The organism is Roseateles sp. P5_D6, assembly GCF_054049415.1.
Window position 1 is genome coordinate 217,114 of record NZ_JBFUMK010000006.1, and the last position, 113,397, is coordinate 330,510.

Consider the following 113,397-nt stretch of genomic DNA (forward strand, 5'->3'; position numbering starts at 1 on the left):
CGGGCCTTGGCAGCGTCGAGGATGTCGAAGAATTGCGGGTGCAGCGTCGGCTCGCCACCCGAGATCTGCACGACGTCGGCCTCGCCCTCGCTGGCCACGACGGCGTCCAGCATCGCGATGACTTCCTCCATCGTGCGGTGGCTGAGCCGCTCGGGGCCTGAGCCCGCATAGCAGGTCGGGCAGCGCAGGTTGCAGTGGTCGCTGATCTCGATGAGGGACAGGCAGCTGTGCTGCATGTGGTCGGGGCACAGGCCGCAGTCATAGGGGCAGCCGTACTTCATCGGCGTCGCGAATCTCTGCGGCATCTCCGGTGGCTTGACGAACACCTCGCGGCACTGCCGGTAGTAGGCCGCGTCGTCGCTGACCAGCACGCGCTCGGTGCCGTGCGCGGGGCACCACTTGTCCATGTAGACGTGATCGTCCTTGATGACGATCTTGGCTTCGACAGGGCGCAGGCAGGTCGTGCAGACGGACTGCGTCGTGTCGTAGAACAGGTAGGGACGGACTTTGCGGGTCATGGCGTGGCGAGCAAGGGCGGCCGGCGCCAGGCGCGCAGCACGATGGGGGTGTAGACGGCGAGCGCGATGAGGCAGGTCCATTGGATGCCGGACAGGCCGAGCGGATAAGGGACCGGCACGGGCTTGAGGAATTCGACTGCGAAGCGCCACAGCAGGTAGGCGCTCAGGAAGAGCTTGAAGGCCAGGCCGGGTGTGGTGAAGCGCGCGCGGCTCAGCGTGATGCCGAGGACCAGCACGACGGCGATCTCGTAGAGCTGGGTGGGTTGGCGCGGTATGCCGTCGCCGAAGTCCAAGCCCCAGGGCAGGGCCGCCGGCAGCCCGTAGGTGTCGTCATGCAGGCCGGCGAGGAAGCAGCCGATGCGACCAATGGCGAGGCCGACGGCGATGGGCAGCACCATGGCGTCGCCGGTGCTGCGGGTTTGGCCGGTCAGCTTCTTAGCGAGCTCGACGCCGATGAGCCCGCCTAGCAGGCCGCCGACGATGCTTTGGCCAGGCAGCATGAGTTGGCCGCCCTGCCAGAGAGCTGCTGCCACATCGGGCCGCTCGATGAGGAAGACGAGTTTGTTGCCCAGGGCTGCGCCGATCAGCAGGCCGACGAGGACACCGAAATTCCCAGGCGCCAATGCGCCGCCGCGGTCCCGACGTTTCAGCGTCCCGCGCCACATTGCCGCGCCAAGGGCCATGCCGGCATAGGCGAAGGCGCTGTGCACCCAGGCGGCGGTGGTGGCGTCGGCGATCAATCTCTGCTGCTGAACATCCGGGCCAGCTTGCGCCCGCACAGCCAGGCCAGGCCACCGCCGATCAGCAGGCTGGGCACGGAGATGACCAGCATGGCGGTGGAGTAGTTCTCCGGGCCTTTCGAGAACAGATCGGGCAAAGCGCCCACGGTGAACACGCCGCCGCACAGGCCGGCGAGGCCGAAGCCCAGCGTCGCGACGACCAGGATGCAGACGAGGACGAAGCGGCCGAAGGAGGTCTGGGCGTCGCTCATGATGCAGCTCCTGCGAGCAAGGTCTGCACCCGCGTGCGCAGGCCATCAGGCGACACGGTGGCCATCGGCATCGGCCGGTCCACTGTCAGGCTGACCGGGCTCCACACCCCGCGCCGCATCGGCTTGACCATCGCCTTGCCGCCCTCGACGCGCGAGAAATAGCTGCCCCACAGATTGCCCAGCGCCATCGGGATGACGGGCACTTCGGGCATGCCTTCGATGAGCTTCATGACGCCGCCCTTGAAGGGCTGCAGCTCGCCGTCGCGCGTGATGCCGCCTTCGGGGAAGATGCAGACCATCTCGCCGTCGGCCAGCACGGCCCGGGCGGCGGCGAAGGCGGCTTCATAGGTGGCCGGGTCGGTCTTCTGCGGCGCGATCGGAATGGCCTTGGCGAGCTTGAACATCCAGCCGAGCACGGGGATGCGGAAGATCTGCGCGTCCATCAGGAAGCGGATGGGGCGCGGGCTGGCAGCCATCAGCAGCACGGCGTCGACGAAGCTGACGTGGTTGCACACCAGCACGGCCGGGCCGGTGGTGGGAATGCGCTCGTCGTTGACGACGCGAAAGCGATAGACGATGCGCGTCAGCACGAAGGCGGCGAAGCGCAGCAGGTACTCCGGCACGATGAGGAAGATGTAGAACGCGACGACCGCGTTGGCGATGCCGACGGCCAGGAAGATCTGCGGGATGGTCAGCCCCGCGCCCAGCATGGCGCCGGCGATGACGGAGCTGGCGATCATGAAGACCGCGTTCAGGATGTTGTTGGCCGCAATGATGCGGGCGCGGTGGCTGGGCTGGGCGCGCAGCTGGATCAGCGCATACATGGGCACGCTGTACAGGCCGGCGAACAGGGCCAGCAGCGTCAGGTCGGCCAGCACGCGCCAGTGCGCGGTCACGGCCAGGAAGGCGCTGACGCTGTAGGGCTCCGCCGCCGGCAGGCCCGAGGCGGCGAAATAGAGGTCGATGGCGAACACGCTCATGCCGATGGCGCCCAGTGGTACGAGGCCGATCTCGACATGGCGCTTGGACAGCATCTCGCACATCAGCGAGCCGATGCCGATGCCGATGGAGAACACCGCCAGCAGCAGCGAGGCGACCTGCGGGCTGCCGTGCAGCACCTCCTTGGCGAAGGCCGGAAAGTTGCTCAGGAACACGGCGCCGAAGAACCACATCCACGAGATGCCGAGCAGCGAGCGGAACACCGCCAGGCCTTCATGCGCGAGCTTGAGGTTGCGCCAGGTCTCGGTGAAGGGGTTCCAGTTGATGACCAGATTAGGGTCGGTCGACGGGCTGGTGGGAATGGCTTGCGCCGTCACGCGGCCGGCAACGGCCAGCGCCAGGCATGCCCAGGCGACGTGCTGCGGGCCGACGATCGGCGTGTCGACCAGGATGCCGCCGAGCAGCTGACCCAGCAGGATGGCGACGAAGGTGCCCATCTCCACCATGCCATTGCCGCCGGTCAGCTCGCGCTCGTTGAGCTGCTGCGGCATGTAGGCGTACTTGACCGGGCCGAACAGCGTCGAGTGCAGGCCCATCAGGAAGACGCAGCCCAGCAGCGCCGGCACATTGGCGGCGTAGAAGCCCCAGGCCGCGATCACCATGATGGCGATCTCCAGGCTCTTGACGAGCTGCATCAGCCTGGCCTTGTCGTGCTTGTCGGCCAGCTGGCCGCTGGTGGCCGAGAACAGCACGTAGGGCAGGATGAACAGCGCCCCGATGACCAGGCCGGCCATCTTGGACGGCAGCCAGTCCAGCTGCAGCTGGTAGGTGATCATCAGCGTGAACGCGAACTTGAAGACGTTGTCGTTCGCGGCGCCGAGGAACTGCGTCCAGAAGAAGGGCGCGAAGCGGCGCTGGCCCAGCAGCGCAAATTGATTCGGATGCGAATGAGGATCAGACATGCGTTGTTCCGGAGAGGGGGATGGGCCGAGTCATGGTGCACCACCCAGTGACTGCCGTGGATCCGGCTTTGCCGGTCCACTGGCGGTGCCCCCTTGAGGGGGCCGGCGAAGCCGGTAGGGGGTGGGCTATTCCGTCATTGCTGGACGAGTTGGGGTGATTGGGACAGGCCGGCGCGCTGCATCCACGTGAACATCGAATCCACGGTGACGGTGTCGATATGGCTGCTGAAACGACGCGCGCTCGGATGATCGTCGAAAGCGATGTTGGCCTGGGTCATGCGGCCGCCCAGGCGGGTCAGCGTGGACAGGTGCAGGTCGGTAGGCTGGTAGCCCTGGGCCTTCAGCCAGGCCTGGGCGTCGCGTCGATTGGAGATGCCGGAGCCGGCGCTGCCTGCCAGGGTCTCCAGCACCCACTGGTTGCTCTGCTGGTAGGTGGTGCCGAAGGCATAGGCCACCATGCTGTAGCGGCGCTCGTTGAAACGTGCCACACGGCTGTTGTCCGTCAGCACGGGCAGCAGGGCCTGCTGCAGCTCGGGCTTGAGCACGGCAAAGGCGGCCTGGTAGCGGTGCGGGTTGTCGAGGAAGAACTCACCGAGGCCCTGGCGATACAGCGCCGCATGGTCGGTGCCGCAATTGTTGAGCTTGTGCATGACGCGCCAGACGGCCGGCTGCTGCGTCGTGTCCTTGTACACAAAGCCCAGGTGGGACCATTGCAGGCCGTATTTGGAGAGGTCCTGCCCCGCGCGAGCCAGGACGACGACCTGGGCGCCGCTGGCATCGAGCTGGCGGGCCGTGGCCTGGGCGAGGTTGAGCCCCTGCTCGATCTGGCGCGCCGTTGGCTGCTTCTCCTCGCAAGGCCGGCCGGCGTGGGCGGCGGTTGCGACAGCCAGTGCGCCGGCCAGGGCGAGGGCCTGCCTCAACGGCTCACCTGCTCGTTGTAGAGCAGGGCCTTGCCGATCTCATTGGGGATGAAGGCGATGACCTCGCCGGCGGCGGACAGAAGGGTGCCCGCGCCGATGACGGAGACGACGACGGCCGCACCGGTGGACACGACGACGCCCTCGGCCAGCTTGCCGGCGGCCTTGATGCTGATGCGGGCGCCGTCGGAGGCGCGCTCCAGGACCCAGACCGTCGCGCTGCCGACGACCTCGACGGACACCACCACCAACGTCACGCCGGCCGACAGGATGCCGGCGGGGATGGCGCTGAGTGCGACGCCGCCGGCGCTGACCGCGCCGACCGACAGCACGACGGGCGCCAGGGACAGCACCGCGCTGGCCTCGGACGGGCTGTTGTGGGCCTGGGCGGGCAGGGCCAGGGCGAGTGACAGGCTGGAGAGGGCGAGCAGGCGCTTCATCAAAGGCTCCTTGGGTTATTGGGCTGCGGCGTCAGCCTGCGCAGCCGCTTCACGGCGGCCCTGCATGCGGGCTTCGAGCATGTCGGCATCGTGGGCGTCGCGCAGCATCTTGGCGAGCGTGAAGACGTTGGAGATCAGGTAGAGCCAGCAGACGCCGAGATAGGCCTTCCAGACGGGCTGGATCTCCATGCGCCACAGGCCCCAGCCGGTGAGACCCATGGCGAGCGCGAAGCCGCACCAGACAACGAGGCGCCACATGGGCGTGTCGACCTGGCGGTCCTGGTTGTCGCGGATGAACTTGGCCAGCGCAAAGGCGGTGGAAAGGCAGAACACATAGCCCATGACCATGAAGGCGCGGTCCAGATCCTGCCCCGGCAGCCAGGCCAGCCCCGAGCCGCACAGCATGACGCTGAGACCGAAGGAGACCCAGACCTGGAGGCGCCAGGCGTTGGTGTCGCGGCGGATGAAAGGGGTTTGAGCCATGCGGGTGTCTTCTTGTGAACGAATGTTGCGATGGCCGCGATCTTGCGTGAAGCCGGGGTGGCTGGCCTCGGGAATAGTTCCAAGGCGCGTGGCAAGCGCCGCAAAGTAGCGCTTCATGACACTGCCCGGCGGTCGGGGGGACCCGTGTCGCGCAGGCGCCGAGCCGCCGGTGTCGTCATGCGCTACCGTCTCGCCTCATGTCGAGCACGCAATCGCTGGTGGCCCTCATCAAGGCCGAGCTGAAGACGCAGGGCCTGAGCTATGCGGAGCTGGCCTTGGCCCTGGATCTGTCGGAGTCCAGCGTGAAGCGCATGCTGGCACCCGGTGGCGAGATGCCGTTGTCGCGCGTGGACGAGATCTGCCGCGTGCTGAAGCTGGAGTTCGCCGAGCTGGCCGCGCGCCTGGGGCAACAGGCGCCGGCTTTGCGCGAGCTGACACTGGAGCAGGAGGGTGCCGTCGTGGCCTCGCCCGTGCTGCTGCTTGTTGCCATCTGCTGCCTGAGCCACTGGGCCATCGAGGACGTGCTGTCGCGCTATCGCATTGCCGAATCCGACGCCGTTGCGGCCCTGACCCAGCTCGACCGTCTCGGCGTCATCGAACTGCGCCCGCACAACCGCTACAAGCTCAAGGTGGCCAAGACGCTGCGCTGGCGGCCGCAGGGGCCGGTCATGCAGTTCTTCCGCGAGCGGGTGATGGCCGATTTCTTCGCCGGCGGCTTCGACGGCGAGGGCGAGCTGCTGACGCTGGTGCACGGCGAGTTCGGCGCCGGCCATGCGCGCGAGCTGGCCGAACGGCTGCAGCGCACGGCCGATGACTTCGCCCGACAGCATCTGCTGGACCAGAAGCTGCCGTCCTCTGAGAAGCGGCCCTACAGCGTGGTCATTGGCCTGAGGTCATGGATCTTCGAGGCGTTCCGCGACTTGGAGCGGCCGGGCCTGGGCCAGCGCCGCGCCGGTCGTGCTGGATAGGCAAACGACCGAATCAGGCTCCCGGATAAGGCTCGGCGAGGCCGGCCTTGCGCGCGGCCTGGCCTGTTTTGGCTAGGGTTTCCGCCGCATGTTCGCAAGCATTGACCCCCGGCGGTGCGTCCATCGGCAATGGCCTCCGCAAGTTTGACGAGTTCAACAGACGCTCCGAACCGTACAACGTCGTCAGGGCAAGGACGGTCTGCGCCCACCTTTGCGGGAGAAGCTCATGACAGGCATTGACCAATGGCAAGGCGCCCAGACTCCGTCGGACGCCACACGACGACCGGCGCAATCGCACAGGCCCGCAGGCCCCGGCGGCAGACCTGCGTCGCGCGGGTGGTACCTGGCGATCGGGCTCAATGCCGTCGATCCGGCGCAGTACGGTGGCTGGGCCGGCCCGCTGATTGCCTGCGAGGCTGATGCACGGGACATGGCGGCCATCGCGACCGGCGTCGGCTGCACGGGCACCTTGCTGCTGACGCAGGAGGCGACGTCTGCGCGTGTACTCGCGGAACTTGCGGACGCGGCGCAGCAATTGCGCCCGGGCGACCTGTTCATTCTGAGCTACTCGGGCCACGGCGGGCAGCTCGGGGACGCGAACGACGAGGAGGCCGATGCCCTGGATGAAACATGGTGCCTCTTTGATCGCATGCTGATCGATGACGAGCTGTATGCGATGTGGGCCCGCTTCGCGCCTGGCGTGCGCATCGTGGTGCTGTCCGACAGCTGCCATAGCGGCACGGTCGCGAGGATGGCGCGCTATGAATTCGTCGCGCAGGCAGTGGGCATGATGGCGGTGACGAATCCTCGCCAGGCCGGGCTGAGCCCGCCTGCTGGTGCAATCAAGGCGATCCCGTTCGAAAGGGCATGGCCTGTCTACCAGGAGCGAAAAAACTTCTATGACTCGCTGCAGTATCTCTGCGGCCCCGCTGACAAGGCCAACATCGGCGCCAGCGTGATTCTGATCTCGGGCTGCCAGGACAACCAGTTGTCAATGGACGGCATGGACAACGGCCTGTTCACCGGCACGCTCAAGCGCGTTTGGGCAGATGGCCAGTACGGGCGGGACTACGAGTCTTTCTGCAGGGACATCATCAGGCTCATGCCGCCCAGCCAGACGCCTAACTACTACGTGGTCGGTGCGGCCAACGCAGGCTTCGAAGCGCAACGCCCCTTCAGCGTCTGACGCACGGCTCTGCTGCATTTACCGTGCGGCGACTCTGGAGCGTTTGATGGGGCTCAAGCCTCACCAGAACTCCCAACGCCCGGTCCAAATGACCCAGAGGCCCAGCAGCCCATTCGTCACCGCGTGCGCGATGACGGCGCTCCACAGCTTGCCGTTCCTGCGGTAGAGCAAGGCGTAGGCGAGGCCCGCGACGACGGCGGCCAGCCACAGCGTGTGGGCCAGCGTGAAGACGAAGGTGGACAGCACGACGGCACGCGCACCGACTGTCTGCGGGTTGACCCGCTCGAAGCCAGGATGCTGCACCCAGCGCATCAGGAAGCTGCGCCAGAACAGCTCCTCCATGACGGGCACAACCAGGGCTGCGCCGGCCAGGCGCAGCACGATCAGTGGCCAGATCAGCTGGCCGTTGGCATCCAGCGGCACAAAGCTGGCCGTGGCTGAGCCGAGCTGCATCCACGGCGCATCCAGCTGCACCCAAATGGCGAAGACGGCGATGCCGACAACCACGGCCCAGCCGGTCTCGCGCGCGTCGGGCAGGTTTTGCCGCACCAGCTCGCCATAGCCGCGCCAGTACCAGGCCAGCAGGCCGCCGACGATGAGTGTCTGGGCGCCATAGATCCAACGTCCATCCAGGCCGATTTCGGCGGGCAGGTAGCCACGCAGCGCCAGCAGCGCCATGAAGACGAAGAAGGGAATGCAACGGGCGAGGGCGGCGGGGCTGAGCGTGGGCGTGTCGGCAGGCATGTCGGCCATCAGCTTAGCCCGAGGCCGTGACGACTCAGGGCGCTGGGCCCCCCCAAGCCTCAGGGGTGGGCACCGGAACTAGGGGCTCAGAAGGCCATCCTTGAAGGCGACGAAGACACCATTGGTCCAGCCGAAGCCGTCCTGGGTCTCGTACTCGCCGCCGCCGCCGGGCTTGTCCTGGGCGACGTCGTATTTCTCCAGTAGCCGGCCGGTGGCGAGGTAGACGCGGTGCACGCTGGCGCACCAGCGCTCGGCGATGTCGCGGGCCAACGCCGCATGGCCGTAGCGCAGCAGGCCCTGGGCTGCCATCCATTGCAGCGGCGCCCAGCCGTTGGGGGCATCCCACTGCTGGCCGGTCGTGAGGGCCGTCGTCAGCAGGCCATTGGCGCCGAGCAGGTGGCGCTGCACCTGGGCGGCCATCGCGTCGGCCTGCGGCTGGGTGGCCATGCCGAGGTACAGGGGCACGAGGGCGGCGGCCGTCAGCGGGCGCGGGTCGGTGGCCTGCCGCCAGTTCAGGTCGGCATAGTGACCCGTTGGGCCAGCATCGGCGCGCCAGAAGCGCGTCTGCAGCAGCTGGCGGCGGGCGGCCATGCGGGCCTCGAAGGCCTGGGCCGTGGCGGTGTCGCCGCTGCGCGCAGCACCCAGGGCGATCGCGCTCTCCAGGCCGGCCAGCAGCGCGTTCAGATCGACGGGTGCCAGCGCTGTCGTCTCGATCGTCGCAATGTCGGCGGGATCGGCGCACCAGCGGCCGGAGAAGTCCCAGCCGCTCTCGGCGCCGGCGCGCAGGTCGCGCCAGACGTCTGTCGGCGTGCGGCCGGTCGCGGCCTCGGCCGTCAGCACGTCCTCGCGCCAGCTCTCCTCGCGCGGCGTGCAGCGGTCGTCCCAATAGCGGTTGAGCAGGGCGCCGTCGGCGGTGCGGGCTACGCGGCGATGGGCCTGGCCGGGTGCCACCGTGGCCTCGCCGGCCATCCAGAAGCCGTGTTCTGTTTTCAACGCGTCCAGATGGGCCGCGAAGCCGGCGGCCGGGTCGTCGGCGTGCAGCAGCTCGACCATCCTGAAGAAGAACGGTGGCTGCGAGCGGCTCAGCATGTAGCTGCGGCTGCTATTGGGAATGAAGCCGTAGGTTGCTATCAGGTGGGCGAAGTTGGCCAGCATGGCCTCGGCCAGGTCGCGCCGGCCGTCGGCCACCAGGCCCAGCATCGTGAAGTAGCTGTCCCAGTAATAGAGCTCGCGAAAGCGCCCGCCTGGCACGACATAGGGCTTGGGCAGCGCGAGCAGGCTTTCGCCGTCTTCGGCCTGGCGGTGCTCGCGCACCAGCAGCGGCCACAGCGCGCGGATGTGTTCGCGCACACCCAGGCGCGGGCCAACGGCGGTGTCATGGCCGGGCAGCACGAAATGGCCGTGGACGAAGTCGGTGAGCGAGAAGCCCGGCAGGCGACGTTCGACCTCGAAGCGCGCACGGATCATGGCAGGCGCGGTCTTGGGCCGGGCGTCGACAAAGCTCTTGCCGTCGCCGAAGACGCGCGTCATCTGCACGGCGACGAAGAGCTCGCCGTAGAGCTCGTGCGGGGTGGCTGCGCTGCTGTGCGCGGCGGCGTGAACGGGCGCGGCGGCCAAGAGGTCGCCGGGGCGCTGGGAGCGGAAAGTCATGACGATGCGAGATGCCGGCGCAGCCGGGCGAGCGAGATGGCCAGGGCCGTGACGGGCACGAGCAGCAGACCGAAGGCGGTGGTGCCGTCGAAGGCGACGAAGAGGCGGCCGGTGACGAAGCTGCCCAGCGTGCCGCCCAAGGCCGAGAAGACGACGATGAGGCCGGTCATGGCCGCATGCTGGCGCTGCGGCAGAGCGCTCAGCATGGCCGAGTTGATGGCGGGGTAGATGGGTGCCAGCAGCAGGCCGGTCAGCGGCAGCAGATAGGCCGCGGGCGGGGCGTTCAGCCAGCCAGCGTCGGCGCCCAGCGGTGCGACGTTCAGGGACAGCGGCAGCGTGATGAGGATCAGCGCTGCGATGCCGACCAGGCAGGCGATGACGACGGCAAACCAGCCCAGCCGCCCGATGACGGCTGCGCTGGTCAGGCGGCCCAGCGCCGTCGTCGCCGGCATGATGACCGCGAGGCCCACGCTCATCGCCGTGGGCAGGTGCAGCACCTCGTTGTTGAAGCTGGGCAGCCAGGTCGAGATGCCCTGCTCGATCAGCACATAGAGAAAGGCTGACAGCAGGAACACGACGACGAGGGCCATCTTCAGCAGCGGCGCCATCGCCAGCAGGTCTTCGCGCACGCTGGTGTTCGGGGACTGGATCGGACCTTCGTCGAGCGGACTGGTGAGCAGCAGCACGAAGGCACCGGCAGCCAACGCGGCCAGCAGCGGATAGACCTGCAGCCAACCTCGCCCCTCGGCATGCGCGGCCTGGCTGAACAGCAGATAGCCGCCCAGCACGCCGACCATGAACAGGCCTTCGAGCAGGTTGGTGAAGCGCGCATGGCCGGCGCGGTCTTGCGTGACCAGGCCGATCATGGAATAGGCCGAGACCTTGACCAGCGCGAACCCTGCGCCGAGCGTGCAGAACAGCAGCTTGATGGCCCAGAAGGCCGACAGCACCGGCATGGCCAGGCAGGCCGCGCCGACGGCCGCGAGGGCTAGCAGCATGGCGCGCTTCAGGCCCAGGCGCGGCAGCAGCGAGGCGACCAGGAAGGACGTCAGCGCGATGGGCAGATCCTTCCACGCGTCCAGCAGCGCGGCCTCGGCGCGGGGCACGCCGAGGGTCTGCACGACCAGCAGGTTGACCGCACCGACGCTGTTCAGCAGGGCGCCGAACAGCATGTAGGTCAGGATGATGGCGAGCCGAATGCGCAGGCCGCCGCTCGACAGGGGCACCGCCGGGAGAGTCGTGGGTTGTGTCATGTCGAGGGCTGCTTTGAGTTCAGGCGTCGCCATCTTGGCGCGTCGTCAGAACTGGAAGCCGACGCTCAGCTCGTAGGCCCGGCCGAACAGCGGYCGCGCCAGGAACACACCGTCCTGGCCCGCGCCCTGGCCCGGCACGCGGAAGTTGCCTTCCGTCAGGCCGACCTTGTTGGTCAGGTTGGTGCCGGTCAGGCGCACCTCCAGGCCGTTGTCCATCGAGAACACGGCGCCCGCGTCGATGGTCCGGTAGGCCGGCAGCTTGAGCGTGTTGGTCTGGTCCGCAAAGCGCTCGCCGACGTGGCTGAAGGTGGCAAACGTGCGCAGCTGGCCGAAGCCGGTCTGCGTCTGCCAGCTCGGCGTGAGGCGAGCCTGGAACTTGGGCGCGCGCTCCACGCGGTTGCCGGTGAACTGCTGGAAGTCCTTGTACTTGGCGTCCTGGAAGTTGCCGGTCGCGGCGATCTCGAAACCATAGCCAGGCCGCAGGGCCAGCTCGAACTCGACACCCGTGGCCTTGCTGTTGGGGCGCAGCACGACGTTGCCGGCGTTGGTGAACTGCTGGGTCTGCGAGTTGGTCAGCTTGTTGGCGTAGGCGGTCAGGAAGGCGCTGTAGAGCTTGGTGGCGGTCTTCAGGCCGATCTCGTACTGGGTGATGTCCTCGACCGAATCCTTGGTCTCGTTGGCGCCGCGGCCGCGCAGCACGTCGAAGTCGGGCAGGCGGTGGCCCTTGTTGACGCGCACGAAGGCGCTGAACTCGCGGCTGAAGGCGTAGTTGGCACCGCCGGTGAACGACGAACGGCTGAGCTTGCTGTCGATCAGCGTGTTCGTGCCGTTGAAGTACGAGAGGTTGTTGTTGTAGATCGTCGTCGGGTCGGCATCGAGGTCGCCGCTGCTGACGTTGGCGATCGTGCCGGTGATGCGCTGGGTCTCGCGGCGGGCGCCGAGGTCGATGCGCAGTTCCTTGCTCAGCTGCCACTCGTCGGCGACGAAGAAGGCGTGGGTGTTGCCGCTGTAGTTCGCGTCGAGGTTGAAGGAGAACGGCGGCGTGACATAGCCATTGCGCGAGGCCTTGACGCCGTTGTCCAGGGCCACGTCGATGAGGCGGGCGTGCGACTGCACCGTCATCAGCTGGGCTTGGCCCAGCGTCCACACGTCGTGAGAGCTGTAGCCGGCCAGATACAGGCCGACGGTCAGGTTGTTGCCCGGCGCGATCTCGCGCGACAGGCGGGTCTCGTTGCTGGTCGAGCGCAGCGCCTTGTCGACGGCCCACATGCCGTTGACGATGACGGGCGTGCTGCCGGCGACCGTGCCGCCGCCGTTGGTGAAGGTGGCGGTGCCGGTCGTCGCCGCGCGGCCGGCCGCAGCAACGACGGCTGCATCGCCATTGGCTGCGGTGACCTGGGACGTGATGTAGCTCGACAGCGTCTGCGGATTCGCGCCGGAGAACAACGCATAGGTCGGCGTGTCGCCGGTGGTGTGGCTGAGCTTGTTGGTCAGCGTCCAGTCGCCCAGCTTGGTGTCGAGGTTGGCACCATAGGTCTGCACGTCGGCGCCGCGGCCGTCGGCCAGGTCCTTGGTGACGGTGCTGCGCTGGATCTCGGGCTTGCCGTTGGGCAGGGTGCGGCCCGTCGCGCGGCCGGTTTCCAGCACGATGTTGCGCAGCTCGTTGCCGTAGAAGTAGTCCTTCAGCGCATCGAAACCGGGGTAGCTGGACGCGCTCTTGCCGTCGGTGCTGCCGACGACCGGAATGGCCGTGAAGAAGGCATTGCGGTCACGCAGCGCGCGGGCATAGAGCTGCAGGCTGCCGCCTTCGAGCTTGCGGCTCAGCACGACGCTGGCCTGTCCGCCTTCGTCGGCCGGGAACTGGGTGTCGCGCACCCCCTGGCTCTGGCGCCAGAAGCCGCCGACCATGACATTCCATTGGTCGCTCAGCTTGCCGGCATAGACGCCGTCGACGCGCTTCAAGCTGCCGGTGCCGGTCGTCACGCGCAGGCTGGCCTCGGGGTTGCGGCCGTCCTTCTGGATGAAGTTGACCGTCACGCCGGGCTGGCCGCTGCCGAAGATGGGGCTGGGGCCGCCGCGCAGCACTTCCATGCGGTCGATGGTGTCGTCCAGGCGGAACAGCTGCGAGTGCTCGAAGAAGCTCAGCGTGGGCAGGTGGTAGAGCGGCGCGCCGTTGAGCTGGAAGGTCGAGTAGGGGCCGTCGCCGGGTGTCGGGAAGCCGCGCACGCGGATGTTGGCGCCGGCCTGGCCGCCCGAGGTTTCGACGAAGACGCCTGGCACGGTCTTCAGGATGTCGGCCGTGCTGGTGGGCGCGGCCTGCTTGATCTGCTCTTCGGTGGCGGTCGTGATCGAGAAGCCGGCTTCGAGCTTGCGCACGCCCTCGCGGCGCGCCGTGCCGGTGACGACGACGGCGTCGAGTTCCTTCAATTCGGGGGGCTGTGCGGCAGGTTTTTCCGCAGGCTTGGCGGCGTCTTGCGCGAACGCGGCGCCACACAGGGCGGCGGCGGCCAGCGCGATCAGCTGGGGACGAAAGGCGGTGCGAACGAGGCGGACGCCGGCGCGCGGCGCGGCATGGGGGCTCAGCATGGGTGGTCTCCGATGGTTGTTGTTGTGGAATCGCTGAACAAGTCCCTCGCGTGCGGCGCATCCCTGCTTTGGGCGGTCTGCGGCGTTGCAAATGCTCGCCATAGCCAAGCTATGACTGCGCTTTGCGCCTTGCAGCCCATCCCAAACCAGGGCGCGCCGCATCGCGGTGACTTATTCAGCGATTCCGATCCCGAAAGCCAGCGCGGCCGTCGCCACTTTCGATGGACCGGACTTTGATGGCAAATGTTATCGATGTCATTTGGGTTTTTACCAATGTGGCTGATCGTTGACATCGATGACATGGATTTCGGTTCTAGGGAGTTGAACGTTTTCGGCGCGGCGGCTTGCCCGAAGGGGGCAAACCCCGACAATCCGCGCCCATGAGCACCCAAGACCTCACCGACGCCGAGTTCGCCGAACTCGACGAACTCCTCGCCGCCACGCCCGAGCCGCTGCAGCCGCTGGACGCCTCCATGCTCGATGGCTATCTGTGTGGCGTCATCGTGCAGCCCCGCCTCATCGAGGCCGACGAGTGGCTGCCCAATATCTTTGACTACGACGGCGGCCTGCTGCCCGAGACGGTGGATGCCGGCTGGCTGGACAAGCTGACCCAGCTCGTCGAGCGTCGCCATGCCGCCCTGAACCGCGGCCTGGCTGAAGATGGCTGGTTCGATCCCGTCATCCTGGAGGTCGATGAGGAACAGGAACCCGACCCGCTGCCGGAAGACGCCAGCGAGGAAGAGCGCTCCGCCCGCGCCAGCTACGACGCCCTCGGCCCTTTGTCGCGCGCGCTGATGCCCTGGGTCGCCGGCTTCCAGCATGCGGCGCTGTGCTTCCCCGAGTTGGCCGACATGCCCGACGACGCGGTGTCCGCCGCGCTCGCGCGTCTGTACCGCCATCTGCCGGCCGAGACGGCCGAGGAGAAGGAGGTCGTCGCAACACTCAACCGCGAGCATCCGCTGAAGGATCTGGACGATGCGATCGAGGAACTGGTTGTCACGGTGGCCGACCTCGCCGACCTGACCGAGGCCGAACGCTACCGTGTCGACACCATCAAGCGCGACACGCCCAAGGTTGGCAGAAACGATCCTTGCCCTTGCGGTTCCGGTAGGAAATACAAGGTCTGTCATGGCAGCAACTGATGCCTTTGCGGGACAGACCGCAGGCGCTTGCGCCAAGCTCTGTCCTCAACTGACTTGAAACTGCAGCTCCTCTCGGACCTCCACCTCGAAACGGAGTCCTACCAGCCCATCCCCGCGCCGGGCGCTGAACTGCTGATCCTCGCCGGCGACATCGACACAACCTGGCGCAGCTTCGAGCTGTTCCGCGGCTGGCCGGTGCCGGTGCTGTTCGTGCCCGGCAACCACGAGTACGACCGCCGTGACGTGGACGAGGCGCGTGAGGCCCTGCGCGCTCACGTCAAGGCCGTCGGCCTGCAGATGCTGGACGACGAATCCATCGTCTTGACCGACGCCCAGGGCCGGCGCGTGCGCTTTATTGGCTGCACGCGCTGGTGCGACTTCGACGCCTTCGGCCCTGGCGGCCGTGATCGTGCGATGCGCGCCGGTGGCTACTTCCAGAACGTCATGCAGGCCACGCGCCATGGCGAGGTCTTCGGCGTCGAGGCGGTGCGCGAACTGGCGCTGGAGAGTCGCGCCTGGCTGGCCGGCGAACTCGCGCGCACGGGTGACTGGGACGCCACGGTGGCCATCACCCACTTCGCACCCAGCCTGAAGAGCGCCGACCCGCGCTATGGCCGCCAGCCCGGCACGGCCAGCTTCTGCAACAACGATGAGGAGTTGCTGCCTGGCGCGCAGCTCTGGGTGCATGGTCACCTTCACTGCCGCCACGATTACCGCATCGGCGACACGCGCGTCGTCAGCAACGCCCGCGGCCACATGAAGCGCGGCGAGGCCGATGGCTTCGATGGCCAGCGCGTGTTCGAGGTCTTCGCGGCCTGAGACTTGCGCCGTGGCGGCCCGATCAGGCCGCGTGCTTCACCGGCTTGATGCGCAGAGCCCAGACGACGCCGGCGATCAGCAAGGCCACGCCGGCCAGGGTCGCTGGCGGCGGCATGCGCTGCTTCCACGCAAACGCGTAGGCCAGCGCGGCCAAGGTCTCGAAGACGATGAGCTGGCCCGACAGCGAGGTCGGCAGCCGCTGGCTGGCCTCGTTCCAGCACAGCGTGCCCAACCAGGATGAGCACAGGCCGATGGCCGCCATCAGACCCACGTACGCGAGCGGCCTGTCGCCGAGCGGAAAAGCGTAGTCCGCGGGAATCAGCTTGCCCGGCGCCATCAGGTACGCGAGCGCCAGCAGCAGCAGGCCCACCAGCGCCATCGGCAAGGTGACGAGGCCTTGCGCCGTCGCCCAAGCCCTGGGGCTGCGATCACTGTGCGCGCGCAGCCAGTCGGCATTGCGGATCGGATACCAGGTCCAGCAGGCCACCGCGGCGATGGCCAGCAGCGCGCCCTCGGCATAGCGGCGCGGGTCGCCGGCCTCGGCTTGCAGCACCGCCAGCTCGTCGCGATTGACGCAGGCCAGGCCCGCGGCGATCAGCAGCAGCGACGGCGCCAGCTTCGCCCACGGCAGATGGCCGTCACGCACACGGTTGCGATGGTTGGCGCAGATGGCGATGACGACCGGCAGCGTGCCGATGATCATGGTTGGCAGCGGCGCGCCGGCGCGCTGGATGGCGGCCGACAGGCAGAGGTAGTACAGGAAGTTGCCGATCAGGCTGAGCTTGGCCGCCTCCCACCAGTCACCCGGCCGCAACTCGCGCAGCGCGCGCCGGTCCAGGGCCAGGGCCAGCGGCACGGCGATCAGGCCGAAGGCCAGGTAACGGCCCACCGTCAGCAAGGCGGGCGCATAGCCCGGCAACATCACGGGCGCGACGAACACCAGCCCCCACATCAGCCCGGCAGCGAGGGCGAACAACAGACCAAACAGCATGGCCGGCATCATCACCCATGCCTTCGTCACACCGGGGCGCTAGGCTCTTTCCCCCATGCGCCCCGCCTTCGTCCTCAGCCTCGCCCTGGTCGCCTGCACGGCCCAGGCCGGTCGGCCGCTGCAGGCCGAAGACGCCGCCGTCATGGACCCGCAGGCCTGCGAGATCGAAGGTGCCCATGGTGACTGGCGTTTGGGCGAAGACGGCCAGCGCCAGACCAGCCTGCAGCTCGGCTGCGGCATCGGCTGGGGTACCGAGGTCGCGCTCAACATCATCCGGCCGCGCGAGCTGGCGCTGAACGGCAAGACCCTGCTCGCCAGCGCCGCCTGGGCCGATGGCGACGCCCAGCTCACGCTGGCGTGGAGCCTCTCGCATCGCCACGTCGAGACGGTGTGGCGGCGCAGCAGCGCGGGGCTGATTTTGGTTGGTAGCGTGCCGCTGACGCGCGAGCTGTCCCTGCATGCCAACCTGGGCCATCAGCGCGACGAGATGGTGGGCCGCCGCAGCACCACCTGGGCCCTGGCCGTCGAGCATGGCGGCTTCGGCGAAGGCGGGCGCTGGCAGCCCATGGCCGAAGTGTTTGGCGATGACCGCGGTCGGCCTTGGGCCAATGCGGCGTTGCGCGTGGCCCTGCTGCCCGATCGCGTCTTCGTCGACGCGTCCTATGGCCGGCAGTTCGCAGGCGCTCGCGCCCGGCTGAAGACTGTCGGCTTCAAGTTCGCGTTTTGAACCAGGCCGCTACGGCCTCGCGCTGTTCGGCGGTGTAGTGAAGGCCGAGCTTGCTGCGCCGCCACAGCACGTCGTCGGCGCCGGTCGCCCATTCGTTTGCCATCAGGTGACGCAGTTCGGACTCGAACAAGCCCGGCGCGATCTCGGCGCCCGTCGGCGCGGCGAGCAGCTCGCGAGCTTTGCTGCCGTAGGCGCGGGCGATGCGGCGCACGCCGGGTCGAGCTGGGTAGGCCGCCTGCAGCTCGGCGGCAAAGGCGTCGATGTTCACGCCATGTGCGCCGAGGTCGCCGCCCGGCAGCGTGGTGCCGGCAGTCCAGGCCTTGCGCGCATCGCCCAGCAGTTCGCCGATCTGCGTTGCGCCGTCCTCGGCCAGCTTGCGATAGGTCGTCAGCTTGCCGCCCCAGACATTGAGCAGCGGCGCGCCACCGTCCGCATTGGCCTCCAGCAGATAGTCGCGCGTGACGGCCGAAGCCGAGCCGCCTTCGTCCAGTAGCGGGCGCACCCCGGCATAGGTCCACAGCACATCGGCGGGCTTCACCGGCTGGGCCAGATAGCGGCTGGCCTGCTCGCAGAGATAGGCGATCTCGTCTTCGGCGATGGTGGCGCGCGACGGCGGGTCCTCATGCTCGGGCAGCTCGACGTCGGTGGTGCCGATCAGCGTGAAGCGATCCTGGTAGGGGATGGCGAAGATGATGCGGCCGTCGGCGTTCTGGAAGATGTAGGCGTGGTCGTGGGTGAAGCGCTGGTCGACGACGATGTGGCTGCCCTTGACGAGGCGCAGGCCGCGCGCCGGCAGCGGCTGGCCGCTGGCGCCCTGGGTGTGGTCGCGCAGGAAGCGCTCGGCCCAGGGGCCGGCTGCATTGACCAGGGCACGTGATCGGAACTGGCGGCCGTTTTGCAGCGTGACCTGCCAGCCGTCTGCGCCGCGCACGGCCCGGGTCACGGCGCAGCGCGTCAGCACTTCGGCGCCGCGGGCTTGCGCGTCCTGGGCGTTCAGCACGACGAGACGGGCGTCGTCCACCCAGCCGTCGGAATAGACAAAGCCGCGCGTGAATTCCGGCTTGAGCGGCGCGCCATAGACGCTGCCCGCCAGCCGCAGGCCGTGCGAGCCCGGCAGCAGCTCGCGGCGGGCCAGGTGGTCGTAGAGGAAGAGGCCGATGCGGATCATCCAGGCCGGGCGCAGATGCGGCGCATGCGGCAGCACGAAGCGCAACGGCTGGATCAGATGAGGCGCGCTCCTGAGCAGCACCTCGCGCTCCTGCAACGCCTTGCGCACCAGCGAGAACTCATAGGTCTCCAGATAGCGCAGCCCGCCGTGCACGAGCTTGGTGGACGCCGAAGACGTGTGCGAGGCCAGGTCATCGCGCTCGGCCAGCAGCACCCGCCAGCCGCGCCCGGCCAGGTCGCGGGCCAGTCCCGTGCCGTTGATGCCGCCTCCCACCACCACCACGTCAAAATCGTCCACCATGCACTCACTCTAAGGGATGGTGATGGACGCCTTGCTTGCGTTGGACCAGGGAACCTCTAGTTCGCGCGCTCTAGTTTTTGGCCGCGACGGCCGCTTGCTCGCCTCGGCCCAGCGCGAGCTGCCCCAGCATTTCCCCCAGCCGGGCTGGGTGGAGCATGACGCGGAGGAGATCTGGACCCATCAGGTCGAATGCGCCCGCGAGGCCGTGGCCAAGGCCGGCGTGAAGGTGGCGGCCATCGGCATCACCAACCAGCGCGAGACGGTTGTGCTGTGGGACCGCAAGACTGGCAAGCCCCTGCACAAGGCCCTGGTCTGGCAGGACCGCCGCACGGCGGCATTCTGCGAACAGTTGAAGTCCCAGGGCCTGGAGCCGCGCGTGCGCGAGCTGACCGGCCTGGTGCTCGACCCGTATTTCTCGGCCACCAAGCTGCGCTGGCTGCTGGACCACGTGCCCGGCGCCCGCGAGCGCGCGGCCCGCGGCGAGCTGGCCTTTGGCACCATCGACAGCTGGCTGCTTTGGAAGTTGACCGACGGCAAGGTGCATGCCACCGATGCCAGCAATGCCTCGCGCACGTTGATCTACGACATCCACCGTGGCGACTGGAGCGACGAGCTGTTGGCGGCCTTCGACATTCCGCGCAGCCTGCTGCCCGAGGTGCGGCCCTCGGCCGGCGTGTTCGGCCAGGCGGCCGAGTTTGGCGTCCCGATCGCCGGCATCGCGGGTGATCAGCAGGCCGCGCTGTTCGGCCAGGCGGCGTTGCAACCAGGCCAGGCCAAGAACACCTATGGCACCGGTTGCTTCTTGCTGATGCACACCGGCCACCAGGCGCGCACGTCCACGCAAGGCCTCATCACGACGCGCGCCGCCCAGGTCGACGCGACGCCGCAATACGCATTGGAGGGCAGCGTCTTCGTCGGCGGCGCCGTCGTGCAATGGCTGCGCGACGGCCTGAAGGCCATTGGCGGCAGCGGCGAGGTGCAGGCGCTGGCCAGCAGCGTGCCCGACGCCGGCGGCGTCATGTTCGTGCCGGCTTTCGCGGGCCTGGGCGCGCCCTACTGGCGTCCCGATGCGCGCGGTGCGCTGCTCGGTCTCACGCGCGGCACGACGCAGGCCCACATCGCCCGCGCGGCGCTGGAGAGCATCGCCTTCCAGAGCGCGGCTGTGCTGACGGCCATGAATGCCGACGTCGGCGCGGCTGAGCGCCTGACCGAATTGCGAGTGGACGGCGGGGCGAGCGCTAATGACCTGTTGATGCAGTTCCAGGCCGACCTGCTCGGCATCCCGGTGCTGCGGCCCAAGGTCATCGAGACAACGGCTCTGGGCGCGGCGCTGCTGGCCGGGCTTGGTGCCGGCGTGTACGAGTCAACGGAACAGATTGGAGCGATCTGGCAGCTGGACCGTGCCTTCGAGCCGCGGATGTCGCGCGACGAGGCGGAGGCGCGGCTGGCAGAGTGGGACAAGGCCGTGAGGCAGGTGTTGGCGGATTGAATCGAGGACTAAGCGATGGAAGAGTTCCCGTTCCAGGAGAAGTTCGATGCCGATATGCGCGAGGCTCGTGAGCGTCTTGGTCTAGCGGTTGGGGACGTCTACGAAGACTGTGCCTGGCACCCAGTTCTTTGTGTGGCAGTAAGCTATGAAGAAGACGACATTACTGGGATCTCGTTGATCGACGGCACGTACCCAAGGTCATGCAGTCTTCGGCATTGCGGCATCCGCAAACTCCCGGTGCAAGAAGCGTGGGAGATTCGGCGCAGTGGCCCAAATGATCCTGCAGCAAGGGAGGCCATTTCGCCTGAGCGGAAGTGGTGGCGGTAGCGGCGCATCAGCAAGCGGCGCGGACCGAGCGACTTGATCGGTCCCGCAGACGGTGCACTCAGGACTCTGATCCCATCGCCGTCGCCCGCCCAACACCCTCCCACGCAGCCAGATCCTTCAGCAGCTGCTCGCTGTGCGCCCGCACCGCGTCGATCGCATCCGCCCCCAACTGCAGCCGCAACGGCGTGACCTCCGCGCGCAGCGCCGCATCGATCGCCGCCGCCGCCTTGTCCGGGTCGCCGGCTTGCGTCCCATCCATGCCCTTCGCAAAGCTGCGCGTGCCGCCGACGATCTCGTCGTAGGCCGCCAGCACCGGCATCTGGCGCAGCACGTCGGCGCCTGCAAAGCCGGTGCGGAAGGCGCCGGGCTCGACGATGAGGACCTTGATGCCGAAAGGCGCGACTTCCTGGGCCAGGGCTTCGGACAGGCCTTCCAGCGCGAACTTGGAGGCCGAGTAGGCGCCGAAGCCGCCAAAGGACATCTGGCCGCCCATGCTGGACAGGTTGACGATGGCGCCGCTGCGCTGCTCGCGCATGGCCGGCAGCACGGCGCGGGTCACGGCGACAGCGCCGAAGAAGTTGGTTTCCATCTGCGCGCGCAGCTCGGCGTCGGGTGTCTCCTCGACGGCGCCGACGATGCCGTAGCCGGCGTTGTTGATCAGCACGTCGATGCGGCCGAAGTGCGCCAGGGCGGCAGCCGTGGCGCGCTCGGCGTCGCCAGCAGCGGTCACGTCCAGCGGCAGCACGAGGACGCGGTCGGGTGCGCTGTCGGCCAGCGCGGCCAGGCGCGCCGGCTGGCGGGCCGTGGCGACGACGTTGTAGCCCTGAGCCAGGGCGTACTTCGCGAAGGACAGGCCAAAGCCGGACGAGGCGCCGGTGATGAACCAGGTGGGGCGGGTGTGGGTGGTTGCAGTCATGGTGGGCTCCGTGGGGTGGTGGGTTGCGACGGGATCCAGTGTCTGGAAACGATGTGATCGGATAAAGGTGATTCAATCGCATGGGTCATGCGATATGGTTCATGAATGAACCGCGAACTGCTGGCCCATCTGCCCATCGTCGTTGCCGTGGCCGACAAGCGCGGCTTTGCGGCGGCTGCCCAGGCACTGGGGATGAGCGCCTCGGCCGTCAGCCATGCGGTGCGCGTGGTGGAGGACGCCCTCGGCGAGCCGCTGTTCGCGCGCACGACGCGCAGCGTGGCGTTGACCGAAGCGGGCGTGCGGTTTCTCGCCAGCGTGGGGCCGGCGTTGGAGGACATCGGCGCGGCCGTCGAACATCTGGGCGCCGCCCGCGGCGAGGTTGGCGGCGTGCTGAAGCTGAATTCCTCGCGCGTGGCTTCGCAAATGGTGCTGCCGCCGCTGCTCGCGAAGCTGGCGGTGGCCCACCCCAAGCTGACGGTGGAGGTGCACGACAACGATGCCCTCGTGGATGTCGTCGCCGGCGGCTTCGACGCCGGCATCCGCCTGGGCGAGCAGGTTCAGCAGGACATGGTCAGCGTGCGCCTGACGCCGCCGTTCAGTGCCATCCTGGTCGCCTCGCCGGACTACCTGGCCCGCCGCGGCGCGCCGGCGCGTGTGGCCGAGCTGGCGGCGCACAACTGCATCGGCTTTCGCCTGCTGGCCGCCGGCAGCCTCTACGACTGGGAGCTGCGCGAGGCCGGCGAGACGGTGGCCGTGCGCACGACGGGCAGTGCCGTCATCACGGACGCCAGCTTCGCGCGCGACCTGGCCCTGGCCGGCGTCGGCATTGCCTACATCTTCGAGCCGCTGGTGCACGCGGAACTGCGCAGCGGCCGTCTGCAGCAACTGCTGCCCGAGTCGGCCTTCGAGGAGCCCGGCCTCTTCCTCTACTTTCCGCGGCGCGCAGCGTTGGCGCCCAAGCTGCGCGCCTTCATCGACGCCGCCCGCTCAGGCGGTTGATTCGGTCGCCTCACCGCTTTCCTGGGCCAGGAAGACGATCAGCACGATGAAACCGATGAGGGGGATCAAGCCGATCAGCTGCCACCAGCCGCTGCGGCCGGTGTCGTGCAGGCGGCGCGTGGCGGCGGCCAGCTGAGGCAGCAGCGTGCCCAGCAGGAAGATGATGTTGAGCCATTGGCTGAACATGCCCAGCACGAAGCTCGCGCCGAAGACGAACAGTGCGAACCACCAGTACTCCGAGCGGCTGGCGCGGCCCGAGAAGTCGACGTATTTGCTGAAGCAGGTCTGGACGGATTCCTGGAAGGTCATGGCCTCTCCCCGAGGTGGTGTTGAGTCGCCGGCATGCTAGGCCACCGGCCGGGCTTCACCACCCCTCAAAAACCCAGGCTTTCGCCCAGGCCGGCCAGCGTTGCGATGCTCAGGCTCGCAAAGATGACGGCGGCCACCGTGTGCACCAGCTTGACCGGCAGCTTCTGCGCCAACTTATCCCCCACCAGCACCGCCGGCACGTTGGCGATCATCATGCCGGCCGTCGTGCCGGCGACGACACCGATGAAATCGGCCGGGAAGCGCGCCGCCAGCGCCACGGTGGCGATCTGCGTCTTGTCGCCCATCTCGGCCAGGAAGAAGGCGATGACCGTCGTCAAGAAGACGCCATGGCCTGGCTTGGGCGTGTCGTCCTCGTCGAGCTTGTCGGGGATCAGCATCCAGCCCGCCATCGCCAGGAAGGACAGGCCGAGGATCCAGCGCAGCGCCATCGGGCTGATCAGGCCTGTCAGCCAGCTGCCTAACGCGCCCGCAGCGGCGTGGTTGAAGACGGTCGCAACGAAGATGCCCAGCACGATGGGCACCGGCCGCCTGAAGCGGGCCGCAAGCATGAAGGCGAGCAGCTGGGTCTTGTCGCCAATCTCGGCGAGGGCCACCAGGCCGGTGGCGATGAGGAAGGCTTGCATTGCGGCGGATTTTCTCAGCCGCTCCTGACACGCGCTGACAGCCAACCCGGCGCAGCATGCGGGCATTGCACTTCAGGAGACCCATGTGAACTTCGCCTACACCCTCGTCTACGTGTCCGACGTGGCCGCGTCCCTGGCCTTCTTCGATAAGGCTTTCGGCCTCAAGAAGCGCTTTCTGCATGAGAGTGGCGCCTATGGCGAGGTCGACACCGGCGGCAGCGGCACCACGCTCGCCTTTGTGGACCACGCAACCGCCCGTGACAGCGTGCAGCACGACTACGTGGCCGCCGACGCGAGCCCGCAGCCGCTTGGCATGGAGATCGGCTTCACCGTGACCGACGTGCAGGCTGCCTATGACCAGGCCGTCGCCGCCGGCGCCCGCGCCCTAGCCGCACCGGTCACCAAGCCCTGGGGCCAGACGGTGGCCTATGTGCGCTGCCCGGACGGCACGCTGGTGGAACTCTGCACGGCCATGGGCTGAGATTTCCCTTTCACGGGGCGGTTTCGCCCCGGCACGGCGCGCGCCGTGAATAGCTGGTCTTGAGCCAGGGAAGCCAGTGGGGCGCTGATGGCGCCCAGCGTGGCCAGTTCGGCGCCGCGGGTACCGCGGGCCTGGAAGGAGGCGTAGATGGCCATGATGAAGCTCGACCTCGTTGTCGGTGACACGTGTCTTCTGCAAGGGGCATGCCCGGTCCCGCACAATGACCGGTTATGCGCCGCGCAGACCGCCTCTTCCAGATCGTCCAGCTCATCCGCGGACGCCGCCTCACGACGGCCGACTACCTCGCGAGTCGCCTCGAGGTGTCGATGCGCACCGTCTACCGCGACATCGCCGCGCTGGGCCAGCAGGGCGTGCCCATCGAGGGCGAGGCGGGCGTCGGTTACCGCATGCGGGCAGGCTTTGACCTGCCGCCGCTGATGTTCAGCAAGCAGGAGGCCCAGGCCCTGGTCGCGACGGTGCGCATGGCCGAATCGCGGCTGGATGCGGCGTTAGCGCGCCAGGCCGAGAACGCGCTGTCCAAAATCCTCGCCGTGCTGCCGCTGGACGCACGCGCCGCGGCCGAGAGCCTGGCGCTGTATGCGCCGCTGCCGGCCCTGGACCCGGCCACCAGCGCCCACCTGACGGCCATGCGCGAGGCCACCGAGGACCGGCGCAAGCTGAAGGTGGGTTATCTGGACCTGGGCGGTGTGAAGAGCGAGCGCATCGTGCGCCCGCTGGCCTGCCTGTTCTGGGGCCCGGTCTGGACGCTGGCTGCCTGGTGCGAGCTGCGCAATGACTTCCGCAGTTTCCGCGTCGATCGCGTCGAGACGCTGGAGGTGCTGGAGGAGACCTTCCGCGACGAGGCGGGCAAGACGCTGGCGGACATGAACCGCAAGCGCGAGGCGCAGGACAACGGCGGAGCTTGAAATGGAGCCCCTCGTCCAGTCTCGCGCCGCTGAACGCGGGCGTGCCTGACCGGTCCCCCGAGGGGACGGCGATGCTTGCGGCATCGAGCCGCAAGCACATCGCCTAACGCGGGCCGGCTCGGGAGCGGCCCAGCGCTCGGCCCGCAATTCGACACCAACATGCCGCCGGCGAGTTAAGTACAGCGCGCGCCCTTGTCCTCAAGCAGCGCGCGCAACAGGGGGCGATGGCATCTCGCCTCATCCTCGCAATAGCAGCCCACCGAGAAATTCGTCTGCGCCGACAGCGTCGCCAACAAGCTCAGCGCATGTTGGGCCTCGGGCTCGGCCATCTCGGCGCTGTACTTCTTCTTGAAGATCTTCCACTCGGCGTCTGTCTCAGCCGCCTGGCCGAGCTTCATCGTCTCGACGCTGGGCGCGAGATTGGGGAACCAGACGTCGTAGAAGTCGCGCGATGCGAACTCGGCCTTGGGCACGCCACGCGGCGGGCGGCGCACGGTGCCGATGCGCGTGCCTTCGTTCTGGGCGCGCGGGCTGCCGAGCCTGACGATGCGGATGGGCATGGCGGTCGTCCGTTCAGGGCTGGCGCCCCAACACGCGGATCACTTCTTCTTCGGCCACCGGCTTGGCGATGAAGCCGTTCATGCCGGCGGCCAGCGCGGCCTGGCGTTCCTGGTCGAGCACGGCGGCCGTGAAGGCGTGGATGGGCAGCTGGGCGGTGATCGGGTCGGCGCGCAGCAGCTGCGTCGCTTTCAGGCCATCGACCTTGGGCATGTGCAGGTCCATCAGCACCCCGTCCAGTCGCCCGGCCTGCTCGCGCGCGAGGCAGACGGCCTGCTCGCCGTCCTCGGCCTCAACGACCTCGGCGCCCAGGCGCTGCAGCAGGGCCGTGATGATGAGGCGGTTGACCGGGTTGTCCTCGGCGACGAGCAGGCGCTGGCCGGCCAGCGGGTAGCGCGGCGGCATCGGGATGCGCTTGCGCGCAGCGGTGTCGTCGATGGTCAGGGCCGTAGGCAGGGCCAGCTCGGCCCAGAAACTGGAGCCGTTCGCGCCGTCGCTCTGCACGCCGACGCGGCCCTGCATGCGTGCGGCCAGCTCGCGGCAGATGGAAAGCCCCAGGCCGGTGCCGCCAAAGCGCCGCGTCGTCGAGTCGTCGGCCTGGGCGAAGGGGCGGAACAGTCGACTCTGCAACTCCAGCGGCACGCCGATGCCGCTGTCCGCGACGACGATGCGCACGCGGCCTTCGCCGGCCGACGACAGCTTCAGCCGGATGTGGCCGCGCTCGGTGAACTTCAGCGCGTTGACGAGGAAGTTGGCCATGATCTGGCGCACCCGCAGCGGGTCGCCGATGACCAGGCGCGGCAGGCCTGGTGCGAGTTCGATCTGCATGTCCAGGCCGCGCTCGCGGCCCAGTGCCGCGCAGCCTTCGAAGCCGGCCTGGGCCAGCGCGTGCAGGTCGAACTCGATGGTCTCCAGCTCGAGATGACCCGCCTCGATCTTGGACAAGTCCAGCACGTTGGAGACGATCTCATTGAGCGACTCGGCCGCCGCCACGAGGTGGGCCAGGTACTGCGGCCGACGCTCGTCCGGCCCGGCCTGCTGCAGCAGCCGCGCCAGGCCCAGCACGCCGTTCAGCGGCGTGCGGATCTCGTGGCTCATCGTCGCGAGGAAGGCGCTCTTGGCGTGGCTGGCGCCTTCGGCCTGCTGCTTGGCAGACCGCAGCTCGCGCTCCTGGCGGCGGCGTTCGGTGACGTCCTCGGCCACCCAGAGCGTCGCGTGGTCGCAGTCCTGGTCGTTGCGGCCTTCGCTGCGGCCGGCCAGCGTCGTTGGCAGGCCGCGGGCGTTGAACTGCACGGTGATGCGCCGGCCATCGGGGCGGATGAAGTCGCGCTCGAATGCCAGTGCGGCGCTGGCGACCTCCTGGGCCGAAGGCAGGCAGGCGTGGCCATCGGCCAGCTGCGGCTCGGTGCCGCCGAAGATCTCCTGCCAGTGGCGATTGACGCGCTCGAAGCGCTCGCCGCGCGTCAGCGCGATGCCGACGCTGGCGTGGTCGAGGATGGCCTCGGCCTCGATGCGCGCGCGCTCGCGCTCGGTGATGTCGCGGGCGATCAGCATGGTGGCCGGCTCGCCCTCCCAGTCCAGCGTTGCGGCCGACACGAGCACGTCACGCCACTCGCCGTGCACCAGCAGGGCGGAGCGGAAGTCGCGCACGATGCCTGACGCGGCCAGCTCGGCGGCCAGGCGCCTGGGCTCGCCGCTGTCGGGCCACAGGCCGAGCTCACGGCCCGAGTGGCCCATCAGCTCGTCGCGCGACAGGCCCACCAGGGCACAGAAGCCGGAGTTGGCGAAGCGGATGCGGCCGTCTTCCATATGGGCCACGCAAATGGCGTCGGGACTGGCGCGCAGCACGCGGTCCAGCATGTTGGCGGTGCGCTGGTGCTGCTGCAGCGCCAGGCGCTCGCCGGTGATGTTGTGGCTGACGCCGCGCCAGCCAATGTGGCTGCCGTTCGCATCGAAGACGGGCTCGCCCGAGCCCAGCGTCCACAGCAGCCGGCCGTCGGGCGCGCGAAAACCGTTGATGCGGTCGCGGTAGGCGCGCTTGGCGCGGATGTCCTCCAGCAGGCCGGGGTAGTCGGCGTCGCGCACGAGCATGGCGCCGCCGGGCTCGCCCATGCGCAGGAAGTCTTCGCGCTTGTGGCCGGACAGGGCCTCGAACTCATCGGACAGCATGGTGACGCGGAACTTGGCGTCGGCTTCCCAGGCCCAGTTGTGGGCGGCCTGCACGAGGCGAGCCAGGCGGGCCTCCTCGCCGATGGCGCGCGTCAGTGCCGTGCCCAGGATGCGGTTGAGCAGCAGGGCCGAGGCCAGGCCGCTGGTGGCGATCAGGAAGTGGGCGACGACGCGATCGATCAATTGCGGCTGGCGCGGCGCGCTCAAGCCCGGCAGCAGGCCCTGGGCTTCCATCGCGGCCAGCACGCCGATGGCGGCGAGGTAGAGCACGGTCAGCACGGCTGCCGCCGCATTGCCGGCCACGCCGCCGCCCAGCGCGATGACCAGGGCGCCGGCCGCGAGGATGACGGTGTGCACGCCCAGGCCGATATGGGCCGCGTGGGCGACGAGGGCGATCAGCGTGCCGCCGAGGATCAGGGTTGTGGCCAGCCGCGCGCGGCCGGCGCGGCACAGCAGCCAGCCTGCGCCGCTGACTGCCAGCAGCGCCAGCCCGACGACGAGGCGCTGGCTGCCCCACAGCGCGCGCAGGCCGAGGGCGGCCTCGCCGGCGCCGATCAGCGCGGCCACGGTACCCACGACGCCGACGATCCAGATCAGCGTGCGCGCCGCCATCTGCTGCAGCGCGCTTCGGGTGTCGCTGGCGTCAGTCGGCACTGAAGCCATTGCGGGCATGCGTGCCGTCGCAGAAAGGTTTGGTCTGGCTGCCGCCGCAGCGGCACAGCCGCGCCTGCGCGACGCGGCAGACCATGCGGCCGGTGCCGCTCAGCACCTCGATTTGGCCGCGCAACTGCAGCGGGCCGTTGGGCTCGGGCTCGATGTCGATGCGGCCATCGCGCATGGCGGGCATGTCGGTGGGCAGGCCCAGCAGACCGGTCTCGGGCTCGCCGGTCGCGTCGAAGTGGATGTCGTGGTGGCTGCCGTCGCAGAAGGGCTTGTTCTTGCTGGCGCCGCAGCGGCACAGCGTGGCGCGCGTGCCGATGGCCTGGCCGCGCAGCACCAGCTCGCCGCGTATGCCATAGGGGCCGGCCTCGCGCACCGACAGCAAGTTGACCGGCGGCGGCGCCTCGTCGTCCTCGCCGTCCTTGCGGCGGTACTGGATGGCGCCCGAGGGGCAGGCATGGGCGATGTCGACGAGGCGCTCGACGGGCATGGCGTCCGGGTGCAGCCACGGACCCTGCACATTGGCGAGAAAGACCTTGGGCGCGCCGGTCACGCAGAAGCGCGCATGGATGCAGCGCTGGGCCTCGAAGCGCAATTCGAGCTTGTCGCCCTGCACGATCTCGATGCCGTCGACGGTCTCCGTGGGTGGCGGGGGCAGTGCTGCCGCGGCAGGTGCCGGGGCGGGCGCAGTGGCGGGTGCAGGCGCGGCGACGGGCGCGTTCAGGTCCAGCCCGCGCTCGGCGCGTTCGCGCAGCGACTGCAGCAGGCGTGCCGCGCGGCCGCTGCGTTCGGCCCCGAGCTCGGCGTGCAGGCTGGCCGCTGCGTCGGCGATCTGGCCCAGGCGTTCGACGACGAAGCGCCGCGCGGCCGGCCCCGGTGGCAACGCTGCCGCGTCGCGCAGGGCGGTGAAGCTGACGCCGGCGTTGCAGCCCGGATTGCTCGGGCCGGCAGGCAGCCGCGCGGCATGCTCGGCCAACGGTGTGAAGGCGCGCATCAGGCAGATGCCCAGATCCACCATCAGGCTTTTCTCGGCCGACGGCCCGGGCAGCAGATAGCTCTGGGCCAGCAGGCGCAGCATCAGGCCGTAGCTGGCGTTGGCGATGTCCACCGTCGCCGCCGCAGCCGGGTTCTCCAGCCAGACCCGGCCCTCGGGCCGCGGCGGGCGGCGCAGCACCGGGTTGGTGGCGGCCGGCCAGGCGGGCTCGAAGCCCGGGTGGGTGGCGCGCAGCTGGGCCAGCTCCTCACGGATGGCGGCGAAGCGGTGGTAGTGAGAGGTCGCGCTGTCGCTGGGGGCGCCCTCACCCTGCTGCACGATGGCGTCGAAGGCCGCCAGCGCCGTCTTGGAGCACAGCACATGGCGGGCGCCGCCGAGGTTGAGCTCCTGGGGCCCGAGCTGCAGCCAGCGGTTGCCGCAGAAGGCCACGGCCTCGCCGTGCAGCTCGACAAAGGCGCGCAGGTCGGCACTCAGCGTGGCGTAGAAATGGCCGACGGTGTCGTAGTCGCGCGCCATCGGCGTGACGCGCGGTGCCGTCGAGCCGCGCGTGAACAGGCGCTCGGCGGCAAAGCCTTCGCCGTCCTCTTCAGCGCTGCCCTCGGGGCGCTCCAGGAAGATGAAGTGCTGCAGCGTCGCGTCATTGAAGGGCGCGAGCTTGACGACGACGCGGGCTGGCAGATTGCCGGGGTCGAGCGGGAAGTTGCCGCGGCCGATGCGCGGCGCGCCGCCCAGCGCCGCCGTGATGTTCCAGACCGCCACCAGGTGGCCCATTTCCTCGACGGCGACGGCGATGATCTCGCGCCGCCAGCGCTCGACGGCCTCGGCCTCGACGGCACCCAGCCCCTCGGCCTCGCCCTGCTTGAGGCTGAAGGCCGCGTAGAGATAGGTGCACATGAGGTTGTGCTCGAGCTCGGCGGCCTCGTAAAGGCTGTGCAGCAGTTGCTCGCGGCTGGGGGCCGCGGCCGGGGTTTGAATCGTCATGGAAGCGCGGCCTGGGACTAGCAGCGCGCGACATTAGCACGCAGTTGCGGGATGTCGGCGGTTGTTCGCGGCTACGGGCCGAGCGCCCGATCCGCAAGCATCGCCGTCCTCGCGGGACCGATCAGACCGCGCGCGTTCAGCGACGCGAGGCTGGGCGAGGGGCCCACTGCAGGCGCGGCAGCCATGCCAGTGGATCGAAGCGGGCGGCCGGCGCCTCCACCCAGCGGTGGAAGGGCACGGCCAGGCCGTTGGCCAGCAGCCAGGTGGCCACGAGCAGCACCAGGCCGGCTTCGGGTGTCGCGCCCGGCAGATGCGCGAGCAGGGCGTTGCTCAGCAGCAGCACCGGGAAATGCAGCAGGAACAGTGCGTAGGAGGGCGTTGCGGCGCTGGCGAAGGCCGAAGCCAAGGCGGCCGGCAGCAGCTGACGGCCCTCGGCATGGCGGGCCTGCGCCCAGGACAGCCACAACGCCGTGGCCAGCGCCAGGGCGAGGCGGTCGCGCCATTCCACCATCAGCGCGGCGCTCACGGCCACTGCCAGCAGCAGCAGGCCGGCGCGGCGGTGACGCGACAGGCCCAGCCAATGCACGAGAGCGCCCAGGCCATAGGACGCGAAGAAGTAGGGCGCGTAGGCGTCGAGCTCCGGCTGGCGGTTGAACACCCAGGCCGAGGCCAGCGCGGCGGCCGTGACGAGGACGGGGCCGACGACGAGACGGCTTGGATGCCGCCAGCCGCGCCGTGCCAGCCACAGCAGGCCCACGAGCAGGGCAAACAGCTGCAGGTCGATGGCCACATACCAGGCGCCCACGGTCAGCGCTTCGTAGCCCAGCACGTCATGCAGCAGCAGCGCATGAGCGAGAAGCTGGCCGACGCTGATGTCGGCGGGCACCAGCTCGGGCCAGGACGAAGCGATGAGGCCGGAGATGCCCAGTGTCAGGGCCAGCGCCGCCAGGAAGGGCAGCACCAGCCGCAGATAACGCCGCCACAGCAGCTCGGGCACGGCGGCCTGCAGGGCCTGTCCACGCGGCGACAGGCCGCGCGCGCTGAGATAGCCGCCGACGACCAGGAAGATCTGCACCGACATGCGCCCGTACTGATGCATGGCACCGGCCAGCAGGGGCAGGGCGGCGTGGGCGGCGCGGGCGATCGGCCCGTAGCTGACCAGGTGGTGCAGCACGATGATCTGTGCCGCGAGCGCCTTCAGCACGTCAAGATGGGGCAGTCGGCCGGCGGGGCTGGACATGATCAATGCGGCCCAGCCGCTGGCACGCGCTGACGCACACCCCGGGAGGGCGGCGAGCGAAGTGGGTGCGGGGGCTGTGGATTCATTGCACAAAAAGAACGGGCCTGCGCAGGCAGGCCCGTTGTCTCGGACATGTGAAATTGTACCGGTGGCGCGCTGGGGAAATCCCCATGGTGTTTCAGCTGGTCACGAAGAGGTGCTTGTTCTTTGCAAACCGCCTCACCCGAACCAGCGGCGCAGCCAGGCGCGCAGGCGCTGCAGCGCGTGGCGGCGCTCGGCCGGCGCGGCACTTGCGGCGAGGGCCGGCGCGGCGGCTGGCGGATGGCGCTCAACCAGCGCGGCCTGCAGGCGGATGAAGAAGTCCTGGGCCAGCTTTTGTGCCGCCGCATCGACCAGACGCGAGCCGATCTGCGCCACCTTGCCACCGACGCTGGCCGTCACGTCATAGCTCAGCACCGTTTCGCTGGGCGACACGGCCTGCAGCTGGACGAATGCTTGGCCCTTGCCATGGCCGGCCGCGCCGCCCGAGCCCTCGAAGCCGATGCGGTAGCTCTGCGGCGGCGTCAACTCGGACAGTTGCAGCTTGCCCTTGAACCTGGCCTTCACGGGCCCGATGGACACGGCCATCAACAGGTCAAAGGCGTTGTCGCCGGTCGACGTGAGGGCCTCACAGCCGGGCACGGCGGCCTGCAGCATCGCGGTGTCGTTCAGCGCGGCCCAGGCCTGGGCCTGGGACACGGGCAGATGCTGCTGGCCGGTCAGATTCATGCACCGATTCTGACCGTCGGCCCGGCCAACAAAAAGCGCTGCCCGCCAGACAGGGCCTGACGGGCAGCGCGGGAGGCCGGGGGGCGCTGTTTACTTGACGGTCAGCTGGTTGTCGACCGACTTCACGCCGTCGACCGCCTTGGCGATGGCTTCGGCGCGGTCCTTCTCGGCCTGCGTGGCGACCTTGCCGGTCAGCTGCACATAGCCGTTGGCGTCGGTCTCGACGTGAACCATGGCCAGCGACGAGATCTTGCTGGTGGCGAGCTGCGTCTTGATCTTGGTCGTCACGACCGAGTCCTTGACCCAGGCCTTGGCCGCGCCGGGCGGCTTGTCATCGGCATGGCCGACCAGCGGCGTGACCAGGGCAGCGGCGACCAGCAGCGAAGCGAGTTGCGAAATCTTCATGACTCTTCCTTTCAATCGGAAGCGGTAGCACTGGATGCGCACCGCCGAAACCGAAATCTAAGCAGTGGGACGGCCCGTGCAGGGCGGACGTTGCGCCGCCTGCCTGTAGGACGTGGGCTATCGCTTCAGGGCGTCGAGCAGACGGTCGATGCTGTCGAGGTCGTGCACCGGCAGATGGCGAGTCACCTGGGGCAGCAGTGCCTTCACGCCCGCGGCGCGCGGCTGGAAAGCCTTGAAGCGCAGCAGCGGGTTCAGCCAGATCAGCTCGCGGCAGCACAGGCGCAGCCGCTCGGCCTCGAAGGCCAGGTGCGAGCCGCCGTCCTCGGCGTCGCGTTCCAGGCCATCGGTGACGAGCAGCACCGTGGCCGCGCCGCCGCCCAGCACGCGGCGCGCCCAGTCGCGGTTGAAGGCGTGCAGGCTCTGGCTGATGCGCGTGCCGCCGGCCCAGTCCGGCACGGCGGCGGACACGGCGGCCAGCGCCGCGTCGGGGTCGCGGGCTTTGAGCTGGCGCGTGATGCGCGTGAGCCGGGTGCCGAAGACGAAGGCTTCAACGACGGGGGCCTCGCCCGCGCCGCCGGCCGGATTCAACAGGCCCTGGGCCAGATGCAGCAGCACCCGCGAATAGCGGCCCATGGAGCCCGAGATGTCGGCCAGCAGCACCAGGGGTGTCGGGCGGCGGCGGGCGCGCTCACGGGTGGGCAGGGCGAAGTCGCACCGGGCCTCGGCGCGCAGCGTGGCGCGCCAGGCAATGCGGCCTTGCGGCGCGGGCGCATGGCGGCGCGTGAGCTGTTGCGCCAATCGCGGCTGCAACGCGGCGAGGGCCTGGCGCGCGGCGGCCCATTCGGCGGCCGTCATCGTGTCGAAATCGCGCCGCTGCAGCAGCTCGCGGTTGCCGGCGTCCAGACGCGCCTCGATCTCGACCTGCTCGGCGCGGGGCGAATCGGCAGGCGCGCCAGGAAACAGCGCATCGGCCAGGCGCCGGTTCTCGGGTGGTGGCTGTGCGCCCGCACGGCCCTGGGCCTGCGGCAGTAGGAGGGCCATGATGCGGCCGAGCAGGTCGGGGTCGCGCCAGAAGACGTGGAAGGCCTGCTCGAACAGCGGCCGGTGCTCGGGCCGGTCGACCAGGCAGGCGGCCAGCGTCGCCTTGAAGTCGGCACGCGAGGCCAGGCCGCCGGCTTCCAGCGCCTGGGCGGCGAGCAGCAGCCGGTCGGTGCCGAGGGCCAAGCCGGCCGTGCGCAAGACGCGGCCGAAATGCACAAGGTTTTCCGCCAGGTGGTGCCCCTCGGCCGGCGGGTACACCAGCCGATCCCCCGAGGGGATGCATGCCGGCTCGGGAGCGGCCCAGCGCTCGGCATGCGGGTCCACGGCTCAGCCCTCGACGCTCTGCCGCAGTTCTGCAAGCAGCCTTGCGGCCTCGCTCCCCTGCACGCGGGCGATGTCGTCCTGGTATTTCAGCAGCACGCCCAAGGTCGACTGCACCGTGGCCGGGTCCAGGCTGACGGCGTTCAGTTCGATCAGGGCACGCGACCAGTCCAGCGTTTCGGCCAGGCCGGGCAGCTTGTAGAGGTCGAGCTGGCGCAGGCCCTGCACGAAGGCGACGACCTGTTGCGCCAGCCGCCGCCCGATCTGCGGCAAGCGCGCGCTGACGATGGCGAGCTCGCGCGCGGCATCGGGAAAGTCCACCCAGTGATAGAGGCAGCGGCGCTTGACGGCGTCGTGGACCTCGCGGCTGCGATTGCTGGTGAGGATGACCAGCGGTGGTGTGGCGGCCGTGAGGGTGCCGAGTTCGGGGATGGTGATCTGGAAGTCGGCCAGGAACTCCAGCAGAAAGGCTTCGAAGGGCGCGTCGGCGCGGTCCAGCTCGTCGATGAGCAGCACGGGCGCCGGGGTTGTCGTCAGCGCCTGCAGCAGCGGGCGTTCGATAAGGAAGCGGCGCGCAAAGAGTTCGTCGGCCGTGCGTTCACGTTCGTGTGCCTGCGCGAGGCGGATCTCCAGCATCTGCCGCGCGTAGTTCCACTCGTAGGCGGCCGCGGCCAGGTCCAGGCCTTCGTAGCACTGCAGGCGGATCAGCGGCCGGCCGAGGGCCGTGGCGAGTGCCGCGGCAATGGCCGTCTTGCCGGTGCCCGGCGCGCCCTCCAGCAGCAAGGGCCGCGACAGGCGCAGCGCGAGGAAGGCGGCTGTCGCCAGCTCGCGCGAGGGCAGATAGGCCTGGGCCTGAAGGGCCTGGGCGACGGCGTCGATGCTGCTGTCCGGAGCGGGATCGGGCACGGCAGGCCTCATGCGTAGTTGGAGCAAGTATGCGGTGGGCTGCGCCTGCTTACATCTGGGCGGGGAAGTTTTGTGCCGCGGGCGGCGTTGTCGGGTTGAGGGACCGAAGCGTCCCGCAGCCCTCGACATCCATGGAGCCCGCTCATGAACACGTCCAAACTCTGCCTCATTGCCGCCGCCCTGATGCTGGCCGGCATGGTCCACGCCGAGGAGGTGGCACCGAATGCCGACAAACGCGCCGTCAACCTCGCCGTGCAGCGCGATGGCCAGCGCAATCAGAGCGCGGCGGCGGCGGTCAGCCTGCCCGTGGGTGAGCGCGCCTGGGTGCAACTGGGCGCCGGCCAGTCGCGCAGCCACGACCTGGCCAGTGGCAACAGCGTCAAGCCCCGGCAGGTCGCGGTCGGTGGTGGCGTGGCCGGCAAGGCCTGGCAGGCCAGTGTGAACGCCAGCCAGCGCCGCGACGGTGAGCGCCTGCGCCAGACGGACCTGGCTACAGCGGTGGACTGGCGGCCGGCGGAGGGCGTCAACGTCGGTGTCGATGCGGTGAAGCGCAGTGCCCGTGCGCGGGGCACGGTGGCGTCAAGCGGCGGCGCGGCCACGCCGGTCGAGCAGCGCCTGCGGGGCCATGGCGTGGGCGTGCACGGCGCGGTGGCGGTCACGCCGCGCCTGAGCGTCTACGGCGCCGTCATGCGCAACCGCTACACGACGAGCACGACGCAAGCGACGAACAGCGGCGGCCTGCTGGCCGGTGTGCCGCTGCTGGGCAATCGCGTGACGGCCATCAACCGCGACGAAGCGGCGCTGGACCGCAGCCACCAGCTCGGCGCCACCTACCGCGTCAGCGAGCGCGTGGCGCTGAACGGCGAGGTGATGCAGGACCGGCTGCACGATGGCGGCAACCTGCGCAGCGTGCAGATGAAGGCAGCCATCGCCGCGGGGGCTGGCTGGACCGTCACGCCAGGCGTCGGCCGCAGCCGCGGGCCCCAGGGAGGCGTGAACTACGGGTTGCTGGGGGCGAGCTACGCGTGGTGAGGCTCTAAGCTTGGGTCTTCACCCCATGGAAGCCCTGTTATGAACTTCGCCAAGATCGTCGGCGTACTCCTCCTCATCGCCGGCGCCGCCAGCCTGGCCACTGGCGGTTTCAGCTACACCAAGGACAGCACCGTCGTGAAGCTCGGGCCGCTGGAGTTGTCGGCCAAGCAGAAGGAGGAAGTCAATCTGCCGGTGTGGCTGGGCGTGGGCGCGATTGCGGTCGGCGGCTTGCTGCTGGTGTTTGGCGGGCGCAAATGAGGGCCACGCCTGACGACATCCTTCGCTTCTGGTTCCAGGAGATCAAGCCTGCGCAGTGGTGGACGGTGGACACCGCTTTCGACGAGCTGGTCCGCACGCGCTTCGGCGCCCTGCATGAACAGGCCAAACGCTGCGAACTCTTCGCCTGGCGCGCGGTGCCCGAAGGTCGGCTCGCCGAGGTCATCGTGCTGGACCAGTTTGCCCGCAACATCCACCGCGGCACGCCCGGCGCCTTCGCGGCCGATCCGCTGGCCCTCGCGCTGGCGCAGGAGGCCGTCGCTGCCGGTGCCGACCTGGCCCTGCCGGTCGAGCAGCGCGCCTTCCTCTTCATGCCCTATATGCACAGCGAATCCGCCGTCATCCACGCGGCGGGCGAGCCGCTGATGAAGGAACGCGCGCCGCAGGGCACGCACGACTTCGAGCTCAAGCACAAGGCCATCATCGACCGTTTCGGGCGCTACCCGCACCGCAACACCATCCTTGGCCGCGCATCGACGGCCGAGGAGGAAGCCTTCCTGAAGCAGCCGGGATCGAGCTTCTAGACGTCGAGCTGGTAGACCGTCGCGGCCGCGCGCTCCTCGGCGCTGTGGCCGGCGAGGGCCTTGTTCCATTCGGGGCCGGAAGCGCCCGTCGACGACGACGCGTTGCGCGTCATCACGGCGACCTCTTCGGTGCCCGCATCGAATTCGCCGACCTGCTCGCGGCTGTCCAGAAAGAGCTTGGCGACCGGGCCGCCGCTTGACGCGATGACGATCAGGTAGCGGGAGACCTGGCGGTGCTCCTGCTGGTTGTGCCGTGATGGCAATTCGTGACCGAAGCCCTGGCTCATCTGGCCTCCTCGCCTGGTTGCAGGCTGCTCAAGTGCCGCCATTGTGCGCCGCCCGCCGCCGCAGTAACCCTGAAGACCAGGCGGCCTGGACATGATCCAATATGCGAATTGGAACCGATTCCAAACAGCGGCAACCAGAGACCTGGCGAGGAAGAGACATGCAGTGCAAGCGAGCGATGGTGGCCGTGCTGGCCGTGGGGTTGGCGGCTCCGGCTCTGGCGGTTGAGGTGCCGGACTTCGGCCCCAACGTGCATGTCGTCGACCCGGCGACGCCGGGCCTGCAGGCGCTGATCGACGGCATCTACGCCGCCCAGCAGCCCAACCATTTCGGCCCGCGCCGCGACGCCATCCTGCTCAAGCCGGGCACCTACCAGGACTTGCGCATTCCGGTGGGCTTCTACACGCATGTGCTGGGCCTGGGCGAGCATCCCGACGACGTCCACGTCATCGGCGACCTGCGCTCAACGGCCTTCCTGGATGGCGACAACGCGACGCAGAACTTCTGGCGCGGTGCCGAGAACTTCGCGGTCACGCCGACGCTGGGCATCGGCGACAACACCATGCAATGGGCCGTGTCCCAGGCCATCCCGTTCCGCCGCATGCATGTGCGCGGCAACATCCGCCTGAATCAGAACAAGGGCTGGGCCAGCGGCGGCTGGTTCTCGGACGTGCTGGTGGACGGCCAGGTCAACTCGGCCACGCAGCAGCAATGGATCTCGCGCAACAGCCAGTGGGGCAGCTGGACGGGTTCGAACTGGAACATGGTTTTCGTCGGCGTGGCTGGCGCACCCGACGGCGAATTTCCGACGCCGGGCCAGCGCTTCACCAAGATTGCGAAGACGCCGCTGGTGCGCGAGAAGCCCTGGCTCTTCATCGATGCCAAGGGGCAGTACGCCGTGCGAGTGCCTGCCTTGCGGCGCGACAGCGCGGGCATCTCGTGGGCGAATGGCGCCGTGGCGCCCGGCAAGACGCTGCCCATCGGCCAGTTCTTCATCGCCAAACCCGGCGACACAGCGGCGACGCTGAACGCCCAGCTGGCCGCCGGCAAGCACCTGCTGTTCACGCCGGGTGAGTACCTGTTGACGCAGACGCTGCAGGTGAAGCGTTCCGGCACGGTGGTGTTGGGCATCGGCTTCCCGACGCTGCGCTCGGACAACGGCCAGCCGCTGGTGAAGACGGCGGACATGGACGGGCTGACGATCTCGGGCCTGTTCCTCGACGCCGGCAAGCAGGACTCTGGCGTGCTGATGGAGGTGGCGCCGGCCGGCTCAAGGAAGCGTCACAAAGCCGACCCCATCGTGCTGCACGACCTGTTCTTCCGCATCGGCGGCGCGGCGGCCGGGCAGGTGGACACGGCCTTGCGCATCAATGCGCATGACACCCTGGTCGACCACACGTGGATCTGGCGCGCTGACCATGGCGAGGGTGTCGGCTGGACCAGCAACCCGTCCGCCCACGGCCTGTGGGTCAACGGCAAGGACGTGACCATCTATGGCCTTTTTGTCGAGCACTTCCAGAAGGAGCAAGTCGTCTGGCAGGGCAATGGCGGGCGCGTCTACTTCTACCAGTCCGAGATCCCGTATGACCCGCCCACGCAAGGCGAGTGGACGAATGCAGCGGGTGCCCGCGGCTATGCGGCCTACAAGGTGGCCGACACCGTGACGCGCCACGAGGCCTGGGGCCTGGGGGTCTACAGCGTCTTCCTGAAGCCCGACGTCTTGCTGGACCGCGCCATTGAAGTGCCTCGGGCGCCTGGTGTGCGCTTCCACCACATGATCACCGTCTGCCTGGTGGACAAGGGCAGCATCGAGCGCGTCATCAACGACGCGGGCGACCCGGCGCGCTGCCAGGGCGGCAGCAATACGGCGACGCTGAAGGACTATCCCTGAGGTGTCGGCGTCGTCCGACAGTGCATCGCGCTGTCGGACACTGTTTGTCACATGCTGCCGACCTTAGCCTGGGCCCATCTCAAACCAAGGAGAGCGCCATGGGTGCCACCAAGATCATCGCCATCCTGCTGCTCGTCATCGGCGCGGCCAGCCTCGCAATGGGCGGCTTCAGCTACACCAAGGACAAGACCGTCGTGAAGCTCGGCTCGCTGGAGGTCTCGGCCAAGGAGAAGGAAACGGTCAATGTGCCGGTATGGCTGGGCGTGGGCGCCATCGCCATCGGCGGCCTGCTGCTGGTGTTCGGCAGCCGGAGATAAAAACGGGCGCCCGAAGGCGCCCATGCTGATGCTGCCGAAGAGAAACGGTCAGCCCGCCTCTTTCGCGAGGCGCTCTTCGATGCGCGCCTTGACGGCCGGCAGCGCGGCGGGCAGGTGGAAGGCGAGCTGCGCAAAAAGCTCGTCGTGCAGTTTCATCTCGGCCTGCCATTCGGCCGCGTCGATGCGGGTGACGGTGTCGAACTTCTCCGGAGAAAAGTCCAGGCCATCCCAGTTCAGGTCGGTGTAGCCGGGCGTCACGCCGAACACGTGTTCCTCGCCACCGCCCGTGCCTTCCAGGCGGTCCAGCATCCACTTCAGCACGCGCATGTTCTCGCCGTAGCCGGGCCAGACGAACTTGCCGTCGGCGCCCTTGCGGAACCAGTTGACGCAGTAGATGGCGGGCAGCTTGGCGCCCGCGGCTTCAAGCTTGGCGCCCAGGTCCAGCCAGTGCTGGAAGTAGTCGGCCATGTTGTAGCCCATGAAGGGCAGCATGGCGAACGGGTCGCGGCGCACGATGCCCTGCTGGCCGGCGGCAGCGGCCGTGGTCTCGCTGCCCATGGTCGCGGCCATGTAGACGCCCTCTGTCCAGTCGCGCGCCTCGGTCACCAGCGGCACGGTGGTGGAGCGACGGCCGCCGAAGATGAAGGCGTCGATGGCGACACCGGCGGGGTTGTCCCAGTTGGCGTCCAGCGCCGGGTTGTTGGTCGCAGCCACAGTGAAGCGGGCGTTCGGGTGAGCGGCCTTGGCGCCGGTTTCCTTGGCGATCGCAGGCGTCCAGTCCTTGCCCTGCCAGTCGATGGCGTGGGCGGGCGGTGTGTCCGTCATGCCTTCCCACCAGACGTCGCCGTCGTCGGTCAGCGCCACGTTCGTGAAGATCACGTCGCGCTCCAGGCTGTCCATGCAGTTGGGGTTGGTGTGCGAGTTGGTGCCCGGGGCGACGCCGAAATAGCCGGCCTCGGGGTTGATGGCGTAGAGCTTGCCGTCGGCGTGGGGCTTGATCCAGGCGATGTCGTCGCCGATGGTGGTGATCTTCCAGCCGTCGAAGGCGGCAGGCGGGATCAGCATGGCGAAGTTGGTCTTGCCGCAGGCGCTCGGGAAGGCGGCGGCGACGTGGTACTTCTTGCCCTGCGGGCTTTCCACTCCCAGCACCAGCATGTGCTCGGCCAGCCAGCCTTGGTCGCGGCCCATGGTGGACGCGATACGCAGCGCGAAGCACTTCTTGCCCAGCAGCGCGTTGCCGCCGTAGCCCGAGCCATAGCTCCAGATCTCGCGCGTTTCAGGGAAATGGACGATGTACTTGGTCTTGTTGCAGGGCCAGCTCACATCGGCCTGGCCTTCTGCCAGCGGTGCGCCCACGGTGTGCACGCAAGGCACGAAGTCGCCATCCGTGCCCAGCAGCTCGATGACGGCGCGGCCCATGCGCGTCATGGTGCGCATGTTGACGGCGACATAGGGGCTGTCGCTCAGTTCCACGCCGATGTGGGCGATCGGACTGCCCAGCGGCCCCATGCTGAAGGGCACCACGTAGAGCGTACGGCCGCGCATGCAGCCCTTGAAGAGGGCCGGGGTTCCGTCAGCTTGACCGGTCTGCAGCAAACTGCGCATCTCGGCCGGGGCCATCCAGTTGTTGGTCGGGCCGGCGTCTTCCTTCTTGGCGGAGCAGATGAAGGTGCGGTCCTCGACGCGGGCGACGTCGCTGGGGTCGGAATTGGCCAGGTAGCTGCCGGGGCGCAGCTCGGGGTTGAGTTTCTTGAAGGTACCGGCGGCGACGAGCTGATCGCACAGCCGCTGGTATTCATCGGCGCTGCCGTCGCACCAATAGACGTCGGCGGCCTCCGTGAGGGCCGCGATCTCGGCCACCCAGGCAATCAGCCGGGCGTTTTTGACATAGGCGGGCAGGTTCAGCCGCAGCCCCTGCATGGCGGGTTGGTTCATGGCGAAAGCTCCAATCATGGGAATGTGTTTGGGGCAGCTGGCGAGCTGGCCCAAGCACACCGAACCTGAGGAGGTGGATTGTCGAATCCAATGTAATCACGCCGTAACCACCGGGATCGGTGGGGGTCATGCAAAACAGGAATAACACCATGCCAGCGCGGCCGCGCGGCTCACGGCGGTGGCGAAGTGGGGCTAGGGTTTGCGCGAAGAGTGCGTGAAACTTGACGCAACTTCCTGGGTCGTCAGCCCTCGAGTCGCGTACCCAGCCGCCCCAGCACCAGCAACGCCACGGTGGCCGTCAAAGCAGCAAGGCCGGCCAGGCCTACCAGGCCGAAGCGATCCGCCAGCGCCGCGAACAGCGGCGGGCCACTGACCGAGCCCAGGTTGCCCAGTTGCACCAGCACGCCGGAAGCGCGAGCCTGCTGGGCCGGGGTGGGGTTGAGCTGCGGGATCAATGTGGACGCCGCGCCGCCGCCCAGGCCGGCGCAGGTCAACGTCAGCAGTGCCAGCGCCTCGGTGGGTGCGCCCATGAGCGCCGCTCCGGTCAGCGCCAGTGCCGCAGCGCCAAAAGCCAGGTACGCCAGGCGCACCAGCTTCAAGCCGCCCTCGAAGCGCCGCGCGGCCCATCCTGCAGCCAGCGTGCCCGCTGTGGCCGTCAGCGGCAGCACCGTGTGAAAACCGCCCTGACCCTGGCCGCTGAAGCGGGGCACGAAGGTGATCAGCGCGATCGTCGGGAAGGCATAGAAGAAGAACGCCAGGCCGGGCAGCGCGGTGCGCAGGTCGGCATAGACCTCGCGGTGCAGGGCCAGCACACCGGCTCGCGCGCCCGCCATGACCGGCGCGGGCGCCGCACGAACGTCGGCCACCCACAGCCGCACCGCCAGCGCCGCCAGGGCCAGCAACATTGCATGCCCGGCGAGGGTCTCGCGCGGCGCCAGGCCCTGGGGCAGCAGGCGATCCAGCCCGGCCAGCACGGCGAAGGCCAGGCCCACCACCGTGGCCCACAGGCCCATGACGGCGGTGCGGTGTGGCGGCGCGCAGGCGTGGATCAGCAGCGTCGGCGTGGCTACCATGATGGCCAGATGGGCCGCGCCTTCGGGCACACGGCTGGCCCAGAACAGGCCGAAAGGCGGCAGCAACGCTTGCAGAGCCGACAGCAAGGCGCCGCCGCCCAGGCCGATCAGCAGCAGGCGGCGATAGCCCACCCGCGGCGCGAGCCAACCCGCCACGACGCCGCACAGCAGGCCCACCACGCCGACGGTCGACAGCAGCAGGCCCATGCCCGCGGGCGATGCGTTGTAGACCGCTTGCAGCCGCGCGAACTCAATGGAAATCTTGGCGAACTGGCCGCCGGCCAGCACGCCGCAGGCGCACAGCAGCAGCACGATGGCCCAGCGGGTGCGGGCGGGGGTGTCGGTCATGAGGGGTGGTTGCGAAGAGCAGCTGCGATGTTGCCAGCTGTCATGAGAAGCACCTTGGCCGGCCGCACCAATTGAGCGGCAGCGTTCGCCCGGCCAGCGCAGATCCGCTACGGCACCGCGCGTCCGCTGTTCGGTCTGCAATGGCGAGCCGCCGCTCGCTGCGAGCGCCGGCGCTCAGCCATGCCAGCGTTTGGCCGCCCGCCTCACCACTTCGGGCAACAGGTGGTTCTCGGCCTCGACGCGCCGCAGCCAGGATGCGTCGTTGCCAATGCCGTTGATCTCGCGGCGCATGTATTGCAGCGCGGCTTCCGCGTGCAGGTCACCGGCGTGGGTGTCCAGCTTGGTCAGCACATGGATCAGGTCGTCGCGCAGCACGCGGTGGTCACCGGTCTCGGGATCGACGAAGGTGCCGTCCAGGCCGAAGCGGCAGGCCTGGAAGCGGTTGAAGGTGTAGGGCAGGTAATCGTCTTCGCTGAGCTTGAACGGTTTCTCCACCGTGATCCAGCGCGCCAGGCACTGGATGAAGCCGGCCAGGGCCGCCGCCTTCTCGATGGTCAGCGGTGTGTCAAGCACGCGGACTTCGATGGTGCCGAACTCGGGCTTGGGGCGGATGTCCCAGTAGAAGTCCTTCATGCCCGAGACAACGCCGGTGCGGGTCATCTTGGCGAAGTAGGCCTCGAAGTCGGTCCAGGTTTGCACGAACGGCGCACGGCCCGACAGCGGGAAGGCGAAGACCGAGTTCAGGCGTGCCGAATCGAAGCCGGTGTCCTCGCCCTGCACAAACGGAGACGATGCTGCCAGCGCGATCAGGTGGGGGATGAAGCGGCTCATGCCGTGCAGCAGCACCAGGGCTTCGTCGGCGCTCGGGCAGCCGATATGCACGTGCTGGCCGAAGATGGTGAACTGCTTGGACAGGTAGCCGTACAGCGACGACAGCTCGTGAAAGCGCGGCGTCTCGAAGATGCGCTGGCGCTTCCAGTGCTGGAAGGGGTGGGTGCCGCCGCCGCACAGGCTCACGTCCAGCTTTTCGGCACAGTCCACCAGCGCGTCGCGGATCTGGCCCAGCTCCGACAGCACCTGGCCGAAGCCCGTGCAGACGCCGGTGGCCAGCTCGATCATGCTGCTGGTGATCTCGGGCTTCACGTCGCCCGGGATGCTGCGTTTTTCCATCAGCCGCATCAGGTCACCCGAGACAGGCGCGAGGTCGTAGTCGTCGCTGTTGACGATCTGCAGTTCGAGCTCGACACCGAGGGTGAGCGGCTGCGATTTGGAGAAATCACCCAGGCTCATTCAACGGCCTCCTTGTTGCGTGGGACGCGCTTGGGCGCAGGCGGCAGCTCGCCGGCCAGGCGCAGCGCGAACTGCACGGCGATGGGGCCGATCAGTTCCAGCACGGCGATGCTGGCCAGGATGATGGGTACGGCGCCGGCAGCCAGTTCCGGCTCGGCGCGCATCAGCTCGCTGAGCATGACCAGGGCGGTCGCGGACAGCGGCGTCATCGTGATCGATAGCGCCAGGCCCTGGCGCCAACTGGCCTTGGCCATGGGCGCCAGCGCCACGATGGCCACGGTCTTGGCGATGAAGCGGGCTGCCAGCAGCGCCAGCGCGGCGAAGCCGCCGGCGACGAGGATCTTGGGCGACCAGGCCGAGCCGACGATGACGAAGAGCATCAGCACCAGCGCCCCGCCCGAGGTGCCGAAGTGACGCGGCCAGACCCAGGGCCGGTCGCTGGTGTTGCGCAGCAGCAGGCCCGCCAGCAGCGGCATCAGCAGCGTCGACACGCCGATGGCGCGCGCGGCGACGATGGCGAAGGCGACCAGGCCGAACAGCAGCAGCACGGCGCTCTCATTGCGCAGGTCCAGTCGCCGCGCGACGAGGTAGACGGCGCCCGCCAGCAGCGCGGCCAGCCCCAGTGTCGTCAGCAGCGAGATCGCCAGGCCAGCGAGCGCCTGCGACAGGCTGCCGCCGTCGTCGGCCGCCCACCAGGTGCGCATCAGGATCAGCGCGACAACGGCGTACAGCGTGTTCAAGGCCGTCAGCAACGAAGCCCGCTGCGTGACTTGACCCGCAGCCCCCAATTCCATCGCGACGCGGCCGGACACGGCGGCGGGTGCCGGCATGGCCAGGATGGCGCAGGCGATGGCCGTCTGCCAACTGAGATCAAACAGGCGCAGTACGAAAGCCACCGCCAGTGCACTGAGCAGGGCTTCGGCCAGGCTGGTCAGCGCCAGGCCAGGGTTGCGGACCAGCCAGCGCAGGTGCACGCGGCTGCCGATCTCGAACAGCAGCAGGCCCAGGGCCAGGTCGGTCACAGTCTGGGCCGCGCCGGCCAGCGGCATCGCAACGCCGTGGCCGAAGGCAGCGGCCACGCAGCCTGCCAATGTGTAGCCGACCACGCGCGGCAGCCGCGTCGTCGCGGCGATGAATTCGCCGGCCAGAGCGCCGGCCAGCAGCACGCCAACGACGAACATCAGCGCGCTGGACGGAGGAACGGCCAAGCCGGCCCAGACCCGCGCGCCGGTGTCTAGTGCATTCATAGGCTCTCCCTAAAAGTTTTGGCCGAAGCCTAGACGCACGGTCGGCGCGCCCTTGTAGGCCGACATGCCGAAAGCCTCCTGGACAATGGCCGCCATGCAAGTCGTCAGCGTGAACACCGCCCGCGTCGAACACTTTGTTGCGACCTCGGGCCAGGTACTGGATTCGGCCATTCGCAAGCGCCACTGCCAGGGGCCCGTCGATGTCCGGCCCCTGGGCCTGGACGGCGACGAGCAGGCCGACCTGAGCGTGCACGGCGGCTTGAGCAAGGCCGTCTATGCCTACCCCCAGGAGCACTACGCTTTCTGGCAGACGGTGCGCGGCCAGGCCAAGGTGGAAGGCGCGCTGCAGCCGGGGGATTGCGGCGAGAACCTGACGTTGACGGGCCTGCTGGAAAGCAGGGTCTGGATCGGCGATGTGCTGCGCTTCCCGGACTGCGAGCTCGTCGTGTCCGAGCCGCGCTACCCCTGCTTCAAGTTCAACGCGCACATGGGCTTCAACCAGGCCGCCAAGCTGATGGCGCAGAGCGGCTACTGCGGTTTCTACCTCGCCGTGAAGCGGGAGGGCTCGATCACGGCCGGCGAGAGCTTCGAGCTGATCGCAGGCCCACGCGAGGTGGGCATCGTCGAGCTCTTCAAGGCAAAAATGAAGAAGAAGGGCTAATGCGGCGCCGGCTGCTGTTGGCCGTGGCAGGGTTGGCGCCCGTTGCCGCCTATGCCGGCCCGGTGCTGCAGGTCGGACCCAGGCGCGCTGTCAAGTCGCTGGCCGCCGCGGCCCGCCAAGCGCGTGACGGCATGCTCGTCGAGGTCGATGCGGGCGAGTACGTGGCCGATGTCGCCACTTGGCCCCAGCACGGGCTGACGCTGCGTGCCGTCGGCGGCCGCGTGAAGCTGGTCGCGGCCGGCGCCCACGCGCAGGGCAAGGGCCTGTTCGTGACGACCGGCCGGCGCCAGCGCATCGAAGGCTTCGATTTCACCGGCGCCGCGGTGCCCGATCGCAACGGCGCCGGCATCCGTGTCGAGGCCGGTTCACTGACGCTGGTGGACTGCACCTTCAGCGACAACGAGAACGGCGTGCTGACCGCCAACGTTGAGGCCATCGAGCTCGACATCGTCGACTGCGACTTCGGCCCCATCCTGCCGCGCGAGGGCAAGACGCACAACCTCTACGTCGGCGCCATCAAGCGCCTGGCCGTGACCGGCAGCTACTTCCACCACGGCCTGCACGGCCATCTGCTGAAGAGCCGCGCGGCCCTCAACCACATCCTCTACAACCGCCTGTCCGACGAGATCGGTGGCCGCGCGAGCTATGAGCTGGAGTTCCCCAACGGCGGCGTCGCCGTCGTCATGGGCAACCTCATCATGCAGAGCTCGACGACGGAGAACCCGCACGTCATTTCCTTCGGCGTCGAGGGTGCGAAATGGGAAAAGCAGGCCCTCTACCTCGTCAACAACACGCTGGTGGACCAACTGCCCAGCGGCGGCATCTGGTTGCGCGTGACGCCGCCGCAGGCCGAGGTCGTGCTGGCCAACAACCTGCTCGTCGGCGGCCCCCAGCTCGCGGCCGAGGGGCATTGGACGCGGCGCGCCAACTTCCACGCCGACTGGGATGAGTTCGTGCGCGCGGCGCGCGACGACTACCGGCTCAAGCCCGATTCGTCAGTGCGCGGCAAGGCTGCCGACGCGGGCGAGGGGGGCGGCTTGAAGCTCGCGCCTTCGCGCGAATACCGCCACTCTCACACCAGCCAGGCCCTCAACGGGCCGGCGCGCCACCCCGGCGCTTTCCAGTCCTGAGGGCGTTGAAGCCGGCCATCAGGTCATTGGCGTCGTCGCAGCTCGGCACCGGCACGCCGCCATATCGGCGGCGTATGGGTCAGGCGCGCTTCAGCACCGGGTAGTCCGTGTAGCCCTCGGCACCGCCGCCGTAGAAAGTCTCCTTCTGCGGCGCGGCCCAGGGCAGGTCGCCGCGGATGCGCTCGACGAGGTCGGGGTTGGCGATGAAGGGCCGGCCGATGGCCACCGCGTCCGCCTTGCCGCTGGCGACGGCGTCCAGGGCCATGGTGCGGTCGTAGCCGTTGTTGGCGATATAGGGGCCGTTGAAGCGGCGGCGCAGCTCGGCGTAATCGAAGGGCGCGACGTCGCGTGCGCCGCCGGTGGCGCCTTCCACCACCTCCAGGAAGGCCAGCTTCAGCGGCGCGAGCTGGTTGGCCACGTAGTTGAAGAGAGCCTGCGGATTGCTGTCCTGGCCGATGTCGTTGCTCGGCGTGACCGGGCTCAGGCGCAGCGCCGTGCGGCCGGCGCCGATGGTGCCGGCCACCGCCGTCATGACCTCGATCAGCAGGCGGGCGCGGTTCTCGATGGAGCCGCCGTATTCATCGTTGCGGTCGTTGGCGCTGTCACGCAGGAACTGGTCGAGCAGATAGCCGTTGGCGCCGTGGACCTCGACGCCGTCAAAGCCGGCGGTGATGGCGTTCTTGGCGGCCTGCACATAGTCAGCGATCAGCTGCGGGATCTCATGCGTGGCGAGTGCCCGCGGCGCGTCGGTGGGCACCAGTTCGCCATAGGCCGCATAGGTCTTGGTCTTGGCGGCGCGGTTGGTGGACGACACCGGCTGCTGGCCGCCAGGCTGCAGGCTGTTCACCGAGATGCGGCCCACATGCCAGAGCTGCACGACGATCTTGCCGCCTTCGGCATGCACCGCGTCCGTCACCTGCTTCCAGGCGGCGATCTGCTCGGGCGTGTGGATGCCCGGCGTGTCGAAATAGCCCTGGCCATCGGGGCGGATCTGGGTCGCCTCGGTGATCAGCAGGCCGGCGCCGGCGCGCTGGCGGTAGTACTCGACGTGGAGGTCGTGCGGGGTCTGGCGGGTGGCGCGGTTGCGCGTCAGCGGCGCCATGACGACGCGGTTGGCCAGGTGGATGTCGCCGAAGCGGACGGGGTCGAAGAGGGTAGGCATGGCGGTGAAATAGGGCCGGTAAGGATGGTTGCAAGTCTGGCCGGGGCCGACTTTCCCCGTCCCGGTGGGGTTGATGGCGGATGTGTTAGCGACAATCGCGCCATGCTCGCCTACCGCCACGCCTTCCATGCCGGCAACCATGCCGACGTCCTCAAGCACCTCGTGCTGACGCGCGTGCTGCGCTACATGGCTGAGAAAGACAAGCCCTACACGCTGATCGACACCCATGCAGGCGCCGGTGGCTACTCGGTCGAAGGCCGCTATGCGCAGAAGAAGGGTGAGTACGCCGAAGGCGTCGTCAAGCTCTACGACCGCAAGGACCTGCCCGCACCGCTGGCCGACTACCTCGACCTGGTGCGCGCCTTCAACCCCGGCGGCCAGCTGCGCCAGTACCCGGGCTCGCCGGCCATCGCCAACATGCTGATGCGCGAGACCGACCGGCTGCGCGTCTACGAGCTGCACTCGACCGACCACCGCATCCTGGCCAGCTACCTCGACGGCCGCGCGCAGACGCAGGTGCGCGACACCGACGGCTTTGCCGCTATCAAGGCCGAGCTGCCCTCGCCCACCCGCCGCGCCGCGTTGCTGATGGACCCGTCCTACGAGATCAAGAGCGACTACGGCAAGGTGCTCGCGGCGCTGCGCGAGGCGCTGGAGCGGGCGGCCGACACCGTCGTCATGATCTGGTACCCGCAGCTGCAGCTGCTGGAGTCGAGCCAGCTGGCCGCACGACTGAAGGGCAGCGCGGACGCGAACGCCAAGAAGGGCTGGCTGCATGTCCGCCTGACCGTGGCCGCACCCGCCGACCGCCCGGACGGCAAGGGCCTGGGCATGCTGGGCAGCGGCATGTTCATCGCCAACCCGCCTTTCACGCTGCACGACGAGCTGGCCGAATGCCTGCCCGTGCTGGTCGAGCGCCTGGGCCAGTACGACGGTGCGAACTACGTGCTGGAACAGAAGGTGGCATGAGTGCCGCGCCGGGCCGCCCCAAGCAAGCTCGCTCCCGCCTGGCGGGAGTGAGCCCGGACTTGGGATGCCCAGTGGGCATCCCATGCCTGGCGAACGCCTGGACGCGCTGTCGGCCAGGCAAGGCCGTAGGCCGAAGGGTGCACCAATGACGACGGAGTCCAAGCCCGTCACGATGGAGCAGATCGCCGCTCTGGCCGGCGTCTCCACGATCACGGTTTCGCGCGCGCTGCGCGACAGCCCCTCGGTCACGCCGGCCACGCGCGAGCGCATCAAGACGCTGGCGGAAGCCGCCGGCTACCGCTTCAACCACCATGCGCGCAACCTGCGGCTGCGCCGCAGCCACATGGTCGCCGTCATGCTGGAGATGCAGCCCGACACCGACCGTCCCATGACCGACGCCTACCCGCTGCAGCTGCTCGGCGGCATCACCCAGGAGCTGACCTCGCGCGGCTACAGCGTGCTGCTGTCGGCCCTGCAAAGCCCCGGCCAGGGCATGGCGGCGTCCGCCGACGGCCTCATCCTGCTGGGCCAGGGCGCCAACGGCTCGGCGGTGAAGTCGGCTGCGGCGATGGGCCTGCCGATGGTGGTGTGGGGAGCCGAGCATGGCCGCGGCGACTCGGTCGTGGTCGGCGGCGACAACGCCCATGGCGGCGCTTGTGCGGCCGAGCGCCTCATCACACTGCAGCGGCGCGAGCTGCTCTTCCTCGGTGACGTGCGCCATGCCGAGATCCGCGACCGCCAGCAGGGCTTCGCCAAGGCGCTGAAGAAGGCCGGCCTCAAGACCCAGACGTTGACGCCGGCGGCCTTCACCTTCGGCGCCGGCTTCACGGCCGTGCAGGCCCATCTCGCCAACCTGGGTCGAGGCGGCAAGGCGCCCGACGGTCTGTTCGCCGCCAGCGACCTGCTCGCCATGGGCGCTGTGCGCGCCTTCACCGACGCCGGCCTGGCTGTGCCTGATGCGGTCTCGGTGATCGGCTATGACGACTCGCCCGCCGCCCAGAGCTTTGCGCCGCCGCTGACCAGCGTGCGCCAGGACTGGCATCACGGCGGCGTGCTGCTGGCGCGCAAGGTGCTGGACCTGATCGGCGGCCAGGCCGCCGCCAGCGAGATCATGCCGACCGAACTGGTCGTTCGCAGTACTTAGTCCAGCACCACCTCCGTCCTCACCACCCCTGCCCGCTCCGCACTCGCCGACAGCGCCAGCCGCGTCCCCACCGGCGCTCGCACCACCCACTCCGCCACTGCGCGGTCGCCCGTGGGCTGCTTGTTGAACAGGAAGGCCAACTGGCTCTGCTTGGGCGCGTGGCCTTCGAGCTGCGGGCCTTCCATGCGCTCCTTGCCGTTGACGAGGCTGATGGCCGGGTCGCCGCTGGGCATGTGGATCTCGAACATGACGCCGCGCACCGCCTTGCGCTCCAGGGCCCGCTGCGTCACATAGGCCGGCAGATAGCCGGCGTTGGCCACGGCCATGCGCACCCGCCACATGTCGGGACCGAGTGCTCGCACCTCGGTGCGGATCAGCTCCAGCTTGGGCAGGCTCATGGCGATCTGCGTCATCCAGGCCGGGAAGCGCGCCGCCTCGCGCTCGCGCAGGGCCGGCGGCGGGTTGCGCCAATAGTTCATCTTGTCCCAGCCGCCGATCTCCACGGAACCCAGCTGCGGATGCTGGAAGGGCGTCCATTCGACATGGGCCTTGCCGCCGCATTGCTCGTCGCTCCACTTCAGCAGCTTGACGTCGTCCTCCACCGGATGCTGTCGGTACCAGTCGATGAACTTCTTGACCTCGAGGCCGGCCTCCTTGCTTGGCGACCACAGCTCGACGACCCAGAACAGCGCGCCCAGGTGCTCGTAGACCCAGTCCTGGGTGCCGGTGATGACGTCCTTGGGGTGGTAGCGGAAATCCTCGTAGATGCTGACGGCGGGGTAGCCCGTGTGCTTCTCGCCCAGGGCCGAGAAGTTCTGGAACAACCACAGGTCCTCGGGCGTCATGTCGTTGTCGCTGCGGGTGCCGCAGGGGCGCAGGATGACGCCGCTGTGCGTGTGATAACTGATGGCCGCGCCGATGTTGGGATGCTGGGTGATGAAGTCCACCATGGCCCGCACCTCGGGCTCGCTGGTCGGGTAGGGGCCGGCACCGAGCTGTTGGAACTCCTGGCGCCATTCGCCGGGGAAGTTGCGGTTCAGGTCCAGGCCTTCGCGGTCGGCGTTGACCTTGACCGTCAGCCCGTCGTGGTTCTTGATGAAGCCCTCGGGGATGAGGCGGTAGTACTCGCCGCCCTGCTCGCCGGGCTCGCGCGCCACCATCAGCCGCGGGTCGCCCGCGTGCTTCTTGTAGCCGCCATGGGGGTCCGGCACGCGCATGGTCAGGATGCGGCCGTCGCCATCGACGTCCTCGATGGTCAGGCCGTCGACGGCCTCTTCGGTGTAGGGATAGGGTCGGGTCGAGCTGCGGATATGGCGCGGCCGGTCGGCCAGGGCCAGCTCGGCACCGTCGGGGTTCAGGCGCGGCACGATGTAGAGGGTGCGCGTGTCCAGCAGGCGGTTGATCTGCTGGGCCTCGGCCGACGTGCCGCCGTGCTCCTTCAGCAGGTGGTGCACGTAGTAGAGGCAGGTCGTCGACGCGGTCAGCTCGGCCGCATGGATATTGCCGTCGATCCACATCGCCGGCTTGTCGATGTCCATGCCGCTGGCCAGGTTCGTGACGACGATGACCCAGATGTCGCGGCCCTCGTAGCTCTTGCCGATCGAGCGCACCGACACCAGGTTGGGGCGGGCTTCGGCGTAGGCGAACAGCAGGGCCGTCAGCTCGTCGTAGCGGTAGAAGTGGTCGAAGCGCGGGTTGGGCAGCGGCAGGGGCATGGCAGCGGTCTGGGAGGGTGACCCCAAGAACTAGGGGCATCTGGAGTGGCGCGGATTGTCTGACTCGACATGACCTGTTCCCCCAGGGTTTGCCCGGGCGACAGCGCTTACTGGCCCTTGAAGAGGGCCTGGAACTGGCGCGACACGGGCAGCTTCTCGTCGCGGCCGCGCAGCGTGACGACCATGCTGCCCTCGTCGATGCGGATGGCGCGCGCGATGCAGCGGCTGTTGACCAGCACGCTGCGGTGGATCTGCCAGAACTGGTCGGGGTCGAGCTGGGTCAGCAGCTCGCGCAGCGGCGTGCGGATCAGCGCGTCGCCGCCGTGGTGGACGACGCGGGTATAGCGGGCATCGGCTTCGAAGTAGACGATCTCGTCGGGCGGTATCAGCTGCACCTCGCGGCCGACGCTGGCCTGGATGGGCCGCGGTGCCGGCTTGTGCGGCACGAGACCAGCCAGCAGGCGCTGCAGGGCCGCCGTGTCGGGCGCCGGCTGGGCGATGCGGGCACGCAGGCGGGCGAGGGTCTGGGCCAGGCGCATGTCGTCCACGGGCTTGAGCACATAGTCCACCGCGCCGGCATCGAAGGCCGCCAGGGCCTGGTCGTCGAAGGCGGTCACGAAGACGATCAGCGGCGGTGCGGCCAGCGCCGACAGGCGGCGCGCCACCTCCAGACCGGTCAGGCCGGGCATGCGGATGTCGAGGAAGGCGATGGCCGGCTCATGGGCCAGGCAGTCGTCCCAGGCCTCGGCGCCATTCATGCTGGCAGCGACGATGTCCAGCTCGGGCCAGAGGCGGGTGAGCGCCGCGCGCAGCTGCTCGCGCGGGGCTTCCTCGTCGTCGGCGATCAGGGCGGTCGTGGGGTTCATAGGGTCAGGGTGGCGACGCAGCCGGGATGGGCATCGGCCAAGGTCAATGTGGCGGTGGGGAAGGCGGCAGCCAGGCGGCGGCGGGTGTTGGACAGGCCGATGCTCTCGGTCCAGCCGGGCGCGAGGCCGGGGCCGTCGTCGCTGATGGTCAGCACAAGGCGGCCGGCCTCCTGGCGTGCAGCGATCTCCAGGTGGCCGCCGCGCAGCTGCGGCTCGATGCCGTGGGCGATGGCGTTCTCCACCAGGGTCAGCACGATGCCGGGTGGAAGTTCAGCGTCCAGGTGGGCTGGCACGTCGATGCTGAAGGCCAGCCGCGCGCCCAGCCGCGCCTGCATGATGGTCAGGTAGCGACGCACCATCTCGGCCTCGTCGGCCAGCGGCTGCAGCTCGCGCTCGAACATCGGCAGCGTGGCACGCAGATAGGCCGTGAAGTCACGCAGCAAGGGCGCGGCGCGGGCGTCGCCGGTGTCCACCCAATGCTGCAGCGAAGCCAGCGTGTTGAACAGGAAATGAGGCTGGATCTGGGCGGCGGCCAGGCGGGTCTGCAGGCGCAGCGCGGCGTCCTGGTCGGCCAGCTCGCGCAGCCGGGCCTCGATCTGCTGCACGCGGAACACCGTCAGCATCCACCAGGCGCTGAGCACGCCGGTCATGGCCGCGATGAGGGTGACGTTCTCGCGCATGACCCAGTCACGTTCTCCGTGGCGAATCAGGCCCACCGCGACGACGAGCACCATCAGGGCGGTGCCGTAGCAGTACAGATTCAGCCGCCGGCGCGTCGGGTGGCGCCACAGCGAACGTGACGCCATCAGCGTCACCGTGGCCAGGCAGCACCAGAAGCCCCACCACATCAACGCAGAGACCCAGCTGGTGCCTTGCCGCGTGAACAGCAGGGCCGGCAACATCGTGAGGAGGTTCAGCGCCACATAGCTGTCCACCGCCACGGGCCAGGGCTGCATGCCGGCCTGGGCCATTTCGTCCCGCGTGAACACCCGCAGTGGCCCGGGGTAGAACCACTGGCGGCAATGCAGGTTGTCAAGCAAGGAAGGCATGGCAGGCGAGTCTAGGTGGCGTGCCGCTCAGGGCGTCCCGGCATGCGGCGAATGGCAGGTCCGCTCGCATGAATGGTTTTCCCGACCGATCGGTCGGGAAAGTGCAAAATGCCGGCATGCCACCATGGACAGCCCTTGACCTGCAGCGCCGCGACGACGGCGTGGCCGTGCTGACGATGAACCGTCCGGCCGTGTTCAATGCCTTCGATGAGACGCTGATCGCCGAGCTCGACGCGGCTTTTGCGCTGCTCGGCGACGACGCCGGCGTGCGCGTCGTCGTGCTGGCTGGCTCGGGCAAACATTTCAGCGCCGGCGCGGACCTGCAGTGGATGCAGCGCGCGGCCGCGGCGTCGCAGGACGACAACCTCGCCGATGCCCGCCGCTTCTCCGCCATGCTGGCGCGTATTGCCGAGACCCCGAAGCCGACCATCGCCCGAGTGCAGGGTGCGGCACTCGGCGGCGGCGTCGGCCTCGTCTGTGCCTGTGACATGGCGGTCGCGTCCGACGCCGCGAGCTTCGCGGTCAGCGAGGCCCGCATGGGCATCCTGCCCGCGGTCATCGGCCCGCATCTTGTCAATGCCGTCGGCCTGCGCGAGGCGCGGCGGCTGGCGCTGATGGCCTGCCGCATCGGCGCCGACGAGGCGCTGCGCGTTGGCCTTGTGCAGCGCGTCGTGCCGGCAGAAGGCCTGGACACCGCCGTCGATGCCCTCGTGGCCGACCTGCTCGCCTGCGGCCCGCAGGCGCAGGCCGAGATCAAGCAGCTCTATGCACGCCTGGCGCCCGGCCCGGTCACGGCCGAGGTGCGCGAGCTGACCGCTCAAACCATTGCCCGTGTGCGCACGACAGCCGAGGCCCGTGAAGGCTTTGCAGCCTTCCTCGGCAAACGCAAGCCCAACTGGACTGCCCCCGAATGACCTTGAACAATTCGCGCATCCTCGTCGTCGGCGCTGGCCTGATGGGCGCCGGCATTGCCCAGGTGGCCGCCCAGGCCGGCCATGAAGTGGCGCTCTTTGACGCCCGCCCCGGTGCCGCCGAGGCCGCCAAGAGCAAGCTCTCGGCCATGCTGGACGGCCTGGTCACCAAGGGCAGGCTGACGGCCGATGCCGCGCAGGCAGCGCTGGCGCGCATCACACCGGTCGAGGCCTTGGCACCGGCCGATCTCGTCATCGAGGCCATCATCGAGAACCTCGACGTCAAGCGCGCGCTGTTTGCTGAACTGGAAGCGCTGCTGCCGCCCGAGGCCGTCATCGCCACCAACACCTCGTCTATCTCGGTGACGGCGCTGGCGCGCGGCATGCAAAAGCCCGAGCGCCTTGTCGGCATGCACTTCTTCAACCCGGTGCCGTTGATGAAGCTGGTCGAGGTGGTGTCAGGCCTGGGCACGTCGCCCGAGGTCGCGCAGGCCGTCTTCGACCTCGCCGGCCGCTGGGGCAAGACGGCGGTGCACACGCGCTCCACGCCCGGCTTCATCGTCAACCGCATCGCCCGGCCGTATTACGCCGAGACACTGATGCTGCTGCAGGATCGCGCCGCGGCGCCCGAGCTCATCGACGCGGTCCTCCGAGCCGCGGGCTTCCGCATGGGGCCCTGCGAGCTGATGGACCTGATCGGCCACGACACCAACTTTGCCGTGACCCACTCGGTCTTCGCGGCCAACTTCTTTGATCGCCGCTTCACGCCGTCGCTGGTGCAGCAGGAGTTGGTCGACGCCGGCTTCTTCGGCCGCAAGAGCGGGCGGGGCTTTTACCGCTACCCCGAGGGCGCGCCGACCCTGCCGGCCGTCAGCATTGCGCCGCCGCGGGCGGCCCGTCTCGTTGTGCATGGCCGTGGCGCCCTGGCTGAGCGCTTCGTGGCCAATCTGCCCGAGGCCGTGCGTGAACTGGACAGCGACTGGGTCGGCCTGGCCGTCGACGGCCGCCAACTGCGTCTGACCGACGGCCGTCGCGCTCGCGACTTCGGTCCGGGCACGGCCGTTTTCGATCTGCCACTGGCGCCGACCGGCGACATCGCTTATGCCGGCGACGCTCAGACCGCCGAATGGCTGACCCGCCTGGGCCTGGTGCCGCGCGCCGTGGCTGACCTGCCAGGCCTCGTCGTCGCGCGCACCATCGCCATGCTGATCAACGAGGCGGCGGATGCCGTCGCCCAGGGCGTCTGCGACGAGGCCGGCGCCGATGCGGCCATGAAGCTGGGCGTCAACTACCCGGCCGGGCCCTTCGAATGGCTGGCCTTCTGGGGCTCGGCACCGGTCGCCGCGCTGCTGAACCGACTCGATCACCACTATCGCGGCGAGCGCTATCGCGTGAGCCCCTATCTCAAATGAATCAAGCCTTCATCTGCGACGCGATTCGCACGCCCTTCGGCCGCTACGGCGGCGCGCTGTCCTCCATCCGCACCGATGACCTCGGGGCGCTGCCGATCAAGGCGCTGATGGCGCGCAATGCGAATGTCGACTGGGCTCAAGTGGCCGATGTCATCTACGGCTGTGCCAACCAGGCTGGCGAGGACAACCGCAACGTCGCCCGCATGGCCGCGCTGCTGGCCGGCTTGCCGGTGGATGTGCCTGGCAGCACGGTCAACCGCCTGTGCGGCTCGGGCCTGGACGCCATCGGCACCGCCGCACGCGCCATCCGCGCCGGTGAGGCCGGGCTGATGATCGCCGGCGGCGTCGAGAGCATGAGCCGCGCGCCCTTCGTGATGCCCAAGGCCGAGTCGGCCTTCAGCCGCGCCAACGCCGTCTATGACACGACGATCGGCTGGCGCTTCATCAACAAGCAGATGAAGGCGCAGTACGGCGTCGACGCCATGCCCGAGACGGCGGAGAACGTGGCCGCCGATTTCGGCATCGAGCGCGAGGCCCAGGACCGCATGGCGCTGGCCTCGCAGATGAAAGCCATCGCGGCGCAGAAGCGCGGCTTCTTCGAGCGCGAGATCGTGCCGGTGGACGTGCCGCAGAAGAAGGGCGACCCGCTGCGCGTGGTGCTGGACGAGCACCCGCGCGAGACCAGCATCGAAGCGCTGGCCAAGCTCAAGGGCGTGGTCAAGCCCGACGGATCGGTGACGGCTGGGAATGCCAGCGGCGTCAACGACGGCGCCTGCGCGCTGTTGCTGGCGAGTGAAGCAGAGGCTGCGCGCCACGGCCTCAAGCCTCGCGCCCGCGTCGTCGGCATGGCCACTGCCGGCGTCGCGCCGCGCATCATGGGCATCGGCCCGGCACCGGCGACGCGCAAGGTCATGGCGCTGACGGGCCTGACGCTGGCTCAGATGGACGTCATCGAGCTGAACGAGGCGTTTGCCGCGCAAGGCCTGGCCGTGCTGCGTGACCTGGGCCTGGCGGACGACGATGCCCGCGTGAACCCCAACGGCGGCGCCATCGCGCTGGGCCATCCGCTCGGTGCCAGCGGCGCACGCCTGGTGACGACGGCAATCAACCAGCTCGAGCTGACGGGCGGCCGCTATGCGCTGTGCACGATGTGCATTGGCGTTGGCCAGGGCATCGCGCTCGTGGTGGAACGCGTGTGAGGGATGGCTTGATATCTTTGCGGGCCGAGCGCCGGGCCTGCCATGGGCCAGAGGCCCATGGCCTTCCGTAGACACAAGCAGTCCGCAGGGACTGCTTGTGTCCGACTCCAGTTCACATAGCCGGCCCGCGTTAGGCGATGTGCTTGCGGCTCAATGCCGCAAGCATCGCCGTCCCCCAGGGGGACCGACCAGGTTCGCACGCGTTCAGCGGGGCCAGACTGGGCGAGGGGCTCCGTCTACTCGAAAAAGAGTCGGCTGATGCCCTTGAAGCTGACGAGATTGCCCGGGTTGCTGGTCTCGTTGAGCACGCCGCTCATGCGCCTGAGCAGGCGCGGGCTCTTCTTGGCGCGCCAGATCAGCAGGTCGGCCAGCCAGGGGTGGGCGTTGACGCGGTTGGCACGCTCGTAGAGCTCGAACTTGGGCTTGAGGGCCGTCAGCGCGGCCACGTAGGCGGCGCGGGCTGCGGCATCGTCGGCGTGCGCCAGGATGGCGTCGGCCGCCAGCATGCCGGTCTCCATGGCCTTGCCAATGCCCTCGCCGGTGAAGGAATAGGTGCTTCCGGCAGCCTCGCCGGTGACGAGCAGGCCGGGGCGCGTCCAGGTGGCGCCGGTCAGCGTGCAACGCAGCGGTGCGCCCTTGAGCTCACCGACCAGCTCACCGACCCGCATCAGCTCGGCCGCCGGCGCGTACTTGGCGACAAAGGCATCAAAGATGGCGCGCAGATTGACGTCCTTCTTCTGGCCCTTGCCGCCACCGAGATCCTTGTGGCTGTCCGTCACGCCGACGCCGATGTTGAAGTGGCCATCCGGCGCCGGGAAGATCCAGCCATAGCCGGGCCGCACCGACTTGTCCCAGACGACTTCCAGCGCCTTGATCCTGCCGACCATCTGCGGCGCCTTCACATAACCGCGCAGGGCCACGCCGCTGGGCGTGTGGCGCTCGCACATGCCGGCCGCGGTCAACGCCCTGGGCACGGCGCCGGTCGCGAGCACGACCCATCGCGCAGCGACCTCGACGATCTCATCGCCCCGCTTGAGCCGCGCGCCGACGACGCGGCCATCGGTCTCCAACGGTGCCTCGAAGCGTGCTTGCTCGAAGCGTGCGCCCGCCTCCCGGGCGGCGCTCAGCAGCAACGCGTCCAGCTCCTTGCGCGGCAGCACCGCCAGTGAGCCTGGCACGTCAATGCGGCCGCCCCGCGGGCCGATGCAGCCCACATGGGCCACGGCCTGGGCGCGTCGCATGACGTCGTCCAGCAGGCCCAGGCGGGCCAGGGCCTTGTGGGCGTCCGGGATCAGGCCGTCGCCGCAGATCTTGTCGCGGCCGGGCGGGTGCTGGTCGACCAGCAGGACATCCACGCCCGACCGAGCCAGCACCCGTGCGCAGGCGCTGCCAGCGGGGCCGGCGCCGATGATGAGAACGTCGGGATCTGAAGTGATGGCTGTCATGGCGGAGGTCGGGAGTGCGCCTATTTTCGCAGCCGAAATGAAAAAGGCCCGCCGAGGCGGGCCTTGCAGACACCGGCACGGAGCCGGCGCATCACGTCATCAGAAGCTATAGCTGCCGGTCACGTAGACGGTACGCATCAGCGGGCTGGCGTAACGCGGGTCATAGCCGACCTGATGGCCCGAAGAATCACGCAGCGTCAGCGGCGGCGCCTTGTTCAGCAGATTGGTGACGCCCAGACGAAGTTCCAGCGCCTTGCTCCACTTGTACGTGCCCTGGTAATCCAGGGTGAAGTACTCGGGAACGTCGAGCGCGATGGTCGTGTTCTTGCCTGTCGACAGGTCACGAACGGTCTGCACGCGGTCGAGGTACTTGCTGCGGTACTTGAACAGCAGCGAATTGGTTACCGGACCTGTCTGGAGCTTGAACTGCGTGCTGAAGATGTTGCGGAAGGTGACGGCAGCGTTTTCGCCGTAGTGGCCCATGCTGTCCGTGAAGTCGTTGCTCGTGCCCGCGCGGGTATACGAGGACTCGATCATGTACGTGCCAGCCAGCGAAGTCGTGAGTCGACCGACCGACGGAATGTCCACACGACCTTCGAGCTCCCAGTCGATACCCTTGGTGATGGCTTGGCCGATGTTGGTCGACAGGGCCATGAAGGCGTAGTAGTTCGATGTTTCAGCCGGTTGTTTGTAAGTCGTGAACAGGCTTTGATACTTCTGCGGATCGCCGAAAGCTTGGTTGGCCGACACGCCGCTGACTGCATCGCGCAGCTTCACCTGCCAGTAGTCGAAAGCCGCGCTGAAGTTCGAGGTCGGCTCGATGCGCATGCCGATGGTGGCCTGCTTGGACCTCTCGGCCTTCAGGTTCTCGTTGCCGCCGCTCAGCTGCGTGTACTGGGCCTTGCCGGGCTTGCAGGGCGGCGAGCCGCTGCCGTCGCCAGGGAAGGGGCAGTCGTAGCTGGAGGCGGTCACGCCGTTGGAGACCAGCGGCTGGGCGATGTCCAGCATATCCGGGGCCTTGAAGCCCGTGCCGTAGGAGCCGCGGAACATCAGCTGGCTGGAGACCTGGTACTTGCCCGACAGCTTGTAGGTCGATGCCTTTTCCGTCTTGCCGAAGTCGCGCTTGTTGATCGCGTCCTTGATCTTGCTGATGCTGTCGTAGCGCAGCGAGGCATTGACCTCGAGGCCCTTCACGACCGGGATCTGCAATTCAGCAAACACGCCGAGGTTGTCGCGCTCCAGGTCGTATTGCGGATTGGCGCCGAAGTTGTAGATGACGCCGTTGACCGCATCAGCGGACGGGGTCTGCTTGTAGTGGTAGTTGCGGACATCCGCCCCGACACCCAGGTTCACCGCCCCGGCTGGCAGGTTGAAGATTTCGCCGGAGGCGCGCACGTCGCCGCCCTTGAGCGTCGTGGAGGCCGTGCGGATGCTGCCGTGGTAGATGGAGTCGCTGATCAGCTTCTGGGCCGCCGCGCTCTGGTTGCCCGATGGCACGAAGGGGTCGATCGCCAGCGTGTTGACGATGTTGGTGAACTCGGTGGTCTTGAAATAGCCGCCGATGTAATGCTCGTCCAACGCGTTTTGCGACCAGGTCAGCGCGCCGTTGACGTTCCAGCTGCCGATGTCGGCTTCGGCGCCGACGACGACGTGCTTGGAATCGGTAAAGGTCTGCGAATCACGGGTTCCGAAGTCCGTCGCGCGGAAGCCCGCCGTGACGGTGTTGACACGGGCCTGCTGAGCGGCCGTCAGATACGGCGAGACGTACTTGTTGTACAGCGCGGATCCAACCGGGATCGCAATGGGCACCGGGTTCGGCGCGATGCGGGCGACCAGGTCGTAGCGGGTGTAAGCGATGTCAGAGAACAGCTTGACGTTGTCGCTGAGCTTGAGCTGACCCGTGACGAAAGCCGAATCCCGCTTGTACTCGGGATAGATGTCGATCGTGGAGACGAAGTCGAACGCGCATTGCGCCGTGCCAACCTTGGCCGTGCCGCCTGCCGGAATGGTGTTGGCCAGGCTGTAGAAGTTGTTCGGCGCGCACTTCCCCTTTTCCATAAGGTAGGGGTTGAACGAGTAAGCGCCGAGCGTCGCAGTGTCGGCGCCGATCTTCTTGAACGTCACCTGCGCATTGGCCGGGTCGGCAGACGTGCTGGTTCGGTCGTAGACGTAGCTATTGCCGCCAAAGGAGACGGGCAGGTAGGCCGTCTTGGCGAAATCGCGATCGCCCGACTTCAGCTTCTTCTGATCGTCGCGGCGGTAAGTGGCCACGATGTTGAAGCGGTCGCGCTCGATGTCGCCGAAGCCGTAGGTGATAGAGACATTCGCCGATTTGCCTCCGCCTTCCAGCGGGTTCGAGTAGCCGACCGTGACTTCACCGCCCTGCTTGTTGCGCTTGAGGACGAAGTTCACGACGCCGGCAATGGCGTCGGAGCCGTAGAGGGCGGAAGCGCCGTCGGTCAGCACTTCGATGCGCTCGATCGCGCTCATGGGAATCGAGTTCAGGTTGACACGGCCACCGTCACCCGTGGGGGCGAGGCGCCGACCGTTGAGCAGCACCAGCGTGTAAGCCTGCCCAATGTCGTGCAGTGACGCGAAGGCGGTGCCACCGGAGTTGGTGCCGATAGCGATGTCGGCGATCTGGAAGCCCTGCATCGCGGGTATGCGTTGCAGCAGCTCTGCCACGTTGGTGGCGCCGCTGACCTTGATCTGCTCCGAGCTGATGACCTGCACGGGCAACGAGCCCTCGGCTGCAATGCGCTTGATGCTCGAACCGGTGACTTCGACCCGTTCCAGTTGTTGCTGCGCGAGGGCCGGCTGAAGGGCAGCGGCAAGACAAGCCAGCGCTGCGACGCTGACGGCGTGACGTTTGAACATCGATGAAACTCCTGACGATAAAGACAGCTTGCCGGCCTGGTGGGCCACGAAGCAACAGTCCACAGCCCGGCCGTAGTGCCGGGGAGAACGCCTAGAAGTGTGAGGAAAGTTTGCTGGTGACCCTTGGGGGTTCCTACCAATTGAGCGGGTGGCACCGTCCCGCAGTGACGCTTTCGGCTCGTTTTGCCCGGTAACCCCTAGATTGCCGTTGGCTTGCAGACGGAAAATGTTGCAAAGATGAGACGCTGGGCAGGATGTCGTCCGATAGGTTTTGCGGCAAAGCAACATCGGAGGAAGTGCCGGGCCGCCCACCCGCGGGGGGCTTTCATGCCGAACCTGTTCGCTGTCATAACGAAACAGGGGTTCTGGCTTGATCGCCACATTTCACTTGTTTAGCGGCATCAAGGCGCCAAGCAGACCGCGCTGGCGCGACGAAGCCGCTACCCATCGAACCGCGCTGCCGATCTGGAAACGTTTAGTTACAGCGCTGCTGCGCGAAGTAGGCCAGACCTGCTGATCAAGCCGACTGCCCCTTCACCCTCAACCGCCAGGCATGCAGCAGCGGCTCGGTGTAGCCGCTGGGCTGGGCCTCGCCCTTGAAGACCAGGTCCAGCGCCGCCTGCATGGCCGCGCCCTGCGGGTTGGCGGCCAGAGGCCGGTAGGCCGGGTCGCCGGCGTTCTGGCCGTCCACCACCTTGGCCATGCGGGTGAAGGTCTCGCGCACCTGTTCGGCCGACACGACGCCATGGCGCAGCCAGTTGGCGATGTGCTGGCTGGAGATGCGCAGCGTCGCGCGGTCTTCCATCAGGCCGATGCCGTTGATGTCGGGCACCTTGGAGCAGCCCACGCCCTGGTCGACCCAGCGCACCACATAGCCGAGGATGCCCTGCACGTTGTTGTCCAGCTCCTGCTGTCGCTGCTCGGGCGTCCAGTCGGCCTTGGCGGCGACGGGGATGGTCAGCAGTGCGTTCAGGATGCCCTCGCGTTCGGCGGCGAGGTCGACCTTCTCCAGCTCCTGCTGCACGGCGCTAACGCTGACCTGGTGGTAGTGCAGCGCATGCAGCGTCGCGGCGGTGGGGGACGGCACCCAGGCCGTGTTGGCGCCAGCCTTGGGGTGGCCGACCTTCTGCTCCAGCATGGCGGCCATCAGGTCGGGCATGGCCCACATGCCCTTGCCGATCTGGGCGCGGCCGCGCAAGCCGCAGGCCAGGCCGGTCAACACATTGCTGCGTTCATAGGCCTGGATCCAGCTGGACGTCTTCATGTCGCCCTTGCGCAGCATCGGGCCGGCGCGCATGGCGGTGTGCATCTCGTCGCCCGTGCGGTCCAGGAAGCCGGTGTTGATGAAGGCGACGCGGCTGGCCGCTGCGGCGATGCAGGCCTTCAGGTTGACGGAGGTGCGGCGCTCCTCGTCCATGATGCCCAGCTTGACCGTGCTGTCGGGCAGGCCGAGCAGCTGCTCGACGCGGCTGAACAGCTCGGCGGCGAAGGCCACCTCGGCCGGGCCGTGCATCTTGGGCTTGACGATGTAGACGCTGCCCGTGCGGCTGTTGCCGCGGCGGCGCAGATCGTGCATCGCGATGGTCGTCGTGACGACAGCGTCCATGATGCCCTCGGGGATCTCGTTGCCCTCTTGGTCACCTCCCAGCAGGATGGCCGGGTTGGTCATCAGGTGGCCGACATTGCGCACGAACATCAGGGAGCGGCCATGCAGCGTCAGCGTGCCGCCACCGGGCGCCGTGTAGACGCGGTCGGCGTTCAGGCGGCGCGTGAAGCTCTTGCCGCCCTTGGCGACTTCCTCGGTGAGCGTGCCGAGCTGGATGCCCAGCCAGTTGCGATAGGCCAGCAGCTTGTCCTCGGCGTCGACGGCGGCGACCGAGTCTTCCAGGTCGAGGATGGTGGACAGCGCGGACTCCAGCACCACGTCGGCGATGCCGGCCGGGTCGGTCTTGCCGATGGGCGTGCTGCGATCGACGCGCACATCCAGGTGCAGGCCATGGTGCACCAGCAGCACGCTGCTGGGCGCATCAGGGGCGCCCTGGTAGCCGGCGAAGGTGGCCGCGTCGGCCAGGCCGGTCACGTCGCCCGAGGCCAGCGTGACGGAGAGCTGGTCGCCCTCGATGCGGTAGGCCACCGCCTGGCTGTGCGAGCCTTCGGCCAACGGTGCGGCCTGGTCCAGCACCTGGCGGGCGAAGGCAATGACCCTGGCGCCGCGCACCGGGTTGTAGCCACCGTCGCGCGTGGCCCCGTCGGCCTCGGAGATGGCGTCAGTGCCGTAGAGCGCGTCGTACAGCGAGCCCCAGCGCGCGTTGGCCGCGTTCAGTGCATAGCGGGCGTTCAGGATGGGCACGACGAGCTGGGGGCCGGCTTGCAGGGCCAGCTCGGCATCGACGTTGGCGGTGGTCGCCTGCACTTGGGCGGGCGGCTCGACGAGGTAGCCGATGCGCTGCAGGAAGCCGCGGTAGGCCGGCATGTCGGTGATGGGGCCGGGATGGGCCTCGTGCCAGGCATCCAGTTCGGCCTGGAGTCGGTCGCGCTCGGCCAGCAGCGCGCGGTTCATCGGTGCCAGCTCATGGGCGATCCGGCTGAAGCCGGCCCAGAAGGCGTCAGCCGAAACGCCGGTGCCGGGCAGCACCTCGGTGTCGATGAAGCGGGCCAGGTCGGCATCGACCTGCAGGCGGTGGAGGGTGGTGCGAGGCATGGCGGGACTCCTGCGAGAAGGCAACAACGAATGTCGCCAATCTAGCTGCGTCGCGTGTCGGGATTCGCTGCGGAGCACGCCATTCATCTGTGACAAAAACGCAAAGATCCTTCATGAAACCGCTGCCTTTGCGTCTGTCGCCCAGCACAATCCGGGGCATGGACAAGCTCAAGCAGATGGAGTCCTTCGTCCTCGTCGCGGGCAAGGGCAGCTTGACGGCGGCGGCCCAGGCCGAGGGCGTCGCGCCTGCCGTCATGGGCCGGCGGCTGGACGCGCTGGAGGCGCGCCTGGGCGTCAAGCTGATGCTGCGTACGACGCGGCGGCTGACGCTGACGTCCGAGGGCCAGGCCTTCCTGGAGGACTGCCAGCGCCTGATCGCCTCGCTGGCCGATGCGGAAGCTGCCGTCAGTGCCGGCGGCCTCAAGGCCAGTGGCCATCTGCGCGTGACGGCGCCTGCCGGTTTCGGCCGCAGGCATGTTGCGCCGCTGGTGCCGGGCTTTCTCGCCGAGCATGGCGACCTCAGCCTGTCGCTCAACCTCAGCGACCGCGTCATCGACATCGTCCACGAGGGCTTCGACTGTGCCGTACGTGTGGGTGACCTGCCGGACTCCAGCCTGGTCAGCACGCGGCTGGCCGACAACCGGCGGCTGTGTGTGGCCGCCCCCGGCTATCTGAAGCGCGCCGGCACGCCGAAGCACCCCGATGAACTCGGCCGCCATGCCTGCCTGACGTTGAGCTCTGAGGCCAGCCAGGTGCGCGGCTGGGCCTTCCAGATCGACGGCGCCGTTCAGCACCTACGGCCGGTTGGCCGCCTCGACTGCAGCGATGGCCAGGTGTTGCACGACTGGTGCGTGGACGGCATGGGCCTGGCCTGGCGCAGCACCTGGGAGGTCGAGGCCGACCTCGCGGCAGGGCGCCTCGTCAGCGTGCTGGACACCTTTGCGGCGCCGCCCAACGGCATCTACGCCGTGTTCCCGCAGTCACGCCATCTGCCGCTGCGCACGCGGCTGTGGGTGGAGCATCTGCGCGCGCATTACGGGCGGGCCGATTACTGGCGCAGCTAGCGATCGTCCTCAACCCAGAGGACGGCGACGGGTATGCCCCGATGCCTGCCCCGCTGCAGCGTCCTCTGATGCCCTTTCGCCTTGTCGCCGCGTGGCGCCAAGCGTCTGCTGTGGCGGGTTGCGCGATGCCCACCCGTTCCACGGCCCGTTCATCGGGCATCGCAAACAAGGAACGGAGAACTTCCATGAAGAAGACGACCTGTTTTCGAGAGCCGACCGCGCCGACGCGCACCCTCCTTGCGGCAGTGGCGCTGGCCCTGCCGCTGGTGGCAGCAGCGGCGCAGGGCAGTGAATGGAGCAGTGCGGGGGGCGACCGCGAGAACACACGCAGCCAACCGTCCGAGCACAAGCTGGGCGTCGGCAATGTCAACCAGCTGGCCGTCAAATGGGCGCTGACCACGGCGGGCGACGTTTCGGCCACGCCGGCCGTCGATGGCGACACGGTCTATGTACCCGACTGGGCTGGCTATCTCTATGCGGTCAACCGCAGCAATGGCAGCGTGCGCTGGGCCGTCTACCTGCCTTCGGTAACGGGCATTCCTCGCGACAAGGCCCGCGCCACGCCGGCCCTGGGCGGCGGCAAGGTGGTCATCGGCACCCAGGGTTCCATCCTGGCGGGCGGCGGCCCTGGCGGCCGGGTGTTGGCCTTCGACAAGGACACCGGGGCGCTGGCCTGGAGCACCCAGGCCGATCCGCATTTCGCGGCCATCATCACGCAGTCGGCCACCATCCATGGCGACCAGGTCTTCGTTGGCGTCGCGTCGCAGGAGGAGGCCCTTGCCGCCTTCGTGCCGGGCTACCAGCTGTCCTTTCGCGGCAGCATGCTGGCCCTGGACCTGAAAACCGGCGCCATCCGCTGGCGGACGACGCTCGCGCCGGCCGGCTACACCGGCAACGCCGTCTGGGGCAGCTCGCCTGCCGTCGATACCTCGCGCGGCGCGGTCTACATCGCCACCGGCAACAACTACTCGGTGCCGCCGCCCGTGCTGGCCTGCGTGTCGGCGGCCGGTGCCGATCCGGTGGCCAAGGCCGCCTGCCTGCCGGCGAACGATTATTTCGACAGCGTCCTCGCCCTCGACATGAAGACGGGGGCCGTGCGCTGGGCGACCCGTGCCATCCCCTATGACGCCTGGACGGTGGATTGCATCCCCTTCTTCGGCGACGGCGACAACTGCCCGTCGCCGGCAGGCCCGGACTACGACTTTGGCCAGGCGCCGGCGCTGTTCAAGTCCAAGGCCGGCAAGGGCAAGCCGGTGGAGCTGCTGGGCCTCGGGCAGAAGAGCGGCCAGTACTGGGCGCTGAACCCCGACACCGGCGCCGTGGCCTGGGTCACCCAGGCCGGCCCAGGGGGCACGGCGGGCGGCCTGCAGTGGGGTTCGGCGACGGACGGCACGCGCGTCTACACGGCCAACGCCAACAGCAACGGGGTGCCGTGGATGCCGACAGGCGCCAGCGCGCCGACGACGCGAGGCGCCTGGTTCGGCCTCGACGCGGCCACCGGTGCGACGCTATGGCAGACGCTCGACCCGCTGCCGCCGGGCGGTATCGGCGGCGGCCCCTCGGGCCCGGTGACGACGGCCAATGGCGTTGTCTACGCCTGCTCGCTGGACGCCAGCGGCCGCATGTACGCGCTCAACGGCGCGAACGGCGCCATTCTGTGGAGCTATCCAAGCGGCGGTTCCTGCCTTTCGGGCGCGGCCATCGCCGACGGCACGCTCTACTGGGGCTCGGGCTACAGCAACTTCGGCTTCGGCACGCCGAACAGCAAGCTGTACGCGTTCTCGTTGCCGGATTGAGGCGCGGCACTCGCGCAGGCCAGCTGCCTCAGCGGCGGGCCTGCGCGCTCAGTCCCCGAACGACACCTTGGCGCGCTTGCCCACCCACGCATCGAACTTGCCCGCATAGGCCTCCTCGATGCGGTTGCGCTTGACCTTGAAGGTCGGCGTGATGAAGCCGTTGTCCACCGTCCAGGGCGTCTTGATCAGCACCAGGGTGTCGAGCTGTTCGTGCGGGTCCAGACGGGCGTTGACGTCGTCCAGGTGCTTGCTCAGCTCGGCCATCAGCGCCGTGCGTTCGGCCTCGGAGCTGGCGCGTTGCAGGCCCTGCGGCGACAGCATCGCGATGCCCAGCGGCTGGCCCATGTTGGCCCCCGCGACGCAGCAGGCCTCGATGTTGGGGTTCATGCCCAGCCTGTCCTCGATGGGCGCCGGGGCGACGTACTTGCCCTTGCTGGTCTTGAACAGGTCCTTCACGCGGCCGGTGATGCGCACGCAGCCGTCGCCGTCCTGGGTCACCTTGTCGCCGGTGTGCAGCCAGCCATCGGCGGTCAGCGCGTCGGCGGTCAGGCCCGGCTCCTTGAAGTAGCCCATCATCAGCGCCGGGCTGCGCATCTGCAGCTCGCCGTTGGCGGGATCGATGCGGGTCTGCACGCCGCCATAGGCCGGGCCCACGGTGCCACGCTGGTTCTTGCCCGGCATCGTCATGTGCGACAGCGCCAGGTTCTCGGTCATGCCATAGCCCTCGTTGATGTGCAGGCCCAGCGTGCCATACCACTCCAGCAGCGCCACCGGCATGGGTGCGGCGCCGCCGACGGCGATGCGGCATTGGTCCAGGCCCAGGGCCTTGAGGACCTTCTTGCGCAGCAGGCCGCCGATGATGGGCAGGCGCAGCAGCTTGTTCATCTTCTGCGGCGGCATCTTGGCCTGCACGCCCTGCTGGAACTTGACCCAAAGGCGCGGCACGCTGAAGAAGATGGTGGGCCGCGCGCGCTGCAGGTCGGCGGTGAAGGTGTCCAGCGATTCGGCGAAGAACACCTTGAGCCCGACCTTCAGCCAGCTGTGCTCGACGAGCACGCGCTCGGCCACGTGGGCCAGCGGCAGGTAGGACATCATGCGGTCGCTGGCGCTCATCGGGAAGCGGTCCAGGCCCGCGCCGATGGCCCAGGCGAAGGCGCCGAAGTTGTGCATGACGCCCTTGGGGTTGCCCGTCGTGCCCGAGGTGTAGATCAAGGTGCAGAGCTCGTCGGCGCCGCGCGTGACTTCACCCTTGAGCGGCTCGGTGCGGGCGCAGATGGCGTCCCAGCCCTCGTAGTTCTTCTTCACGTCGTCGGGCGACAGCGCGTAGCTGGCGCCGGGCAGGCTCGGCAGCACGCCCGGCTTCATGCCTTCCCAGCCGTCGAGCTTGCCGATGAAGATGAAGCGCGCCTCGCTGTGCGTGAGGATCTGCGTGATGGTGTCGGCCGCCAGCGTCGGGTACAGCGGCACGGAGACATAACCGGCCATCCAGATGGCGAGGTCGGTCATCAGCCACCAGGCGCAGTTCTTGGACAGCATCGCCACCTTGGCGTCGGCTGGCCAGCCCTCGGCGGCGCCCTTGGCCTTGAGGAAAGCGGCCATGCGGCGCACTTGGTCGCTGACCTGGGCCCAGGTGAAGTCGAGGACCTCGGGCCCGCCCATCGGCTGCGTCAGCGTGACGGTGCTGCCGGCGGTGCGCTCCCAGTGATACAGGCGTTGCAGGGCGAGCTGGTCGGCGGCGATGGTGGCCATGGGCGTGTCTCCTCGGGGGGATTCTTTTCGGGAGCCGCAAAGTTAACCGCCTGCAAAGCGGCCCTTCCCCCGGGTAAACACCCTGCGGCGTGACGCGCTACCCACAGTGCCTAGAGGCATGGCTCTAGAAACGCCAGTCGCAATCGGTGGCGGCCGTGCCTGCCGCGAGTTGTGCGGCCACCTCGGTCAGCGGATGCAGCGCAGGCGTCAGCTCGGCGAGATTGGTCGGGCGCGAGGCTTCGGCGCGCGTCAGCGCCTCCTGCCAGGGCTCGCCGGCCGCGCGCAGCGCGCAGGCCAGCTGCAGGCGGGCAGCCCACTCGGGCAGGCCCTGAGGTTCGGGCAGGCCGTCGAAGTAGGCCACGCGGATGCGCGTGCCCGCCAGCGAGGCCGCTGGCGTGCCGGCCAGGCGGCTCTTGAAGAGATCGATGCGGCTGGCCAGGTTGCGGGACTCGGCGAGCAGCGGACGCAGCGTGTTCAGGCGGTGCTCGACATCGCGCGCCAGCGCTTGGCCAGCCTCGCCGGCGCCGGGCGCGATGGCAATGCGCGAGAGCGTCAGCAGGCCATCGGCGCGGCGCACGTCACCGATCAGCGGCGCGGCATCCAGCCCGGCGAGGGCCTGGGCGGCGGCGCGCAGGCTGGCCGCGTCGGCGCGGCCGGCGGCCAGCACGCGGGCCTCCAGCAACTGGGTGCGGCGCAGCAGGCCGGTCACGGCGTCGTCGGCGCCGGCGGCCTCGGTCTCGGCCTGGGCCTTCTCCAGCTGGGCCAGGGCCGCGCCGAACTCGCCGAGTTGCTGCAGGTAGACGGCCAGCAACTGGCGCATCAGCGTGCTGGCGTGGTTGCCGGGGCGCGCGATGGCGTCCCAGCGGCGGATCAAGTCATCGCTGCGCGCCGTGGCGTCGGCCGCGCTCTCGCGCGCCATCCGCCAGCGCACGAAGGCCAGGTTGCGCTCCAGCACCAGGGCCGGGCGGATGCGCTCGGCCTCCTGCGGGTTCCAGAACGGCTTGGCCGCCTCGAGCGAGCGCTCGGCCTCGCGCAGCCGGCCCTCGTAGACATAGAGCACGTTCTCGTAGGTCGCGAAGCGCGCATGCTCGAAGGGGTTCTTGGCATAGATCGCGTCGTTGGAGCGCTTGGCCAGCGCCAGTTCGCGCTCTGCATCGGCGAAGCGGCCCAGGCGACCGTAGGCCGTCAGCAGGTGCAGGCGCAGGCTGTGGGATTTCTCGCTCAGCGGCCCGTAGCGGCTGTCCCAGCGAGGCAGCAGCGGTTCCAGCAAGTCGATCACGGGCTGGCCGCCGGCGACGGCGGTGTGCAGGCCGGCCAGAGAGACGGCGGCGTCCTCGGTGCGCGGGTCGTTCTCACCGAAGGCCTGGCGGGCGTGGGCCAGGCGCGCTTCAGCCAACGGCGCCGCGACGTCGAAGCGCTGCAGCGCGAAATAGGTCTTGACCAGCGTGTCGAAGACACGGTCCTTGACCTCGGGCTGGTCGTTGAAGCGCGTGGCCAGCTCCTGGCGCTTGCGGTCCAGCAGTTCCACCACGGTGGGCTGGCGGCCGCCGTTCTGGTCGGGGCTGGCCGCGCCGAGCAGCTCTGCCAGATAGCCCGTGACCTGCTCGGACTCGCGCGCTGCGGCCTGGGCCTCGTGCCGCTGCCAGAGGCTGACGGCCAGGCCCAGGCTGAGGGCCGCGAACACCAACGTGGCGCCGACCGCCAGCGCGGCATTGCGGCGCAGCCAGAGGCGCACGCGATGCTGCCAGTCCTCGGCACGCACGCTGACCGGGCGCTGGGCCAGCCAGTGCTCGAGGTCGTCGATGAAGTTGCCGACGCTGGTATAGCGTTCGGCCGGGTTCTTGCGCAAGGCCTTGGCGGCGACGGCCTCCAGGTCGCCCGCCGCCCGGTCCGCATCGAGGGGGCGGCCGGGGCCTGCCTCGTCGCCGGCGCTGTCGGCCGAGCCGGTCGTGCGTGTGGAACGGGTGATGCGCTGGGCCTGGCCGTGCAGCACGGCATGCTCCAGGGCCGTGCGGCCCAGGCCGCGCTTGCCGAAAGGCAGGTCGCCGCTGGCCAGTTCGTAGAGCATCACGCCCAGCGAATAGATGTCGCTGGCCACGCCCACGGCCTCGCCGGTGATCTGCTCGGGCGCCGCGTAGGCCGGCGTCAGGCGCCGGCCGGTGATCTGTGTCAGCTGATGGTCGGACTGACGGCCGGAGTCGTCGAGCAGGCCGGCGATGCCGAAGTCCAGCAGCTTGGCATTGCCCTGCTCGTCCACCATGACGTTGCCGGGCTTGAGGTCGCGGTGCAGGATGAGCTGGGCATGGGCATGTTCGACGGCGCGCGCCACCTCCAGCAGCAGCTTCACGCGCGCCACCAGGCCAAGGTTGTGTGCGCGCACGTGCTCGGACAGCGTGCGGCCCACCACGTACTCCAGCACGAGGTAGGCGCGGCCGTCCTGCTCGCCGGCGTCCAGCATGCGGGCGATGCCCGGGTGGGTCAGCCGGCCGAGCAGGGCGCGCTCGCGGGCGAAACGGGCCGTCAGGCCGGGGCCGGCGCGGTCGCCGCGCAGCAGCTTGATGGCGGCCTCGCCCTGGTAGAGGCCATCGGCCCGCTCGGCCCGCCAGACCTGGCCCATGCCGCCCTCGCCGAGGGGTTCGGCCAGGCACCAGGAGCCCAGGCGGTCGCCGGGGCGGGCAGGTGTGGTGGTGGAGAGCGTCGGCTCGCTCAGCGCGGCGACCAGGCGGGTGTTGTAGCCCGGCATGTCGACGAGGACGGTGGCGTCCGTGTCTTCGTCCTCGGGCAAGGAGGCGAGCATGCGCGACAGCCGCGCGGCCAGTGCGGGCGGCTGCAACGCAGCCAGGCGCTCGGCCCGTGCCGCGGCGGGCAGCTCGGCGAGCTCGTCGAACAGCGCCGACAGCTGCTGCCAGTCCGAGGACTGCAAGCCCGAGTTCATCAGTACACCGAATTCGGCGGGTCGCCGAGCAGCTCCTGCAGCAGGGCGCGCGCCTTCAGCAATTCGCGGTTGATGCTGCGCGTGGACAGGCCCCGCACCGCCGCCACCTCGGCGATGGACAGGCCGGCGAAGCCCACCATCTCGATCAGCTCGTACAGGCCGTTGTCCAGGGCCTTCATGCGCTCCAGCGCCTGGTCCAGGCCCAGCATGTCGACGGCCGTGCTCTGCACGGCGGCCACATCGTCGGCCGCGGACAGCGTGACCATGACGGCGTCCCCGCCGCGTTTGTCGCGGCCTTCGGTGCGCAGGTGGTCGATGACGACGGAGCGCAGCACGCGGCCCACGTAGGCGAAGAACTGGCCGCGCGTCTCGCCCTGCAGGCCCTGCTGGTCGGCCATGCGCAGAAAGCCCTCGTGCACCAGGGCGGTGGTGTTCAGGCCGGCCGACCTGCCGCTCGGGCCGCTCTGCGCCAGGCGGATGCGGGCGACGCGCTTGATCTCGGGGTAGAGCAGGGCGTAGAGCTGCTGCAGGGACGCCGCGTCACCACGCGAAGTGCCGATCAGCAGTTCGGTGATGTCGGCCACGTCAGTCTTCCTGGAAGGCGGCGAGGGCGGCCGTGATGGCGGCGTCGCTGGCTTCGCGCTGCACCGGCGCATCGGCCACAAGACCTTCGCGCTTCAGCCGGGCGACCCATTGGCCGGCATCGCGGCCCTGCTCGAAGCCACTGCTCTGCAGCAGCAGCTCGCCACCCGCCGACAGCAGCTTGAAGTAGAACTTGCCGTCCGCCTCGCGGTATTGCTTGAAGACCGGCAGTGCGGCCTTCTCTGTCTTGGTAGCGGCTGTCGTCGCGGTGGACGTGTAGGGCCGCAGGCCGCAGGCCTCGCGCAATTGCTTCAGGAAGGGAACCGCAATGGCGCGGGCCTTGGCGGCGCCGGCCTGCAGCGTGGCTTCGAGCTGCTCGGGGTGGGCCATCAGGTGGGCATAGCGCTCGCGCATCGGGCCGATCTGGCCTTCGATCAGGTTCACGAGCTGCTGCTTGGCCTCGCCCCAGCCCAGGCCGCCGCGCAGGGCCGCGCGGAAGGCGGCGCGCTGCTCGGTGGTCGCGAAAGCATCGTAGATGGTGACCAGGGCCTGGCCCTGCGGGTCCTTGGGCTCGCCGGGCAGCTTGGAGTCGGTGACGATGCGCGCAACGGCCTCCTTCAGCGCCGCGCTGCCGCCTTCGAAGAGAGGGATGACGTTGTCATAGCTCTTGCTCATCTTGCGGCCGTCCAGCCCTGGCAGCAGCTCCATCTCGGCATCGGTCACGGCCTCTGGGGCAGTGAACAGCTCCTTGCCCCGGCCAAACAGGTGATTGAAGCGCTGGGCCACGTCGCGCGCCATCTCGATGTGCTGGACCTGGTCCTTGCCCACAGGCACTTTGTGCGCGTTGAACATCAGGATGTCGGCCGCCATCAGCACCGGGTAGCTGAACAGGCCCATGCTGACGTTGGCATCGGGCTCCTCGCCGGCAGCCACGGCCGCGTCCACGGCAGCCTTGTAGGCATGGGCCCGGTTCATCTGGCCCTTGGCCGTCACGCAGGTCAGCAGCCAGGTCAGCTCGGGGATCTCGGGCACATCGCTCTGGCGGTAGAAGGTGACGCGTTCGGCGTCCAGGCCGGCAGCCAGCCAGGTGGCAGCTATGGCGCGGCTGGAATGGGCCAGGCGGTCCGGCTCGTCGCACTTGATCAGCGCGTGGAAGTCGGCCATGAAGAAGAAGCTCTCCACGCCGGGCGCGCGGCTGGCTTCGATCGCCGGGCGGATGGCGCCGACGTAATTGCCGAGATGCAGGGTGCCGGTGGTGGTGATGCCGGTCAGGACGCGTTGAGGCATGGGTTTGGTGAAAAGTAACCAAACCGGATTGTGGCCTCAGCTTCGTTTGCGCGAAGGGGGTGCTGCTACGGAGGCGCGCCAGGTGACGGTGATGTCGAACTGCCGCGAGATGGGCAGCTGCTGCCCGTAGCAGCGGTTCAGCAGCCAGTGCAGGCCGGCCAGCGTGACCTCGTGGCTCGGGATGTGCACCGATGTGAGGCGCGGCGCCGCGAATTCGGCGCTGGGAGAGTCGTCATAGCCCAGCACCGAAACCTCATGCGGCACCGACACGCCGCGTTCCTGGAAATGCGCCAGCAGGCCGATGGCCATCTCATCATTGGCGCAGAACACGGCAGAGGGCAGGCGCTTTTGCTTGAGCAGCACCTCTGCCGCATCCCAGCCGGCCTGATTGGAAAAGTCGCCGGGTACGGTCAGGATCTTGGACGTGTCCAGCCCGCGCAGCGCCAGCTCGCCCATGAAGCCATTCAGGCGCGCCACGTTGTCGGGCGAGGTGGTCGGGCCGGAGACGACGGCGATGTCCTTGTGCTTGTGCTGCAGCAGCGCGCGGGCCGCCTGCACGCCGCCCTGCACGTGGTCGGCCGTGAAGCATTGGTCCTTGATGCGGTCGAAATGGCGATTCAGCACGACGACCTGGCGCGCCGCCGGGCCCAGGGCCTTGAGGTCTTCGTCCTGCAGCGCGTTGGACAGCACGATGAGGCCGTCGCAATCGCGGTCCAGCAAAAAGCGCATGCCGTCGTTGGTCTCGACGCGTTCGTCCTCGATGCCCTCGCCGAAGGCCACCACCATGTGCAGTCCTTGCGCGCGCAACACCAGGTCGATGGCGCGCAGGATGGGCGTGTAGTAGGTGCCGCGCAGGAAGGGGATGTAGACGCCGATCAGCTTGGACGTGCCCGCGCCCAGCGAACGCGCGGTGTGCGAGGGCCGGAACTTCAGCTGGGCAATGACCTTGCGCACGCGCTCGGCCGTGGCTGGCGCGACGGAACCGTTTCCGCTGATGACGCGCGAGGCGGTGCCCACGCCCACACCTGCCAGCCGCGCTACGTCCTTGATCGTTGCCATTCGCCCTCTGCTTTTGTTGGGGCGGATTGAATCACAGGGGGCAGATCGGGGCGGGGTCTGCCGGCTCGGGCAGGGCCTTGGTATTTGCCTGGGTTTCCTTGCCACTCAGGCCGCCCCCGACCGGCCACCAGGACCTGGCTTCGTGGCTGCTGAATTGGCAGGGGCCTGCAGGCCAGGGGAAGGACAGGCGGCCGGTGAAGCCCGGCCAGGCCTTGCCGGCGGTCGGTTCCACCAGCACGTCGACCAAGCCGGCGCCCTCGGTGCCGGGCTGCCAGGCGGCAATGAAGGCATCGCTCTTGTTGGCCAGGTCATTCACATAGAGCGGCCGGCCCGAGTACAGCAGCGTGACGACGGGTTTGCCGCGGCCGGCGACCCGCTGCAGCACTTCCGCGTCCTTGGGATGGCGACGGCTGAAGCGCAGGTTTTCGGTGATGCGCGCATCGCCCTCGCCCTCGGCATAGGGTGTCTCGGCGAGCACGGCGACGACGGCGTCGAAGTTCTTCGGGTCGCTCTTGCTGCCGTCAGCGTCGAAGGTGACCTGCGCGGCACCCAGGCGCTGCCGCAATGCCGCCAGCAGCGACGTGCCTTGCGGATAGTCGACATTGCTCGTGTCGCGGCCCTGCCAGGTCACGCTCCAGCCGCCGCTCTGGTGGGCCAGACTGTCGGCCGCGGTACCGACAACGAGCACGCGGGCCGTGCCCTTGAGCGGCAGCAGGCCGGGCTTGTTCTTCAGCAGCACCAGCGACTCGCGCACCGCGCGGCGCGCCAGCTCGGGCGCCTGCATCGCCTCGACCGTGGCGGGCACGGCCGGCTGCATGCCGATGCTGAACTTCACGCGCAGGATGCGGCGCACTGCGTCGTCGATGCGGGCCATCGGGATCCTGCCCTGCTCGGCAGCCCGCAGGGTGTTGTCGAAGAAGGCCTTCCAGTGGAAGGGCACCATGACGACGTCGATGCCGGCGTTGATGGCGGCCGGGCAGTCCTCGGGCGTGCAGCCGGGCACCTGGCCGACGCCGTCCCAGTCGCTGACGATGAGGCCGTCGAAGGCCAGGCGGTCTTTCAGCACGCCGGTCATCAGCACGGCGTTGCCATGCATCTTGCCGTGCTCGACGTAGCCAGCGCTGTCGGTCCAGCTGCTGAAGGAGGTCATGACGGTCAGCACGCCGGCGTCCAGCGCACCCAGGTAGCCCGCGCCGTGCACATTGGCGAGATCGGCCGGCGAAGCCTGCGTCACGCCCTGGTCGATGCCGCGGCGCGTGCCGCCATCGCCGACGTAGTGCTTGGCAGTCGCCAGCACGCCGCGGCCCTCCTTCATGCCGTCCTGCAAGCCTTCCACCGAGGCCTGGCCGAGGCGCTTCACCAGGGCCGGATCGACGCCGAAGCTCTCGTAGGTGCGGCCCCAGCGCACGTCCTGCACGACAGCCAGCGTAGGCGAGAAGGCCCAGTGCAGGCCCGAGGCGCGGATGGCGCGCGCCGTGGCGCGGCCGATGTCGCGCACCAGGTCGGCGTCACGCGTCGCACCCAGCGCGATGTTGTGCGGGAAGAGAGTGGCGCCGCGCACGTTGTTGTGGCCGTGCACGGCGTCGGTGCCCCAGATCAGCGGGATGCCCGGCGTGGCCTGCAGGGCCGCGGCCTGGAACTTTTCGGACAGCTCGCGCCACTGCGCCGGCGTGGCCGCGCGGTCCTGGCCCGGCCAGCCCCCACCGCCGTTCAGGATAGTGCCGATGGCGTACTCGCGCACCTGCTCCGGCGTGATCGCGCGGATCTCGGGCTGGGTCATCTGGCCGATCTTCTGGCGCAGGGTCAAGTTCTTCAGCGCGGCCTCGACCTTGGCCTCGAGTGCCGCATCCCGCACGGGCTTGCGGGCCGGCCAGGCCTGCACGACGGCATCGGTTTCGGCCGCGCCGGCCATGGTCGCCAGGGCAAGCAGGGCAGCGAGAAGTGCGGTTGAGCGAGTCATCGTGGAGTGTCCGTTGGGAGCGCGACGGTAGTGGGTGAAGCAAAAAAACGTCAACCCCCGGGCCGACGAGATTGACAGCCCCGACTGTGGCGCATTAGATTTGCGCCGTGTTTGGAACCGGTTCCAATTTTGATGCCGACACCGCCAAGGAGCGCGGAGGCATCGCCACCCAAAAAGCCGGCCGAGCAGCGAACAAGACGAACCAGGAGACGAAAGAAATGCTCAAGCAAGCTCAGCGTGCGGCAGTGCGCACCATCGCCCCAACTTCGCCCCAGCGGCGCAATCGCCTCACGCCCATTGCCGTCTGCGTCGGCCTGCTGGGCGCATCGGCGCTGGCACTGGCCCAGACCGCGCCGGCGGGCGAGCAGAAGCTCGACACCGTGACGGTCACCGGCTTTCGCGCCAGCCTGGAATCCTCGATCAGCACCAAGCGCAACGCCGATGCCATCGTCGAATCCGTCTCGGCCGAGGACATTGGCAAGCTGCCCGACGTGTCCATCGCCGACGCGATCTCGCGCCTGCCCGGCCTGACGGCTCAGCGCGTGGCCGGGCGCTCGTCCGTCATCAGCATCCGCGGCATGGCGCCGCGCTATGGCGTGACGCTGCTGAACGGCCGCGAGATCGTCTCCACGGGCGACAACCGCTCGGTGGAGTACGACCAGTTCCCGTCGGAGCTGATCAACGCCGCCACGGTCTACAAGACGCCGGACGCCAGCCTGTCGGCGCAAGGCCTGTCGGGCACGGTCAACATGAAGACGCTGCGCCCGCTGGACTTCGCGACCTCGCGCGGTGTCGTCGGCGCTCGCGTGGAACGCAACTCCAACGGCTCGCTGAACCCCGAGATCTCCGGCACCGGCAACCGCCTGAGCGCCTCGTATGTGACGCAGTCGGCCGACCGCACCTGGGGCGCGGCCGTCGGCTTTGCGCACCTGGACTCGCCCAACCAGGAAAAGCACTACAAGAGCTGGTGGTGGGCCAACACCAACAACTGGGGCGCACCACTGCCCGGCGTGCCCACGGACGCCGTCGCGCTGCAGGGCTTCGAGTTGGGTGCCGCCTCGTCGCGCCAGAAGCGTGACGGCCTGATGGGCGTGCTCGAGTACAAGCCCAATGCCGATTTCCACAGCACGCTGGACCTCTACTACTCCAAGTTCGACCAGACCGAGGCGCGCCGCACGGTGATGTCCGACATGTCGACCTGGTCGGGTGCGACCTGGAGCAATGCGCAGACGACGGTGGTCAACGGCGACAAGATCGTCACCAGTGGCATCGTCAACAACACCACGCCGGTGGCGCTGACGACCTTCAACAAGCGCCAGGACGACATCCGCGCCATCGGCTGGAACAACGAGCTGAAGCTGGCTGACTGGAAGCTGGTGGGGGACCTGAGCTGGTCCAAGGCCAAGCGCGACGAGCAGAACGCGGAAGTGCAGGCGGGCTCGCTGAGCCGTGTCAGCCTGGGGCAGGCCAACATCGTCACCGGCGACGGTCGCTCCACCTTCGCGCCGACCTTCGACTTCGGCGACGGCAAGAGCGTCTACCTGACCGACCCCGCCAACTGGGGCCGCGACGGCCGCAGCCAGTTTCCCAAGGTGCGCGACCAGATCAAGGCGCTCAAGCTGACGGCGGGCCGCAACTTCGACAGCTGGCTCAGCAACATCGAGGGCGGGCTGGACTACTCCGAGCGCGACAAGGACATGAACCGCACCGAGGTGAACTACAACCTCAAGAACGGCCGCGCGCCGATGCTGATTCCGTCCGCGCTGCTGCGCTCGCCGACCGACCTGGGCTTTGCCGGCAGCAATATCCGCATGGTCAATTTCGACCTGCCGAGCGCGCTGAGCTTGTACGACGTGGTGCCCACCTCGGCCGACCAGGCACCGGGCCGTATCTGGCAGGTGCACGAGAAGGTCACGGCCGCCCACGCCAAGCTCGGCTTCGAGTTCGACTGGGGCGTGCCCATCCACGGCAGCTTGGGCCTGCGCGTCGTGCATGCCAAGCAGTGGAGCGACGGCCTGTTCTGGAACGGCAAGACCAACGCGACCGAACCTGCCACCGGCGGCACCAGCTACACCGACACGCTGCCCAGCCTCAACATCGCTGCCGACGTGACTGCCAACACCATCGTGCGCTTCGGCCTGGCCAAGGTGCTGGCGCGGCCGAACATGGAGGACATGCGCGCCGGCTTCGCGGGCATCAGCGTCAGCACGACCGAGCCGCATCTGTGGTCGGCCAATGGCGGCAACCCCAAGCTGGAGCCCTGGCGCGCCGACGCGGTGGACCTGTCCGTGGAGCACTACTTCAGCAAGCGCAGCTATGTGGCGGCCGCGGTCTTCCACAAGAACATCAAGAACTTCGTCTACTCGCAGTCCATCGACTTCGACTTCACCGGCTTTCCCAACCCGACGGCCTTCACGCCCTACAGCAACATCGGCACGTTGACTACCCAGTCCAACGGCGGCGGCGGGATGATCGCCGGCACCGAGCTGAGTGGCTCGCTGGACGGCGGCCTGATCAGCCCCGCGCTGGATGGCATCGGTGTGAGCCTGAGCTACTCGGACACGCGCAGCTCGCTGCACGAGGGCAATGACGTCAGCAAACCTTTGGATGGTCTGTCGGGCAAGGCGACCAACTTCACCGTCTATTACGAACGCGACGGTATCTCGGCGCGCATCGGCAGCCGCCATCGCTCGCCCTTCGTGACGACGGTGCGCGGCACCTTTGGCGAGAACGTGCCGAGCATGATCTCCAGTGAAACCATCATCGACGCGCAGATCGGCTACGCGTTCGAATCGGGCCTCTTCAAGGGTCTGTCGCTGACGCTGCAGGTCAACAATCTGCGTGACGAGCCCTATCGCACCCGCGTCGGTGTCTCCACCGGTTCCGTCGATCCCAACGCTACCTTGCCTGAGCGATACACGTCCTATGGCCGCCAGTTCCTGATCGGCGGCACGTACAAGTTCTGATCGATTTCCCAGTTCCCTGAACCCGCGCCGGCCGCGCTGCCGGCGCCTCCCATTCGAAGCATGAGCTCCCACACCGCCCCGAAACGCCAAGACTTCCCCGCCGACTTCCGCTGGGGCGTGTCCACCTCATCCTTCCAGATCGAGGGCGCCGGCCGCGAGGACGGCAAGGGCGAGTCCATCTGGGACCGCTTCTGCAGCGAGCCCGGCCGCATCCGCGACGGCTCCAACGCGCTGGTGGCCTGCGACCATTACCACCTGTTCCCGCAGGACCTGGACATGGCGAAGGCTCTGGGCGTCAACGCCTACCGCTTCTCCATCGCCTGGCCGCGCATTCTTCCAAACGGAACTGCAGGGCGGGGCGCCGTGAACGAAGCGGGCCTGGCCTTCTACGACCGGCTGGTGGACGGCATGCTGGAGCGCGGCCTGGACCCCTGGGCCACGCTCTACCACTGGGACCTGCCGCAGCCGCTGCAGGAGCAAGGCGGCTGGCTCTCGCGCGACACGGTCGGCGCCTTCCTCGAATACACCGACATCGTCACGCGCCGCCTGGGCGACCGTGTCAAGCACTGGATCACGCACAACGAACCCTGGTGCTCCTGCATGATGGGCTACTGGGAGGGCGTGCATGCGCCCGGCGGCAAGAGCCTGGCCGATGCGATGCAGGCCTGCCACCACGTGCTGTTGTCGCATGGCCAGGCCATCCCGCTGATCCGCAAGAACTCGGCCGGCGCCCAAGTCGGCATCACGCTCAGCCTGCACCCCATCACCGCCGCATCCGATAGCGCCGAGGACGCCGCCGCGCTGAAACGCCACGATGGCCTGCGCAACCGCTGGTTCCTCGACCCGCTGTTCGGCCGCGGCTATCCCGAAGACACGCTGGCGCTGCTCGCGTCATCCGGAAATGCCGCGCCCAAGGTGGAGGCCGGCGACCTGGCGGCAATAGCCACCGCGACCGACTTCCTCGGCGTCAACTACTACTTCCCCGAGATGGTCAAGGCCGATCCGGCCGGTGGCCCGATGCGTGCCAGCCTGGTGGAGCGCGAGGGCGTCGAACGCACCGGCTTCGGCTGGGAGATCTCGCCACAGGGGCTGGTGGACCTGTTGACCCGCATCCAGCGCGACTACAACCCGGCCGTCATCCAGCTGACCGAGAACGGGTCCACTTTCGAAGATGTGCTGACGCCCGACGGCCATGTGCACGATGCCGAACGCCTGTCCTATCTGCAGCGCCATCTGAGTGCGGTCAAGCAGGCGCTGGACGCCGGCGTGCCGGTCAAGGGCTACTTCGCCTGGAGCCTGCTGGACAACTTCGAATGGGCCGAGGGCTATCTGCGCCGCTTCGGCATCGCCTATGTCGACTACGCCACCCAGAAGCGCACGCTGAAGGACAGCGGCCTCTGGTACGGCCAGTTCCTGAACGAATAATTAACGGCATGTCGCCCCTTATTTAAAGGGTACAGGCGGTTTCTAAATGAAATATTACAGGGTCCTCCCTCAGGCGCGCCAAGCCGCGCCGGGGCAAACTGCGCCTCGCCGCCCTCAAAGATCCGGAGACAAGATGAAGTTCCCCCGCCACGCCCTGGCCGCGGTTGCGCTGCTGGCTGCAACCGCTTCCAACGCCGCTGAACCCCTGAAAGCCGAGGTCATCCATTGGTGGACCTCGGGCGGCGAATCCGCCGCCGCCAAGACCCTGGCCGAGGCCTACAAGGCCCAGGGCGGCATCTGGGTCGACACGGCTGTCGCCCTGGGCGAGCAGGCTCGCTCGGTCGCCATCAACCGCATCGCCGGCGGCAACCCGCCCACGGCCGCCCAGTTCAACACCACCCAGCAGTTCCGCGACATCGTCGACCAGGGCCTGCTGAACAACGTCGACGCGGTGGCCCAGCGCGACGGCTGGGACAAGTTCCTGCCCGAGACCGTGCTGAGCGCCATCCGCGTCAACGGCCACTACTACGCCGCGCCGGTCAACATCCACAACATGACCTGGTTCTGGTTCTCCAAGGCCGCCTTCAAGAAGGCCGGCATCGCGGAAGAGCCCAAGAACTTCGATGAGCTGTTTGGGGCGCTGGACAAGCTCAAGGCCGCCGGCCTTGTGCCGCTGGCCCATGGCGGCCAGCCCTGGCAGGACGGCATCGTCTTCACGGCCGTGCTGGCCCACTACGGCGGCCGCGACCTGTATCTCAAGATCTTCCGCGACCGCGACCCCAAGGCCATCCTGGGCGAGGACTTCAAGAAGGTGCTGCTGGCCTACAAGAAGCTGCAGGGCTACACCGACAAGGGCTCGCCCGGCCGCAACTGGAACGACGCCACCGCCATGCTCATCAGCGGCCGCGGCGGCGTGCAGATCATGGGCGACTGGGCCAAGGGCGAGTTCGCCCAGGCCAAGCAGGAGGCCGGCAAGGACTACGGCTGCGCCCCAGGCTTCGGCCCCAAGGCGCCCTACATCATCCAGGGCGACGTGATGGTCTTCCCCAAGACCGACAAGCCCGACCAGGTCAAGGCCCAGCAGCTGCTGGCCAGCGTCATCACCCAGCCCGCCACGCAAGTCGCCTTCAGCATGAAGAAGGGCTCCATCCCCATCCGCACCGACGTCGACGTCAGCCAGATGGACATGTGCGCCCAGATGGGCGTGGCCGCGATGAAGGACAAGTCGCGCCAGCTCGGCAACGGCGAGATCTACATCACGCCCGACCAGAACGGCGCCCTGCAGGACGTGCTGACGAGCTACTGGAACCGCAACATTCCGGTCGAGAAGGTCCAGAAGGACATCGTCAACGCGCTGAAGTCCTGACGATGAAACGCCGTTCCCTCGCGGCCTGGGGCGCGCTGCTGCCCCTGGCCGTCATCGTTCTCGTCGGCTATGTCGGCACGGTGCTGTGGACGCTGCGCACCTCCGTGTCCAGCTCGCGCACCTTCCCCAAGGACGACTTCGTCGGCCTGCAGCAGTTCGAACGCCTGCTCGACAACGATCGCTGGCAGCTCGCCATCCACAACCTCGCCGTCTACGGTGTGCTCTACATCGTCGCGGCCATGCTGCTGGGCTTTCTGCTGGCCGTCTTCATCGACCAGAAGGTGCGCGGCGAGGGCGTGCTGCGCACCGCCTTCCTGTACCCGTATGCGATGTCCTTCGTCGCGACCGGCCTGGTCTGGCAATGGGTGCTCAACCCCGACAGCGGCCTGCAGAACGCGATGCAGCAGATGGGCTGGAAGGATTTCAGCTTCGACTGGATCGTTGACCAGGACATGGTCATCTACACCGTCGTCATCGCCGGCACCTGGCAGGGTGCGGGGCTGGTGATGGCGCTGATGCTCGCCGGCCTGCGCGGCATCGACGAGGAGATCTGGAAGGCGGCGCGGCTGGACGGCATTCCGACCTGGCGCGTGTATCTGTCCGTCGTGTTGCCCATGATGGGCCCGACGCTGGCGACCGTCTTCACGCTGCTGGCCACCGGCGTCGTCAAGGTCTTCGACACCGTCGTCGCGATGACCCAGGGCGGCCCCGGCACGGCCAGCGACGTGCCGGCCAAGTTCATCATGGACCACCTGTTCGGCCGCGCCAACCTGGCGCTGGCTTCGGCGGGTGCTGTGGTGTTGCTGCTCACGGTCCTCGCCTTGGTCGCGCCGCTCGCCTACGTGCGCAGCCGCCAGGCCGCGAAGGGAGGCCACGCATGAAGCGCACCAAGCATTGGGCCCGCATCGGCGTCTACGCCTTCCTGCTCTTCGCCGCGGCCTTCTTCCTGCTGCCGCTGTACGTGATGCTGACGACCTCGTTCAAAAGCATGGAGGAGATCCGCCTCGGCCAGATCTTCGCGCTGCCGTCGGCGCCCTCGCTGGGCGCCTGGCGTGCCGCCTGGAGCGAAGCCTGCACGGGCGTCAGCTGCGAAGGCATTCGCGGCGGCTTCTGGAGCTCGGTGGCCATCACGGTGCCGTCGGTCATCCTGCCCATCCTGCTGGGTGCCATCAACGGCTATGCGCTCTCCTGGTGGAAGCCCAAGGGCGGCCAGTGGCTGTTCGGCGTGCTGATGATGGGCGCCTTCATCCCCATCCAGGTGATGATCTATCCGCTCGTCAAGCTGGAAGCGGCCATCGGCATCTACAGCAGCCTGCCCGGCATCGTCGCCGTGCACCTGGTGTTCGCCATGCCCATCATGACGCTGCTGTTCCGCAACTACTACGCCAGCCTGCCGACCGAGCTGTTCAAGGCGGCGCGCGTGGATGGCGGCGGCTTCTGGCGCATCTTCGCGCAGCTGGTGCTGCCGATGTCCACGCCGATGCTGATCGTCGCGGCCATCATGCAGATCACCGGCGTGTGGAACGACTACATCCTCGGCCTGACCTTCGCCGGCCGCGAGAACCAGCCGATGACGGTGCAGCTCAACAACGTCATCAACACGACGACGGGTGAGCGTCTCTACAACCTCAACATGGCCGCGACGATCCTGACGTCCGCCGTGCCCCTGTTGGTCTATCTGATTTCCGGCCGCTGGTTCGTGCGCGGCATTGCAGCGGGCGCAGTCAAATGAGTGGCGTGAACATCCAAGGTCTGAGCATCAAGTTCGGCCACAACGAGGTCATCAAGAACCTGGACCTCCAGGTCGTCGAGGGCGAATTCCTCGTGCTGCTCGGCCCTTCGGGCTGCGGCAAGTCGACGCTGCTGCACAGCATCGCCGGCCTCATCGACGTGAGCGCAGGCAGCATCCACATCGGCGGCCAGGACATGACCGACGCTGAGCCCTCCGAGCGCGGCATCGGCATGGTCTTCCAGAGCTATGCGCTGTACCCGACGATGACGGTGGAGCGCAACATGTCCTTCGGCCCGCGCGTGGCCGGCATTCCCAAGGCCGAGATCGAGCGCCGCGTGAAGCGCGCGGCCGACATGCTGCAGCTGACGCCGCTTCTTAGCCGCAAGCCGGCTCAGCTGTCCGGCGGCCAGCGCCAGCGCGTCGCCATCGGCCGGGCGCTGGTGCGCGAGGCCGGCGTCTTCCTGTTCGACGAGCCGCTGTCCAACCTCGACGCCAAGCTTCGCGCCGAGCTGCGCCGCGAATTGAAGCTGCTGCACCAGACGCTGGGCAACACGATGATCTACGTGACCCACGACCAGGTCGAGGCCATGACGCTGGCCTCGCGCATCGTCGTCATGAAGAGCGGCGTCATCCAGCAGATCGGCACGCCCGGCGAGGTCTACGAGCGCCCGGCCAATCTCTTCGTCGCCGGCTTCCTCGGTTCGCCCGCCATCAACATGGTGCCGGCCCAGGTCGGTGCCGACGGCCGCTCGCTTGAAGGCGCGCTGCCTCTGCGGCTGGCTGAGGGGCGTGCGAAGGCCGGCCAGAGCCTCGTGCTCGGCGTGCGGCCCGAGCACGTGCGCCTGCAGTCGGATGGCCGCTGGCGCGCGACGGTGCAATTGGTCGAGCCCATGGGCAACCACCAGGTCGTCTGGATGAAGCTGGGCGAGCAGGGCTTCTCGGTCCTGGTGCACGACGGCCGCCGCATCTTGGCCGGCGACGAGCTGGCCTTCGACATCGACGAGTCGGCGCTCAGTGTTTTCGACGCCGCCAGTGAACAACGCCTGAGCTGAAACCGCCATGAAGATCCTTCTGCTCGCCCTGACAGCCGCGCTCGCCAGCGTTGCTAACGCCGAACCTGTGCGGGCTTTTCTGACGACCGCCGACCAGCAGCAGTTGCTGGCGCCAAGCGAAGTGAGCAAGTCCGCCAACAAGGCCGATGCCGTGATCCGCATCGACCCGAAGCGCCAGCACCAGCGCATCGCCGGCTTCGGAGCAGCCATCACCGAGGGCTCGGCCTGGCTGATCCGCCACGGCATGAGCGAGCCCCAGCGCGACGCGCTGATGCGCGAGCTGTTCACGCGGGAGGGGAATGACGGTAAGGGCCTGGGCTTCGAGTTGACTCGGCTCACGATCGGCGCATCGGACTTCTCGCGCCGCCACTACAGTCTCGACGACATGCCGCCGGGCCAGACCGACCCCGAGCTGAAGAACTTCTCTCTCAACACCGAACGCGCCGACGTCATCCCCGCCGTCAAGCAGGCCCTGGCGCTCAATCCCAAGCTGCAGGTGATGGCCTCGCCATGGAGCGCGCCGGGCTGGATGAAGACGACCGACAGCCTCGTGCAGGGGCAGCTCAAGCCCGAGTTCTACGGCGCCTTTGCCCGCTACATGGTGCGCTACGTCGAGAGCATGCGCGCCGAGGGCGTGCCCATCTTTGCGCTGACGCTGCAGAACGAGCCGCACTTCGAGCCGCCCGACTACCCCGGCATGCGCATGACGCCGGCCACGCGCGCGACCGTCGTCGGCCAGCACCTCGGCCCGTTGCTCAAAGCCCAAGGCCTGAAGACGCAGATCCTGGAGTGGGATCACAACTGGGACGAGCCGTGGAGCCCGCTGTCCATGCTGTCCGATGCCACGGCGCGCCAATATGTGTCGGGCGTGGCCTGGCATTGCTATGCGGGCGATGTGTCCGCGCAGTCGCAGGTGGCCCAGCACTTCCCGGAGCTGGACGTCTGGTTCACCGAGTGTTCCGGCGGCGAATGGAAGCCGCAGTGGGCCGAGACACTGCCCTGGATCACGCGCAACCTCATCATCGGCAGCACCCGCCACGGCGCACGTGGCGTGCTGATGTGGAACCTGGCGCTGGACCCGCAATACGGCCCGCACCTGGGCGGTTGCAAGGACTGCCGTGGCGTCGTCACCATCGACCCCAAGACCGGCAAGGTCACGCGCAACATCGAGTACTACGCCTTCGGCCACGCCAGTCGTTTCGTGCAGCAGGGCGCACGGCGCATCGACTCGGAAGGCGGCGAGGGCAAGAAGACGGGCCTGGACCACGTCGCGTTCACGAACCCGGATGGCAGCACGGCGCTGATCGTCAGCAACTCCGCCGGCGCGCCCCGCCGCTTCACGGTGCAGGCGCCGGGCCGGCGCTTCAGCTACGAGCTGCCGGCCAGCGGCGTCGTGACCTTCACCTGGTGACCGCTGGGCGCTGGCCGCGCGTGACATCCGTCCTGAGTTCTAACGACTCGGCGCGTGACTGATGTCACGTGGCGCGGCCCATCCTGGCTAGGATGGGCCGATGACGGGATCCCTGCTGATCAGCACCAGCTTGATCGCCCTGCTTGGCGTGGCGCTGCTGGTGCTGGCGCGGCTGGAGCCTGGTCATCCCCACATCAGCGACTGGGGCTGGAGCCATGTCCTGCTCGCCGTGGGCCTCACGCTGGGCATCGCCCTCGTGCCGCCGGACCCGGAGTCCGTGCACTACAAGCTCCAGGCCACCGTGGCGACGGCCGCCGTCATCGCCTCGCTGTCTCTGCAACTGGCTGGCGCGGCGCGCTACCGCGGCCGGCTCTGGCGCTGGCGGCGCAACGCGCCGCTGTTCGCGTCCCTGCTCGGCTTCATCCTGGCGCTGGCACTGGTGCAGCAGCGCCATGCCGTCGTTGCCGCTGCCCTGATCCTGACCGCCGGCGCCTGGCTGGCCGCCGCCTGGCTGTGGCGGGATGGGGCGACCGGCGAGCGCTTCGTCGCCGGCTGCTTTGCGGCCTCCGGCCTGGTGCACCTCAGCGGCCCGCTGCTGGACCCGTTGGCCCGCTCTCCCATCACCCACATCCTCGGTACCTATGTGCAGGCCGTGCTGGCCATGGCGCTGATCCTGCTGTCGGTGCGCCGCGCCCATCACGAGACGCAGCGAGTCAATTCGCAGCTGCGCCAGCTCTACGAGCAGTCCATGCAGGGTCTGCTTGTCGTGCGCGAGTCGCGGGCCGTCTATGCCAACCCGGCGGCGCTGGCCATGTTCGGTTTCGACCGCGTGGAGGACATCGGCCCCATCGGCCCGCTGATCGCCACTTCCGACATCGAGGCCGCGCGCGCCCGCTACCAACGCCTGCTGCAGGAGCGCAGCGGCCAGATCGCCTGGGAGGGCGAGCGCTACCGCAGCGATGGCCAGGCCGTCTATCTGCGTGGCAGCTCCAGCTATATCGAATGGGAGGGTGGGCCGGCCCTGCTGGTGCTGATGCTGGACGACACCGCGCGCCAGCGCGCCATCGAGGCGCTGCGCCGCCAGGCCCTGCATGACGAGCTGACCGACCTGCCCAACCGCCACGCCGCCCTGGCCCGCCTGGCCGAGCTGACGGTGCCCGGCAGCCCGGGATTCGCGCTGCTGTCGGCCGACCTGGACCGCTTCCAGCTCGTCAACGAAAGCCTGGGCCACGAGACCGGCGACGCGCTGCTGCAGGCCATCGCGACACGCCTGCGCGAGGCCCTGCCGCCCGAGGCCCTGCTGGCACGACTGGGCGAAGACCAGTTCCTGCTGCTGCAGCCCGGCGTCGATGACGACGCGGGCGCCCTGCTGGTTGGCCAGCGCCTGCTGGCGCTGATGAACGCGCCCTTTGCCGTTGCCCACCGGGCCTTGTATGTGCACCTGTCGGTCGGCATCGCGCTTTTTCCCGCCCATGGCCGGGACGGCGCGGCCCTGCTGCGTGCGGCCGATGTGGCCATGCACCAGGCCAAGCAGCAGGCCGGCGCGGCCGTCGTTGCCTTTCGGCCCGGCATGTCGGCAGCGGCGGGCGGCCTGCTGGAGATCGAACAGGCCCTGGCCGCGGCCATCGAGCGCGAGGAGTTCCAGCTCGACTACCAGCCGAAATTCGAGGCCGGCACGCGCCGCCTGGCGGGCTTCGAGGCCCTGGTGCGCTGGCAGCGCCCCGGGCGCGGGCGCGCCAGCCCGGCGGACTTCATTCCCGCCGCCGAGCGCACCGGCCAGATCGTGCCGCTCGGCGCGCTGATCCTGCGCCAGGCGGCCCAGCAACTGCGTGCCTGGCAGCAGCAGGGCCTGGCCGTGATGCCGGTGGCCGTGAATGTGTCGCCGCTGCAGTTCGAGGACACCGGCTTTGCCGATTGGGTGCTGGACCTGGTGCGCGCGCATGGCTTGGCGCCGACGCTGATTGAGGTCGAGATCACCGAGACCGCCGCGATGACGCACATGGACCGTGTGCTGCCCCAGCTTGCCCGGCTGCGCGACGCCGGTGTGGGCGTCGCGTTCGACGACTTCGGCACCGGTCAGAGCTCGCTGACCCTGCTGCGCCGCCTGCCCATCACCACACTCAAGCTTGATCGCAGCATGATCGACCCGCTGCCCGAGCCGTCCGCCGGCGCCGTCGTGCGCGCGGCCTGCGTGCTGGCCCAGGCGCTGGGCCTGGCCATCGTGGCGGAAGGCGTCGAGACCGAGGCGCAGGCCGCCGAGGTCGAGGCCTTGGGCTGCACACATCTGCAGGGCTGGCTGTTGGCCAAGCCCCTGGCGCCCGCTGCAGCTGCGGCGCTTCTCAGCTCGCCATCAGCTCACCCATCCGGACCGAGCCTCCCGGTTGCCACGCCGGGTTGAACTGCAGGCCGCTGTTCTCGAACAGCATGACGACCGTGGAGCCGAGCAGGAAGCGGCCCATCTCGTCGCCCTGAGCCAGCGTCGCTTGTCCAGGTGTGTAGTCCCACTCGCGTACCGGGCCGGCGCGGTTGATGACGCCATGCCAGACCGTGGCCATGCTGCCGACGATGGTGGCGCCGACCAGCACCAGCACCCAGCGACCCAAGGTGTCGTCATCGAACACGCAGACGACGCGCTCGTTGCGCGCAAACAGCCCCGGCACGCCGCGCGCCGTCGTCGGGTTCACCGAGAACAGCTCGCCCGGCACATGCACCATGCGCACCAGCCGCCCGGCGGCCGGCATGTGGATGCGGTGGTAGTCCTTGGGGCTGAGGTAAAGGTTGGCGAACAGGCCGTCCTTGAACCGCGCCGCGAGCTGCGCGTCGCCGCCGACCAGGGCCGTCGTCGTGAAGGCCTGTCCCTTGGCCTGGAAGATCTGGTCGCCCTGGATGCGGCCCACCTGGCTGATCGAGCCGTCCACCGGGCAGATCAGCGAAGCATCGGCCAGCGGCCGCGCGCCGGGTTTCAGCGCCCGGGTGAAGAAGTCGTTGAAGGTCTTGTAGGCCGTGATGTCGGGCTCGGCCGCCTCGGCCATGTTGACGCCGTAGCGCCCGACAAAGCGGCGGATGACCGAGGTCGTCACGCCACCCAGCGGCTTGGACGCGTAATGCCCGGCCAGGCGTGTCATCGCCTGCTTGGGCATCAGGTATTGGGGCAGGACTTTGAGGCGGTCGGACATGGGAAGGGGCCGAATTGCGGTCGAGGATTCTAGGAGTCGCGCCACGGCATGACGACCCGGCGCAGCGGGGCCGCCGTCGTCGCGACCTGATCGGCGTCCAGCAGGCCGCGGCGCTTCAGGTGGCGGATGGCGGTCTGCACGGTCGACTTGGCCAGGCCGGTGCGCGTGGCGATCTCCTGCAGGCTCAGCGGCACGGCTTCCGCGCGGCGTCGCTGGGCCTCGCAGGCCAGGCAGAGGTAGACGAGAAAGGCCGAGGGCCGCCGGTCATGGCCGCAGAGGTCGGCCATCAGCGTGTCGACGACATAGGCGTCGATCTGGTGGGCGATCGGTTTGTGCATAGCGATCAATGCTATAGCAGCCATCGGACGCGATCCGCCCGGGCGCTTCCAGAATGGGCGCCACGTCCAACAGCTTCGAGCCGCCACCATGATCACCCACGTCAAATTCATCGGCGTTCCCGTCGCCGACCCGGCCCGCGCGCTGGCCTTCTACCGCGACCAGCTCGGCTTCGCCGTTGCTACCGACCAGCCCATGGGCCCGGGCAAGCGCTGGATCGAGCTGCGCGTCGGCCACTCGGCCACGCGCGTCGTGCTGTTCACGCCCGAAGGCCACGAGGATCGCATCGGCACCTTCTTCAACGGCGCCATCGCCTGCGACGACGTCGAGGCGACCTGCCGGCAGCTGCAGCAGCGCGGCGTCGAGTTCGTCGCGCCGCCGACGGCCCAGCCCTGGGGGACGTTCGCCAAGTTCAAGGACTCCGAAGGCAACGTCTTCGTGCTGTCCTCCAGCTGAGGCCCCGGCAGCCGGGCGCGACAATCCGCGCCGATGCCCCTGGTCCACAGCTCCTTCTACCGTTTCACGCCGGTCGCCGACCCCACCGCCTTCGCCGCCTGGCTGCGCGAGGCCGCCGCCGGTCTGGGCGGCGTCATCCTGGTGGCCGGGGAAGGCCTGAGCGCCGCGGTGGCTGGCCCGGCCGAGGTGGTGGCAGCTTTTGAAGCGCTGCTCCAGCAGCAGCCGGGTTTCGCCGGCCTGCACTGCAAGCACAACGCCTGCGAGCGCTTGCCCTTCAGTCTGCTCAAGGTCTCCGTCAAGCGCGAGATCGTCGCCTTCGGCATTCCCGGTGTCAGCGGCGAGGACACCGGCACCCATGTCAGCCCACAGCGCTTTCGCGAACTGCTGGCCGACCCCGACACCGTCGTCCTCGACAACCGCAACACCTTCGAGTTCAAGCTGGGGCGCTTCCGCGGCGCCATCGACCCCGGCGTGGCCCACTTCCGCGACTTCCCGGCCTATGTCGAGGCACACCGCGACGAATGGCAGGGCAAGACGGTCGCGATGTACTGCACCGGTGGCATCCGCTGCGAGAAGACAGCAGCGTGGATGCAGGCCCAGGGTCTGAAGGTCGCGCAGCTCGACGGCGGCATCCTGGGCTTCCTCGAAGCCTTTCCCGACGCCGCAGCCGATTGGCAGGGCGAGTGCTACGTCTTCGACAAGCGCATCGCCATCGATGCCGCCGGCCGCGAGACGGGCACGACGGCCGAGCAAGTCTTCAGCGACCCGGCCGACGCCTGGCGGCTGGCGCGGGCGCGGCGGCTGGATCCCGAGGACTGACGTCCGCAGCTTCAGCGCGCCGCCGCATGCACCTTGTGAGCGACGGACAGCAACCGTGAGCTCATGCGAAGGCCAGCGCGTTCCGCGCCGTCAAGCAGCACATCGAAACGCACGCGCCCGCCAACGACCAGAAACTGAATGGCGCCGGCGCGCGGCGAGGCCTCGCCGGAAGCGCCCTCGCTGACCAGCAGCAGCCCGCGCCGTGCGCTGGCCGTCTCGCCCTGAGCCAGGAATAGCAGGTGCACGGCCGGGTCGGCATCGGCCGCGCGCACGCGCCGCACCTGTACCGGCCGCGCCTGCACCGTGCGCCCCTGCAGGGTCTGGCTCAGCTCGCCGAGCATGGCTTCCGAGCCCTGCACGCCGATGACAAAGGGCGCATCGATAGCACCCAGCGCGCCGTCGGGCCAATCCACATAGGCCGTGAACTTGTAGAGGAACTCGGCCTTGATGCGCACCTCGCCGCCGGCGTCATCGGTCTGTGCATGGCTCATGCCGGCCGTCAGCAAGCCCAGCGCGAAGGCCAGCAGCGGCCTGCGCCGCGCCGGTGTCACGGGGTCCACCGCAGTTGCGCGTAGGCCTCGGGCCCGAAGACGCTGCGGCCCGGCGCAGCATTGGCCTCGGCATGGCGGCCATGCAGCAGGTTGCGGCCGCCCAGCGTCAGCGCCAGCGTGGGGGTGGCGCGCCAGCCGTAGTTGAAGTCCAGCACCGTGTAGGCGGGCACGGCCGGCTTCGGCAGCGCGGCGACATGGCGCAGCGCCACGTCCAGCTCATGGCGATCCGCCGGCTGCAGCGTGGCGCGCAGCTGCCATTGCCGCGGCGGGTCGTTGCCCAGCGCGGACGGCCCCACCGGGTCGCGGCTGCCCGGCTGCACGGCCAGATCTTGTTGCAGGGCATTGAAGCCGGCACTCCAGCGCAGCAAGGGCAGCGGCTGCCAGTGCGCCCAGGCTTCCAGGCCCCAGCTGTTGCCGGCGATCATGTTCTGCACCACGGCGTTGGGCGGCGGCTGGCCGCTGCGCAGCTTCTGCCAGTCATGCTGGTACAGCGTCAGCGCATAGCTCAGCGTGCTGCTCGGCTGGCCGCGGTGGCCCAGCTCGACCACGCGCGCGACCTCCGACACGAAGTCGGCCCCGCCCGCGATGATGAAGGGCGGCTTGGGCGGCAGGCGCAGGTCGCGGTCCAGCCGGGCCGGCGCGCGCACCGCGCGCGACAGCGAGGCCCACCACTGCCAGCGCGCCGACGGCGACCAGGCCAGGCGCAGCGACGGCAGCGTCTCCCAGCCGGTGTAGTCGTTGTGCTCGAACTTCGTGCCCGCCGTCAGCCGCCAGCCGTCCGCCAGGGTCAGCTCGTCCTGCACGAACAGGTTGTGCCATTGCTGCCGCGCGCTTTCGGGCACGAAGCCGAACACCAGCCCCGGCGCGATGTGGTCGCGCGAGCTCCGCCAGCCGCCGCCCCAGTCGATCTGGTGCGCGCCCCAGGCCAAGCTGTGCTGCGCCTCCAGGTCCAGCACCGTGAAGCGCGGGCTGTACAGGATCGTGTCCTCGCGCCGCACATGGTCGTAGTAGGCCTGCAGGCGCAGCCGCGAGCCGCCGTCCAGCCGGCCAGTCCAGCGCGCCAGCAGGTTCTGCCCCGACGTGCTGACGCCGCCGAGGTTGCGTGTGCCACTCAGGCGGTCTGCCGTATCGCCGCGGTAGACGTCGCCCTGCACGGTCAGCCCGTCCTCGCCGCTCAGCCAGTCGGCGCGCCAGCCCAGTTGCCAGCGTCGCGACTTGTCCGTCACGGCCACGCCGGCTTCGGTCTCGGTGGCATCGCGCTGCAGCAGCTTGGCGTAGGCGCGCCAGTCGCCTTGCAGCGGCAGCTTGCCGCCGAGGCGCAGCGCGGCCGAGCGCTCGTCGGTGCCGGCGTCGGCGCGCAGCAGCAGCCCCGTGTCCGCGGCCGGCCGGCGGATGATGTTGATCACCCCATTGACCGCGTTCGTGCCCCAGACGCTGCCGCCCGGGCCGCTGATGACCTCGATGCGGGCGACGTCGTCCAGCAGCACGTCCTGCTGGTCCCATTGCACACCCGAGAAATAGGGCGCGTAGACCGTGCGGCCGTCGATCAGCACCAGCAGCTTGTTGCCCAYCGMGTCGTTGAAGCCCCGGGCGCTGATGGCGTACTGGTTGGCGTTGAGCCGCGCGACCTGCAGGTTGGGCGCCAGCAGCAGCGCCTCGGGCAGGCTGCGCGCGCCTGAGCGGCGTATCGCCTCGGCGCTGATCACGTACAGCGAAGCCGGCACCTGCGCCAGCTTCTCGATACGCCGCGACACCGAGCTGATTTCGATGTTGGACAGCTGCTCCAGCGACAGATCGCTCAGGTCCTGCGCCGTTGCGGGGGCGGCCAGCAGCGCCAGCAGCACGGCGCTGCCGCCGGCTCGGCGGCGGGTGGGGCGAGGCTTGTCCTCGTCAGTTGGCTGGCGCACGGATCACCTCCCTGTCGTCGGAGGTCTGAAATGACCCGGACTGGTCGCGCCAGCATAACAACGCTGTCCGCTGGATGCGGCGTCGTCGGCGCCGCTGGATAGACCCGCGACCGGACCCCGCGGCGGAAGATTGATTCCCCCAGTTCGGAACAAAGCTTCCGGGCGGCGGCGGATGCGCCGCGCCGCAAACGCCGACAATGCCACCGCGCGCCGCTTGCGCGCACCGAAATCCCCTCATTCGATGTCTCATCTGATCGTCCACGGCGGCACGCCCCTCTCGGGCCGCATCATTCCCTCGGCGAACAAAAACGCCGTCCTGCCCATCCTCTGCGCCACGCTGCTGACCAAGCAGCCGGTGCGCCTGCGCGGTGTGCCCGAGATCACCGACGTCAAGAAGATCGTCGAGGTCTTCCGCAAGCTCGGCTCGCAGGTCGAGCTGGATTTCAAGACCGGCATCCTCGACGTCCACCACCGCGACACCCATTTCGACCCGGCCACCGACCGCCTGCCCGAGGAGATGCGCTCCTCCATCATGCTGGTGCCGGGCCTGATGGCCCGCTTCGGCGCCGCCCGCATCGAGGACGACGTCAAGGGCTGCACGCTGGGTGCACGCGAGATCGATCCGCACGTCGAGGTGTTCGAGCGCTTCGGCGCCCAGGTCCAGCGCCTGCCCGACGGCCTGGTGCTGCGCGTGCACCGCCCGCTGACGGCCAACCATCACTGGACCGACTACGCCTCCGTCACGACGACCGAGAACTTCGTGCTGTGCGCGGCACTGGCCGACGGCGTGTCCACGCTGACCAATGCCGCCAGCGAGCCGCATGTGCAGGAGTTCTGCAACTTCATGTCGCTGCTGGGCGCAAAGATCGAGGGCCATGGCACGTCCAAGCTGAAGATCACCGGCGTGCAGGAGCTGGGCGGCGCCGACTACACCTTCACCGAAGACTTCCACGAGATCGTCACCTTCCTGGCCCTGGGCGCCATCACCGGCGGCAACGTGCAGGTCAAGAACGGCGCGCCGGAGATGTTCCCGCTGCTGGACCGCACCTTCGCCAAGTTCGGCGTGCAGATCGTCCACGAGGACGGCTGGAGCCGCTGCGTGACCAATGGCCCGCTGAAGGTGAAGGAGCCCTTCACCCGCAACATCCTGCAGAAGGTGGAAGCCGCGCCCTGGCCCTATGTGCCGGTGGACCTGCTGCCCATCTTCGTGGCCCTGGGCGTCAAGGCCGAAGGCAGCGTGATGTTCTGGAACAAGGTCTATGACGGCGCCATGGGCTGGACCAGCGAGCTGGCCAAGTTCGGCGCCCACGCCTTCCTGAGCGACCCGCACCGCATGATCACCTTCGGCGGCAAGCCGCTGAGCCCGGCCGAGGTCGAGAGCCCCTACATCATCCGCGTCGCCATTGCGCTGCTGATGGTGGCGGCCAGCATTCCCGGCAAGAGCGTGATCAAGAACGCGACGCCGATCCGCCGCGCCCACCCCAATTTCGTCGAGCACATCGGCGAACTCGGGGCGCGCATGGAGTGGGTCGAGGGAGATTGAAATGGAGCCCCTCGCCCAGTCGCGCCGCGCTGTACGCGGGCGCGCCCGGTCGGTCTTGCCGACCGCGCAGCGGGCAAGCCCGCAGCCCTTCGGCAGGCACATGCCGCCCACTGGGCGCCATGTGTCCAGCCTCAGCCCCCTGGGGGACGGCGATGCTTGCGGCATTGAGCCGCAAGCACATCGCCATGGCGGGCCGGCTCGGGAGCGGCCCAGCGCTCGGCCCGAAAAACGGGGTCGCTGAAGTGCGTGGGGCGTTGGCGGTAGCCGCACTGGTTTTCACGGCCGCGGCAGCGTCCTCTGTTGCGTCGCCCGCCGACACCATCCGCTGGGTGGCGCAGGATGTGCCGCCGCACTTCAGCTTCGTGCAGGGCCAGCCGCCGCGCAGCGTGGCCGAGCTGGGCCACGGCGAGGTGGACGGCTTCATGCGCGTGCTGCTGGCGCGCATGCCCGAGTTCCGGCATGAGTTCGTCGAGGCCAGCACCGCCCGCTATGAGGCCGAGAGCCGCCGCGGCGAGACCCTGTGCTCGACCCTGCATGTGCGCACGCCCGAGCGCCTGCAGTGGCTCTATTTCTCGCACCTCTACCCGCCGCTGATCTCGCGCGAGATCCATGTCATCGTGCCGCGCCAGCGGCTGGCCGAGCTGTCCCAGGCCCGGCCCGGGGACGGCCGCCTCGTGCTGGCCGACCTGCTCAAGCGCCAGGACCTGCGCCTGCTGCTGGCACGGGACCGCGCCTTCGGCGCGCAGATCGACAGCCTGCTGTCACACCAGGTCGTGCCACGGCTGGCTGTCGGCGCCCAGCTCAGCACCCAGCTGCTGGACATGCTGCGCGCCGGTCGCATGGACTACACGCTGGAGTACCCCAGCGTCGTCAAGGAATACCTGGCCCGCGTCGGCGACCCCGGCGCCCTGGTGGCGCTGCCGGTGGCCGAGGGCCTGAGCACGTTGCTGGCCACGGTCTCCTGCAGCCGCACGCCGCAGGGCAGGCGGCATATCGAGGCCATCGACGCCGCGGTGCGCAAGCTCGCCCGGGAGCCCAACCGCGAGGCCTGGGTGCGTCAATGGCGCGGCAACCGTGCCGAGCCCCAGGACATGAAGCGGCTGAACGCCTACATGGACGAACGCGCCCGCGGCGGGCCGCGCATCGAATAGGCCGTGGCGAGACCGCCCAAGCCGGTCCTGCCGCTGCGCGAAGGCGTCGCGGCAAGTGCCGTGTTCTGTCCCGCCGGGCCCTGGGGCTCCATGGCCGCCTTCCTCGCCGAGCGCCTGCCGCGCGTGGTCGACTGGCCGGAACGCCTCGCGCGCGGCGACGTGGTGGACGACGTCGGCCACGCGGTCGTCGACTCGCCCTACCGTGGCGATCGGCGCGTCTACTACTGGCGCCACCTGGACGTCGAGCCCGACATTCCGGCCGGCGAGCGCATCGTCTTCCAGGACGAGCACCTCCTTGTCGCCGACAAGCCGCATTTCCTGCCGGTGACGCCCAGCGGCATCTACGCTCGGCAGACGCTGATGGCACGTCTGCGCCACGCCACCGGCCTGGCGGACCTCAATCCCGTGCATCGGCTGGACCGCGAAACGGCGGGCCTCGTCGTCTTCAACCTCCGCCGTGACGAGCGCGACGCCTACCACCGCCTGTTCCGCGACCGCGCCGTCGCCAAGGTCTACGACGCCATTGCGCCGCTCGGCCCCGGCCCCTGGCCGCGCGTCGTGCGCCACCGCCTCGTGGAGCCCGACACGGAGGCCTTCATGCAGATGCAGGTCGTTGACGGCGAGCCCAATGCCGAAACCTGGGTGGACCTGGTCGAGGCTCTCCCCGGCGGCCTGGCCCGCTACGAGCTGCGCCCGCGCACGGGCCTGCGGCATCAGCTGCGCGTGCAGATGAATGCCCTGGGTCTGCCGCTCGTCGGCGATCGCATCTACCCCGTGCTGCAGCCTCACGAGAACCCGCCGCGCTTTGACGCGCCGCTGCAGCTGGTGGCGCGGGCGATTGCATTCATGGACCCCGTTACAGGCCAGCCGCGGAGCTTCGAACGCGCGGCCCTCACAATCGCGCCCGAATGAACGCGCCGCCCAATCCCCAAGCCCAGGTCCAGGAACTGCGCCGCCAGCTGCAGTCCCTGCTTGACGCCGCCAAGGCCAATGAGCGCAAGCTGGATCGCTTCGACGCGCTGGAGCGCCGCCTCATCGCGGTGAGTTCGATGGAGGAGTTGGTCAACCTGCTGCTGGTCGACTGCCGCGACGATTTCGGCCTGGACGCCGCCGAGCTTTGGCTTCTGGACCCCGAGGAAGAGCTGCGCCGCGCCCTGCCGGCCCTGCCCATGATCAAGGCGCCGCGGCTGCTGGACAGCCATGGCCCGCTGAAGGACCTGTTCGGCGCCGCGCGCACGGCCCGCCTCATCGGCCCGGGCCCGGACGAGGCGCTGCTCGCCAAGGCCTTCGACATGCAAGCCGGCGTGCGTTCCGCGGCCCTGCTGCCGCTGATCCGCCAGGGCCTCTTGATCGGCAGCCTGCACCTGGGCTCGCGCGACCCCGAACGCTACGACGCCGCCTCGGGCACCAAGTTCCTCGACCGCCTGTCGGCCATCGCGGCAATAGCCATCGAGAGCATGCTCAACCGCGAGCGCCTGCGCCGCGCCGGCATGACGGACGGCCTCACCGGCGTGCACAACCGCCGCTACTTCGACCACCGCAGCCTCATCGAGTTCAGCCAGGCCGTGCGCCATCGATACCCGCTGGCCTGCCTGTTCCTGGACATCGACCACTTCAAGGCCATCAACGACGGCCACGGCCATCCGGTCGGCGATGAGGTGCTGCGCCAGGTTGGCGGGCTGATCCTGCGTTCGCTGCGCACCGGCGATCTGGCGGCGCGCTACGGCGGCGAGGAGTTCATCGTGTTGCTGCCACGCACCGACCTGACGGGTGCCTGCGAGGTGGCGGAGCGCATCCGCCTGATGGTGCAGGAGGCGCCCTTCGTGACGCCCGATGGTGGCACCGTCGGCGCGACGCTATCGGTCGGCCTGGCCATGCTGCCGGCCAGCGCCACGAGCTTCACCGACCTGCTGGCCGCGGCGGACAAGGCGCTCTACGAAGCGAAGCGGGCGGGGCGCAACCGCACGGTGACAGAGGATATTGGCGCCGCCACTGCCGCCGCATCGTGAACGATGCCGCCGCGGCTTGTTGGGCCGGGGGCCGCAAGCATCAACCGACACCAACTTCGCATGGCTCAATTCCAGGGGTCTGGATCACAATGGCTCGGCCATGAAAACCCTGTCGCCGCTCCTCCTCGCCCTCGCCGCCGGCCTCGGCGCTGCTGCCACGGCCGAAGCCGGCCCGGCGCTGGAGCGCATCCAGGCCAGCGGTCGCATCGTGCTGGCGCATCGCGAGTCGTCCGTGCCTTTCAGCTATCTGCTGCCCGATGGCCGGCCGGTCGGCTATGCGGTGGATCTCTGCCTCAAGCTTGCCGAAGGCGTGCGCAAGAAGCTGAAGATGAGCACGCTGAACCCGCAGTTCCTGCTGGTGACGCCGGCCAACCGCATCCAGATGGTGGCCGACGGCAAGGCCGACATGGAATGCGGCTCGACGACCAACAACGCCGAGCGCCGCGAGAAGGTCGCCTTCACGGTGCCGCACTACATCACCGGTGCGCGCTACCTCGTCAGGGCTGACAGCGGCATTGCTGAGCTGGCCCAGTTCGACGGCAAGACGCTGGTCTCCACCAAGGGCACGACGCCGTTGAAGTCCATCACCCAGGCCAACAACGAGCGCGCCCTGCACATCAACATCATCGAAGCCCCCGACCACGCCAAGGCCATGGAGATGCTGGCCGCCGGCCAGGCGGATGGCTTCGTCATGGACGACGTGCTGCTCTACGGCATCGTCTCGGCGCGGCCCGATGCGGCCAAGTTCAGCGTCGTCGGCAAGTTCCTGACCATCGAGCCTCTGGCCATCGTGCTGCCCAAGAACGACCCGGAGCTCAAGGCCATCGTTGACGACGAGATGAAGCGCCTCATCACCAGCCATGAGGCGCACGCCATCTACGAGCGCTGGTTCATGAAGCCGATTCCGCCCAAGAACAAGGCGCTGAACCTGCCGATGAATTACCTGCTCAAGGACTTCTGGAAGTACCCGTCGGATCAGGTGCCCTACTGAGGGAGCGAAGCCACCTGGGTTTCTCGAGGCGTCGCGACCCCTGACAAACCCCGAGACAACAGCCCGCACAGGGCGCGCTGCGGCCGTGACAATTTGTTCCGCAGTCCGCCTCACCGATGAGCACCGATTCCCTTGCCGAACCCCTGAACCACGTCAGCACGCGCCGGCTGGGTTCGCTGCGGCTGCGGTTGACGCTCGCGGTGCCCCTGCTGACCGCTGCCATCGTCGCTGTCTTCGAGTGGAGCCTGGGGAATTACGAGTCTCCGGCCGAGGGGCTGGCCCGCACGGCCTGGCTGGTGCTGCTGCTCAGCGCCGCCCAGCTCATCCTCATCGAGGCCCTGTTGCTGCGGCCGTTGCGCCGGTTGGCGGCCGGCTGCGAGGCGATGGAATCTGCCCCGGTGCCGCTGACGCCCGAAGCCGCTGTGCCAACGCCCGGCCTCGCCGCCGAGCTGGACCGTATCGGCCACGCCATGCTGCGCGCCCGCGGCTCGCTGTGGCAGCAGGACCAGGCCGCCCGCGAGCTCCGGCGCGAGCTGGCCCAGCAGCGTCATCTGCTGCAGGAGGCCCACAGCGCCCTGGAGGCCAACCAACGCGAGCTCGCCAGCCTCGCACGCATCGATGCGCTGACCGGCATCGCCAACCAACGCGCCTTCGACGAGGCCCTGCGCCGTGAATTCAAGCGGGCCCAGCGGCTGCGAGGCCTGTTGGCGCTGGCGGTGCTGGACCTGGACCAGTTCAAGCAGTTCAACCTCATCCATGGCACGGCCGTCGGCGATACGGCCTTGCAGCGCGTCGCGAGCCTGCTGAGCGAGCGCTTCAAGCGCGACACCGATGTCGTCGCCCGCCTGGGCGGCGAGGAGTTCGTCGCTCTGCTGCCCGGCTTCGGCATGGCCGAGGCCCAGGGCGTGCTGGAGTCATTGCGGGATGAACTGCGGGCGCTGCGCCTGCCGGATGGCCAGGGCAGTTTGACGCTGAGCGTCGGCCTGGCGGCGGCCAGCCCGGCCCATCCGTATCTGAGCGCACAAGCGCTGCTGCAGGCGGCTGACGAGGCGCTCTATATCGCCAAGCACGCCGGGCGAGACCGGCTCAGCCTCGCGGCCTGAAACCACTGGCCCCTCGCCCAGTCTGGCGGCGCTGAACGCGCGCCAACCTGGTCGGTCTTGCAGACCGCGCTGCGGCAGTGCCGCAGCTCTTCGGCAGGCACATCACGCCCACTGGGCGTAATGTGTCCGGCCTCAGCCCCCGAGGGGACGGCGATGCTTGCGGCTTCGAGCCGCAAGCACATCGCCAAACGGGCCGGCTTGGGAGCGGCCCGGCGCTCGGCCCGGACGCTTCAGCGACCGTGTTCTTGAGCAGCCAGCAGTTGCTCGTTGACGCGGCGGGCCGCGCGCAACACGAGGGTCTCGTCCAGCTGCGCCTGGGGTGCGATCTGACTGGCAATCTCATCGAGCTGGTCCGGATGGCCGAGCAGGGCCCAGGCGACCGTCGAGATGGCGGCGACGCTGCGCCGGGCCAGGCTTTCCGGCATGGTCAGCGAGGCCTGGATCTCGACGTGATAGCGCACGCTGGCCACAGCCGCCGGGGCCAGGCCCCAGCTCTCGCAAAGGGCCGCACCCAGGGCGTCATGGCTGACGCCAAAAGCCGTCCTCTCCAGCTCCACCAGTTCGGCATCGCGGGGGGCGGCGCGCAGCATGGCCGGGTAGTGCGTCGGCGCATGACGATAGAGCACCGCCTTGCCGCATTCCTCGAACAGGCCGGCCGAGTGGGCGGCCCAGGGGTCGACGCCCAGCATCTGGCCCATGCGGCCCATCAGAAGGCCACGCTGCGAGGCGCGCGACCAGACTTGCTCCAGCTCGGCTGCGGCTGGGAAGGCGGCGCGCAGACCCATCTCGAAGGTGATGGCCGCGACCTCGCGCATACCCAGGTAGGTCAGCGCCTGGTGCACGGTCTGCACGCGGCCGCGCAGGCCGTACAGCGAGGAGTTGACCGCCTTCATGACGGCGGCCGCCAGGGCCATGTCGGTCTCGACCAGGGAGGACATGGCCTGCAGGTCGATGTCCTCGGCTGCCATCAGCAGCGAGAGCTTGACCAGGACCTCGGGCTGGGTCGGGATCTCGATGTCCAGATTGCGCAGTTGAGGATCGACGGGCATGGTGAATAAGGGCGCTAGGGAATGCTTGATGGTAGATCAGCGGAAGAAGGCGTCCCAGGCTGTTTTGAGGATGAGAGCGCCGACGACGATGACAAAGACGCCGCGCACGAAGCCGGCGCCATGTTTCAGGGCCAGCCGGGTGCCGAGCAGGCTGCCCGCCACGTTGGTTACCGCCATCACCGCCGCGACCTGCCACCAGATGTGGCCCTTGCTGACGAACAGGGCGATCGCGAACGCATTCGTCAGCAGGTTCATCAGCTTGGCCGTCGCCGAGGCGTGCAGGAAGTCGTAACCCAGCAGCCGCACGAACAGGAAGACGAAGAAGCTGCCCGTGCCGGGCCCGAAGAAACCGTCGTAGAAGCCCACGGCCAGCGCGATACCGCCGGCCACCAGCACCTCGGCACGGCCCGTGAAACGCGGTGTGTGCTCGCGGCCGAGGTCCTTCTTGGCCAGGGTGTAGATCAGCACCGCCGCCAGCACCAGCGGCAGGGCCTTGCGCAGGCCGTCGGCGCTGACGAGGGTCAGGACCCAGGCGCCGGCGAAGCTGCCCACGCCGGCAAGCACCGCCGCCGGCATCAGGCGCTTCCAGGGCAGGTCGACCCGCTTCACATATTGCAGCGTCGCCCAGCCGGTGCCCCACACGGACGCGCCCTTGTTCGTGCCCAGCAGCGTGGCTGGTGCGGCATTGGGGAAGGTGCTGAACAGCGCCGGTACCAGCACCAGGCCGCCGCCGCCGGCTACTGCGTCAATGAAGCCTGCGAGCAGGGAGGCGAGGGCAACCGTGGCGAGTTCGAGCATGTCTTTGATTCCATCAGGCGGCCGTCGTGCCTTCGCCGGGCCGAGCGCTGGGCCGCTCCCGAGCCGGCCCGTCGGGCGATGTTGACCGGGCTTGATGCCCGGTCAATCGCCGTCCCCTCGGGGGCTGAGGCCGGACACATTACGCCCAGTGGGCGCGATGTGCCTGCCGAAGAGCTGCGGCACTGCCGCAGCGCGGTCTGCAAGACCGACTGGACACGCCGCGTTCAGCGTGCGAGACCAGGCGAGGGGCCTTCGGCCCCACAAAGAAAACGGCCACCAAGGGGTGCCTTGGTGGCCGGTGGATTGTCTTCGGGGTTACGAAGCAACCATGTGCGCTTGGCGCTTGTCTTGTCTCCTCACAACCCGCCCGGCGGTCCTGAACCAGAGCCCGGAACCGCGTCGAGTGCTGAAAATGTATTGCCCCGCCACGGTGCACGACACTGGGGTAAGCCCGGGTTCTCTGGCCGCGAAAGGTGCGGACGGGCACCAAAATTGTGCGCAACTAACGGTCGACCTGCGCTGCAAGAATGGCCCCCATGAGCCCTTTGAACCGCTTGCTGCCGCCGTTGTTGATGACCTTGCTGAGTGCCTGCGGCGGCGGAGGCGGCGGCACGGGAGGGGACGGCGGCGGGGGTGGTGGCATGGGGCAGACCTTGACGCTGGCCCTGCCCGCCAACGGCCTGACGCCGGCCGACCTGGCCGTCATCGTGGCCGAGGGTGATGTCCTCAGCGAGGCCGTCGGCGCCGCCTATCTGGCAGCGCGTGGCGTGCCGGCGGCGAATCTGATCCGCGTAAGGGTTAATACAGCCCAGGACGCGATTTCCGCGGCCGACTTTGCGTTGTTGAAATCCGACATCGATGCCAGATTGCCGGCCGGCATCCAGGCCACGCTGCTGACCTGGGCTGCCCCCAGCCGGGTCACTGGCGCCTGCAGCATGGGCATCACCAGCGCGATGGCTTTCGGTTTTGACACGCGCTACTGCAACCCCAGCCCATTGACCGAGGCCTGCGCGAACACGGCCGCCTCGCCGCTCTATGACAGCGAGGCGCGCCGGCCGCAAGCCGAATTGCAGATGCGCCCCTCCATGCTGCTGGGTGCACGCACGCTGGCGGCCGCCCAGGCGCTGATCAACCGCGGCGTTGCGGCCGATGGCAGCCGGCCAGCCGGCGAGGGCTGGCTGGTGCGCACGACGGACGACGACCGCAGCGCGCGCTGGAACGATTTCGCCGGCCTGCCGGCGGCCTGGAGCGGCGCCCTGGCGCTGAACTATGTCGACAACAGCGCCGGCCCGGCCAGCGCCAATGCGCTGTCCGGCAAGAGCGGCATGCTGTTCTACCTGACGGGGTTGAGCAGCGTCGCCAATCTGTCGTCGCTGCAATTCCGCGCCGGTGCCCTGGCCGACACGCTGACCTCAACGGGCGGCGTGCTGCCCTCGGGCGGCGGCCAGATGCCCATCACGGCCTGGCTGGACGCGGGTGCAACCGCCAGCTACGGCACGGTGGAGGAGCCCTGCAACCTGCAGCAGAAGTTCTCGCGCGCCTCGGTCCTCATCGACCAGTACTGGCGCGGCGCGACGGCCGTCGAGGCCTACTGGAAGGCGGTGCAGTGGCCGGGGCAGGGGCTGTTTGTCGGCGAGCCGCTGGCCCAGCCCTTCCGCGATACGCCCAGCTTTGCCATCGTCGCCGGCGAATACCAGATCAAGACACGAAGCCTGCGGCCGGGCAGTCGCTACAGCCTGCAATACCTGCAGGGCTCAACCTGGACGACGCTGGCCAGCTTCACCGGCGTACGGGGCCAGGCGCTGGACGGCCGTTCGCCCTTGCCGCCAGCTGCGGCCACGCGCATCCGCTGGCAGGGGCCCTGCCCGGACAACGCCGCGACCACCTGCACGATTGCGCAGTCGCCCTGACTGCCAGCTTGGGTGGTTTCCCGGCCCTCAATTCGGAGGGGCGGTGATCAATCGCCCGAGCTCGAGGCGGCAACGCGGAGACAATGTAAAGAACAAGACGCGCGCGCCCGCCAAAGCGTCTATTTCGGGGAGTGTTCCATGAATCTTCAGCGTTTCATCTTTGCTTTGGCCTTGGTGCTGGGCCTGTCGCCCATCGCCGCGAAGGCCGACACGGCCATCCAGGCGTCCACCTGCGCGAGCCAGACCAGCTTCCGGTGCGTCACCGGCATCAAGGATCTGCTGATCCTGGGTCAGCACTACGACCTTACCGTGTCGGTGGGCAAGTTCTCCGAGCTGTTTGTCGACCCCGACCACCAGCTCGCCTCATGGGCAGATTCAAACTTCGCCAACGCGGCGATGCTGGCGATCACGTCTACGCTGAACGGGCAGCTGGGTGTGACGAGCGCCGACACGAAGTTCTTCGACGTGGGCCGCGATCCCCGGTACGAGACCATCCTGCACTTGCCCGTGGCCTACGACTACTTCAACGGCAACCCCCAGGGTGCCTTTCAGGGCGCCTGTGCCGTACTGGATGCCAGCGCGGTCCTGACGGGTCAATGCAGCATCTGGCTCACCAACGAAACCGTGGCCTTCGCCGTCTTCGCCCCGGCGGCTGCAGCCGTTCCCGAGCCTGGGACGTGGTGGCTGGCGGCTCTCGGAGTGCTCCTGCTGTGTGGGCTGGCGAAGCGCGGCGACCGCGGTCGCGCCCAGTAGGCAGACGACCGGCGCCGGCCTTGCCGAGCGGGCGCGGGGCGCGGCGAGAATGCGGGTCGGTCAAATCCCGATTGCCCGACGGCGCCCGCCGGTGAACAGTCGCCCTCCCGCTGTACCCTGCCTCCCCATGTTCCGACCCCGTCCTGCCCGCCCACGTGGCTTCACCCTGCTTGAGCTTCTGGTCGTCATGGTCATCATCGGCCTGCTGGCCGGTTACGTCGGCCCGAAGTTCTTCGGCCAGATCGGCAAGAGCGAGGTCAAGGCGACCCGCGCCCAGATCGACGCGCTGACCAAGTCGCTCGACCAATACCGCCTGGACGTCGGCCGCTACCCCAGCACGGAGCAGGGCTTGGCCGTCTTGGTCACCCGGCCTGCCGACGAGCCGAAATGGGCGGGGCCCTATCTCTCCAAGGCCGTACCCAAGGACCCCTGGGGCAATGAATACCAATACCGCAGCCCTGGCGAGCATGGCGAATACGACCTGCTGAGCTTCGGCAAGGACGGCCGCCCCGGCGGCGAGGGTGAGGATGCCGACCTCACCAGCTGGTGATGGCTGTTTTCCAGACTCGCGTCCTGCGCGCGGGTGCCGTCAGCACCGAGCGGGTCGAAGCGCCCGATCGCGCCGCCGTGGCCGCTGTGCTCGGCGTGCCGCCGCAGCACGTGCTGGAGGTGCGCGAGGTTGCTGTGGCCACCGAGCGAGCCAAGCCCTGGCGCCGCAACAGCAAATTCCCGCTGCAGCTCTTCAGCCAGGAACTGGCCGTGCTGCTGGACGCCGGCATCGCCCTGCTGGAAGCGCTAAGCACGCTGCGCGAGAAGGAAGGCCAGCCCGGCGTGCGCGCGGCGCTCGACGCCGTCACCAGCCAGATCGAGCAGGGTCAGCCGCTGTCCGTCGCGCTGCGCCAGCAGCCGCAGGCCTTTGACGAGCTGATCTGCGCCATCGTCGCGGCCAACGAGAAGACCGGCCAGCTGTCCACGGCGCTGGCCCAGCATGCGCGCTATCTGGCCTGGGTCGATGCGCTGCGCTCGCGACTTGTCGCCGCACTGGTCTATCCGCTGATGCTGCTCGGTGTCGGCTCCCTCGTCATTCTTTTCCTGCTGCTCTACGTGCTGCCGCGCTTTGCCGGCATCCTGGAGCAGACCAGCGCCGACCTGCCGTGGGCTTCGCGTGTGCTGATCGAGTTCGGCCAGACGGCCGGCGCGCATCCCGGCCTCGTCATCGGCGGGATCGCAGCCGTGGGCTTTGCGATCTTCACGCTGCTGCGCCAGCCCGTCGTGCGCCAGCGCGCTCAAGCCGCGCTGTGGACGCTGCCGGGCCTGGGCCCGCGGTTGCGCGTGCTGGCGCTGGCGCGGCTTTACCGGTCTCTCGCCATGCTGCTGGCCTCGGGCGTGCCGGCTTTGGCCGCGCTGCGCATCGTCGTCGACGTGGTCGCCGCACCGTGGCGCGCCGCAGTGCAGGCCGCAGCTGCGCAGATCGAGCGCGGCGAGCGCCTGTCGGCCGCCTTTGACTCGCAGGACCTGGCCACGCCGGTCGCCCGTCGCATGCTGCGCGTGGGTGAGCGCAGCGGCGAGGTGGCGGCCATGCTGGAGCGCGCCGCCGCCTTCCACGACGAAGAGGCAGCGCGGCTGACCGACCTGCTGTCCCGCCTCGTCAACCCGGCGCTGATGCTGATCATGGGCGTGCTGATCGGCGGGATCATCGTGCTGATGTACCTGCCGATCTTCCAGCTCGTGGAGCAAGTCCAATGACGACCTCCCTGGCGGATTGGCTGCCGGCCGAGCAGGGCCCCTGGCACCTGGACTTCGAGCAGTGGCCGCAGGCCCAGGCCCAGCGCTGGCGTGCCGTGCTGGCCGTGGGCGCCGACGACAGGCGCGTGCTGCTCGCCGAGCGCGATGAGGACGCGATGCTGCTGCAGAGCGTCGAGTCGCGGCTGAATGCGCCTGTGGGTTGGCAGCGTGCCTCAAGCGAGGCGGTGACGCATTTCCTGGGCGCCGGCGAGGCCGACTTCCGCGCGCTGTCTGACGTCGAGGATGCGCTGACCGCTGTGGAAGACCACACCGAGGAGCTGTCGGCGCTGGCGCTGAGCGAGCAGGCCAGCCCCGTCGTGCGCCTGCTCAACGCCACCATCTACGACGCGCTGCAGGACACGGCGTCGGACATCCACATCGAATGCACGGCCCGCGGCGCCATGATCCGCTTCCGCGTCGATGGCGTCATGGCCGTGGTGCGCCAGGTCGAGGGCCCGCAGGTGGCCGAGCAGCTGGTGTCGCGCCTCAAGGTCATGGCCGAGCTGGACATCGGCGAGCGCCGGCTGCCGCAGGACGGCCGCTTCAAGCTGCGCGTGCAGGGCCGCGAGATCGACTTCCGCCTCTCGGTGATGCCCAGCGTGTTCGGCGAGGACGCCGTCATCCGCATCCTGGACCGCGCCGCCATCGCCCGCGCCGGTTCGCTGACGCTGGATTCGCTCGGCTTCGGCGACGACGAGCGCGCTGCCATCCGGCACCAGGCGCGCCAGCCCCACGGCATGCTGCTCGTGACCGGCCCGACCGGCTCCGGCAAGACGACGACGCTGTATGCGACGCTGGCCGAGATCCACACCGGCGCCGACAAGATCATCACGATTGAAGACCCGGTCGAGTACCAGCTCGCCGGTGTTGTGCAGATCCCGGTCAATGAGAAGAAGGGCCTGACCTTCTCGCGCGGCCTGCGCTCCATCCTGCGCCACGACCCGGATCGCGTCATGGTCGGCGAGATCCGCGACGCCGAGACCGCGCAGATCGCCGTGCAGGCCGCGCTGACCGGTCACCTGGTCTTCAGCACCGTGCATGCGAACAACGCGTTTGATGTCATCGGCCGCTTCATGCACATGGGGCTGGATCTCTACAACGTGGTCTCCGCGCTGAATGCGGTGCTGGCCCAGCGGCTCGTACGCCTGACGTGCAAGCATTGCGCCCGGCCGTTCACGCCCGATGCCGCGACCCTGACAAGACATGGCGTCATCAACGGCAACTTCCTGAAGGGCGAGGGCTGCGGCCACTGCCGCGGCACCGGCTACAAGGGCCGGCGCGCGGTGGCCGAGCTGCTCAAGCTCGACGACGGCCTGCGCGACCTGATTGCCGCGCGCGCGCCGATGTCCGAGATCAAGGCGGCCGCCAAGGCCCGCGGCATGAAGTCGCTGCGCGAGATGGCGCTGGCGGCGGTCTGCCGCGGCGACACCACTTTCGAGGAGCTGGAACGTGTCACCCTCGATGAGTGAGCGCCTGCGCCGGCAAATCGCCGCACGCCTGGCCAAGCCGCGGCGGCTCTTCGTCACGCCCGGCGGGGACGAGTTCGCGGCCTGGTGCCGCGATCTACCGGGCACGGCCGTGGAGGTGGTCGTCAGCGCGCGTGCCCTGCACGAGCTGGTCACCGAGCCGGGCTTGCCGCTGGCCGATCTGGACGCCGTGCAGGCCTATGCCCAGCAGCAGTTCGCCCATTACTTCGGCAGCGCTGCGCAACGCTTTGCGATTGCGCCTTGGAAGCTGGGCGAGACGGCTGGCGCGTCCGCTCTGCATGGGCTGGACCTGGCCGCACTGCGCACCCAGGCCGAGACTGCGAATGTGCGCCTCGCCGCCGTGCGGCCGGCCTGGGCCACCTGGCTGGCGTCGCTGCCCGCCGCAACGCGTGCCGGCTCGGGCCGCGCGGTCTGGCATGAGGGCGACATCGCCGTCGTCATCCAGCTCGACCGCGGCCATGTCACCGGCCTGCAGTCGCGCCGCGTACAGCAGATCGCCGATCTCGGTGGCGACGCGCCCCTCGCCGTCGGCACGCCCGCCGACGAACTCATTCCCCAGCCCGGCCCCGTCACGCCGCAGCCTGATTTCCTGCCGCGCAGCGGCCGCTCGCCCTTGGCCTGGCCGCTGGCCGCAACCGGCGCTCTGGTGCTGGCCACGGCCGCATGGAGTGCCGTCGACAGCCATCGCGGCCTCGACGTCGCCCAGGCCGCGCGCGACCGCGTCGCCACGCTGCGCCCGGCATCGGTACCCAAGCCCGCCGCGCGCGGCCGCGCCGAACCGGCCGAGAACCGCTCGGCCAATGAAGCCCGCGCCTTGCTGGCCATGCCCTGGGAGCCACTGCTGACCCGTGTCGAGACCGCGGGCGCTGAGGCCAAGACCATCGCTTGGCTGGGCCTGGACGCCAGCGCCGGCCGCGGCGAGTTGCGCCTGGAAGGCCTGACGCCCGACAAGTTATTGGCCCTGCAGCTGGCCGAGCAGCTTGGCACGACGCCGGGCTGGCGCCAGGTCGTGCTGTCGCGCTTCTCGGCCGCCGAGACGGGCCTGGTGGGCCAGCGCTTCGAGATCAATGCCCGCGTGGCGACCGGAGGCGGCTCGTGAAGCGGCCCGCCTTCATCAAGGCTCCGGTCAAAGCGCTCGGCTGGCCCGGTCTGGCCGGCCTGGCGGCATTGGTTCTTGCCGTGGTCGCCGTCGTGCTCAGCCAGCGTTGGGACGCTCAGGCCGTCAAGTTGCAGACCGAGGCCCGCGAGCTGCGTGCCAAGGCCCGTCCCGCCGTGGCGGCAGCGTCCGCGCCGGTCAGCGTGCAGCAATGGCAGGCCACGCTGCCACCATCGAGCAGCCGCCAGCAGCGCCTTGCCGACCTGCTGGAGCTCAGCATCCGCCTGGACCTCGTTGGCGCGCGCACCGAGCACCGGCTGTCCACGTCGGAGGGCCTGGAGCGGCTGCGCGTGACCATGCCGGTCACCGGCAGCTACGGCCAGGTGCGGCGCTTCATTGCCGCGGCACTCGAACATGATCCGGCGCTGAGCCTGGACTCGGTCAAGCTGCGCCGTGTCAGCCCGATGGCGGCCGATGTCGATGCCGAACTGCAGTGGTCGCTGCACGGAAGGGCTGCGCCATGAAGCCGACGTCGCCCCGTCAGCTTGCCCTCGGCGGCGCGCTCGTCGCGACGCTGGCCGCGACGGCCTGGGTGGCGACGCGCCCCGATGACGAGGCCGTGACGCCGGTCGCAGCGCCAGCCCGTCGCCCGGTTGCCACCGCTTCGCCAACCTCTGCCGCGCCTGCGCCGGTGGACGGCGCCCGCCAACCCTGGGCCGAGGCCCCCGCGTCCCAACTGGCTGCCTGGCAACCCCCGCCGCCACCGCCGCCTCCACCGGCGCCAGCCCCGGTCGCTGCTGCACCACCGCCGCCCCCAGTCGCGCCGCCAGCGCCCTACCAGATGATCGGCCGCGTCATTGAAGGCGAGGGCGCCAAGGCGGTCGAGGTTGCCTTGCTGACCGGCCCAAACAAGGCGCTGAGTGCCAAGCGCGGCGACGTCATCGACGGCCAGTGGCGCGTCGAGCAGGTATCCGACAGCGGCGTGCGCCTGACCTGGCTGCCCGGCCAGCTCCCCCAGAACATCGTCTTCAGGCCCATCCCATGAAGCAGCTCCTCCTTCTCTTCCCGGGAAAACGCCGGGCCGCCCCAAGTTTTCTCGCTCCCCTCGGGGGGCGGACGACGTTCCACGTCGTCCTTGGGGCATTTGTGACTGTGCTGCTCGCGGCCTGCGCCAACCCGGCGTTGCGCCAGGCCGAAGACCTCGGCCGCAGCAACCAGTGGCCGGCCGCCCTGCGCGTGCTGGACGATGCCCGCGCCAAGGACCCGAACGACCCTCAATTGCGCGCCGCCCAGGTGCGCGCCCGCGAACAGGCGACGGCCCGCCTCATCCTGCAGATCGAGGCCCTGCGCGGCGCCGGCCGCTGGGACGAGGCCTCAGCCCTGCTGAGCCAGCTGGCACTGGCCGACGCCAAGCACCCGCGCCTGGTCGCCTTGACCACCGAGGTGGAACGCAGCCGCCGCCAGGATGCCCAGCTGGCCACCGGCCGCGCGGCGCTGAAGGAAGGCCGCCTGGAGCGCGCTGAAGGCGTGGCCCGCGAGATCCTGGCCGAGTCGCCCCAGCATCCCGGCGCCCGCCTGCTGGCCAGCCAAGTCGCCCAGGCGCGGCCGCTGGAAGCGGCGGTCGGCGAGCTGGGCCCGGCCTTCCAGAAGCCCGTCACGCTGGAGTTCCGCGAGGCGCCGCTGCGCCAGGTCTTCGAGGCGCTGTCCCGCTCCAGCGGCGTCAACTTCGTCTTCGACAAGGACGTGCGCGCCGATGCCCGCGTGACCGTCTTCCTGCGCAACGTGACGATGGACGAGGCCATGCGCGTCATCCTCGGCACCCAGCAGCTGGATCGCAAGCTGCTCAACGAAACCTCGGTGCTGATCTTCCCCAACACGGCCGCCAAGCAGCGCGAGCACCAGGAGCTGATCACCCGCACCCTCTACCTGACCAACGCCGACGTGAAGCAGGTGCAGGCCATGGTGCGCACCATCGCCAAGGTGCGCGACATCCACATCGACGAGCGCCTGAACCTGCTCATCGTGCGCGACACGCCCGAGGTGCTGCGCCTGGTGGAAAAGCTCATCGCCTCGGTCGACCTGCCCGAGCCCGAAGTCATGCTCGAGGTCGAGGTCATGGAACTGGCCACCGACCAGGTCGACTCGCTGGGCCTGCAGTGGCCGGAGGAATTGCAGGTGGGCATCAGCGACGCGACGGGTGCGATCCCGTCGCGCGTCTTCATCGGCGGCAGGAACCCCATCAACTTCCGCGCCAGCATCGCCAACCCGACCGTGATCGCCACGCTGCGTGGCACGGCCGGCAACTCCAACATCCTGGCCAATCCCAAGATCCGCGTGCGCAACCGCGACAAGGCCAAGGTCCACATCGGCCAGAAGCTGCCGGTGTTCACGACGACGACCAACTTCACCGGCTCTACGTCCGTCGCGGCCTCGGTCAGCTACCTGGACGTCGGCTTGAAGCTTGATGTCGAGCCCACTATCCAGCTCGACAACGACGTCGTCATCAAGATCGGCCTGGAAGTCAGCAACCTGATCCGCCAGGTCACCGGCCCCGGCGGCACGACGGCCTACGAAATCGGCACCCGCAACACCTCCACCGTGCTGCGCCTGGCTGACGGCGAGACGCAGGTGCTGGCCGGCCTCATCAACGACGAGGACCGCAAGAGCGGCACCGGCATCCCGGGCCTGTCGCGCATCCCCGTGCTGGGCCGCCTGTTCGGCACCCAGACCGACACGCGCAACAAGACCGAGGTGGTGTTGCTGATCACGCCGCGCGTGGTGCGCAACCTGGCCGTGCCCGACGCGTCCCTCACGCGCCTGGCCAGCGGCACCGATGCCAGCCCCGGCGCCTTCAGCAGCCTGCTGCGGCGCGATGCCCGGGTCGGTGTGGCGCCCAGCAGTGGCGGCGCCGCCGCGCCGGCCGCGCAAGCGCAGCCCAGCGCGGCCTCTGCCGAGGCCCTGCTGAAGCTGGACGTGACGCCGCAGATCCCGGCCGGCGGTACCGTCTCGGTCGCGTTGAAGAACGACAGCGGCCTGCAGATCAAGGGCGAGCTGGAGTACGACGCGGCCAAACTCACGCCGGCCCAGCCCCTGCAGGGCGTCACGCCCGGGCGCTATCCCGTCGAGCTGGCGCCACGCGGCGAGCGCGTAGTCGCTTTCCGCGCCCTGCCGCCGGCGGCAGGCCAGGTGCTCAACATCGGTGTCAGTTCGCTGTCGGCCAGCGGACTGAATGGCGAATCGGCATCGGTGCGACTTGAAGGCTCGGGCCTGCTGACCGTCGAGGCGGTAAGGTGAAACTGCCCCTCGCCCTGCTTCGCGCCGCTGAACGCGGGCGAATCCGGTCGGTCCCCCGAGGGGACGGCGATGCTTGCCGGCTTGACCGGCCAGCATCGCCAGAACGGGCCGGCTTGGGAGCGGCCCGGCGCTCGGCCCGCGGGCGTCACGCGGGTTTTGTTCGTGGCTTTACGCTGATCGAGATGCTGGTCGTGCTGGCCATGCTGGGCGTGCTCGCGTCTGCCGCGCGGCCCTTGCTCGAGATGTCGGTGCAGCGCAGCCGCGAGCACGAGCTGCGCCAGTCGCTGCGCACGCTGCGCGAGGCGCTTGACGCCTACAAGCGCGCCACCGAGACCGGCAGCATCGTGCAAAGCCCCGAGGACAGCGGCTACCCGCAGAAGCTGCAACTGCTGGTCGACGGCGTGGCCGATGCCAAGTCGCCC

At 68.9% G+C, this 113,397-nt stretch carries 97 protein-coding genes (2 of these 97 cut by a window edge); 49 read left to right on the forward strand and 48 right to left on the reverse strand.

All coding sequences use genetic code 11. From position 1 onward, the window contains the following. From ACXJKM_RS10475 to ACXJKM_RS10505, 7 genes are all read right to left on the reverse strand, one after another. A protein-coding gene (locus ACXJKM_RS10475) for a radical SAM protein (RefSeq protein ID WP_457352178.1) crosses the window boundary here: on the reverse strand, positions 1–518 show its 5' portion. It extends 952 nt beyond the left edge of the window; 518 of the gene's 1,470 nt are visible here — the first part of the coding sequence; the start codon lies at positions 516–518; its stop codon lies beyond the left edge, outside the window. Further along, entirely contained in the window at positions 515–1,258 is a 744-nt protein-coding gene (locus ACXJKM_RS10480) for a prolipoprotein diacylglyceryl transferase (protein ID WP_457352180.1), read from the reverse strand. The genes ACXJKM_RS10475 and ACXJKM_RS10480 overlap by 4 nt, the downstream gene beginning before the upstream one ends. Next, positions 1,255–1,509, reverse strand: coding sequence for a hypothetical protein (locus ACXJKM_RS10485; protein WP_056200783.1), 255 nt, complete (start codon positions 1,507–1,509; stop codon positions 1,255–1,257). The genes ACXJKM_RS10480 and ACXJKM_RS10485 overlap by 4 nt, the downstream gene beginning before the upstream one ends. Next, entirely contained in the window at positions 1,506–3,410 is a 1,905-nt protein-coding gene (locus tag ACXJKM_RS10490; protein ID WP_457352181.1) for an MFS transporter, read from the reverse strand. Before ACXJKM_RS10490 ends, ACXJKM_RS10485 begins: the two co-directional genes overlap by 4 nt. A gap of 134 nt (positions 3,411–3,544) precedes the next feature. Continuing rightward, positions 3,545–4,330: a DUF2145 domain-containing protein gene (locus tag ACXJKM_RS10495; protein WP_457352182.1), complete on the reverse strand. Its 786-nt coding sequence runs from the start codon at positions 4,328–4,330 to the stop codon at positions 3,545–3,547. Further along, positions 4,327–4,767, reverse strand: coding sequence for a hypothetical protein (locus tag ACXJKM_RS10500; protein ID WP_056200774.1), 441 nt, complete (start codon positions 4,765–4,767; stop codon positions 4,327–4,329). Before ACXJKM_RS10500 ends, ACXJKM_RS10495 begins: the two co-directional genes overlap by 4 nt. 15 nt (positions 4,768–4,782) lie before the next feature. Beyond that, positions 4,783–5,250: a YiaA/YiaB family inner membrane protein gene (locus ACXJKM_RS10505; RefSeq protein ID WP_457352184.1), complete on the reverse strand. Its 468-nt coding sequence runs from the start codon at positions 5,248–5,250 to the stop codon at positions 4,783–4,785. Positions 5,251–5,447: 197 nt separating this feature from the next. On the opposite strand from ACXJKM_RS10505, the gene ACXJKM_RS10510 reads away from it, so the two are divergent. Both ACXJKM_RS10510 and ACXJKM_RS10515 read left to right on the forward strand, forming a co-directional pair. Then, positions 5,448–6,218, forward strand: a complete 771-nt coding sequence (locus ACXJKM_RS10510; protein WP_457320004.1) for a helix-turn-helix domain-containing protein — start codon at positions 5,448–5,450, stop codon at positions 6,216–6,218. 226 nt (positions 6,219–6,444) lie between these two features. Further along, positions 6,445–7,404 carry a caspase family protein gene (locus ACXJKM_RS10515; protein WP_457320006.1) on the forward strand — a complete coding sequence of 320 codons (960 nt, stop codon included), beginning with the start codon at positions 6,445–6,447 and terminating at the stop codon, positions 7,402–7,404. Between the two features lie 60 nt (positions 7,405–7,464). Here the strand turns inward: ACXJKM_RS10515 and ACXJKM_RS10520 are convergent, their stop codons facing one another. The 4 genes from ACXJKM_RS10520 to ACXJKM_RS10535 all read right to left on the reverse strand — a co-directional run bounded on the left by ACXJKM_RS10520 (position 7,465) and on the right by ACXJKM_RS10535 (position 13,637). Continuing rightward, positions 7,465–8,157 carry a CAAX prenyl protease-related protein gene (locus ACXJKM_RS10520; protein ID WP_457352186.1) on the reverse strand — a complete coding sequence of 231 codons (693 nt, stop codon included), beginning with the start codon at positions 8,155–8,157 and terminating at the stop codon, positions 7,465–7,467. 69 nt (positions 8,158–8,226) lie between these two features. Continuing rightward, a complete protein-coding gene (treF, locus tag ACXJKM_RS10525) occupies positions 8,227–9,798 on the reverse strand; it encodes an alpha,alpha-trehalase TreF (RefSeq protein WP_457352187.1) in 1,572 nt (523 codons plus the stop codon). Then, a complete protein-coding gene (locus tag ACXJKM_RS10530) occupies positions 9,795–11,051 on the reverse strand; it encodes an MFS transporter (protein ID WP_457352189.1) in 1,257 nt (418 codons plus the stop codon). Before ACXJKM_RS10530 ends, treF begins: the two co-directional genes overlap by 4 nt. A gap of 45 nt (positions 11,052–11,096) precedes the next feature. Then, positions 11,097–13,637, reverse strand: a complete 2,541-nt coding sequence (locus ACXJKM_RS10535; RefSeq protein ID WP_457352190.1) for a TonB-dependent receptor — start codon at positions 13,635–13,637, stop codon at positions 11,097–11,099. Between the two features lie 380 nt (positions 13,638–14,017). Between ACXJKM_RS10535 and ACXJKM_RS10540 the strand changes: the two genes are divergently transcribed. Beyond that, positions 14,018–14,779 carry a YecA/YgfB family protein gene (locus ACXJKM_RS10540; protein ID WP_056200764.1) on the forward strand — a complete coding sequence of 254 codons (762 nt, stop codon included), beginning with the start codon at positions 14,018–14,020 and terminating at the stop codon, positions 14,777–14,779. A gap of 54 nt (positions 14,780–14,833) precedes the next feature. Beyond that, positions 14,834–15,598, forward strand: a complete 765-nt coding sequence (locus ACXJKM_RS10545) for a metallophosphoesterase (RefSeq protein ID WP_457352191.1) — start codon at positions 14,834–14,836, stop codon at positions 15,596–15,598. Positions 15,599–15,620: 22 nt separating this feature from the next. Here ACXJKM_RS10545 and ACXJKM_RS10550 read toward each other — a convergent pair whose 3' ends face one another. Next, a complete protein-coding gene (locus tag ACXJKM_RS10550; protein ID WP_056201328.1) occupies positions 15,621–16,589 on the reverse strand; it encodes a DMT family transporter in 969 nt (322 codons plus the stop codon). Positions 16,590–16,644: 55 nt separating this feature from the next. Between ACXJKM_RS10550 and ACXJKM_RS10555 the strand changes: the two genes are divergently transcribed. Then, positions 16,645–17,316: a hypothetical protein gene (locus ACXJKM_RS10555; protein WP_457352192.1), complete on the forward strand. Its 672-nt coding sequence runs from the start codon at positions 16,645–16,647 to the stop codon at positions 17,314–17,316. On the opposite strand, the gene glpD is transcribed toward ACXJKM_RS10555, so the two are convergent. Beyond that, on the reverse strand, positions 17,300–18,784 hold the full coding sequence (gene glpD, locus ACXJKM_RS10560) for a glycerol-3-phosphate dehydrogenase (RefSeq protein ID WP_457352193.1): 1,485 nt from the start codon (positions 18,782–18,784) through the stop codon (positions 17,300–17,302). The two genes, ACXJKM_RS10555 and glpD, sit on opposite strands and share 17 nt — an antisense overlap. A gap of 22 nt (positions 18,785–18,806) precedes the next feature. Here glpD and glpK point away from each other — a divergent pair, with 22 nt between their 5' ends. Then, entirely contained in the window at positions 18,807–20,273 is a 1,467-nt protein-coding gene (glpK, locus tag ACXJKM_RS10565) for a glycerol kinase GlpK (RefSeq protein WP_457352194.1), read from the forward strand. 385 nt (positions 20,274–20,658) lie between these two features. Here the strand turns inward: glpK and ACXJKM_RS10570 are convergent, their stop codons facing one another. Then, positions 20,659–21,516, reverse strand: a complete 858-nt coding sequence (locus ACXJKM_RS10570; RefSeq protein WP_457352196.1) for an oxidoreductase — start codon at positions 21,514–21,516, stop codon at positions 20,659–20,661. Between the two features lie 105 nt (positions 21,517–21,621). On the opposite strand from ACXJKM_RS10570, the gene ACXJKM_RS10575 reads away from it, so the two are divergent. Then, complete coding sequence (locus tag ACXJKM_RS10575; RefSeq protein WP_457320854.1) at positions 21,622–22,515, forward strand: LysR family transcriptional regulator; 894 nt, start codon at positions 21,622–21,624, stop codon at positions 22,513–22,515. Here ACXJKM_RS10575 and ACXJKM_RS10580 read toward each other — a convergent pair. Together ACXJKM_RS10580 and ACXJKM_RS10585 are read right to left on the reverse strand one after the other, a co-directional pair. Next, positions 22,504–22,824 (reverse strand): DUF805 domain-containing protein, encoded by a 321-nt coding sequence (locus ACXJKM_RS10580; RefSeq protein ID WP_457320852.1) that lies wholly within the window; start codon positions 22,822–22,824, stop codon positions 22,504–22,506. The genes ACXJKM_RS10575 and ACXJKM_RS10580 overlap by 12 nt on opposite strands. Positions 22,825–22,889: 65 nt before the next feature. After that, positions 22,890–23,468 carry a TMEM165/GDT1 family protein gene (locus tag ACXJKM_RS10585; RefSeq protein ID WP_457352197.1) on the reverse strand — a complete coding sequence of 193 codons (579 nt, stop codon included), beginning with the start codon at positions 23,466–23,468 and terminating at the stop codon, positions 22,890–22,892. A gap of 85 nt (positions 23,469–23,553) precedes the next feature. Between ACXJKM_RS10585 and ACXJKM_RS10590 the strand changes: the two genes are divergently transcribed. Together ACXJKM_RS10590 and ACXJKM_RS10595 are read left to right on the forward strand one after the other, a co-directional pair. After that, entirely contained in the window at positions 23,554–23,949 is a 396-nt protein-coding gene (locus tag ACXJKM_RS10590; protein ID WP_457320849.1) for a VOC family protein, read from the forward strand. 230 nt (positions 23,950–24,179) lie between these two features. Then, entirely contained in the window at positions 24,180–24,875 is a 696-nt protein-coding gene (locus ACXJKM_RS10595) for a helix-turn-helix transcriptional regulator (RefSeq protein ID WP_056200736.1), read from the forward strand. Between the two features lie 173 nt (positions 24,876–25,048). On the opposite strand, the gene ACXJKM_RS10600 is transcribed toward ACXJKM_RS10595, so the two are convergent. From ACXJKM_RS10600 to ACXJKM_RS10635, 8 genes are all read right to left on the reverse strand, one after another. After that, on the reverse strand, positions 25,049–25,435 hold the full coding sequence (locus tag ACXJKM_RS10600) for a DUF488 domain-containing protein (RefSeq protein WP_457352199.1): 387 nt from the start codon (positions 25,433–25,435) through the stop codon (positions 25,049–25,051). A 13-nt stretch (positions 25,436–25,448) separates the two neighbouring features. Beyond that, the gene (locus ACXJKM_RS10605; protein WP_457352201.1) at positions 25,449–28,265 is read right to left on the reverse strand and encodes an ATP-binding protein; all 2,817 of its coding nucleotides are present in this window, start codon (positions 28,263–28,265) and stop codon (positions 25,449–25,451) included. Continuing rightward, positions 28,246–30,237 carry a ferritin-like domain-containing protein gene (locus ACXJKM_RS10610; RefSeq protein ID WP_457352203.1) on the reverse strand — a complete coding sequence of 664 codons (1,992 nt, stop codon included), beginning with the start codon at positions 30,235–30,237 and terminating at the stop codon, positions 28,246–28,248. The genes ACXJKM_RS10605 and ACXJKM_RS10610 overlap by 20 nt, the downstream gene beginning before the upstream one ends. A 136-nt stretch (positions 30,238–30,373) precedes the next feature. Beyond that, positions 30,374–31,477, reverse strand: coding sequence for an acyltransferase family protein (locus ACXJKM_RS10615; RefSeq protein WP_457320841.1), 1,104 nt, complete (start codon positions 31,475–31,477; stop codon positions 30,374–30,376). A 219-nt stretch (positions 31,478–31,696) separates the two neighbouring features. Further along, on the reverse strand, positions 31,697–32,245 hold the full coding sequence (locus ACXJKM_RS10620; protein ID WP_056200716.1) for a CoxG family protein: 549 nt from the start codon (positions 32,243–32,245) through the stop codon (positions 31,697–31,699). Positions 32,246–32,335: 90 nt separating this feature from the next. Beyond that, entirely contained in the window at positions 32,336–32,650 is a 315-nt protein-coding gene (locus ACXJKM_RS10625; protein WP_056200713.1) for a BON domain-containing protein, read from the reverse strand. 117 nt (positions 32,651–32,767) lie between these two features. Next, positions 32,768–34,015: a vWA domain-containing protein gene (locus ACXJKM_RS10630; protein WP_457352205.1), complete on the reverse strand. Its 1,248-nt coding sequence runs from the start codon at positions 34,013–34,015 to the stop codon at positions 32,768–32,770. 3 nt (positions 34,016–34,018) lie between these two features. Next, positions 34,019–34,918: an AAA family ATPase gene (locus ACXJKM_RS10635; protein ID WP_457352207.1), complete on the reverse strand. Its 900-nt coding sequence runs from the start codon at positions 34,916–34,918 to the stop codon at positions 34,019–34,021. 144 nt (positions 34,919–35,062) lie between these two features. Here ACXJKM_RS10635 and ACXJKM_RS10640 point away from each other — a divergent pair, with 144 nt between their 5' ends. From ACXJKM_RS10640 to ACXJKM_RS10650, 3 genes are read left to right on the forward strand one after another with little or no spacing between them, the layout of a single operon-like run. Then, on the forward strand, positions 35,063–35,950 hold the full coding sequence (locus ACXJKM_RS10640; protein WP_457352208.1) for a hypothetical protein: 888 nt from the start codon (positions 35,063–35,065) through the stop codon (positions 35,948–35,950). Between the two features lie 39 nt (positions 35,951–35,989). Next, positions 35,990–36,208, forward strand: a complete 219-nt coding sequence (locus tag ACXJKM_RS10645) for a hypothetical protein (RefSeq protein ID WP_056200707.1) — start codon at positions 35,990–35,992, stop codon at positions 36,206–36,208. Further along, complete coding sequence (locus ACXJKM_RS10650; RefSeq protein WP_457352210.1) at positions 36,205–36,750, forward strand: DUF924 family protein; 546 nt, start codon at positions 36,205–36,207, stop codon at positions 36,748–36,750. The genes ACXJKM_RS10645 and ACXJKM_RS10650 overlap by 4 nt, the downstream gene beginning before the upstream one ends. Here ACXJKM_RS10650 and ACXJKM_RS10655 read toward each other — a convergent pair. Beyond that, positions 36,747–37,037 carry a hypothetical protein gene (locus tag ACXJKM_RS10655; protein WP_457352212.1) on the reverse strand — a complete coding sequence of 97 codons (291 nt, stop codon included), beginning with the start codon at positions 37,035–37,037 and terminating at the stop codon, positions 36,747–36,749. The two genes, ACXJKM_RS10650 and ACXJKM_RS10655, sit on opposite strands and share 4 nt — an antisense overlap. Positions 37,038–37,195: 158 nt before the next feature. Between ACXJKM_RS10655 and ACXJKM_RS10660 the strand changes: the two genes are divergently transcribed. Then, positions 37,196–38,926, forward strand: coding sequence for a hypothetical protein (locus ACXJKM_RS10660; protein WP_457352214.1), 1,731 nt, complete (start codon positions 37,196–37,198; stop codon positions 38,924–38,926). A 98-nt stretch (positions 38,927–39,024) separates the two neighbouring features. Further along, positions 39,025–39,243: a hypothetical protein gene (locus ACXJKM_RS10665; RefSeq protein ID WP_056200702.1), complete on the forward strand. Its 219-nt coding sequence runs from the start codon at positions 39,025–39,027 to the stop codon at positions 39,241–39,243. Between the two features lie 48 nt (positions 39,244–39,291). Here the strand turns inward: ACXJKM_RS10665 and ACXJKM_RS10670 are convergent, their stop codons facing one another. From ACXJKM_RS10670 to ACXJKM_RS10685, 4 genes are all read right to left on the reverse strand, one after another. Further along, positions 39,292–41,178 (reverse strand): phosphoenolpyruvate carboxykinase (GTP), encoded by a 1,887-nt coding sequence (locus tag ACXJKM_RS10670; RefSeq protein ID WP_457352216.1) that lies wholly within the window; start codon positions 41,176–41,178, stop codon positions 39,292–39,294. A 242-nt stretch (positions 41,179–41,420) separates the two neighbouring features. Beyond that, positions 41,421–42,599, reverse strand: a complete 1,179-nt coding sequence (locus ACXJKM_RS10675) for an MFS transporter (protein WP_457352218.1) — start codon at positions 42,597–42,599, stop codon at positions 41,421–41,423. A 174-nt stretch (positions 42,600–42,773) separates the two neighbouring features. Next, positions 42,774–43,889, reverse strand: coding sequence for a YbdK family carboxylate-amine ligase (locus tag ACXJKM_RS10680; RefSeq protein ID WP_457352220.1), 1,116 nt, complete (start codon positions 43,887–43,889; stop codon positions 42,774–42,776). Continuing rightward, complete coding sequence (locus ACXJKM_RS10685; protein ID WP_082532833.1) at positions 43,886–45,136, reverse strand: cation:proton antiporter; 1,251 nt, start codon at positions 45,134–45,136, stop codon at positions 43,886–43,888. The genes ACXJKM_RS10680 and ACXJKM_RS10685 overlap by 4 nt, the downstream gene beginning before the upstream one ends. Positions 45,137–45,230: 94 nt before the next feature. Between ACXJKM_RS10685 and ACXJKM_RS10690 the strand changes: the two genes are divergently transcribed. Continuing rightward, on the forward strand, positions 45,231–45,797 hold the full coding sequence (locus ACXJKM_RS10690) for an MOSC domain-containing protein (protein ID WP_457352222.1): 567 nt from the start codon (positions 45,231–45,233) through the stop codon (positions 45,795–45,797). Continuing rightward, a complete protein-coding gene (locus ACXJKM_RS10695; protein WP_457352224.1) occupies positions 45,797–46,927 on the forward strand; it encodes a hypothetical protein in 1,131 nt (376 codons plus the stop codon). The genes ACXJKM_RS10690 and ACXJKM_RS10695 overlap by 1 nt, the downstream gene beginning before the upstream one ends. A gap of 79 nt (positions 46,928–47,006) precedes the next feature. Here ACXJKM_RS10695 and ACXJKM_RS10700 read toward each other — a convergent pair whose 3' ends face one another. After that, a complete protein-coding gene (locus ACXJKM_RS10700; RefSeq protein WP_457352226.1) occupies positions 47,007–48,089 on the reverse strand; it encodes an alkene reductase in 1,083 nt (360 codons plus the stop codon). Positions 48,090–48,191: 102 nt separating this feature from the next. Here ACXJKM_RS10700 and ACXJKM_RS10705 point away from each other — a divergent pair, with 102 nt between their 5' ends. Both ACXJKM_RS10705 and ACXJKM_RS10710 read left to right on the forward strand, forming a co-directional pair. After that, positions 48,192–49,058 carry a 23S rRNA (adenine(2030)-N(6))-methyltransferase RlmJ gene (locus tag ACXJKM_RS10705; RefSeq protein ID WP_457352228.1) on the forward strand — a complete coding sequence of 289 codons (867 nt, stop codon included), beginning with the start codon at positions 48,192–48,194 and terminating at the stop codon, positions 49,056–49,058. Positions 49,059–49,203: 145 nt separating this feature from the next. Continuing rightward, on the forward strand, positions 49,204–50,202 hold the full coding sequence (locus ACXJKM_RS10710) for a substrate-binding domain-containing protein (protein WP_056200675.1): 999 nt from the start codon (positions 49,204–49,206) through the stop codon (positions 50,200–50,202). Here the strand turns inward: ACXJKM_RS10710 and ACXJKM_RS10715 are convergent. From ACXJKM_RS10715 to ACXJKM_RS10725, 3 genes are all read right to left on the reverse strand, one after another. Then, complete coding sequence (locus tag ACXJKM_RS10715) at positions 50,199–51,917, reverse strand: M14 family metallopeptidase (RefSeq protein WP_056200673.1); 1,719 nt, start codon at positions 51,915–51,917, stop codon at positions 50,199–50,201. The genes ACXJKM_RS10710 and ACXJKM_RS10715 overlap by 4 nt on opposite strands. A 107-nt stretch (positions 51,918–52,024) precedes the next feature. After that, entirely contained in the window at positions 52,025–52,783 is a 759-nt protein-coding gene (locus tag ACXJKM_RS10720) for a LytR/AlgR family response regulator transcription factor (protein ID WP_056200671.1), read from the reverse strand. After that, a complete protein-coding gene (locus ACXJKM_RS10725; protein ID WP_457352231.1) occupies positions 52,780–53,832 on the reverse strand; it encodes a sensor histidine kinase in 1,053 nt (350 codons plus the stop codon). The genes ACXJKM_RS10720 and ACXJKM_RS10725 overlap by 4 nt, the downstream gene beginning before the upstream one ends. A 116-nt stretch (positions 53,833–53,948) precedes the next feature. On the opposite strand from ACXJKM_RS10725, the gene ACXJKM_RS10730 reads away from it, so the two are divergent. Genes ACXJKM_RS10730 through pcaF form a run of 3 tightly spaced genes read left to right on the forward strand, consistent with a single transcriptional unit; the run spans position 53,949 to position 57,354 of the window. Beyond that, a complete protein-coding gene (locus tag ACXJKM_RS10730; RefSeq protein WP_457352233.1) occupies positions 53,949–54,746 on the forward strand; it encodes an enoyl-CoA hydratase-related protein in 798 nt (265 codons plus the stop codon). After that, positions 54,743–56,155 (forward strand): FAD-dependent oxidoreductase, encoded by a 1,413-nt coding sequence (locus ACXJKM_RS10735; protein ID WP_457352235.1) that lies wholly within the window; start codon positions 54,743–54,745, stop codon positions 56,153–56,155. Before ACXJKM_RS10730 ends, ACXJKM_RS10735 begins: the two co-directional genes overlap by 4 nt. Continuing rightward, entirely contained in the window at positions 56,152–57,354 is a 1,203-nt protein-coding gene (pcaF, locus tag ACXJKM_RS10740) for a 3-oxoadipyl-CoA thiolase (protein ID WP_457352237.1), read from the forward strand. The genes ACXJKM_RS10735 and pcaF overlap by 4 nt, the downstream gene beginning before the upstream one ends. Before the next feature lie 236 nt (positions 57,355–57,590). On the opposite strand, the gene ACXJKM_RS10745 is transcribed toward pcaF, so the two are convergent. The 3 genes from ACXJKM_RS10745 to ACXJKM_RS10755 all read right to left on the reverse strand — a co-directional run bounded on the left by ACXJKM_RS10745 (position 57,591) and on the right by ACXJKM_RS10755 (position 64,377). After that, the gene (locus ACXJKM_RS10745; protein WP_457352239.1) at positions 57,591–58,799 is read right to left on the reverse strand and encodes an NAD(P)/FAD-dependent oxidoreductase; all 1,209 of its coding nucleotides are present in this window, start codon (positions 58,797–58,799) and stop codon (positions 57,591–57,593) included. A gap of 99 nt (positions 58,800–58,898) precedes the next feature. After that, entirely contained in the window at positions 58,899–61,676 is a 2,778-nt protein-coding gene (locus ACXJKM_RS10750; protein WP_457352241.1) for a TonB-dependent receptor, read from the reverse strand. Between the two features lie 517 nt (positions 61,677–62,193). Further along, complete coding sequence (locus tag ACXJKM_RS10755) at positions 62,194–64,377, reverse strand: malate synthase G (RefSeq protein WP_457352243.1); 2,184 nt, start codon at positions 64,375–64,377, stop codon at positions 62,194–62,196. A 158-nt stretch (positions 64,378–64,535) separates the two neighbouring features. Between ACXJKM_RS10755 and ACXJKM_RS10760 the strand changes: the two genes are divergently transcribed. Together ACXJKM_RS10760 and ACXJKM_RS10765 are read left to right on the forward strand one after the other, a co-directional pair. Beyond that, positions 64,536–65,441 (forward strand): LysR family transcriptional regulator, encoded by a 906-nt coding sequence (locus ACXJKM_RS10760; RefSeq protein ID WP_457352245.1) that lies wholly within the window; start codon positions 64,536–64,538, stop codon positions 65,439–65,441. A gap of 185 nt (positions 65,442–65,626) precedes the next feature. After that, entirely contained in the window at positions 65,627–67,237 is a 1,611-nt protein-coding gene (locus tag ACXJKM_RS10765; RefSeq protein ID WP_457352247.1) for an outer membrane protein assembly factor BamB family protein, read from the forward strand. Positions 67,238–67,285: 48 nt separating this feature from the next. On the opposite strand, the gene ACXJKM_RS10770 is transcribed toward ACXJKM_RS10765, so the two are convergent. The 6 genes from ACXJKM_RS10770 to ACXJKM_RS10795 form a co-directional block, all read right to left on the reverse strand. After that, positions 67,286–68,986, reverse strand: a complete 1,701-nt coding sequence (locus ACXJKM_RS10770) for an AMP-binding protein (RefSeq protein ID WP_457352249.1) — start codon at positions 68,984–68,986, stop codon at positions 67,286–67,288. 124 nt (positions 68,987–69,110) lie between these two features. Continuing rightward, positions 69,111–71,921, reverse strand: coding sequence for a serine/threonine-protein kinase (locus ACXJKM_RS10775; RefSeq protein ID WP_457352251.1), 2,811 nt, complete (start codon positions 71,919–71,921; stop codon positions 69,111–69,113). Further along, on the reverse strand, positions 71,921–72,505 hold the full coding sequence (locus tag ACXJKM_RS10780; protein WP_056200637.1) for an ECF-type sigma factor: 585 nt from the start codon (positions 72,503–72,505) through the stop codon (positions 71,921–71,923). The genes ACXJKM_RS10775 and ACXJKM_RS10780 overlap by 1 nt, the downstream gene beginning before the upstream one ends. A 1-nt stretch (position 72,506) precedes the next feature. Then, complete coding sequence (locus tag ACXJKM_RS10785) at positions 72,507–73,790, reverse strand: tryptophan--tRNA ligase (protein ID WP_457352253.1); 1,284 nt, start codon at positions 73,788–73,790, stop codon at positions 72,507–72,509. 36 nt (positions 73,791–73,826) lie between these two features. Continuing rightward, a complete protein-coding gene (locus tag ACXJKM_RS10790) occupies positions 73,827–74,849 on the reverse strand; it encodes a LacI family DNA-binding transcriptional regulator (RefSeq protein WP_056200633.1) in 1,023 nt (340 codons plus the stop codon). Between the two features lie 31 nt (positions 74,850–74,880). Next, positions 74,881–76,809 (reverse strand): glycoside hydrolase family 3 protein, encoded by a 1,929-nt coding sequence (locus ACXJKM_RS10795; protein ID WP_457352255.1) that lies wholly within the window; start codon positions 76,807–76,809, stop codon positions 74,881–74,883. A 218-nt stretch (positions 76,810–77,027) separates the two neighbouring features. On the opposite strand from ACXJKM_RS10795, the gene ACXJKM_RS10800 reads away from it, so the two are divergent. From ACXJKM_RS10800 to ACXJKM_RS10835, 8 genes are all read left to right on the forward strand, one after another. Continuing rightward, positions 77,028–79,775 carry a TonB-dependent receptor gene (locus tag ACXJKM_RS10800; protein WP_157281853.1) on the forward strand — a complete coding sequence of 916 codons (2,748 nt, stop codon included), beginning with the start codon at positions 77,028–77,030 and terminating at the stop codon, positions 79,773–79,775. 60 nt (positions 79,776–79,835) lie between these two features. Next, on the forward strand, positions 79,836–81,200 hold the full coding sequence (locus ACXJKM_RS10805; protein WP_457352258.1) for a GH1 family beta-glucosidase: 1,365 nt from the start codon (positions 79,836–79,838) through the stop codon (positions 81,198–81,200). A 133-nt stretch (positions 81,201–81,333) separates the two neighbouring features. After that, complete coding sequence (locus ACXJKM_RS10810) at positions 81,334–82,566, forward strand: ABC transporter substrate-binding protein (protein WP_457352260.1); 1,233 nt, start codon at positions 81,334–81,336, stop codon at positions 82,564–82,566. A gap of 2 nt (positions 82,567–82,568) precedes the next feature. Next, positions 82,569–83,447 (forward strand): carbohydrate ABC transporter permease, encoded by an 879-nt coding sequence (locus tag ACXJKM_RS10815; RefSeq protein WP_457352262.1) that lies wholly within the window; start codon positions 82,569–82,571, stop codon positions 83,445–83,447. Continuing rightward, entirely contained in the window at positions 83,444–84,298 is an 855-nt protein-coding gene (locus tag ACXJKM_RS10820) for a carbohydrate ABC transporter permease (RefSeq protein ID WP_457319855.1), read from the forward strand. Before ACXJKM_RS10815 ends, ACXJKM_RS10820 begins: the two co-directional genes overlap by 4 nt. After that, positions 84,295–85,350, forward strand: a complete 1,056-nt coding sequence (locus tag ACXJKM_RS10825; RefSeq protein WP_457352264.1) for an ABC transporter ATP-binding protein — start codon at positions 84,295–84,297, stop codon at positions 85,348–85,350. Before ACXJKM_RS10820 ends, ACXJKM_RS10825 begins: the two co-directional genes overlap by 4 nt. A 7-nt stretch (positions 85,351–85,357) precedes the next feature. Further along, the gene (locus ACXJKM_RS10830; RefSeq protein ID WP_457352266.1) at positions 85,358–86,761 is read left to right on the forward strand and encodes a glycoside hydrolase family 30 protein; all 1,404 of its coding nucleotides are present in this window, start codon (positions 85,358–85,360) and stop codon (positions 86,759–86,761) included. A gap of 100 nt (positions 86,762–86,861) precedes the next feature. Continuing rightward, positions 86,862–89,159 carry a putative bifunctional diguanylate cyclase/phosphodiesterase gene (locus ACXJKM_RS10835; RefSeq protein ID WP_457352268.1) on the forward strand — a complete coding sequence of 766 codons (2,298 nt, stop codon included), beginning with the start codon at positions 86,862–86,864 and terminating at the stop codon, positions 89,157–89,159. Here the strand turns inward: ACXJKM_RS10835 and asd are convergent. Then, entirely contained in the window at positions 89,101–89,937 is an 837-nt protein-coding gene (gene asd / locus ACXJKM_RS10840; protein WP_457352270.1) for an archaetidylserine decarboxylase, read from the reverse strand. The two genes, ACXJKM_RS10835 and asd, sit on opposite strands and share 59 nt — an antisense overlap. A 29-nt stretch (positions 89,938–89,966) precedes the next feature. Then, entirely contained in the window at positions 89,967–90,275 is a 309-nt protein-coding gene (locus ACXJKM_RS10845) for a helix-turn-helix domain-containing protein (RefSeq protein ID WP_056200609.1), read from the reverse strand. Between the two features lie 88 nt (positions 90,276–90,363). Between ACXJKM_RS10845 and ACXJKM_RS10850 the strand changes: the two genes are divergently transcribed. Beyond that, the gene (locus tag ACXJKM_RS10850; protein WP_457319865.1) at positions 90,364–90,729 is read left to right on the forward strand and encodes a VOC family protein; all 366 of its coding nucleotides are present in this window, start codon (positions 90,364–90,366) and stop codon (positions 90,727–90,729) included. A gap of 33 nt (positions 90,730–90,762) precedes the next feature. Then, positions 90,763–91,548: an oxygen-dependent tRNA uridine(34) hydroxylase TrhO gene (gene trhO, locus ACXJKM_RS10855; protein WP_457352272.1), complete on the forward strand. Its 786-nt coding sequence runs from the start codon at positions 90,763–90,765 to the stop codon at positions 91,546–91,548. Positions 91,549–91,559: 11 nt separating this feature from the next. Here trhO and ACXJKM_RS10860 read toward each other — a convergent pair whose 3' ends face one another. After that, entirely contained in the window at positions 91,560–92,108 is a 549-nt protein-coding gene (locus ACXJKM_RS10860; protein WP_056200601.1) for a YfiR family protein, read from the reverse strand. Further along, positions 92,096–94,006 carry a TonB-dependent receptor plug domain-containing protein gene (locus ACXJKM_RS10865; RefSeq protein WP_457352274.1) on the reverse strand — a complete coding sequence of 637 codons (1,911 nt, stop codon included), beginning with the start codon at positions 94,004–94,006 and terminating at the stop codon, positions 92,096–92,098. Before ACXJKM_RS10865 ends, ACXJKM_RS10860 begins: the two co-directional genes overlap by 13 nt. Positions 94,007–94,247: 241 nt before the next feature. On the opposite strand from ACXJKM_RS10865, the gene ACXJKM_RS10870 reads away from it, so the two are divergent. From ACXJKM_RS10870 to ACXJKM_RS10895, 6 genes are all read left to right on the forward strand, one after another. Next, positions 94,248–95,549, forward strand: a complete 1,302-nt coding sequence (locus ACXJKM_RS10870) for a UDP-N-acetylglucosamine 1-carboxyvinyltransferase (RefSeq protein WP_056200595.1) — start codon at positions 94,248–94,250, stop codon at positions 95,547–95,549. A 152-nt stretch (positions 95,550–95,701) separates the two neighbouring features. Continuing rightward, positions 95,702–96,700 (forward strand): TIGR02285 family protein, encoded by a 999-nt coding sequence (locus ACXJKM_RS10875; RefSeq protein ID WP_457352276.1) that lies wholly within the window; start codon positions 95,702–95,704, stop codon positions 96,698–96,700. 3 nt (positions 96,701–96,703) lie between these two features. Then, positions 96,704–97,612 carry a pseudouridine synthase gene (locus ACXJKM_RS10880; protein WP_457352278.1) on the forward strand — a complete coding sequence of 303 codons (909 nt, stop codon included), beginning with the start codon at positions 96,704–96,706 and terminating at the stop codon, positions 97,610–97,612. Continuing rightward, positions 97,609–98,709: a DUF484 family protein gene (locus ACXJKM_RS10885; RefSeq protein ID WP_457352280.1), complete on the forward strand. Its 1,101-nt coding sequence runs from the start codon at positions 97,609–97,611 to the stop codon at positions 98,707–98,709. The genes ACXJKM_RS10880 and ACXJKM_RS10885 overlap by 4 nt, the downstream gene beginning before the upstream one ends. Before the next feature lie 100 nt (positions 98,710–98,809). After that, positions 98,810–99,700 carry an amino acid ABC transporter substrate-binding protein gene (locus ACXJKM_RS10890; RefSeq protein ID WP_457352282.1) on the forward strand — a complete coding sequence of 297 codons (891 nt, stop codon included), beginning with the start codon at positions 98,810–98,812 and terminating at the stop codon, positions 99,698–99,700. Between the two features lie 116 nt (positions 99,701–99,816). Continuing rightward, a complete protein-coding gene (locus ACXJKM_RS10895; RefSeq protein WP_056200581.1) occupies positions 99,817–100,803 on the forward strand; it encodes a GGDEF domain-containing protein in 987 nt (328 codons plus the stop codon). Between the two features lie 230 nt (positions 100,804–101,033). Here ACXJKM_RS10895 and ACXJKM_RS10900 read toward each other — a convergent pair whose 3' ends face one another. After that, complete coding sequence (locus ACXJKM_RS10900; protein ID WP_056200578.1) at positions 101,034–101,852, reverse strand: HDOD domain-containing protein; 819 nt, start codon at positions 101,850–101,852, stop codon at positions 101,034–101,036. A 36-nt stretch (positions 101,853–101,888) separates the two neighbouring features. Further along, positions 101,889–102,650, reverse strand: coding sequence for a TSUP family transporter (locus ACXJKM_RS10905; protein ID WP_457352285.1), 762 nt, complete (start codon positions 102,648–102,650; stop codon positions 101,889–101,891). Between the two features lie 536 nt (positions 102,651–103,186). Here ACXJKM_RS10905 and ACXJKM_RS10910 point away from each other — a divergent pair. The 10 genes from ACXJKM_RS10910 to ACXJKM_RS10955 form a co-directional block, all read left to right on the forward strand. Continuing rightward, positions 103,187–104,560, forward strand: a complete 1,374-nt coding sequence (locus ACXJKM_RS10910) for a TIGR03790 family protein (protein ID WP_457352287.1) — start codon at positions 103,187–103,189, stop codon at positions 104,558–104,560. 138 nt (positions 104,561–104,698) lie between these two features. Beyond that, a complete protein-coding gene (locus ACXJKM_RS10915) occupies positions 104,699–105,313 on the forward strand; it encodes a PEP-CTERM sorting domain-containing protein (protein WP_457352289.1) in 615 nt (204 codons plus the stop codon). 127 nt (positions 105,314–105,440) lie between these two features. Next, positions 105,441–105,863: a type II secretion system major pseudopilin GspG gene (gene gspG, locus ACXJKM_RS10920; protein WP_457352291.1), complete on the forward strand. Its 423-nt coding sequence runs from the start codon at positions 105,441–105,443 to the stop codon at positions 105,861–105,863. Continuing rightward, positions 105,863–107,059 (forward strand): type II secretion system F family protein, encoded by a 1,197-nt coding sequence (locus ACXJKM_RS10925; RefSeq protein WP_457352293.1) that lies wholly within the window; start codon positions 105,863–105,865, stop codon positions 107,057–107,059. Before gspG ends, ACXJKM_RS10925 begins: the two co-directional genes overlap by 1 nt. Then, positions 107,056–108,567 carry a GspE/PulE family protein gene (locus ACXJKM_RS10930; protein WP_457352295.1) on the forward strand — a complete coding sequence of 504 codons (1,512 nt, stop codon included), beginning with the start codon at positions 107,056–107,058 and terminating at the stop codon, positions 108,565–108,567. The genes ACXJKM_RS10925 and ACXJKM_RS10930 overlap by 4 nt, the downstream gene beginning before the upstream one ends. After that, positions 108,560–109,684 (forward strand): hypothetical protein, encoded by a 1,125-nt coding sequence (locus ACXJKM_RS10935; RefSeq protein WP_457352297.1) that lies wholly within the window; start codon positions 108,560–108,562, stop codon positions 109,682–109,684. Before ACXJKM_RS10930 ends, ACXJKM_RS10935 begins: the two co-directional genes overlap by 8 nt. Beyond that, positions 109,681–110,205 carry a hypothetical protein gene (locus tag ACXJKM_RS10940; RefSeq protein WP_056200556.1) on the forward strand — a complete coding sequence of 175 codons (525 nt, stop codon included), beginning with the start codon at positions 109,681–109,683 and terminating at the stop codon, positions 110,203–110,205. Before ACXJKM_RS10935 ends, ACXJKM_RS10940 begins: the two co-directional genes overlap by 4 nt. Next, positions 110,202–110,726 (forward strand): hypothetical protein, encoded by a 525-nt coding sequence (locus ACXJKM_RS10945; protein ID WP_056200554.1) that lies wholly within the window; start codon positions 110,202–110,204, stop codon positions 110,724–110,726. Before ACXJKM_RS10940 ends, ACXJKM_RS10945 begins: the two co-directional genes overlap by 4 nt. A gap of 101 nt (positions 110,727–110,827) precedes the next feature. After that, complete coding sequence (locus tag ACXJKM_RS10950; RefSeq protein ID WP_457352299.1) at positions 110,828–112,975, forward strand: secretin N-terminal domain-containing protein; 2,148 nt, start codon at positions 110,828–110,830, stop codon at positions 112,973–112,975. Positions 112,976–113,088: 113 nt separating this feature from the next. After that, positions 113,089–113,397, forward strand: the 5' portion of a protein-coding gene (locus tag ACXJKM_RS10955; protein ID WP_268795278.1) for a type II secretion system protein. 198 nt of this gene lie beyond the right edge of the window; only the first 309 of its 507 coding nucleotides appear in the window; it begins with the start codon at positions 113,089–113,091; its stop codon lies beyond the right edge, outside the window.

Coding starts and splice junctions, on each gene's coding strand:
- ACXJKM_RS10485 (WP_056200783.1), bottom strand. CDS start 1,509: ATGAGCGACGCCCAGACCTCCTTCGGCCGCTTCGTCCTCGTCTGCATC.
- ACXJKM_RS10490 (WP_457352181.1), bottom strand. CDS start 3,410: ATGTCTGATCCTCATTCGCATCCGAATCAATTTGCGCTGCTGGGCCAG.
- ACXJKM_RS10500 (WP_056200774.1), bottom strand. CDS start 4,767: ATGAAGCGCCTGCTCGCCCTCTCCAGCCTGTCACTCGCCCTGGCCCTG.
- ACXJKM_RS10505 (WP_457352184.1), bottom strand. CDS start 5,250: ATGGCTCAAACCCCTTTCATCCGCCGCGACACCAACGCCTGGCGCCTC.
- ACXJKM_RS10510 (WP_457320004.1), top strand. CDS start 5,448: ATGTCGAGCACGCAATCGCTGGTGGCCCTCATCAAGGCCGAGCTGAAG.
- ACXJKM_RS10515 (WP_457320006.1), top strand. CDS start 6,445: ATGACAGGCATTGACCAATGGCAAGGCGCCCAGACTCCGTCGGACGCC.
- ACXJKM_RS10520 (WP_457352186.1), bottom strand. CDS start 8,157: ATGGCCGACATGCCTGCCGACACGCCCACGCTCAGCCCCGCCGCCCTC.
- treF (WP_457352187.1), bottom strand. CDS start 9,798: ATGACTTTCCGCTCCCAGCGCCCCGGCGACCTCTTGGCCGCCGCGCCC.
- ACXJKM_RS10530 (WP_457352189.1), bottom strand. CDS start 11,051: ATGACACAACCCACGACTCTCCCGGCGGTGCCCCTGTCGAGCGGCGGC.
- ACXJKM_RS10540 (WP_056200764.1), top strand. CDS start 14,018: ATGAGCACCCAAGACCTCACCGACGCCGAGTTCGCCGAACTCGACGAA.
- ACXJKM_RS10550 (WP_056201328.1), bottom strand. CDS start 16,589: ATGCTGTTTGGTCTGTTGTTCGCCCTCGCTGCCGGGCTGATGTGGGGG.
- ACXJKM_RS10555 (WP_457352192.1), top strand. CDS start 16,645: ATGCGCCCCGCCTTCGTCCTCAGCCTCGCCCTGGTCGCCTGCACGGCC.
- glpD (WP_457352193.1), bottom strand. CDS start 18,784: ATGGTGGACGATTTTGACGTGGTGGTGGTGGGAGGCGGCATCAACGGC.
- glpK (WP_457352194.1), top strand. CDS start 18,807: ATGGACGCCTTGCTTGCGTTGGACCAGGGAACCTCTAGTTCGCGCGCT.
- ACXJKM_RS10570 (WP_457352196.1), bottom strand. CDS start 21,516: ATGACTGCAACCACCCACACCCGCCCCACCTGGTTCATCACCGGCGCC.
- ACXJKM_RS10575 (WP_457320854.1), top strand. CDS start 21,622: ATGAACCGCGAACTGCTGGCCCATCTGCCCATCGTCGTTGCCGTGGCC.
- ACXJKM_RS10580 (WP_457320852.1), bottom strand. CDS start 22,824: ATGACCTTCCAGGAATCCGTCCAGACCTGCTTCAGCAAATACGTCGAC.
- ACXJKM_RS10585 (WP_457352197.1), bottom strand. CDS start 23,468: ATGCAAGCCTTCCTCATCGCCACCGGCCTGGTGGCCCTCGCCGAGATT.
- ACXJKM_RS10595 (WP_056200736.1), top strand. CDS start 24,180: ATGCGCCGCGCAGACCGCCTCTTCCAGATCGTCCAGCTCATCCGCGGA.
- ACXJKM_RS10600 (WP_457352199.1), bottom strand. CDS start 25,435: ATGCCCATCCGCATCGTCAGGCTCGGCAGCCCGCGCGCCCAGAACGAA.
- ACXJKM_RS10605 (WP_457352201.1), bottom strand. CDS start 28,265: ATGGCTTCAGTGCCGACTGACGCCAGCGACACCCGAAGCGCGCTGCAG.
- ACXJKM_RS10610 (WP_457352203.1), bottom strand. CDS start 30,237: ATGACGATTCAAACCCCGGCCGCGGCCCCCAGCCGCGAGCAACTGCTG.
- ACXJKM_RS10615 (WP_457320841.1), bottom strand. CDS start 31,477: ATGTCCAGCCCCGCCGGCCGACTGCCCCATCTTGACGTGCTGAAGGCG.
- ACXJKM_RS10620 (WP_056200716.1), bottom strand. CDS start 32,245: ATGAATCTGACCGGCCAGCAGCATCTGCCCGTGTCCCAGGCCCAGGCC.
- ACXJKM_RS10625 (WP_056200713.1), bottom strand. CDS start 32,650: ATGAAGATTTCGCAACTCGCTTCGCTGCTGGTCGCCGCTGCCCTGGTC.
- ACXJKM_RS10640 (WP_457352208.1), top strand. CDS start 35,063: ATGAACACGTCCAAACTCTGCCTCATTGCCGCCGCCCTGATGCTGGCC.
- ACXJKM_RS10645 (WP_056200707.1), top strand. CDS start 35,990: ATGAACTTCGCCAAGATCGTCGGCGTACTCCTCCTCATCGCCGGCGCC.
- ACXJKM_RS10650 (WP_457352210.1), top strand. CDS start 36,205: ATGAGGGCCACGCCTGACGACATCCTTCGCTTCTGGTTCCAGGAGATC.
- ACXJKM_RS10655 (WP_457352212.1), bottom strand. CDS start 37,037: ATGAGCCAGGGCTTCGGTCACGAATTGCCATCACGGCACAACCAGCAG.
- ACXJKM_RS10660 (WP_457352214.1), top strand. CDS start 37,196: ATGCAGTGCAAGCGAGCGATGGTGGCCGTGCTGGCCGTGGGGTTGGCG.
- ACXJKM_RS10665 (WP_056200702.1), top strand. CDS start 39,025: ATGGGTGCCACCAAGATCATCGCCATCCTGCTGCTCGTCATCGGCGCG.
- ACXJKM_RS10670 (WP_457352216.1), bottom strand. CDS start 41,178: ATGAACCAACCCGCCATGCAGGGGCTGCGGCTGAACCTGCCCGCCTAT.
- ACXJKM_RS10675 (WP_457352218.1), bottom strand. CDS start 42,599: ATGACCGACACCCCCGCCCGCACCCGCTGGGCCATCGTGCTGCTGCTG.
- ACXJKM_RS10680 (WP_457352220.1), bottom strand. CDS start 43,889: ATGAGCCTGGGTGATTTCTCCAAATCGCAGCCGCTCACCCTCGGTGTC.
- ACXJKM_RS10685 (WP_082532833.1), bottom strand. CDS start 45,136: ATGAATGCACTAGACACCGGCGCGCGGGTCTGGGCCGGCTTGGCCGTT.
- ACXJKM_RS10690 (WP_457352222.1), top strand. CDS start 45,231: ATGCAAGTCGTCAGCGTGAACACCGCCCGCGTCGAACACTTTGTTGCG.
- ACXJKM_RS10695 (WP_457352224.1), top strand. CDS start 45,797: ATGCGGCGCCGGCTGCTGTTGGCCGTGGCAGGGTTGGCGCCCGTTGCC.
- ACXJKM_RS10700 (WP_457352226.1), bottom strand. CDS start 48,089: ATGCCTACCCTCTTCGACCCCGTCCGCTTCGGCGACATCCACCTGGCC.
- ACXJKM_RS10705 (WP_457352228.1), top strand. CDS start 48,192: ATGCTCGCCTACCGCCACGCCTTCCATGCCGGCAACCATGCCGACGTC.
- ACXJKM_RS10710 (WP_056200675.1), top strand. CDS start 49,204: ATGACGACGGAGTCCAAGCCCGTCACGATGGAGCAGATCGCCGCTCTG.
- ACXJKM_RS10715 (WP_056200673.1), bottom strand. CDS start 51,917: ATGCCCCTGCCGCTGCCCAACCCGCGCTTCGACCACTTCTACCGCTAC.
- ACXJKM_RS10720 (WP_056200671.1), bottom strand. CDS start 52,783: ATGAACCCCACGACCGCCCTGATCGCCGACGACGAGGAAGCCCCGCGC.
- ACXJKM_RS10725 (WP_457352231.1), bottom strand. CDS start 53,832: ATGCCTTCCTTGCTTGACAACCTGCATTGCCGCCAGTGGTTCTACCCC.
- ACXJKM_RS10730 (WP_457352233.1), top strand. CDS start 53,949: ATGCCACCATGGACAGCCCTTGACCTGCAGCGCCGCGACGACGGCGTG.
- ACXJKM_RS10735 (WP_457352235.1), top strand. CDS start 54,743: ATGACCTTGAACAATTCGCGCATCCTCGTCGTCGGCGCTGGCCTGATG.
- pcaF (WP_457352237.1), top strand. CDS start 56,152: ATGAATCAAGCCTTCATCTGCGACGCGATTCGCACGCCCTTCGGCCGC.
- ACXJKM_RS10745 (WP_457352239.1), bottom strand. CDS start 58,799: ATGACAGCCATCACTTCAGATCCCGACGTTCTCATCATCGGCGCCGGC.
- ACXJKM_RS10750 (WP_457352241.1), bottom strand. CDS start 61,676: ATGTTCAAACGTCACGCCGTCAGCGTCGCAGCGCTGGCTTGTCTTGCC.
- ACXJKM_RS10755 (WP_457352243.1), bottom strand. CDS start 64,377: ATGCCTCGCACCACCCTCCACCGCCTGCAGGTCGATGCCGACCTGGCC.
- ACXJKM_RS10760 (WP_457352245.1), top strand. CDS start 64,536: ATGGACAAGCTCAAGCAGATGGAGTCCTTCGTCCTCGTCGCGGGCAAG.
- ACXJKM_RS10765 (WP_457352247.1), top strand. CDS start 65,627: ATGAAGAAGACGACCTGTTTTCGAGAGCCGACCGCGCCGACGCGCACC.
- ACXJKM_RS10770 (WP_457352249.1), bottom strand. CDS start 68,986: ATGGCCACCATCGCCGCCGACCAGCTCGCCCTGCAACGCCTGTATCAC.
- ACXJKM_RS10775 (WP_457352251.1), bottom strand. CDS start 71,921: ATGAACTCGGGCTTGCAGTCCTCGGACTGGCAGCAGCTGTCGGCGCTG.
- ACXJKM_RS10785 (WP_457352253.1), bottom strand. CDS start 73,790: ATGCCTCAACGCGTCCTGACCGGCATCACCACCACCGGCACCCTGCAT.
- ACXJKM_RS10790 (WP_056200633.1), bottom strand. CDS start 74,849: ATGGCAACGATCAAGGACGTAGCGCGGCTGGCAGGTGTGGGCGTGGGC.
- ACXJKM_RS10795 (WP_457352255.1), bottom strand. CDS start 76,809: ATGACTCGCTCAACCGCACTTCTCGCTGCCCTGCTTGCCCTGGCGACC.
- ACXJKM_RS10800 (WP_157281853.1), top strand. CDS start 77,028: ATGCTCAAGCAAGCTCAGCGTGCGGCAGTGCGCACCATCGCCCCAACT.
- ACXJKM_RS10805 (WP_457352258.1), top strand. CDS start 79,836: ATGAGCTCCCACACCGCCCCGAAACGCCAAGACTTCCCCGCCGACTTC.
- ACXJKM_RS10810 (WP_457352260.1), top strand. CDS start 81,334: ATGAAGTTCCCCCGCCACGCCCTGGCCGCGGTTGCGCTGCTGGCTGCA.
- ACXJKM_RS10815 (WP_457352262.1), top strand. CDS start 82,569: ATGAAACGCCGTTCCCTCGCGGCCTGGGGCGCGCTGCTGCCCCTGGCC.
- ACXJKM_RS10820 (WP_457319855.1), top strand. CDS start 83,444: ATGAAGCGCACCAAGCATTGGGCCCGCATCGGCGTCTACGCCTTCCTG.
- ACXJKM_RS10825 (WP_457352264.1), top strand. CDS start 84,295: ATGAGTGGCGTGAACATCCAAGGTCTGAGCATCAAGTTCGGCCACAAC.
- ACXJKM_RS10830 (WP_457352266.1), top strand. CDS start 85,358: ATGAAGATCCTTCTGCTCGCCCTGACAGCCGCGCTCGCCAGCGTTGCT.
- ACXJKM_RS10835 (WP_457352268.1), top strand. CDS start 86,862: ATGACGGGATCCCTGCTGATCAGCACCAGCTTGATCGCCCTGCTTGGC.
- asd (WP_457352270.1), bottom strand. CDS start 89,937: ATGTCCGACCGCCTCAAAGTCCTGCCCCAATACCTGATGCCCAAGCAG.
- ACXJKM_RS10845 (WP_056200609.1), bottom strand. CDS start 90,275: ATGCACAAACCGATCGCCCACCAGATCGACGCCTATGTCGTCGACACG.
- ACXJKM_RS10850 (WP_457319865.1), top strand. CDS start 90,364: ATGATCACCCACGTCAAATTCATCGGCGTTCCCGTCGCCGACCCGGCC.
- trhO (WP_457352272.1), top strand. CDS start 90,763: ATGCCCCTGGTCCACAGCTCCTTCTACCGTTTCACGCCGGTCGCCGAC.
- ACXJKM_RS10870 (WP_056200595.1), top strand. CDS start 94,248: ATGTCTCATCTGATCGTCCACGGCGGCACGCCCCTCTCGGGCCGCATC.
- ACXJKM_RS10875 (WP_457352276.1), top strand. CDS start 95,702: ATGCTTGCGGCATTGAGCCGCAAGCACATCGCCATGGCGGGCCGGCTC.
- ACXJKM_RS10885 (WP_457352280.1), top strand. CDS start 97,609: ATGAACGCGCCGCCCAATCCCCAAGCCCAGGTCCAGGAACTGCGCCGC.
- ACXJKM_RS10890 (WP_457352282.1), top strand. CDS start 98,810: ATGAAAACCCTGTCGCCGCTCCTCCTCGCCCTCGCCGCCGGCCTCGGC.
- ACXJKM_RS10895 (WP_056200581.1), top strand. CDS start 99,817: ATGAGCACCGATTCCCTTGCCGAACCCCTGAACCACGTCAGCACGCGC.
- ACXJKM_RS10900 (WP_056200578.1), bottom strand. CDS start 101,852: ATGCCCGTCGATCCTCAACTGCGCAATCTGGACATCGAGATCCCGACC.
- ACXJKM_RS10905 (WP_457352285.1), bottom strand. CDS start 102,650: ATGCTCGAACTCGCCACGGTTGCCCTCGCCTCCCTGCTCGCAGGCTTC.
- ACXJKM_RS10910 (WP_457352287.1), top strand. CDS start 103,187: ATGAGCCCTTTGAACCGCTTGCTGCCGCCGTTGTTGATGACCTTGCTG.
- ACXJKM_RS10915 (WP_457352289.1), top strand. CDS start 104,699: ATGAATCTTCAGCGTTTCATCTTTGCTTTGGCCTTGGTGCTGGGCCTG.
- gspG (WP_457352291.1), top strand. CDS start 105,441: ATGTTCCGACCCCGTCCTGCCCGCCCACGTGGCTTCACCCTGCTTGAG.
- ACXJKM_RS10925 (WP_457352293.1), top strand. CDS start 105,863: ATGGCTGTTTTCCAGACTCGCGTCCTGCGCGCGGGTGCCGTCAGCACC.
- ACXJKM_RS10930 (WP_457352295.1), top strand. CDS start 107,056: ATGACGACCTCCCTGGCGGATTGGCTGCCGGCCGAGCAGGGCCCCTGG.
- ACXJKM_RS10935 (WP_457352297.1), top strand. CDS start 108,560: ATGAGTGAGCGCCTGCGCCGGCAAATCGCCGCACGCCTGGCCAAGCCG.
- ACXJKM_RS10945 (WP_056200554.1), top strand. CDS start 110,202: ATGAAGCCGACGTCGCCCCGTCAGCTTGCCCTCGGCGGCGCGCTCGTC.